112 protein-coding genes, 1 tRNA gene and 1 pseudogene (1 of these 114 only partly in view) are annotated in these 113305 nt (G+C 60.1%); 53 read left to right on the top strand and 61 right to left on the bottom strand.

Annotation, left to right across the window (positions count from 1 at the left end):
- The 13 genes from ruvC to BM132_RS18320 all read left to right on the top strand — a co-directional run.
- Positions 1-329: the 3' portion of a crossover junction endodeoxyribonuclease RuvC gene (gene ruvC / locus BM132_RS18380; protein WP_025215229.1), read on the top strand. The gene continues 196 nt to the left of window position 1, outside the view; the window shows 329 of its 525 coding nt (coding positions 197-525); its start codon lies beyond the left edge, outside the window; its stop codon occupies positions 327-329.
- A gap of 114 nt (positions 330-443) precedes the next feature.
- Positions 444-1052, top strand: a complete 609-nt coding sequence (gene ruvA, locus BM132_RS18375) for a Holliday junction branch migration protein RuvA (protein WP_047227070.1) — start codon at positions 444-446, stop codon at positions 1050-1052.
- On the top strand, positions 1053-2114 hold the full coding sequence (gene ruvB / locus BM132_RS18370) for a Holliday junction branch migration DNA helicase RuvB (protein WP_047227069.1): 1062 nt from the start codon (positions 1053-1055) through the stop codon (positions 2112-2114).
- 128 nt (positions 2115-2242) lie between these two features.
- Positions 2243-2710, top strand: a complete 468-nt coding sequence (gene ybgC / locus BM132_RS18365) for a tol-pal system-associated acyl-CoA thioesterase (RefSeq protein WP_092457542.1) — start codon at positions 2243-2245, stop codon at positions 2708-2710.
- Complete coding sequence (gene tolQ, locus BM132_RS18360; protein ID WP_047227067.1) at positions 2700-3395, top strand: protein TolQ; 696 nt, start codon at positions 2700-2702, stop codon at positions 3393-3395. Before ybgC ends, tolQ begins: the two co-directional genes overlap by 11 nt.
- A 23-nt stretch (positions 3396-3418) precedes the next feature.
- Positions 3419-3871, top strand: coding sequence for a protein TolR (tolR, locus tag BM132_RS18355; protein WP_160893274.1), 453 nt, complete (start codon positions 3419-3421; stop codon positions 3869-3871).
- Positions 3871-4914 carry a cell envelope integrity protein TolA gene (gene tolA, locus BM132_RS18350; protein ID WP_092457539.1) on the top strand — a complete coding sequence of 348 codons (1044 nt, stop codon included), beginning with the start codon at positions 3871-3873 and terminating at the stop codon, positions 4912-4914. The genes tolR and tolA overlap by 1 nt, the downstream gene beginning before the upstream one ends.
- Entirely contained in the window at positions 4911-6212 is a 1302-nt protein-coding gene (tolB, locus tag BM132_RS18345) for a Tol-Pal system beta propeller repeat protein TolB (RefSeq protein ID WP_092393294.1), read from the top strand. Before tolA ends, tolB begins: the two co-directional genes overlap by 4 nt.
- Before the next feature lie 52 nt (positions 6213-6264).
- A complete protein-coding gene (pal, locus tag BM132_RS18340) occupies positions 6265-6762 on the top strand; it encodes a peptidoglycan-associated lipoprotein Pal (RefSeq protein ID WP_003205029.1) in 498 nt (165 codons plus the stop codon).
- 6 nt (positions 6763-6768) lie between these two features.
- Positions 6769-7599 (top strand): tol-pal system protein YbgF, encoded by an 831-nt coding sequence (gene ybgF / locus BM132_RS18335; RefSeq protein ID WP_092393291.1) that lies wholly within the window; start codon positions 6769-6771, stop codon positions 7597-7599.
- 166 nt (positions 7600-7765) lie between these two features.
- Positions 7766-8413: a 7-carboxy-7-deazaguanine synthase QueE gene (gene queE / locus BM132_RS18330; protein WP_047227061.1), complete on the top strand. Its 648-nt coding sequence runs from the start codon at positions 7766-7768 to the stop codon at positions 8411-8413.
- A 19-nt stretch (positions 8414-8432) separates the two neighbouring features.
- Positions 8433-9107, top strand: coding sequence for a 7-cyano-7-deazaguanine synthase QueC (gene queC, locus BM132_RS18325; RefSeq protein WP_171061329.1), 675 nt, complete (start codon positions 8433-8435; stop codon positions 9105-9107).
- Positions 9108-9170: 63 nt separating this feature from the next.
- A tRNA-Lys gene (locus BM132_RS18320) sits at positions 9171-9246 on the top strand.
- A gap of 126 nt (positions 9247-9372) precedes the next feature.
- Here the strand turns inward: BM132_RS18320 and BM132_RS18315 are convergent.
- Entirely contained in the window at positions 9373-10308 is a 936-nt protein-coding gene (locus tag BM132_RS18315; RefSeq protein WP_092457535.1) for a LysR family transcriptional regulator, read from the bottom strand.
- Positions 10309-10479: 171 nt separating this feature from the next.
- Here BM132_RS18315 and BM132_RS18310 point away from each other — a divergent pair, with 171 nt between their 5' ends.
- From BM132_RS18310 to BM132_RS18285, 6 genes are read left to right on the top strand one after another with little or no spacing between them, the layout of a single operon-like run.
- Positions 10480-11097 carry a thermostable hemolysin gene (locus tag BM132_RS18310; protein WP_092393285.1) on the top strand — a complete coding sequence of 206 codons (618 nt, stop codon included), beginning with the start codon at positions 10480-10482 and terminating at the stop codon, positions 11095-11097.
- Positions 11094-12659: an AMP-binding protein gene (locus tag BM132_RS18305; RefSeq protein ID WP_092457532.1), complete on the top strand. Its 1566-nt coding sequence runs from the start codon at positions 11094-11096 to the stop codon at positions 12657-12659. Before BM132_RS18310 ends, BM132_RS18305 begins: the two co-directional genes overlap by 4 nt.
- The gene (locus BM132_RS18300; RefSeq protein WP_092393279.1) at positions 12634-13515 is read left to right on the top strand and encodes a TauD/TfdA family dioxygenase; all 882 of its coding nucleotides are present in this window, start codon (positions 12634-12636) and stop codon (positions 13513-13515) included. Before BM132_RS18305 ends, BM132_RS18300 begins: the two co-directional genes overlap by 26 nt.
- Positions 13516-13523: 8 nt before the next feature.
- Positions 13524-14651 carry an aminotransferase class III-fold pyridoxal phosphate-dependent enzyme gene (locus BM132_RS18295; protein WP_092457529.1) on the top strand — a complete coding sequence of 376 codons (1128 nt, stop codon included), beginning with the start codon at positions 13524-13526 and terminating at the stop codon, positions 14649-14651.
- Positions 14629-15969: an aspartate aminotransferase family protein gene (locus BM132_RS18290; protein WP_092457526.1), complete on the top strand. Its 1341-nt coding sequence runs from the start codon at positions 14629-14631 to the stop codon at positions 15967-15969. The genes BM132_RS18295 and BM132_RS18290 overlap by 23 nt, the downstream gene beginning before the upstream one ends.
- On the top strand, positions 15966-17387 hold the full coding sequence (locus BM132_RS18285) for an amidase (protein ID WP_092457523.1): 1422 nt from the start codon (positions 15966-15968) through the stop codon (positions 17385-17387). The genes BM132_RS18290 and BM132_RS18285 overlap by 4 nt, the downstream gene beginning before the upstream one ends.
- 6 nt (positions 17388-17393) lie before the next feature.
- On the opposite strand, the gene BM132_RS18280 is transcribed toward BM132_RS18285, so the two are convergent.
- The 6 genes from BM132_RS18280 to BM132_RS18255 all read right to left on the bottom strand — a co-directional run bounded on the left by BM132_RS18280 (position 17394) and on the right by BM132_RS18255 (position 23895).
- Positions 17394-18305 carry a DMT family transporter gene (locus BM132_RS18280; RefSeq protein WP_092393267.1) on the bottom strand — a complete coding sequence of 304 codons (912 nt, stop codon included), beginning with the start codon at positions 18303-18305 and terminating at the stop codon, positions 17394-17396.
- Between the two features lie 112 nt (positions 18306-18417).
- Positions 18418-19605 carry a cyanate transporter gene (locus BM132_RS18275; protein ID WP_092457520.1) on the bottom strand — a complete coding sequence of 396 codons (1188 nt, stop codon included), beginning with the start codon at positions 19603-19605 and terminating at the stop codon, positions 18418-18420.
- Positions 19606-19853: 248 nt separating this feature from the next.
- Positions 19854-20783: a copper homeostasis membrane protein CopD gene (gene copD / locus BM132_RS18270; RefSeq protein ID WP_256244280.1), complete on the bottom strand. Its 930-nt coding sequence runs from the start codon at positions 20781-20783 to the stop codon at positions 19854-19856.
- A 1-nt stretch (position 20784) separates the two neighbouring features.
- A complete protein-coding gene (gene copC / locus BM132_RS18265) occupies positions 20785-21171 on the bottom strand; it encodes a copper homeostasis periplasmic binding protein CopC (protein ID WP_092393261.1) in 387 nt (128 codons plus the stop codon).
- 59 nt (positions 21172-21230) lie between these two features.
- A complete protein-coding gene (locus BM132_RS18260) occupies positions 21231-22151 on the bottom strand; it encodes a copper resistance protein B (RefSeq protein ID WP_092457517.1) in 921 nt (306 codons plus the stop codon).
- Between the two features lie 10 nt (positions 22152-22161).
- The gene (locus BM132_RS18255) at positions 22162-23895 is read right to left on the bottom strand and encodes a copper resistance system multicopper oxidase (protein WP_092457514.1); all 1734 of its coding nucleotides are present in this window, start codon (positions 23893-23895) and stop codon (positions 22162-22164) included.
- A 478-nt stretch (positions 23896-24373) separates the two neighbouring features.
- Between BM132_RS18255 and nadA the strand changes: the two genes are divergently transcribed.
- Positions 24374-25432 (top strand): quinolinate synthase NadA, encoded by a 1059-nt coding sequence (nadA, locus tag BM132_RS18250; protein ID WP_092457511.1) that lies wholly within the window; start codon positions 24374-24376, stop codon positions 25430-25432.
- A 232-nt stretch (positions 25433-25664) separates the two neighbouring features.
- On the opposite strand, the gene BM132_RS18245 is transcribed toward nadA, so the two are convergent.
- From BM132_RS18245 to BM132_RS18210, 8 genes are all read right to left on the bottom strand, one after another.
- Positions 25665-26153, bottom strand: coding sequence for an RDD family protein (locus tag BM132_RS18245; RefSeq protein WP_092394867.1), 489 nt, complete (start codon positions 26151-26153; stop codon positions 25665-25667).
- A gap of 94 nt (positions 26154-26247) precedes the next feature.
- Positions 26248-26460 (bottom strand): cold-shock protein, encoded by a 213-nt coding sequence (locus tag BM132_RS18240; protein ID WP_092393252.1) that lies wholly within the window; start codon positions 26458-26460, stop codon positions 26248-26250.
- A gap of 393 nt (positions 26461-26853) precedes the next feature.
- Positions 26854-27978, bottom strand: a complete 1125-nt coding sequence (gene gcvT / locus BM132_RS18235) for a glycine cleavage system aminomethyltransferase GcvT (RefSeq protein ID WP_092393249.1) — start codon at positions 27976-27978, stop codon at positions 26854-26856.
- Positions 27979-28017: 39 nt separating this feature from the next.
- Positions 28018-29394, bottom strand: coding sequence for an L-serine ammonia-lyase (locus tag BM132_RS18230; protein WP_092457508.1), 1377 nt, complete (start codon positions 29392-29394; stop codon positions 28018-28020).
- Between the two features lie 195 nt (positions 29395-29589).
- Positions 29590-32439: an aminomethyl-transferring glycine dehydrogenase gene (gcvP, locus tag BM132_RS18225; RefSeq protein ID WP_092457505.1), complete on the bottom strand. Its 2850-nt coding sequence runs from the start codon at positions 32437-32439 to the stop codon at positions 29590-29592.
- Between the two features lie 10 nt (positions 32440-32449).
- Entirely contained in the window at positions 32450-32833 is a 384-nt protein-coding gene (gcvH, locus tag BM132_RS18220; RefSeq protein ID WP_092457502.1) for a glycine cleavage system protein GcvH, read from the bottom strand.
- 427 nt (positions 32834-33260) lie between these two features.
- Positions 33261-34769 carry a sigma-54-dependent transcriptional regulator gene (locus BM132_RS18215; protein WP_092393237.1) on the bottom strand — a complete coding sequence of 503 codons (1509 nt, stop codon included), beginning with the start codon at positions 34767-34769 and terminating at the stop codon, positions 33261-33263.
- A gap of 219 nt (positions 34770-34988) precedes the next feature.
- Positions 34989-35894, bottom strand: coding sequence for a LysR family transcriptional regulator (locus BM132_RS18210; protein WP_092457499.1), 906 nt, complete (start codon positions 35892-35894; stop codon positions 34989-34991).
- A 112-nt stretch (positions 35895-36006) separates the two neighbouring features.
- On the opposite strand from BM132_RS18210, the gene BM132_RS18205 reads away from it, so the two are divergent.
- Positions 36007-36885: an MBL fold metallo-hydrolase gene (locus tag BM132_RS18205; protein WP_092457496.1), complete on the top strand. Its 879-nt coding sequence runs from the start codon at positions 36007-36009 to the stop codon at positions 36883-36885.
- Positions 36886-36944: 59 nt separating this feature from the next.
- Entirely contained in the window at positions 36945-37559 is a 615-nt protein-coding gene (locus BM132_RS18200) for an NAD(P)-dependent oxidoreductase (RefSeq protein WP_092457493.1), read from the top strand.
- A 191-nt stretch (positions 37560-37750) separates the two neighbouring features.
- Here the strand turns inward: BM132_RS18200 and BM132_RS18195 are convergent, their stop codons facing one another.
- The 11 genes from BM132_RS18195 to BM132_RS18145 all read right to left on the bottom strand — a co-directional run bounded on the left by BM132_RS18195 (position 37751) and on the right by BM132_RS18145 (position 50255).
- Positions 37751-38080, bottom strand: a complete 330-nt coding sequence (locus BM132_RS18195) for a GlpM family protein (RefSeq protein ID WP_173407518.1) — start codon at positions 38078-38080, stop codon at positions 37751-37753.
- 26 nt (positions 38081-38106) lie between these two features.
- Positions 38107-39435 (bottom strand): two-component response regulator AauR, encoded by a 1329-nt coding sequence (locus BM132_RS18190; RefSeq protein WP_092457490.1) that lies wholly within the window; start codon positions 39433-39435, stop codon positions 38107-38109.
- Positions 39432-41333, bottom strand: a complete 1902-nt coding sequence (locus BM132_RS18185; protein WP_092457487.1) for a two-component sensor histidine kinase AauS — start codon at positions 41331-41333, stop codon at positions 39432-39434. The genes BM132_RS18190 and BM132_RS18185 overlap by 4 nt, the downstream gene beginning before the upstream one ends.
- 156 nt (positions 41334-41489) lie before the next feature.
- On the bottom strand, positions 41490-42224 hold the full coding sequence (locus tag BM132_RS18180) for an amino acid ABC transporter ATP-binding protein (protein ID WP_047227036.1): 735 nt from the start codon (positions 42222-42224) through the stop codon (positions 41490-41492).
- Positions 42221-42892, bottom strand: a complete 672-nt coding sequence (locus tag BM132_RS18175) for an amino acid ABC transporter permease (RefSeq protein WP_092393217.1) — start codon at positions 42890-42892, stop codon at positions 42221-42223. The genes BM132_RS18180 and BM132_RS18175 overlap by 4 nt, the downstream gene beginning before the upstream one ends.
- Positions 42892-43638, bottom strand: a complete 747-nt coding sequence (locus BM132_RS18170) for an amino acid ABC transporter permease (RefSeq protein ID WP_092457484.1) — start codon at positions 43636-43638, stop codon at positions 42892-42894. The genes BM132_RS18175 and BM132_RS18170 overlap by 1 nt, the downstream gene beginning before the upstream one ends.
- A gap of 193 nt (positions 43639-43831) precedes the next feature.
- Entirely contained in the window at positions 43832-44746 is a 915-nt protein-coding gene (locus BM132_RS18165) for a glutamate/aspartate ABC transporter substrate-binding protein (protein ID WP_092393211.1), read from the bottom strand.
- Positions 44747-45193: 447 nt separating this feature from the next.
- Positions 45194-46732, bottom strand: a complete 1539-nt coding sequence (gene glpD / locus BM132_RS18160) for a glycerol-3-phosphate dehydrogenase (RefSeq protein WP_092457481.1) — start codon at positions 46730-46732, stop codon at positions 45194-45196.
- A 238-nt stretch (positions 46733-46970) separates the two neighbouring features.
- A complete protein-coding gene (locus tag BM132_RS18155) occupies positions 46971-47726 on the bottom strand; it encodes a DeoR/GlpR family transcriptional regulator (protein ID WP_092457478.1) in 756 nt (251 codons plus the stop codon).
- 95 nt (positions 47727-47821) lie between these two features.
- Positions 47822-49327 carry a glycerol kinase GlpK gene (gene glpK, locus BM132_RS18150; RefSeq protein ID WP_092457475.1) on the bottom strand — a complete coding sequence of 502 codons (1506 nt, stop codon included), beginning with the start codon at positions 49325-49327 and terminating at the stop codon, positions 47822-47824.
- 76 nt (positions 49328-49403) lie between these two features.
- Positions 49404-50255: an MIP/aquaporin family protein gene (locus BM132_RS18145; protein ID WP_092457472.1), complete on the bottom strand. Its 852-nt coding sequence runs from the start codon at positions 50253-50255 to the stop codon at positions 49404-49406.
- A gap of 321 nt (positions 50256-50576) precedes the next feature.
- Here BM132_RS18145 and ybaK point away from each other — a divergent pair, with 321 nt between their 5' ends.
- Both ybaK and BM132_RS18135 read left to right on the top strand, forming a co-directional pair.
- Positions 50577-51047 carry a Cys-tRNA(Pro) deacylase gene (ybaK, locus tag BM132_RS18140; RefSeq protein WP_047227027.1) on the top strand — a complete coding sequence of 157 codons (471 nt, stop codon included), beginning with the start codon at positions 50577-50579 and terminating at the stop codon, positions 51045-51047.
- A 133-nt stretch (positions 51048-51180) separates the two neighbouring features.
- Positions 51181-51955: pseudogene (locus tag BM132_RS18135) on the top strand (PhzF family phenazine biosynthesis protein).
- Positions 51956-52079: 124 nt separating this feature from the next.
- Here BM132_RS18135 and BM132_RS18130 read toward each other — a convergent pair.
- On the bottom strand, positions 52080-53183 hold the full coding sequence (locus tag BM132_RS18130; protein WP_092457469.1) for an ABC transporter ATP-binding protein: 1104 nt from the start codon (positions 53181-53183) through the stop codon (positions 52080-52082).
- Positions 53180-54100: an ornithine carbamoyltransferase gene (gene argF / locus BM132_RS18125; protein ID WP_092457466.1), complete on the bottom strand. Its 921-nt coding sequence runs from the start codon at positions 54098-54100 to the stop codon at positions 53180-53182. The genes BM132_RS18130 and argF overlap by 4 nt, the downstream gene beginning before the upstream one ends.
- Positions 54101-54293: 193 nt before the next feature.
- Between argF and BM132_RS28725 the strand changes: the two genes are divergently transcribed.
- The 4 genes from BM132_RS28725 to grxD all read left to right on the top strand — a co-directional run bounded on the left by BM132_RS28725 (position 54294) and on the right by grxD (position 57435).
- Entirely contained in the window at positions 54294-54419 is a 126-nt protein-coding gene (locus BM132_RS28725) for a hypothetical protein (protein ID WP_256244279.1), read from the top strand.
- Between the two features lie 47 nt (positions 54420-54466).
- Complete coding sequence (locus BM132_RS18120) at positions 54467-54754, top strand: hypothetical protein (RefSeq protein ID WP_047227023.1); 288 nt, start codon at positions 54467-54469, stop codon at positions 54752-54754.
- Between the two features lie 131 nt (positions 54755-54885).
- A complete protein-coding gene (locus BM132_RS18115; protein WP_092457463.1) occupies positions 54886-56994 on the top strand; it encodes a molybdopterin oxidoreductase family protein in 2109 nt (702 codons plus the stop codon).
- 99 nt (positions 56995-57093) lie between these two features.
- Positions 57094-57435 carry a Grx4 family monothiol glutaredoxin gene (gene grxD / locus BM132_RS18110; RefSeq protein ID WP_092393182.1) on the top strand — a complete coding sequence of 114 codons (342 nt, stop codon included), beginning with the start codon at positions 57094-57096 and terminating at the stop codon, positions 57433-57435.
- Positions 57436-57661: 226 nt separating this feature from the next.
- On the opposite strand, the gene bfr is transcribed toward grxD, so the two are convergent.
- Together bfr and BM132_RS18100 are read right to left on the bottom strand one after the other, a co-directional pair.
- Positions 57662-58135: a bacterioferritin gene (gene bfr, locus BM132_RS18105; protein WP_092393179.1), complete on the bottom strand. Its 474-nt coding sequence runs from the start codon at positions 58133-58135 to the stop codon at positions 57662-57664.
- Between the two features lie 199 nt (positions 58136-58334).
- Positions 58335-58553 (bottom strand): bacterioferritin-associated ferredoxin, encoded by a 219-nt coding sequence (locus BM132_RS18100; protein ID WP_003178704.1) that lies wholly within the window; start codon positions 58551-58553, stop codon positions 58335-58337.
- A gap of 305 nt (positions 58554-58858) precedes the next feature.
- Between BM132_RS18100 and BM132_RS18095 the strand changes: the two genes are divergently transcribed.
- A complete protein-coding gene (locus BM132_RS18095) occupies positions 58859-59461 on the top strand; it encodes a peroxiredoxin (RefSeq protein WP_092393176.1) in 603 nt (200 codons plus the stop codon).
- 192 nt (positions 59462-59653) lie between these two features.
- Here BM132_RS18095 and rnt read toward each other — a convergent pair whose 3' ends face one another.
- The gene (gene rnt, locus BM132_RS18090) at positions 59654-60331 is read right to left on the bottom strand and encodes a ribonuclease T (protein ID WP_047227017.1); all 678 of its coding nucleotides are present in this window, start codon (positions 60329-60331) and stop codon (positions 59654-59656) included.
- Positions 60328-61374 (bottom strand): dihydroorotase, encoded by a 1047-nt coding sequence (gene pyrC, locus BM132_RS18085; RefSeq protein ID WP_092457460.1) that lies wholly within the window; start codon positions 61372-61374, stop codon positions 60328-60330. Before pyrC ends, rnt begins: the two co-directional genes overlap by 4 nt.
- A gap of 191 nt (positions 61375-61565) precedes the next feature.
- Here pyrC and BM132_RS18080 point away from each other — a divergent pair, with 191 nt between their 5' ends.
- Both BM132_RS18080 and BM132_RS18075 read left to right on the top strand, forming a co-directional pair.
- The gene (locus BM132_RS18080) at positions 61566-62531 is read left to right on the top strand and encodes a flagellar protein MotY (RefSeq protein ID WP_092457457.1); all 966 of its coding nucleotides are present in this window, start codon (positions 61566-61568) and stop codon (positions 62529-62531) included.
- A gap of 127 nt (positions 62532-62658) precedes the next feature.
- Positions 62659-63876: an argininosuccinate synthase gene (locus tag BM132_RS18075; RefSeq protein ID WP_024779511.1), complete on the top strand. Its 1218-nt coding sequence runs from the start codon at positions 62659-62661 to the stop codon at positions 63874-63876.
- Positions 63877-63975: 99 nt separating this feature from the next.
- On the opposite strand, the gene BM132_RS28720 is transcribed toward BM132_RS18075, so the two are convergent.
- On the bottom strand, positions 63976-64476 hold the full coding sequence (locus tag BM132_RS28720) for a hypothetical protein (protein WP_092457454.1): 501 nt from the start codon (positions 64474-64476) through the stop codon (positions 63976-63978).
- Positions 64477-64947: 471 nt separating this feature from the next.
- Here BM132_RS28720 and BM132_RS18065 point away from each other — a divergent pair, with 471 nt between their 5' ends.
- Positions 64948-65574 carry a response regulator transcription factor gene (locus BM132_RS18065; protein ID WP_047227014.1) on the top strand — a complete coding sequence of 209 codons (627 nt, stop codon included), beginning with the start codon at positions 64948-64950 and terminating at the stop codon, positions 65572-65574.
- Positions 65575-65628: 54 nt separating this feature from the next.
- Here BM132_RS18065 and BM132_RS18060 read toward each other — a convergent pair whose 3' ends face one another.
- The 8 genes from BM132_RS18060 to metG all read right to left on the bottom strand — a co-directional run bounded on the left by BM132_RS18060 (position 65629) and on the right by metG (position 72412).
- The gene (locus BM132_RS18060) at positions 65629-65811 is read right to left on the bottom strand and encodes a PA3496 family putative envelope integrity protein (RefSeq protein WP_047227013.1); all 183 of its coding nucleotides are present in this window, start codon (positions 65809-65811) and stop codon (positions 65629-65631) included.
- Between the two features lie 107 nt (positions 65812-65918).
- On the bottom strand, positions 65919-66557 hold the full coding sequence (gene nth, locus BM132_RS18055; protein WP_092393164.1) for an endonuclease III: 639 nt from the start codon (positions 66555-66557) through the stop codon (positions 65919-65921).
- Positions 66554-67087, bottom strand: a complete 534-nt coding sequence (locus BM132_RS18050) for an Rnf-Nqr domain containing protein (protein ID WP_092457451.1) — start codon at positions 67085-67087, stop codon at positions 66554-66556. Before BM132_RS18050 ends, nth begins: the two co-directional genes overlap by 4 nt.
- On the bottom strand, positions 67080-67691 hold the full coding sequence (locus BM132_RS18045; RefSeq protein ID WP_092457448.1) for an RnfABCDGE type electron transport complex subunit G: 612 nt from the start codon (positions 67689-67691) through the stop codon (positions 67080-67082). Before BM132_RS18045 ends, BM132_RS18050 begins: the two co-directional genes overlap by 8 nt.
- Positions 67688-68674, bottom strand: coding sequence for an RnfABCDGE type electron transport complex subunit D (locus BM132_RS18040; RefSeq protein WP_092457445.1), 987 nt, complete (start codon positions 68672-68674; stop codon positions 67688-67690). The genes BM132_RS18045 and BM132_RS18040 overlap by 4 nt, the downstream gene beginning before the upstream one ends.
- Positions 68661-69668, bottom strand: coding sequence for an electron transport complex subunit RsxB (gene rsxB / locus BM132_RS18035; protein ID WP_092457442.1), 1008 nt, complete (start codon positions 69666-69668; stop codon positions 68661-68663). The genes BM132_RS18040 and rsxB overlap by 14 nt, the downstream gene beginning before the upstream one ends.
- Positions 69665-70237 carry an Rnf-Nqr domain containing protein gene (locus BM132_RS18030; protein WP_092457438.1) on the bottom strand — a complete coding sequence of 191 codons (573 nt, stop codon included), beginning with the start codon at positions 70235-70237 and terminating at the stop codon, positions 69665-69667. Before BM132_RS18030 ends, rsxB begins: the two co-directional genes overlap by 4 nt.
- Before the next feature lie 129 nt (positions 70238-70366).
- Positions 70367-72412 carry a methionine--tRNA ligase gene (gene metG, locus BM132_RS18025; RefSeq protein WP_092393145.1) on the bottom strand — a complete coding sequence of 682 codons (2046 nt, stop codon included), beginning with the start codon at positions 72410-72412 and terminating at the stop codon, positions 70367-70369.
- A 343-nt stretch (positions 72413-72755) separates the two neighbouring features.
- On the opposite strand from metG, the gene apbC reads away from it, so the two are divergent.
- The gene (gene apbC / locus BM132_RS18020; RefSeq protein ID WP_092457435.1) at positions 72756-73850 is read left to right on the top strand and encodes an iron-sulfur cluster carrier protein ApbC; all 1095 of its coding nucleotides are present in this window, start codon (positions 72756-72758) and stop codon (positions 73848-73850) included.
- 140 nt (positions 73851-73990) lie between these two features.
- Here the strand turns inward: apbC and BM132_RS18015 are convergent, their stop codons facing one another.
- Entirely contained in the window at positions 73991-74749 is a 759-nt protein-coding gene (locus BM132_RS18015; RefSeq protein WP_092457624.1) for an SDR family oxidoreductase, read from the bottom strand.
- A 163-nt stretch (positions 74750-74912) separates the two neighbouring features.
- Between BM132_RS18015 and BM132_RS18010 the strand changes: the two genes are divergently transcribed.
- The 4 genes from BM132_RS18010 to groL all read left to right on the top strand — a co-directional run bounded on the left by BM132_RS18010 (position 74913) and on the right by groL (position 78419).
- Positions 74913-75644, top strand: a complete 732-nt coding sequence (locus tag BM132_RS18010; protein ID WP_092457432.1) for a HugZ family pyridoxamine 5'-phosphate oxidase — start codon at positions 74913-74915, stop codon at positions 75642-75644.
- 66 nt (positions 75645-75710) lie between these two features.
- Positions 75711-76187 carry an FxsA family protein gene (locus tag BM132_RS18005; RefSeq protein WP_092457430.1) on the top strand — a complete coding sequence of 159 codons (477 nt, stop codon included), beginning with the start codon at positions 75711-75713 and terminating at the stop codon, positions 76185-76187.
- Between the two features lie 244 nt (positions 76188-76431).
- On the top strand, positions 76432-76725 hold the full coding sequence (locus tag BM132_RS18000; RefSeq protein WP_003204913.1) for a co-chaperone GroES: 294 nt from the start codon (positions 76432-76434) through the stop codon (positions 76723-76725).
- A 50-nt stretch (positions 76726-76775) separates the two neighbouring features.
- Positions 76776-78419 carry a chaperonin GroEL gene (groL, locus tag BM132_RS17995; protein WP_092393133.1) on the top strand — a complete coding sequence of 548 codons (1644 nt, stop codon included), beginning with the start codon at positions 76776-76778 and terminating at the stop codon, positions 78417-78419.
- A gap of 130 nt (positions 78420-78549) precedes the next feature.
- Here groL and BM132_RS17990 read toward each other — a convergent pair whose 3' ends face one another.
- Positions 78550-79290, bottom strand: a complete 741-nt coding sequence (locus BM132_RS17990) for a phosphatase PAP2 family protein (protein ID WP_092457428.1) — start codon at positions 79288-79290, stop codon at positions 78550-78552.
- Positions 79291-79624: 334 nt separating this feature from the next.
- Between BM132_RS17990 and colR the strand changes: the two genes are divergently transcribed.
- The 5 genes from colR (at position 79625) to BM132_RS17965 (ending at position 83324) form a co-directional block, all read left to right on the top strand.
- On the top strand, positions 79625-80308 hold the full coding sequence (gene colR / locus BM132_RS17985; protein ID WP_047226998.1) for a two-component system response regulator ColR: 684 nt from the start codon (positions 79625-79627) through the stop codon (positions 80306-80308).
- Positions 80298-81575 carry a sensor histidine kinase gene (locus tag BM132_RS17980; protein ID WP_092457426.1) on the top strand — a complete coding sequence of 426 codons (1278 nt, stop codon included), beginning with the start codon at positions 80298-80300 and terminating at the stop codon, positions 81573-81575. The genes colR and BM132_RS17980 overlap by 11 nt, the downstream gene beginning before the upstream one ends.
- A gap of 141 nt (positions 81576-81716) precedes the next feature.
- Entirely contained in the window at positions 81717-82385 is a 669-nt protein-coding gene (locus BM132_RS17975; protein WP_092457424.1) for a class I SAM-dependent methyltransferase, read from the top strand.
- A gap of 4 nt (positions 82386-82389) precedes the next feature.
- Entirely contained in the window at positions 82390-83094 is a 705-nt protein-coding gene (locus BM132_RS17970; protein ID WP_092457421.1) for a lipopolysaccharide kinase InaA family protein, read from the top strand.
- A 2-nt stretch (positions 83095-83096) separates the two neighbouring features.
- Complete coding sequence (locus BM132_RS17965; RefSeq protein ID WP_076383717.1) at positions 83097-83324, top strand: hypothetical protein; 228 nt, start codon at positions 83097-83099, stop codon at positions 83322-83324.
- Between the two features lie 250 nt (positions 83325-83574).
- Here BM132_RS17965 and BM132_RS17960 read toward each other — a convergent pair whose 3' ends face one another.
- The 5 genes from BM132_RS17960 to BM132_RS17940 all read right to left on the bottom strand — a co-directional run bounded on the left by BM132_RS17960 (position 83575) and on the right by BM132_RS17940 (position 91518).
- Positions 83575-86601 (bottom strand): multidrug efflux RND transporter permease subunit, encoded by a 3027-nt coding sequence (locus tag BM132_RS17960; protein ID WP_092457418.1) that lies wholly within the window; start codon positions 86599-86601, stop codon positions 83575-83577.
- A 13-nt stretch (positions 86602-86614) separates the two neighbouring features.
- Positions 86615-87763: an efflux RND transporter periplasmic adaptor subunit gene (locus tag BM132_RS17955; RefSeq protein WP_092457415.1), complete on the bottom strand. Its 1149-nt coding sequence runs from the start codon at positions 87761-87763 to the stop codon at positions 86615-86617.
- Between the two features lie 133 nt (positions 87764-87896).
- Positions 87897-88994 carry a DUF1513 domain-containing protein gene (locus BM132_RS17950; protein ID WP_092457412.1) on the bottom strand — a complete coding sequence of 366 codons (1098 nt, stop codon included), beginning with the start codon at positions 88992-88994 and terminating at the stop codon, positions 87897-87899.
- A gap of 2 nt (positions 88995-88996) precedes the next feature.
- The gene (locus tag BM132_RS17945; RefSeq protein ID WP_092457409.1) at positions 88997-90061 is read right to left on the bottom strand and encodes an imelysin family protein; all 1065 of its coding nucleotides are present in this window, start codon (positions 90059-90061) and stop codon (positions 88997-88999) included.
- A 29-nt stretch (positions 90062-90090) separates the two neighbouring features.
- Positions 90091-91518, bottom strand: a complete 1428-nt coding sequence (locus tag BM132_RS17940; RefSeq protein WP_092457406.1) for a di-heme oxidoreductase family protein — start codon at positions 91516-91518, stop codon at positions 90091-90093.
- A gap of 277 nt (positions 91519-91795) precedes the next feature.
- Between BM132_RS17940 and BM132_RS17935 the strand changes: the two genes are divergently transcribed.
- A complete protein-coding gene (locus tag BM132_RS17935) occupies positions 91796-93400 on the top strand; it encodes a hypothetical protein (RefSeq protein WP_092457403.1) in 1605 nt (534 codons plus the stop codon).
- Positions 93401-93594: 194 nt separating this feature from the next.
- Here BM132_RS17935 and BM132_RS17930 read toward each other — a convergent pair whose 3' ends face one another.
- From BM132_RS17930 to BM132_RS17905, 6 genes are all read right to left on the bottom strand, one after another.
- The gene (locus BM132_RS17930; RefSeq protein WP_092457400.1) at positions 93595-94935 is read right to left on the bottom strand and encodes a sensor histidine kinase; all 1341 of its coding nucleotides are present in this window, start codon (positions 94933-94935) and stop codon (positions 93595-93597) included.
- 66 nt (positions 94936-95001) lie between these two features.
- Positions 95002-95448, bottom strand: coding sequence for a Spy/CpxP family protein refolding chaperone (locus BM132_RS17925; protein WP_047226986.1), 447 nt, complete (start codon positions 95446-95448; stop codon positions 95002-95004).
- Between the two features lie 327 nt (positions 95449-95775).
- Positions 95776-96453, bottom strand: a complete 678-nt coding sequence (locus BM132_RS17920) for a response regulator transcription factor (protein ID WP_092457398.1) — start codon at positions 96451-96453, stop codon at positions 95776-95778.
- A 7-nt stretch (positions 96454-96460) separates the two neighbouring features.
- Entirely contained in the window at positions 96461-96871 is a 411-nt protein-coding gene (locus tag BM132_RS17915; RefSeq protein ID WP_092457395.1) for an SH3 domain-containing protein, read from the bottom strand.
- Between the two features lie 107 nt (positions 96872-96978).
- Complete coding sequence (locus tag BM132_RS17910) at positions 96979-97278, bottom strand: YciI family protein (RefSeq protein ID WP_092393095.1); 300 nt, start codon at positions 97276-97278, stop codon at positions 96979-96981.
- 1 nt (position 97279) lies between these two features.
- Positions 97280-97876 (bottom strand): septation protein A, encoded by a 597-nt coding sequence (locus BM132_RS17905; RefSeq protein WP_076383722.1) that lies wholly within the window; start codon positions 97874-97876, stop codon positions 97280-97282.
- A gap of 87 nt (positions 97877-97963) precedes the next feature.
- Between BM132_RS17905 and BM132_RS17900 the strand changes: the two genes are divergently transcribed.
- The 6 genes from BM132_RS17900 (at position 97964) to rluB (ending at position 102980) form a co-directional block, all read left to right on the top strand.
- Complete coding sequence (locus BM132_RS17900) at positions 97964-98827, top strand: PHP domain-containing protein (protein WP_092457392.1); 864 nt, start codon at positions 97964-97966, stop codon at positions 98825-98827.
- A 13-nt stretch (positions 98828-98840) separates the two neighbouring features.
- Entirely contained in the window at positions 98841-99470 is a 630-nt protein-coding gene (locus BM132_RS17895) for an L-threonylcarbamoyladenylate synthase (RefSeq protein ID WP_047226981.1), read from the top strand.
- A gap of 132 nt (positions 99471-99602) precedes the next feature.
- Positions 99603-100301, top strand: coding sequence for a segregation and condensation protein A (locus BM132_RS17890; protein WP_160893268.1), 699 nt, complete (start codon positions 99603-99605; stop codon positions 100299-100301).
- 11 nt (positions 100302-100312) lie between these two features.
- Complete coding sequence (gene scpB / locus BM132_RS17885; RefSeq protein ID WP_092457390.1) at positions 100313-101272, top strand: SMC-Scp complex subunit ScpB; 960 nt, start codon at positions 100313-100315, stop codon at positions 101270-101272.
- A gap of 138 nt (positions 101273-101410) precedes the next feature.
- Positions 101411-101602, top strand: coding sequence for a DUF1289 domain-containing protein (locus BM132_RS17880; protein WP_047226978.1), 192 nt, complete (start codon positions 101411-101413; stop codon positions 101600-101602).
- Between the two features lie 142 nt (positions 101603-101744).
- The gene (rluB, locus tag BM132_RS17875; RefSeq protein ID WP_092457387.1) at positions 101745-102980 is read left to right on the top strand and encodes a 23S rRNA pseudouridine(2605) synthase RluB; all 1236 of its coding nucleotides are present in this window, start codon (positions 101745-101747) and stop codon (positions 102978-102980) included.
- Positions 102981-103252: 272 nt separating this feature from the next.
- On the opposite strand, the gene BM132_RS17870 is transcribed toward rluB, so the two are convergent.
- Entirely contained in the window at positions 103253-104218 is a 966-nt protein-coding gene (locus BM132_RS17870; RefSeq protein WP_092457384.1) for a M29 family metallopeptidase, read from the bottom strand.
- Between the two features lie 89 nt (positions 104219-104307).
- Positions 104308-104445, bottom strand: a complete 138-nt coding sequence (locus BM132_RS28505) for a hypothetical protein (RefSeq protein ID WP_003178782.1) — start codon at positions 104443-104445, stop codon at positions 104308-104310.
- 647 nt (positions 104446-105092) lie between these two features.
- Between BM132_RS28505 and BM132_RS17865 the strand changes: the two genes are divergently transcribed.
- Entirely contained in the window at positions 105093-106514 is a 1422-nt protein-coding gene (locus tag BM132_RS17865; RefSeq protein ID WP_092457381.1) for an amino acid permease, read from the top strand.
- Between the two features lie 299 nt (positions 106515-106813).
- Positions 106814-107227 (top strand): alternative ribosome rescue aminoacyl-tRNA hydrolase ArfB, encoded by a 414-nt coding sequence (arfB, locus tag BM132_RS17860; protein ID WP_047226974.1) that lies wholly within the window; start codon positions 106814-106816, stop codon positions 107225-107227.
- Here arfB and BM132_RS17855 read toward each other — a convergent pair.
- The 3 genes from BM132_RS17855 to BM132_RS28500 all read right to left on the bottom strand — a co-directional run bounded on the left by BM132_RS17855 (position 107224) and on the right by BM132_RS28500 (position 108934).
- The gene (locus BM132_RS17855) at positions 107224-108423 is read right to left on the bottom strand and encodes an MFS transporter (RefSeq protein WP_092457378.1); all 1200 of its coding nucleotides are present in this window, start codon (positions 108421-108423) and stop codon (positions 107224-107226) included. The genes arfB and BM132_RS17855 overlap by 4 nt on opposite strands.
- Before the next feature lie 83 nt (positions 108424-108506).
- On the bottom strand, positions 108507-108716 hold the full coding sequence (locus BM132_RS17850; RefSeq protein ID WP_092457375.1) for an immunoglobulin domain-containing protein: 210 nt from the start codon (positions 108714-108716) through the stop codon (positions 108507-108509).
- A 74-nt stretch (positions 108717-108790) separates the two neighbouring features.
- Positions 108791-108934, bottom strand: a complete 144-nt coding sequence (locus BM132_RS28500; RefSeq protein WP_172833788.1) for a hypothetical protein — start codon at positions 108932-108934, stop codon at positions 108791-108793.
- Positions 108935-109251: 317 nt separating this feature from the next.
- Here BM132_RS28500 and BM132_RS17845 point away from each other — a divergent pair, with 317 nt between their 5' ends.
- On the top strand, positions 109252-110877 hold the full coding sequence (locus BM132_RS17845) for a methyl-accepting chemotaxis protein (protein WP_092457372.1): 1626 nt from the start codon (positions 109252-109254) through the stop codon (positions 110875-110877).
- A gap of 76 nt (positions 110878-110953) precedes the next feature.
- On the opposite strand, the gene BM132_RS17840 is transcribed toward BM132_RS17845, so the two are convergent.
- Positions 110954-111265: a PepSY domain-containing protein gene (locus tag BM132_RS17840; protein ID WP_092457369.1), complete on the bottom strand. Its 312-nt coding sequence runs from the start codon at positions 111263-111265 to the stop codon at positions 110954-110956.
- A 222-nt stretch (positions 111266-111487) separates the two neighbouring features.
- Positions 111488-112615 (bottom strand): glycerophosphodiester phosphodiesterase, encoded by a 1128-nt coding sequence (locus BM132_RS17835; RefSeq protein ID WP_092457366.1) that lies wholly within the window; start codon positions 112613-112615, stop codon positions 111488-111490.
- Positions 112616-112859: 244 nt separating this feature from the next.
- Between BM132_RS17835 and BM132_RS17830 the strand changes: the two genes are divergently transcribed.
- Entirely contained in the window at positions 112860-113186 is a 327-nt protein-coding gene (locus tag BM132_RS17830) for a DUF2025 family protein (RefSeq protein ID WP_092393063.1), read from the top strand.
- The last annotated feature ends 119 nt before the right edge of the window (positions 113187-113305 follow it).

Raw genomic sequence — 113305 nt, 5'->3', positions numbered from 1 at the left:
TTGAAAAGGTCTTCATGGCGCGCAACGCCGATTCTGCCCTGAAGCTGGGGCAGGCTCGAGGGGCGGCCATTGTGGCCGGTGCCGAGGAAAGCCTGGAAATCGCCGAATACACCGCAACCCAGGTCAAGCAGGCGGTCGTTGGAACGGGCGCGGCCAACAAGGAGCAGGTGCAAATGATGGTGATGCATCTGCTGAAACTGGTCAGCAAGCCGCAGATCGACGCCTCCGACGCCCTGGCCATCGCCATTTGCCATGCTCATACCCGTTCCAGCCTGTTGCCGCATGGCCTGGGAGCCGCACGCAGTCGTGGCGGGCGCCTGCGTCTCTGATAGCATCAGCGCAATCTTTCGTGAGCCCGAGCATTTTGCGCCTGTGTCGTCGGCCTCCATGCTTCGGCCGTTACTCGCCAGCCCGCGGCTGGCCTACGCCCAAGGATCTGAAACGTGATTGGACGCTTGCGCGGCACCCTGGCTGAAAAACAGCCGCCGCACCTGATTCTGGATGTAAATGGCCTGGGTTATGAGCTTGAAGTGCCCATGACCACGCTGTATCGCCTGCCGTCGGTCGGTGAACCGCTGACGCTGCACACCCATTTGGTCGTGCGCGAGGATGCCCAGTTACTCTATGGCTTCGTGGGCAAGCGCGAGCGGGATTTCTTCCGCGAGCTGATTCGTCTCAACGGCGTCGGTCCGAAATTGGCCCTGGCCTTGATGTCGAGCCTGGAAGTCGACGAACTGGTGCGCTGCGTGCAGTCCCAGGACACGTCGGCCCTGACCAAGGTGCCAGGGGTGGGCAAGAAAACCGCCGAGCGCCTGCTGGTTGAGCTCAAGGATCGGTTCAAGGCCTGGGAGGCGGTGCCGGCCATGTTCGCGCTGGTGCCGAACCAGCCGGACGCGCCAGCGCCCGCGGCCAGCGCGGAAAACGATGCGGTCACCGCACTGATCTCCCTGGGCTACAAGCCGCAGGAGGCCAGCAAGGCGATTTCCGCCATCAAGGAAAAAGGCTTGAGCACCGAAGACATGATTCGTCGTGCCCTGAAGGGAATGATTTAAGTGATTGAAGCCGATCGTCTGATCGCCGCCACGGGTGCCCCCCGTGACCGTGAAGAAGTACAAGACCGTGCGATTCGTCCCGTCAGCCTGGCCGATTACATCGGTCAGCCGGCGGTTCGCGAGCAAATGGAACTGTTTATCCAGGCGGCCCGCGGGCGCAGCGAGTCCCTGGACCATACCTTGATCTTCGGCCCTCCCGGTTTGGGCAAGACTACCCTGGCCAACATCATTGCCCAGGAGATGGGCGTGTCGATCAAGAGTACCTCCGGGCCGGTCCTCGAGCGTCCGGGTGACCTGGCGGCGCTGCTGACCAACCTTGAGCCCCATGATGTGCTGTTCATCGATGAAATCCACCGGCTGTCGCCGATCGTCGAGGAAGTGCTGTACCCGGCCATGGAGGACTTCCAGCTCGACATCATGATTGGCGAGGGGCCGGCGGCCCGTTCCATCAAGCTGGATCTGCCGCCTTTTACCCTGGTGGGCGCCACTACCCGCGCCGGCATGTTGACCAACCCGCTGCGGGACCGTTTCGGTATCGTCCAGCGCCTGGAGTTCTACAACAACGCCGATCTGGCGACGATTGTCGGCCGCTCGGCCGGCATTCTCGGGTTGCCGCTGGACCCGGATGGCGCTTATGAGATCGCCCGGCGGGCGCGAGGTACGCCGCGGATCGCCAACCGGCTGTTGCGGCGGGTCCGGGATTTTGCCGAAGTTCGTGCCAAGGGCCACATCACCAAACCGATTGCCGACCTGGCGTTGAACCTGCTGGACATCGACGAGCGTGGTTTCGACCACCAGGACCGGCGTCTGCTGCTGACCATGATCGAAAAGTTCGACGGCGGTCCGGTGGGCGTGGACAGCCTGGCGGCGGCCATCAGCGAAGAGCGCCATACCATCGAAGATGTGCTGGAACCCTACCTGATCCAGCAGGGCTACATCATGCGCACCCCGCGCGGGCGTGTAGTGACTCGCCACGCCTATCTGCACTTCGGCTTAAACATCCCGACACGAATGGGTGAGATGCCGGTAGTAGACGAATTCCTCGATGCCGTGGACGATTGAACGACCTCTGTGCAGCGACTTTTTTCAGGTTCGTGCTGTCCCAGACGACACCCGGAGCGTCATTGCATTCGAGAATGAAAAAAACAGTTGCCTGGCCGATTGGCAACCTGAGGAGTAAGCACTAGAGTATGCGCGCGCAAAACGGGCTGGAGTCGTTCGCACATCGCTGTCGCGTTTATTACGAGGACACCGATGCCGGCGGCATCGTTTACTACGTCAATTACCTCAAGTTTATGGAACGGGCTCGAACCGAACGGCTGCGGGAACTGGGTTTTGCCCAATCCGCGCTGGTGGGGGAGGACCTGTTATTCGTCGTGCATTCCAGCGAAGCGCGTTACTACGCGCCGGCGCGACTGGACGACGAGCTTCTGGTAAGTGCCGATGTCATCGAATTGAACCGTGCCAGCCTGCGCTTCAAGCAGCAGGTCAGGCGGGCTACGGATAATGCGCTGCTCTGTGAAGGGCAGTTTCTGGTGGCCTGTGTGCGCACCCATAGTTTGAAACCCCGGGCCATTCCCGAAGCTCTACGCGCGGCCTTTGCCGGCGTGAGCGGCGCCGGTACATACTCAGAGCAGGAGATAAAGCGTGGAAGCTAACGTCGTCGACCATTCCTCCATGTGGAGCCTGGTCAGCAATGCCAGCGTTGTGGTGCAGTTGGTAATGCTGATCCTGGTAGCCGCATCGGTGACCTCATGGATCATGATCTTTCAGCGCAGCAACATGCTGCGCGCCGGTCGTCGAGCCCTGGAGAGCTTCGAGGAGCGCTTCTGGTCCGGTATCGACCTGTCCAAACTCTACCGCCAGGCGGGCAGCAACCCGGACCCGGACTCGGGTGTCGAGCAGATCTTCCGCGCCGGCTTCAAGGAGTTCTCCCGTCTGCGCCAACAACCAGGCGTAGACCCTGAAGCCGTGATGGAAGGCGTGGCCCGTGCCATGCGCGTCGCGATCTCCCGCGAGGAAGAAAAACTCGAGCAGGGCCTGCCGTTCCTGGCCACCGTCGGTTCGGTCAGCCCGTACATCGGCCTGTTCGGTACCGTGTGGGGGATCATGAACTCCTTCCGTGGCCTGGCCACAGCCCAGCAAGCGACCCTGGCCACCGTGGCCCCGGGTATTGCCGAGGCACTGATTGCCACCGCCATTGGTCTGTTCGCGGCCATCCCGGCTGTAATCGCCTACAACCGCTTTGCTGCCCGCAGCGAAACGCTGACCAGCCGTTACTACACCTTCGCCGATGAATTCCAGGCGATCCTGCACCGCAAAGTGCACACCAGCGAAGAATAAGCAGGTATTTCCCAATGGCTTTAATCGCTCGAGCCCGAAAAAAGCGCAAGCCGGTTGCCGAGATGAACGTGGTGCCCTACATCGACGTGATGTTGGTGCTGCTGGTCATCTTCATGGTGACCGCGCCGATGCTCAATCAGGGCGTGAAGGTTGATCTGCCCAAGGTTTCCAGTGAAGCCTTGCCGCAGGACAACGACACCCAGGTCCTGACCATTTCGATCAAGGCTGACAAGACCTACTACTGGAACCTTGGCAGCGAAGTCGACACCGAGAAGCAGCAGGACCGGGCCATGACCTTGCCGCAGATGACCGATGCGGTGACCAAGATCATCAACGCCGGCAACAGTAACGGCAAGCGCACCCAGGTTTTCATTCGCGGCGACAAGACTGTCGACTACGGTGCGGTGATGGGCGCCATGGGCGGCCTGCAAAAAGCCGGGGTCGGTAATGTTGGCTTAATCACTGAGGCGCCCTGATGCAGCAACAGCGAGAGCCGTCCGCCTCGGAAAGCTACTTCTGGCCTAGTGTCTGGGCAATTGGCTTGCATGTGCTGGTGTTTGGCATGCTGTTCGTCAGTTTTGCCATGACTCCGGAGCTGCCGCCGGCCAAGCCGATCGTGCAGGCGACCCTGTATCAGCTCAAGTCCAAGAGCCAGGCCACCACGCAGACCAACCAGAAGCTTGCCGGTGAGGCGAAGAAATCCGCCGCGCGCCAGACCGAAGTCGAGCAGATGGAGCAAAAGAAGGTCGAGCAGGAAGCGATAAGAGCTGCGGAACAAAAGAAAGAGCAAGCGGCTCAAAAGGCCGAAGAAGCCAGGAAGGCTGACGAAGCCAAGAAAGCCGATGAAGCGAAGAAGGCCGCCGAGGCGAAAAAGGCCGAAGAGAAACAATTGGCTGATATAGCCAAGAAGAAGTCCGAAGAAGAAGCCAAGAAAGCCGCTGAAGAAGAGGCCAAGAAAGCGGCCGCTGAGGCAGCGAAGAAAAAAATTGTCGAGGACGCCAAGAAAAAAGCGGCCGAGGACGCCAAGAAGAAAGCTGAAGCTGACGAGGCGAAAAAGAAAATCGCCGAAGACGCGAAGAAGAAAGCCGCCGCCGACGCCGCCAAGAAAAAGGCTCAGGACGCAGCGCGTAAATCCGCCGAAGAGAAAAAAGCCCAGGCCTTGGCAGATTTGCTTTCCGACACGCCAGAGCGTCAGCAGGCATTGGCTGATGAGCAGGGCGATGAAGTCGCCGGCAGTTTCGATGATTTGATTCGCGCCCGAGCAGCAGAAGGCTGGGCTCGTCCACCTTCGGCACGCAAAGGCATGACTGTAGTATTGCAAATCGGCATGTTGCCCGACGGTACGGTTACCTCGGTCAGCGTGGCCAAGTCCAGCGGTGATGGCCCGTTCGACGCCTCGGCGGTCGCAGCGGTCAAGAACATTGGGCGATTGACGGAAATGCAAGGAATGAAACCGAGCGATTTTGCTCCCTATCGTTCATTCAAGATGACATTCACACCTGAGGATCTAGCCTTGTGAGAAACCTTCTTCGATCAATGCTGGTCGTTATCTGCTGCCTGGCAGGGATAGCGGTAGCAGAGGAAAAGAACATTCTGGTCACCAGCGGCAGCGACCGGGCGACCCCGATCGCCGTCGTACCGTTCGGCTGGCAGGGCGGTAGCGTCCTGCCGGACGACATGGCGGAAATCATCGGTAATGACCTGCGCAACTCGGGTTACTACGCGCCGATTCCGAAGCAGAACATGATCAGCCTGCCGACCCAGGCCAGCGAAGTCATCTATCGCGACTGGAAAGCCCTGGGCGCCCAGTACCTCATGGTCGGCAACATCGTGCCGGCCGGCGGTCGCCTGCAGGTGCAATACACCCTGTTCAACGTCGCCACCGAGCAGCAAGTGCTGACCGGCAGTGTGTCGGGCAGCGTCGATCAACTGCGTGACATGGCGCACTACATCTCCGACCAGTCGTTCGAGAAACTCACCGGCATCAAAGGGGCGTTCTCTACCCGCATGCTCTACGTGACGGCCGAACGCTTCTCTGAGAAAAATACCCGCTACACCTTGCAGCGTTCAGACTATGACGGCGCTCGTGCAGTGACCCTGCTGCAATCGCGCGAGCCGATCCTGTCGCCGCGTTTCGCCCCCGATGGCAAGCGCATCGCTTATGTTTCGTTCGAACAGAAGCGTCCGCGTATTTTCATGCAACACATTGACACTGGTCGCCGTGAGCAAATCACCAACTTCGAAGGCCTGAACGGTGCGCCAGCCTGGTCGCCAGACGGTACGCGCCTGGCATTCGTGCTGTCCAAGGACGGTAACCCGGACATCTATGTGATGAACCTGGCTTCGCGTGCGATTTCTCGCGTGACCAATGGTCCCGGCATCAACACCGAACCGTTCTGGGGCAAGGATGGCTCGACCATTTACTTCACCTCCGACCGTGGCGGCAAGCCGCAGATCTACAAGACCAGCGCCAGTGGTGGCGGTGCCGAACGCGTGACGTTTGTCGGTAACTACAACGCCAACCCTAAACTGTCGGCGGACGAAAAGACCCTGGTGATGATCCATCGCCAGGATGGCTTTACCAATTTCAAGGTGGCGGCTCAGGATTTGCAGCGAGGTAGTGTAAAGATCCTCACTGATAGCACTCTGGACGAGTCACCTACTGTTGCGCCCAACGGCACCATGGTAATCTACGCCACCCGCCAGCAGGGCCGGGGAGTCTTGATGCTCGTGTCCATTAATGGACGCGTGAGGCTCCCGCTTCCTACCGCACAAGGCGAAGTCAGAGAACCGTCCTGGTCCCCTTACCTGAACTGACGCGGCGCAATACGTTTTACTTAACACACTGGGGTTCATTAGGAGTTTCACGATGGAAATGCTGAAGTTTGGTAAATTTGCTGCGCTGGCTCTGGCCATGGCTGTAGCTGTAGGTTGCTCGTCCAAAGGCGGCGACAACGCCGGTGAAGGCGCTGTTGATCCAAACGCTGGTTACGGCGCTAACACTGGTGCAGTTGATGGCTCCCTGAGCGAAGAAGCTGCTCTGCGCGCAATCACCACCTTCTACTTCGAATACGACAGCTCGGACCTGAAGCCAGAAGCCATGCGCGCTCTGGACGTTCACGCCAAAGACCTGAAGTCGAACGGCGCTCGCGTTGTTCTGGAAGGCAACACCGACGAACGTGGTACTCGTGAGTACAACATGGCACTGGGCGAGCGTCGTGCGAAAGCCGTTCAGCGCTACCTGGTACTGCAAGGTGTTTCCCCAGCTCAGCTGGAACTGGTTTCCTACGGCGAAGAGCGTCCAGTTGCTACCGGCAACGACGAGCAGTCCTGGGCTCAAAACCGTCGCGTCGAACTGCGTAAGTAATTCGTCATGCGAACGTGCCGCCGTGCTGTAACTGTTCTGGCTCTCAGCCTCGCGCCGCTTGCGGTGTGGGCTGCGGTTCCCGTGGTCGATAATGATTCCGGCTATAACAATAGCGCAAGCAATTATCCGCCTGCAGGTTACGGTACGAGCGGCGCCTATGCCGGGGGAGGGGTTTCGGCCCCTGTCTCGGCACAGGGCCAGCTGTTCGATCAACTGCAGCAAATGCAAGACCAGATTTCACGCCAGCAAGGCGCGATAGAGGTTCTGCAAAATGAAATTTCGCGCATGAAGCAGGAAAACCTGGAGCGATACCAGGATCTTGATCGGCGCATAGGAACCGGTGTTGCACCTGCCGCGACTCCTGAGAATTCTCCAGCCGGTGGCGACTCAAACGCCCCTGGCGCAGCCGCAGGCGCGGGAGCAGCTGCTCCGGCACCTGCAGCCGGTGGTGAGCCGGCTGATCCGGCGAAGGAAAAGCTCTATTACGATGCTGCCTTCGATCTGATCAAGGCCAAGGATTTCGACAAGGCCAGCCTGGCCTTTGCCGCTTTCCTGCGCAAATACCCCAACAGCCAGTATGCGGGCAACGCCCAATATTGGCTCGGCGAAGTGAACCTGGCCAAGGGCGACCTGCAAGGTGCCGGCGAGGCATTTGCCAAGGTTTCGCAGTTGTATCCCAAGCACGCCAAGGTGCCGGATTCGCTGTACAAGCTCGCTGACGTGGAGCGCCGCCTCGGTCACACCGATAAGGTCAAAGGCATTCTGCAACAGGTGGTGGCCCAGTACCCGGGGACATCCGCCGCCCAATTGGCTCAGCGTGACTTGCAGCGTATGTGAGGCTGTTTGATCCGTTTCGAAGAAACCCGCGCTTGTCGCGGGTTTTTTCGTTAGAATTCACGCCCTTTTTATGAAACACGCTTCTTGGGATCTGCGCGTTGGCGGGGTTGCTGGAAGTGCCTGACGGAGGCGGACAGCCTGTTTAGCTGTTACGCCCGTGGCGACTATGCAAGACACATTGAGAATTACCGAAGTTTTTTACTCGTTGCAGGGTGAAACGCGAACGGCCGGGCTGCCCACAGTATTTGTGCGCCTCACCGGTTGCCCATTGCGTTGCCAATACTGCGACAGTGCCTACGCCTTCAGTGGCGGCACCCTGCGAAGCCTCGACGACATCCTTGAGCAGGTGGCCGGTTTTCGCCCGCGCTACGTCTGCGTTACGGGCGGCGAGCCACTGGCGCAACCCAACGCCATCCCCTTGCTCAAGCGATTGTGCGATGCCGGTTACGAGGTCTCGCTGGAAACCAGCGGCGCCTTGGATATCGCCCCTGTTGATCCGCGAGTCAGCCGCGTCGTCGATCTGAAGACCCCAGGGTCCAAGGAAGCCCATCGCAATCGCTATGAGAACATCGAACTGCTGACGCCCAACGATCAGGTCAAGTTCGTCATCTGTTCGCGGGAAGATTATGACTGGGCCGTGTCCAAACTGATTCAGTACGGGCTCGACCAACGGGCTGGCGAAGTGTTGTTTTCGCCGAGTCATCATGACCTGAACGCCCGGGAGCTGGCGGACTGGGTGGTGGCGGACAATTTGCCGGTGCGCCTGCAATTGCAGCTGCATAAATATCTTTGGAACGACGAGCCGGGGCGCTGATATGACTGAACACTCGAACATTGCAGAAAAACGTGCGGTCATCCTGTTGTCCGGCGGCCTGGATTCCGCGACGGTCGTGGCCATGGCGCGTGCCGAGGGCTACCGCTGCTACACCATGAGTTTCGATTACGGCCAGCGCCACCGCGCTGAACTGCACGCCGCCGAGCGGGTGGCCAGGGACCTGGGCGTCGTCGAACACAAGGTGATCGGACTGAACCTCAACGGCATCGGTGGCTCGGCTTTGACCGACAGCTCCATCGACGTGCCTGAAACTCCCAGCGAAGGTATTCCGGTGACCTATGTGCCGGCACGCAATACCGTGTTCCTGTCCCTGGCCCTGGGCTGGGCTGAGGTGCTGGGCGCCCGTGACATCTTCATCGGCGTCAACGCTGTGGATTATTCCGGCTACCCGGACTGCCGCCCGGAGTTCGTCGAGGCGTTCGAGCGTATGGCCAACCTGGCGACCAAGGCCGGTGTAGAAGGGCAGGGCTTCCGTATTCAGGCGCCACTGCAGAATCTCAGCAAGGCCGACATCGTCCGGGCTGGGGTGAAGCTTGGCGTGGACTACGGGCTCACCGTTTCCTGCTATCAGGCTGATGATCAGGGGCGTGCTTGCGGTAAATGCGACAGCTGCCGCCTGCGTGCGGAAGGCTTCGCAGCGGCGGGTGTGAGCGATCCAACCCCTTATTTTTGATTTATTTCAAATTAGGTGTTGAATAGTCCTTAGAAATCAGTATTATACGCGCCACCACACAGCGGGTCGTTAGCTCAGTTGGTAGAGCAGTTGGCTTTTAACCAATTGGTCGTAGGTTCGAATCCCACACGACCCACCATTTTTTGCAGTTTTAAAAGTCTGGAAGGCCCACGAAAGTGAGGATTTCCGGATTTTTTTTTGCCTGTAGAAAATCGCAGCTCGACCATCGGAACCACCCGATGATCCGAGTGGTTCCCTGGGCTTGTTAAAGCAGGCCGTCCTCGGCGCATACCTTCACGATCTGTTCGCGAAACCAGATGTTGGCGTTGTCCTGGCCGGGTTTCTCGCTCCACATCATTTCCAGCGTAAAGTTCGGTAAGCCCGCTGGCGGTCTGCGCTGGCTGTATTTGCCTTCATCGCAGGTCAGCGCCTGGATACGCCGAGGCAGGGTCAGGATGAAGTCGGTCCCCGGAATCATATTCAGTGCTGCCACGTAGCTGTTGGCCCGGGCGACAATCTGTCGGCTGTAGCCTTGCCGGGCGAGCCAGCCGTCCACCATGTTGGTGTCGGAGGTCCAGGGCGTCGGAAAAACATGCTGGCAGGCGACGAATGCCTCCAGATCAAATTCCTCCCTGGGCAGTGAAAAGTCTTTATCGACCACGCAAACCAGTTCATCTTCCAGTAATACTTGCGAGCGCAATCCCTTCGCGCCGCGATGAAAGTTGGGGCCGAAACAAACAACCAGATCGAATCGACCGTCCATCAATTCATCCACCGGAATGTCTTTGTGGAATTTCGTGATGTTAACGATGACGGGGAAGCGGCTACCAATGAATCGTTTGACTAATTGGGGGAGTATGAGAAGTTCGAAATACTCCGGGGCGCAAATATTGAATGTTATTTCTTTCTGGGTCGGGTCGAATGTTTGAATGCCGGAATGGCATATATTGATGGTTTTGAGAATATTGAGTACGTGGCTGTACATGGCCGTGGCTTTATTTGTTGGCCGCATGCCACTACGGGTATTGATGAACAGTTCATCTTCGAAACTTGTGCGCAGCTTTTTCAAGCAGTAGCTCACGGTTGACTGGCTCACACAAAGGGTCTCGGACACCTCGGTGACGCTGCTTTGCTCGTACACCGCGACAAACACCATCAGGTCCTGCATGTCCAGCTTTCTAAGCAAATTACTATTGAGCATAAGATCCTTCTCGGCGCAATCCATCAGCTAGCGTCCCTTGTTTTTATGACAAAGGGGTTTATTTATATATTAGCGGAAGGCATTTATTTTTTAAATGGCTTGTGGGAATTTTCTTAAATATGCTCGCCTCGCTTTTTATAGAAATCCTGCACAAGGACGGAGGAGGACGATATGCAAATTCGCGTCGCAGAAACTAAGACAGCGTTATGGGTGCAAGCCACTGAAGTAGTGAAAGAGAAATTTCGCCGTTCTTATTCGGCTTCGGTTGAGCCGAATCCACAATACTTTGCGGTCACCCAGGATCCGTCAGACCGTATTCTTGCCTGTGCCGGTATTACATTCGCGGACCACCGCACACTGTTTTCCGAGCAATACCTGGCGCAACCGATAGAAGTGATTTTGTCCCAGCGCCTGGAGAAAACGATCGACCGCTCAAACATTGTCGAGATCGGCAACCTGATCTCCCATCACCTGACGGCCGGCATGATTCTGGTCAACATGATTCCCCTGTTGTCTTGGTGCATGGGTGGGCATTACTTGTTGTGTACGGTGACGCCCCGCGTTCGGCAAATGATGGAAAGTTGCCAGATCGATTTCGAGCCGTTGCTGACAGCAGACCCTGCGCGCCTGGGCGAGGAGGGGGGCAAGAACTGGGGGACTTATTACTCCAAATTGCCGGTCACCGGGTTCATCCGGGTAGACCCGCAGCGCTCGCGTTTCGCGGCCATGACGCTCAACACCTCGTTCACCCAACTGCCTGGCGATTCACTGGCGAGGGCGCAGCCATGAGCGGCGGATTTATCCATCACTTGAAAAGCGCGTTGCAAGACAATCGCCAGGCTGTCTGCGCGGTGGACTGGTCGGCGTCGGGCGGCGAGCCGGTGGCGTTGACCTATGGCGAGCTGGAGCATCGTGCCCTCAATCTGGCCGCCGAACTGCAACGGCGTTTTCCCAGCCCGGCCCATGGCGATCATGTGGTTTTGGGAATTGCCACGCGTAACAGCAGCGACTGGCTGGTGGCCGATCTTGCTTGCCTGTTTGCCGGGATTACCGCGTTACCGTTGCCATTGGCTTTCAGCCAGGCTCAGGCGGAGCATCTGGCCGAGCGTTGCGACGGGTTTGTAGTGGATGCCGCCGGGCAGCGGACACTGGCGCAGCGTTGGAAGTTGAATTTCCCTGAAAGCCGTTTGCGCCACATCAGCGAGCCGGTCATCGAACAGCCTTTGTTGCATACGCCCGACGGTGATGAAGACTGGATCTGCAAAATCATTCACACCTCGGGCACGACCAGTCGGCCGAAGGGCGTCCAGTTGAGTACCCAGGCGGTCGGCGCCGTGCTGGCATCGCTGCGTCAACGTATGCCCGCCGATGCTCATCGCCGTTACCTGTCGCTGGTGCCCTTGAGTTTGCTGCTCGAACAGGTGACTGCCGCCTATCTGCCGTTGCTGGCGGGCGGAACCGTGCATTTCTTGCCACCGAACGAAGCATTGCTCGGCGAGCCTGGGGCTTCGCCACAGCGTCTGGTCGAGTGGATCCTGCAGGTCCAGCCAACGGCCCTGACGGTGCCGCCGGTGATGGTCAATCGCTTCCTGGAACAAATGGACGAGGGAGGCGAGCAGGGCGAGCGACTGGCGCGCTATCTCCAATCGGGTGCGCATATTACCTGCGGCGGTGCAGCGGTCAGCATCGATGTGCTGCGCGGATTGGAAGAACGGGGCATTGCTGTGTACCAAGGCTACGGCCTGTCCGAGAACGCCTCGGTGGTCAGCATGAACACCTTCGAACAGCAGCGTCTGGGCAGCGTGGGCAAACCCTTGCCTCATGTCCAGGTGCGCATCGGCGCCGACCAGACCATTGAGGTCAAGAGCAGCTCACTGTTCAGCGGCTATTCCGGCACAGACCCCAGCGCCTGCTCCATGTCCGCCGATGGCTGGATGGACACCGGAGACCTGGGAATGCTGGACGACGATGGCTACCTCTACGTGCACGGGCGCAAGAAGAACGTGATCTGCCTGCCCAACGGGCGCAACGTCAGCCCCGAACAGGTTGAGCTGGAGTATCGCAAATACCCCGGCGTCAACGATGCGGCGGTGTTTTTCGATGAACGCCACGGCTTGGTGGCGTTGCTGTGTGTCGAGTCGGCCCCCGCGCGCGATGAGCTGGTGGCCTGGTCCGCCCGGCGTTTTTCCGACATCGAAAGACCCAGCCGACTCTGGTTGTTGACCCAGGACGACCCGTTGATCGAGCAGCTTTACACCGTTACTGGCCGGCCAAAACGCGCCGACATCGCCACTGTTTTTTCCACTCTGCAAGGGACTGCATCCAATGACCACACCTGCCTTTCACTTTGAAACCGCGGACATCTCCATCGTCGAGCCGCACCACTTCGCCAGCCTGGGCAAGAGCGAGCTATATGAGCTGCTCGGCCACTACGGGGTCGTGCTGTTTCGTAACTGTATCCACAGCGCCGAAGATTTCAGCGCCTACGTCAAGCAAAACAGTTCGCGGCTGAGCCTGGATCCGGCCCGCGTCATGGTGGGCGGCGCGGCACAGTTGGTGGACGCGGGACATCAGGCGGTTGGCCTGCACTGCGAAAACGGTAACTCACCGTTCTGGCCGGACATGACCTGGTTCTATTGCCAGGAAGCACCACGCAAGGGGTCGCAAACCACGTTGTGTGACGGTGAGAAGGTGTTGGCGAAACTGTCCCCAGCCTGCCGCAGTTTTTTTGAAGAAAACCCTATCCGCTACAGCCGTACCGTTGCGGGGGAAAAGTGGCGTCGCCTGGTTTGCCACTATTCGCCAGCGTTGTCGGACCCGGCGGCCGTCGAAATCGAGGACCTGTGGCAAATCATCGGGGAGGACCCGCAGACGGTCATTTCCTTCAACCCCGCCGACGACTCCATTCACTACGCCTTCAGCACCTCGGCGATCCTCACGTCGGCGTTCAGCCAGCGGCCGGCGTTTGCCAACAGCATTCTGGGACCTTCCTTCAACTACGAAGCTCCGGTGATCGACACCGTGGGCGGGCAGCCGATCCCCGCCGGGTTTCTGCTGGAAATTGCCGAAGTGTCCGCCCAGTACACCTGCCCGGTGGGTTGGCGCGATCACGACGTGGTGATGATCGACAACCGTCGGGTCATGCACGGTCGGGAAACCATCGTCGATGAACGTCGACGCATCTTCAACGCCTTGAGCTATCGCTGAGACTCATCATGAAGAACAACAACAAATACATCATCAGCGGACAGTACGAGACCTACCTCGACGGCGATGGCCGGCAGATTATCGACCTGAGCGGCGGGTTCGGTTTCCAGGTGCCGCCGGTGATCGAGGCGGTCAGCCGCCAAGCGGACATCATGGGCTTATCCAACCGGGTATTGATGTCCGAACCGCTGATTGCTTTGTGCCGACGCCTGGCCGAGCTGCTGCCCGCGCCGCTCGTCAGCTCTTATGTGTGCAGTTCCGGGGATGAGGCGTTCGAGGGCGCATTGAAGTTGTGCAAAGGCCTCAAGCCCAAGGGCAACACCATCGTGTTCATCCAGGGTGGTGATTATGGCGCGTTGACCTATGGACGTTGCCTCAGCGCCGCGCAAGATGATCTGGCCGTACAGAGTTTTCTAGGGTTCAAGCGAGTGGCAATTCGGCAACTGGCTGACCTGGACACGGTGGACTGGAGCGATTGTTTCGCGGTGTGCCACAGCAACACCCGCGTGGATGCCAACGGCCGATTGCAACTGCTCGATGCTGCATTGCTCGAGCAATTGCATGCCCGCGCAGCACAGGCTTGCGCGCCGGTCATCGCGGTCGACACCCACAGTTGCCTCGGTAGCCTGGGTTCGCTGTTCGGTTTTCAGCGTTATCGTCCTGTCCCGGACATTGTCGTGCTTGGGGGGCCACTGGGAGGCAGCGCGGTCCCCATCGGCACCTATACCTGCAGCGAGCGCATGGCTTGGCAGGTCTATGGGCGCAGTAGTCCGGCCAAACACGGCAGCACCACCGCCGGTAATCCGATGGCGTGTGTCGCGGCCCTGGCGGCCCTGGATTACGTGCAGGTCCACGATTCGTCTCGGCATTGTCTGGAGAACGGTCAGCGATTGGCGCAAACCCTGGCGCCATTCGGTGCCGTAGAAGTGGGCGGCTGGGTCAGCCTGCCGCTGGCCGGTGACCTGCAACCGTCCCTGCTGTGCGAAGCGCTTTACCAACAAGGCGTTTATGTCAGCCCACCCCGAGGCCGCGAATTGATCTTGCGCTGCCCGATCACTGCACGCCCCGAACAGATTCAACGTGCCGCCCACCTCATCAAGGAGACGCTAAGCCATGTCCTTACTCAGGCCGCATGAACAACTGCTGGATGATTGCCAGCGGCACTGGAGCGCATCGGCAGCCAAGCTGTATCGCCTGGGCAAGACCAGCGTTGAACAGCAGACCGATGGCATTCATGTTACCGATCACACTGGCAAGCGCTTCATTGACTGCGCGTGCAGCTACGGGGTGTTTATCGTCGGGCATCGCAACCCGACGGTGCGTGAACGGGTACAGACGCAATTGAATCAGCTGGCCTGGGTCCCGGAAGGCCGGCGCCATCCGCTTCAAGACAAGCTGTCCGAGCGGCTTTGCCAATTGGTGCCAGGAGAATGGGGCGACGTGCAATTCATGGTCTCGGGCGCCGAGGCCGTCGAGCAAAGCCTGCGTTATGTGCTGCGGGTCCAGCCCCAGCGACGCAGGATCGTCGTGATGAGCGGCTCTTATCATGGCAAGACTTTGGCGGCGATGAGCATTCTGGGCCAGCAACAGCACCACAGCAGTTATGGCATCGCTTGCCCCGAAGTGACCTGTGTCCCCTATGGCGATTTCGCCGCCCTGCAAAAGGCCGTGGGCGAGGGTGTCTGTGCGGTGTACGTCGAGCCGATTCTGGGTGGCGCTCATCTACAGGTGCCCCCGGTGGGCTACATGGCCAACCTTCGAGCCTTGTGCGACGCCACGGGCACGCTGCTGGTGGCGGATGAAATCCAGACCGGTTTCGGGCGCTGCGGAAAATGGTTCGCCGTGCAGTATGACGACGTGGTGCCTGACATCATGATCCTCTCCAAGGGCCTGACCGGCGGCTACACGTCGTTCGCCTGCGCCCTGTACAGCCGGCGCCTGGCCACCCAGTATCCACTCAGCGAAATCGAGCCCGACAGGCGAACCAATGGCGGGCATCCGCTAGCCTGCGCCTCGGCGCTGGCGGCCATCGATTACATCGAGCAACACAACCTGGTGGAGCTGTCGCGGGTCAACGGTGGGTTGCTGCGCCACGGTCTGCAACGACTGGCCTTGCGTTATCCGCACATCGTCGAGGATGTGCCGGGCGTCGGCCTGATGACGGGGTTGCGCCTGCGTGGTTCGGTCTATGAGGCCTTGATGAGCATGGAGCTGGGCAAGCGTGGCGTCCACGCCGGGCATTCCATGAATGAAAAGGCCGAACGCCCGGTGTTGCGTTTCTATCCGCCGCTGAATATCACGCCCGAAGCCTTGCAGCATGTCCTGGCGATGATCGAGGAGTCCCTGCAAGCCATCGATCGGCGCCCGGCGCTGGCGGTGAAAGCGTTTTCCCTGGTGGTGCGCAACATGTATCTGTTGCCCAACAAGTGGCTGCGCAGCAAGGAGCCGTCATGAACACGTTCAACCCCGATACGCTGACCCTGCGGGAAATGGCCGGTCTGCTGCGACGCGGTGTGCTGACCAGTGTCACGTTGCTGGAGTTTTACCTGCAACGCATCGCTGAGCGTAACCGGCACATCAATGCACTGATCCAGTTGGCGCCAGTCGAGGAACTGCGGCGCCAGGCTCGCGAGGCTGACGAGATGGCGCGCGTTGGCCAAATCAGTGGCCCGCTGCATGGCATTCCCATCACCATCAAGGATGTCCTGCATGTGCGTGGTTTCAAGATGTCCCGCGGGTTGGGGGAGCTGTTGGGCGAACCCAGTGAGCAGGACGCAACGGCCGTTGCCCGGCTTCGACAGGCCGGGGCGATCATCCTGGGCATCAGCAATGTGCCTGAGCTGTGCATGGCCTTCGAAACCGAAAACCTGGTCTACGGCCGGACCCTGAACCCCCACGACCTGCAACGCTCCGCCGGTGGCAGCAGCGGCGGTGAGGCAGCGGCAATCGCTGCCGGGTGTTCGCCGGCCGGGCTGGCGTCCGATGCCTGTGGCAGTGTGCGGATACCGGCGCACTTCAATGGCATCTGCGGCTTGAAACTGACCCAGGGGCGGGTGCCGCTGACCGGCCAGTTTCCCAATGACCGTTCCGGGCTGTTCCACATGACCTCGGCCTTTGGCGTGATGGGCCGCTATGTCGATGACCTGGCGCTGCTCGGCCAATTGATCAGCGGTGCCGACGGGCAGGATCCGGACACCGTCGATGTACCGTTCACCGCCAGCGAGCCGCTGGCCAACCTGCGGGTGGCGCTGTTCTCGGCGCCGAGCCGTCCGCCGGTCAGCGCGGCGGTGAGCCAGGTATTGCAGCACGTCGAACGGTGCCTGGGCCCGGTGGTGGCCGAGGTGAGCACGGTCGCGCCGCCGCTGCTCGATGAGGCCTGTGATGTGCTGTGGCGGGTGTTCATCACCGGCGCTGACGCCGGTCGCGGTTGGCGGCAATTGTTCGAGTCCATGAACAAGCGACGTTTTACCCCGGCCATCGCTCAATTGCTGGACATGAGCGAGGCGGTGGAGTTGACCGTGGATGAAGTCAAACGCGACTGGATCATGATCGATACGTTTCGCTATGAGTTGGCGAAGTTCTTCAAGCAGCACGACCTGTTCATCTGTCCGGTATTTCCGGACGTCGCATTCCGTCACGGAGAGTCCCTGAAGGATCGCGACCAGTATGCCTTCGTGTTCCCGTTCAGCCTCAGCGGTTCCCCGGCAGTAGTGATCCGCGCCGGAACGGACCCGGCTACCGGGATGCCCATCGGCATCCAGATTGTCGGGCCTCATTGGCAGGAAGAACGGTTGTTGGCGGTGGCTGCTTTCCTGGAGCGTGAGCTGGAGCGCTGGCGTCCGGTTACGCCCCGTCCAGCATCGACGTATTGACCGCCCTCAAGCCGTGACGGTTCTGGCGTTACGGCTGCTGACCACCAGTGCCAGCATGCCGATACCCACCAGGACAGCACCGAGGATTTCGATCATCAGCGGTTGCTGCCTGAGCCAGAACCAGTGCAGCACGGTCACGAATAGGGTGCTGAGGTAGACATAGGAAACCACCGTGGACGGCGCGATCACCCCAATGGCCCGGTGCAACAGCCAGAAAGTGGCGAGGGTGCCGAACACGGCCAGGTACATCAGCCAGCCGATGTCCAGCGTCGACAGCTGCAGAGCGCTACGCCAGCCGCCGCTGAACAGGCAAAACACCAGCAGAAACAGCGCCCCGAACAGCATGTTCCAGAACGTCATCGTCACCGGATCGCGGCCTTTCAGCGCGCGGGCCTTGAACCGTTGGCTGAGGGGGGAGTACAGCGCCATCGCCAGGCAACCGGCACCAAAAACCAGCACGGGATAGAGCGCCGGCAATTGTCCCGGCGCCGACCCTTTGAGGGTCAGCAACACCGCGCCGATTGCTGCGGTCGACATCGGCAGCAGGCGGGTCTTGAGGCTTGGGTTGGGCAGCAGGAACACCTCGAACAACAAGGTCATCAACGGCACCAGCGTATACAGCGTCGCGGTGTTGACCGCCGAGGTGTAGCGCAACGCTTCGAACAACGAACCAAAATACGTCGCCAGCAACAGGCCAAGTACGGCATGGGCCAGCAGGCCTCTGCCGGAGACAGGCGTTGTGGTTTTCAGGAGCAGCAGCGGCAGGAACATCAGTGCTGAAAACAGCAGTCGCAACCCGGTGAGCAGGATTGGATCGATTGACTGACTGACCTGCGCCGCAGCAAAAAACGACGCTGCGATCAGTATCGCCCAGATGAGCATGCCCCAGTGAGCGGCTGCGAAACCGACGTTTTTCATCAAGGTTCTATTCCTGCTTTCAAATACCGGAACGTCATGAGGGACACATCGGCCGGCCGGCATGGTGAGTGTGAAAAACAGGGCCGCAGTCAACTGCAGCCCTATGACGCCGCTAGCTGATATGTCGCGCGTAGTGTTTGGGATTGAAGCGCAGGACCATCACGATCATCAGCGCCATGACCGCCGTGAGCGACCACCAGGCCCATTCGAAGCTGCCCAACTGATCGCGGATCATCCCGGCAATCAGCGGCGAGAGCCCGGCGATCAGGTAGCCGATGCCTTGCACGAATGCTGTCAGGCCACCGGCCCGACGCGGGTTGTCCAAGTGATCGAGGGACACGATCAGGCTCATCGGGAACAGGCCGCCAATGCCCAGCCCCAGCAGGCAAGGCCACAACAGGCTGAAGCGGTCCGGGCTGAGGATCAGGCCGCAGAAACCCGCGATGATCAGGGCCAGCAAAACGGCCAGGACCAGGCGCTTATCCTGGCTGCGGTTGGCAATCGCCGGGGTGACGAGGCCGGACAACACTTCCATCGCGGTGAGGAACCCCAGCAGCAGGCCGGCGTGCTGTTCGCTCCAGCCTTTTTCCACGTAATACGGCGCCAGCCACGCCAGCACGCAGGTGTAGGAGGCGGTGCCGAGGCCGAAGAAGATCGCCAGCAACCAGGCCCGCGAGTTGCTGAAAAACGATTCCTGGCGCTGCGCCGGGGCTGCGGGCAAGGGCGTGACGGCCGCGCGCTGGGCGTACCAGCAGCCCAGGGCGATCAGCGCCAGCAGTGCCCAGATCGCCAGGCCGATACGCCAACTGCCGGTCTGCGCCAGGACGAACGGTGAAAACGACGCCGCAATCGCCGCGCCGCCCATGATGGACGTGACGTACAGGCCCATGAACAACGAGACATTGTCGGCGAAGCGCGATTTGATCAGTGCCGGCATCACGGCCTGGATCAGGGCGATACCGATCCCCGCCAGCACCGCGCTGATAATCAGCTCGGCGGCGCTGTCCAGGTACAGGCGCGACGCCGTGGCGATGCCGATGATCAGCAGCGACAGCACAATGGTGCGGTGTTCACCGATGCGCAGGGCAATGCGCATGCCCAAAAACATCGCCAGCCCCATGGCCATGACCGGCAACATGGTCAGTAACGAAGCGGTGCTGAAACTCAGTGGCACCTCGCCGCGAATGGCTGATAACAACGGCCCGACCGCCGCCATAGAGGGGCGCAGGTTCAGTGCCACCAACACCACGCTGACCATCAGCCAGGCGGCGTGGGTGCTTGAAGTTCGAACGTTTTCCATAACAGAGCCTTGCTGGATAAAGCTCCATTTAGGCTGGGATATGCGGGACGGGGCAAACTGAAATCTGGTGGGGGGTATTTAAAAATCAGGTGGTTCACGAACCGGTCTGGTGAGTGAACCTCTGGGGGAGCAAAGCTTGCTCGCGATGGCGGTGGATCAGCTTGCCTCCATATTGGATGTGAAGGCCTCTTCGCGAGCAAGCCCGCTCCCACAGGGCTGCGGGTTGATTGGAAATCCCTGGTAGCCTGTCAGGAGTCCATCTGCGGACTCAACGTCCCGAGCCATGCCACCAACGCCAGTATTGCTACCGCCACGGACAACTCCAGAGCCATGCTGCGCCGCAGGGCATTGACCGCAACGCTGTGCTCCCCGGTCTGCCGAGCCTGTTCCAGCAACGGGCTCAGATGAAAACGGTTCAGCGCGGCGAACACCAGCATCGCCGCGAACAATACGACTTTCAGCGTCAGCAATTGACCATAGGTGCTATCCAGCAGCCCGTCGACGCGAGGACCGACGATGAACAGATAGTTCACCACCCCTGTCACACTGATCACCAGCACAATCACCGCCCCGGCGGTTTCAAACCCGGTCAGGGTTCGCGCCAGGACCGGCAGCCGCTGTTCAGCCTGGCGAAGCAGCAGGGCAAACGCCGCCAGGGCGCCCACCCATCCGCCTGCCGCCCACAGGTGCAGAAAATCGGTGATGAAGTGCCAGTTACGACGCACGCCCTCGTCCATGGCGCCATGCCCGGCCCAGGCCAGTGTCGCAAGGGCCACGGCGCCGCTCAGGGTGATCAGCCACAAGCTGGCGGCTGGTGAGCGGTGGTTCAGGGCCACCGCTATCGCCGCCAGCGACAGCGCCGCGATCCGAACGCTCCAACTCAAACCCACGTCGGTTTCCAACACCATCATTCCAATGTGCGGCAGCAACTCGCTCCAGTCGCTGACGCCGCTCATGGCCCAGGCCATGCACAGCATGGCGGCCACGGACAACAGCACGCCGAACAGCGCCGTGGTCAGTAGAAGTGCCCTGAAATGCAGCACCACGCCCGAGGTCCGCTCTGGGCCGCGCAAGCTATACAGGCCGAAAGCCGCCAGGCCGAACAACAACATCAAATCCAGATACAGGGCTAAGCGCAGAACAATGTTGAGCAGGTCGATGTTGATTGATGTGCCCAAGTCACTTCACCTTGAACGTGACATTGCCAGTGATCGGGTGAGTATCGGACGACACCGCGCGCCACTGGACCTGGTAGGTGCCGGTGGTGAGCGGAGCGTTCGGGGTAATGATCATGGTTTTGGGATCATCGCTGCCGGAGACCTTGGCCTTCATGGGCATCGGCGAGTGCGCCGACATGCCGGGCATCCCGGTCATGACCAGCTTGGCACCGGAGAATTTGCTCATCAGGTTTTCGGAAAAATGCAGTTCGATTTTTGCCGGCGCCGCACCTTCAGCGCCCTCGGCGGGCGTGGAGGAAAGCAGCTTTGGGTGCGCTTGGGCCAAGCCACTGATCAACAGGCCTGTGGACAATGCGACGGTGACTACAGCGGTTCTGATAAAGGACATGCAAGGACTCCTACAGCTCAGGTTTCTAGTTTTTTGGTTGATTGCGATGACAGACACTCTCAGAACCACATGCGCACGCCCAGCACCAGGCGTGCCTCGCTGCGGTCTTCGCCTTCTTCCCGGGCGTAGTCGGCGGTGTTGCCGTAGACGCGGTTCCAGGTGACGCCAATGTACGGAGCGAACTCGCGGCGGATTTCGTAGCGCAGCCGCACACCCACCTCAGTGTCCGACAGCCCGGAGCCGATCCCTCGATCAGGATCGTTCTTGCCGTAGAAGTTGGCTTCGGCGGTGGGTTGCAGGATCAGACGATTGGTCAGCAGGATGTCGTAGTCGCCTTCCAGGCGCATCGCACTCTGACCGCCTTCACCGATGAACGCGGTGGCCTCGGCTTCGAAGTTATACAGCGCCATGCCCTGTACACCGAACGCGGCCCAGGTTTGCGGGGCGCCCGGCTTGAAATCCTGGCGCACGCCGGCGACCACGTCCCACCAGGGGCTGACCGCGTGCCCCCACAGGGCCTGGAGCTCGGCGTGCTCGGTCTTGCCGTTGGTGCGTTCGCCTTCGGAGCGCAGCCACAAGCGATCGATGTCGCCGCCGATCCAGCCCGAGGCGTCCCAGCTCAGGGCGCTGCCATCATCGGCGTCCTGCCATTCAAGTTGGTCGATGAGCAACAATGAGTTGATCGCGCTGTCGTGCACCGCGTGACCGCCATGGTCTTCGTAGACGGCGGCGCGGTCGGCAGCGGTCAGTTCGGGGATCGGCGTGCGGCTGCTGGTCGGGGCCGATTGCATCGGTTCCATACCCTGCATCGGTTCCATACTCTGCATTGAGTCCATGCCTTGCATCTGGCTATGGTCCATCCCCTGCATCTGACTGTGATCCATGCCTTGCATGTCATCGCTCGCGGCCCAGGCCGAGCCAGTGGCGCCGAGGGTGAGGCTGGCAAGAAGTGCCAAGGGGTAGTGAAAAACAGTGGTCATGGTCGGCTCCTCATTCCTGCACCCGAACTTCACGAAACATCCCCATCTCCATGTGGAACAGCAAGTGGCAGTGATAGGCCCAGCGTCCGAGGGCGTCGGCGGTGACCCGGTAACTGCGTCTGGAACCCGGCGGCACATCGATGGTGTGTTTACGCACCATGAACTGGCCATTCTCGTCCTCCAGATCGCTCCACATACCGTGCAGGTGGATGGGGTGAGTCATCATGGTGTCGTTGATCAGCACGATGCGCAGGCGCTCGCCGTACTTGAGCAGCAGCGGCGCGGCATCGGAGAACTTCACGCCGTTGAACGACCAGCTGAATTTCTCCATGTGGCCGGTCAGGTGCAGTTCGAGGGTGCGGCCCGGTTCACGCCCGTCGGGGTCGGGGAATGTGCTGCGCAGGTCCGAGTAGGTGAGGACCTTGCGACCGTTGTTGCGCAGGCCCATGCCCGGGTCGTCGAGTTTGGGGCTGACGCTCATGGCCTGCATGTCCACCAGCGGATTGTCTTTCTCGGAGTCTGGATGGGACAGCCCGTCGTCCATGCCTTGCATGGAGCCGTGGTCCATCCCCGCCATTTGACTGTGATCCATGCCCGCCATGCCCTGCATCGATCCATGATCCATACCGCCCATGCCCATGTCGTCCATGGTGACCAATGGCCGTGGATCCAGCGGCGGCACCGTTGCCGAGAGACCGGAACGGGTCGCCAGGGTGCCGCAGGCGTACCCGGTGCGATCCATCGATTGGGCAAACAGCGTATAGGCTTCTTCGCTTGGCTCGACGATAACGTCATAGGTTTCGGCCACGGCGATGCGCAGCTCATCGACGCTCACCGGTTTGACGTACTGTCCGTCGGACGCCACCACGGTCATTTTCAGGCCGGGGATGCGCACGTCGAAGTAGGTCATGGAGGAGCCATTGATCAAGCGCAGGCGAAGGCGTTCGCCGGGTTTGAACAGACCGGTCCAGTTCATTTCCGGCGTCTGGCCGTTCATGAGGTAGGTGTAGGTGGCGCCACTGATGTCGGCCAGGTCGGTGGGGTTCATCTTCATTTCGGCCCACATCTTGCGATCGGCCACGGTGGCGGCCCAGCCGTTCTTGCCGACATCGTCAATGAAATCACCGACGGTGCGTTTGTTGTAGTTGTAGTAGTCCGATTGTTTCTTGAGCTTGCCGATGACATCGGCGGGGTCTTCGTCAGTCCAGTCGGTGAGCATCACCACGTAGTCGCGCTCGTACTCGAAGGGCTCGGGCTCCTTGGCGTCGATTACCAGTGGGCCGTAGACCCCGGATTGTTCCTGGAAGCCGGAATGACTGTGGTACCAGTAAGTACCGTTTTGCCGGACCTTGAACTGATAGACGTACATGCCATCGGGCTCGATGCCCTTGAAGCTCAGTCCCGGCACGCCGTCCATGTTGGCCGGCAGCAGAATGCCGTGCCAGTGGATGGAGGTTGGGTCCTTCAAACGGTTGCGTACCCGTAGGGTCACGGTGTCGCCTTCACGCCAGCGCAGCAGCGGGCCGGGGATGCCGCCGTTGATGGTCTGGGCGATGCGCGGATTGCCGGTGAAGTTGACCGGGCTTTCGCCGATGAACAGGTCGAACTCGGTGCCTGTCAGTACGTTGGGTTGGCCAGCACTGGTGACCGCCCAGACGGGCGCGCGCCACAAGCCCAGGCCACCCAGGATGCCGCCGGCAGTCAGGCCTTTTACGAAGGTTCGCCGGGAAGTATTTGATTGCATGCCGTTTGAAGTCCGTCAGTCGATTTTGTAGCGAGTACAGGGCATTGCCCGGTGCCGGTGTGAACAGAAGATGACATAAGCCGGCCGGGCAGGTGATTACATTTCAGTCAGCTTGAGTGAGGCGCTTATCCATCGGCGTGAACGGGCTTTTGTGGCGAGGGAGCTTGCTCCCGCCGGGTTGCGAAGCAGCCCCAAAAAAAGCTGGGTACAACACATCTGGCGGGTCAAGATGGCAGGTCTGGAGGGCCGCTACGCGCTCCAGCGGGAGCAAGCTCCCTCGCCACGGTGGGCCGCGTCCGGTTCTGGGGCGTGGCACAGGTCAGAATGATCTTTTGCAACGACGGGTTATTCTGTAGCCTTGCCGGCTTCACGCTATACCGTGCCTGATTGATACCCACTTTCCCGGCGGTACCCGAGTGGTCCAGAGCCGGGTGTATACTCGACTTTCGCGCAAAACGCGCCTGCAGGTCTTGCGAACATGACGCAAATTTCCGAACGCCTTCTGGTTCAGGCCCATCTCGACGCCAAGCAGCCCAAGCCGCTGACCGCCGAGCAAGAGGCCTGGTACCGCGCCGCCATCGCCGCCGAGCTCAAGGCTCAGGATGCGGTGCTGGTCGCGCACTTCTACTGCGACCCGATCATCCAGGCCTTGGCCGAAGAGACCGGGGGCTGTGTGTCCGACTCCCTGGAAATGGCCCGCTTCGGCAACGCCCATCCGGCCAAGACCGTGGTGGTGGCCGGGGTCAAGTTCATGGGCGAAACCGCCAAGATCCTCAACCCCGAAAAACGCGTGTTGATGCCTACCCTGGAGGCCACGTGCTCCCTGGACCTGGGCTGCCCGGTGGAAGAGTTCGCGGCGTTCTGCGACCAGCACCCGGAGCGTACCGTGGTGGTCTATGCCAACACGTCGGCGGCGGTCAAAGCCCGGGCCGACTGGGTGGTGACGTCCAGTTGCGCACTGGAAATCGTCGAGAGCCTGATGGACAACGGCGAGACCATCATCTGGGGCCCCGACAAGCACCTGGGCACTTATATCCAGCGCAAGACCGGTGCCGACATGCTGCTTTGGGACGGCGCCTGTATCGTCCATGAAGAGTTCAAGTCCAAGCAGTTGGAGGACATGAAGGCGCTGTACCCGGACGCCGCGATCCTGGTGCACCCTGAGTCGCCGACCTCGGTGATTGAACTGGCCGATGCGGTGGGCTCCACCAGCCAGTTGATCGCCGCGGCCCAAAGCCTGCCGAACAAAACGCTGATCGTCGCGACCGACCGTGGCATCTTCTACAAGATGCAGCAGTTGTGCCCCGACAAGGTCTTCATCGAAGCCCCCACGGCCGGCAACGGCGCGGCCTGCCGCAGTTGCGCGCACTGCCCGTGGATGGCGATGAATACCCTGGAGCGCACGCTCAAGAGCCTGCAGGAAGGCACCAACGAGATCTTCGTCGACCCGGCGCTGATCCCCCAGGCCATTCGCCCGCTCAAGCGTATGCTGGACTTCACCCAGGCGGCGCGGATGAAGCTGGCGGGCAATGCTTGATTATTGAAAGATAGAGGCTTTCCAAAGGTTCAAAGCTGTTGGAAGGTTCCGAGAGCTGAGGGGCTTTGTGTGGCGTGCAAGCGTGCTCCCTCGGTACTGCGGTGTAGGAGCTGTCGAGTGCAACGAGGCTGCGATCTTGTCCCAGGCAATTGAATCCTGAGCGAAAGATCAAAAGATCGCAGCCTTCGGCAGCTCCTACGCATCCTACGCGCAGCCGAGCGGGAGCAGGTTCTTACTTGGCCTTCTTGGGAACCCGCACCAGCTGGGTATCCGAGTAGATGTCATGCCAGGTGCGTTTGCGCTTGTCGAACAGCGACCAGATAAAACCCAGCCCCACCAGCAGCAGTGATGCAATCGACACCACAAACCGCAACAGCGCCTGCCACAGGCTGATGGCCGTGCCATCGGCGTTCTGCACGCGGATGCACCACACCTGCATGCCCAGGGTCTGGCCGTTGTGGGTCCAGAACTTGGCGAAGAAACCGAACAGCACGAACAGCAGCACGGTAGACAGCAGAGGATCGCCGTCCAGGGCGCCGGCATCGGTGAGGGCGCGCATTTTTTCTTCGCCGATGATTGCCATCTGAATCATCTTGTAGACGCCACCGGTGACGATCAGCAGGGCCGTGCACAGCAAAAAGTCATAGAACATCGCGGCCAGGCGACGGCCCAGGGTGGCGGGAGGGAACTCGCCTTGGGGGATGAGCAGGTGTTTGGGCATGACAGTCTCGGCCGAAAAAGAAGCCATTTTACGGATTTACGCCCATAAAAAAGCCCCTGATATCAATCAGGGGCTTTTTTGTTTCTCGAAAGCTTTAGCCTTCGGTCTGAACCTCGTCAGCCTGCATGCCTTTCTGACCTTGCACAGCTACGAAAGAGACTTTCTGGCCTTCCTTCAGGCTTTTGAAGCCGGTGCCCTGGATAGCGCGGAAATGTACGAACAGATCCGGACCGTTGTCAGGCGTGATAAAACCAAAACCCTTTTCGTCGTTGAACCACTTGACGATACCATTCTGACGATCAGCCATTTTCTTATTTCCTTTGACGCTAAATTAATGACAGCCTCTTCCATATGAAAGAGTACTGGGGCTGGGTTGCAGGAAAGTAAGAGACGTCGAACGGGATGTAGCAAACTTCATAAGCTACTGCCCAGGTCACGATTCCAAGCGACCCATGCAAACACAGTGATCAGACTCTACGCCAACTAGGAACAAAAAAACAACCCCCTCTGAAGGGCCCGTATTTGCTCGGTATTCTGGCATTTGCAGGGGCTGCGGGGCTGGGCTTATTGATAGACTAGTTCAATTGTTTTGAATCGTTATAGGTGCAATTCCAATACGAGTAGATGCACCTTTTTATGGCGGTTGCGTTACACATTAGTGCACGTATAACGCAACCGCGTTACGTATAGAAACAGTCAATCAGCCGCGGTAGTAGCGTTGTGGCACAAATGGCATTTTGCTTACAAGCAAAGGCACCTTTTTCCCACGCACCATGGCCCAAACTGGCGTGTCCAGTGCGACATAGGCACTGTCCAGATAACCCATCGCCAATGGTCCGCCCAGCGATGGGCCGAAACCGCCACTGCAAACCGTACCGATGATCTCGCCTGCCTCGTTAACGACCTCAGCGCCTTCGCGCACGGGCGTGCGCTCCTGGGGCAGCAAACCAACACGTTTGCGCTTCACGCCGCCCTGTTGCTGGGCAAACACCGTTTCAGCCCCAGGGAACCCCCCAGCGCGGGCGCCATCGGCACGTCGCACTTTGGAAATGGCCCACAGCAGGCTGGCTTCGATTGGCGTCGTCTCAGTGTTCATGTCATGGCCGTAAAGGCATAGGCCGGCTTCCAGGCGCAAGGAGTCGCGGGCGCCAAGGCCGATGGCGGCCACTTCCGGTTCGGCCAGCAGCGCGCGGGCCAGTTTTTCCGCATCGGCGGCGGGTACGGAGATTTCAAAACCGTCTTCACCGGTATAGCCCGAACGGCTGACAAAGCAGTCCATGCCCAGCAGCGTGACGCGCTGGAACTGCATGAAGGTCATCTTCGCCACGTCTGGCGCCAGGCGCGCAAGCACGGTGACGGCGGCCGGGCCTTGCAGGGCGAGGAGGGCGCGGGCTTCGAACAGCGGCTCGATGCTGCACTGATCGCCGATATGGGCGCGCAGGTGGGCCAGGTCCTGGTCCTTGCAGGCCGCGTTGACCACCAGGAACAGCTCGTTGTTGCCCAGGTTGGCGACCATCAGGTCGTCGAGGATGCCGCCGTTTTCGTTGGTGAACATCGCATAGCGCTGCATGCCCACCGGCAGGTCGATGATGTCCACCGGCACCAGGGTTTCCAGCGCTTTGGCGGCGTCGGCGCCGCTCAAACGGATCTGGCCCATGTGGGACACGTCGAACAGCCCGGCCTGATCGCGGGTGTGCTGGTGCTCTTTCATTACGCCCAATGGGTATTGCACCGGCATGTCATAGCCGGCGAATGGCACCATGCGGGCGCCGAGTTCGAGGTGCAGGGCGTGCAATGGGGTCTTCAGCAGTTGTTCGGTGGACATATCAGCTCCTGGAAAAAATGTAGAAGTGAGGCAAGCGCATCAACATTCGATGATGTTGACCGCCAGACCGCCGCGGGCGGTCTCCTTGTATTTGCTTTTCATGTCGGCGCCGGTCTGGCGCATGGTGCGGATGACTTTGTCGAGGGACACGAAGTGATGGCCGTCGCCGCGCATGGCCATGCGCACCGCATTGATGGCTTTCACCGAGCCCATGGCATTGCGCTCGATGCACGGCACCTGCACCAGGCCACCGATGGGGTCGCAGGTCAGGCCGAGGTTGTGTTCCATGCCGATCTCGGCGGCGTTTTCCACTTGCTGCACGGTACCGCCGAGCACTTCGCACAGGGCGCCGGCGGCCATGGAACAGGCCACGCCGACTTCACCCTGGCAACCTACTTCGGCGCCGGAGATGGAGGCGTTTTCCTTGTACAGGATGCCGATGGCGGCGGCGGTCAGCAGGAATCGCACGACGCCGTCTTCATTGGCTCCAGGGATGAAGCGCATGTAGTAATGCAGCACGGCCGGGATGATCCCCGCCGCACCGTTCGTTGGAGCGGTGACGACGCGGCCGCCGTAGGCGTTTTCTTCGTTGACCGCCAGGGCGTACAAGTTGACCCAGTCCAGCACCGACAATGGATCGCGCAGGGCGGCTTCGGGGTTCTTGCACAACTGGCGGTGCAGCGCCGCAGCCCGGCGCTTGACCTTCAGCCCGCCCGGCAGGATGCCTTCGTTGCGACAGCCGGCCGCCACGCAATCCTGCATCACTTGCCAGATCTTCAACAGGCCGGCGCGGGTTTCGGCTTCGGGGCGCCAGGCACTTTCGTTGGTCAGCATCACCTGGCTGATGGACAAACCATAGGTGGTGCAGTGGCTCAACAAGTCCTTGGCACTTTTGAACGGGAAGGTCAGGGGGGTGGCATCTTCGACGATACGGTCGGCACCGGCAGCGCTTTCGTCGACGACAAAACCGCCGCCTACCGAGTAATACTCGCGACTGCGCACCTGCAGGCCCGCCGCGTCGAAGGCGCGGAAAATCATGCCGTTGGGGTGAAAGGGCAGCGGCTTGCGAATCATCGCCAGGTGCAGTTTTTCGTTGAATTCAATGCAGTGTTCACCCAGCAGGTTCAGGCGCCCGTTGCTGCGAATCTCGCGCAAGCGGGCGTCGACCGTTTCAGTGTCCACGGTATCCGGGTGTTCGCCTTCCAGGCCCAGCAGCACGGCCTTGTCACTGCCGTGGCCTTTGCCGGTGGCGCCGAGTGAGCCGTAGAGCTCGACCTTGACGCTGGTGATGGCGTTGAGCAGGTCATCACGACGCAGCCCTTCGACGAAACGGGCAGCGGCACGCATCGGGCCGACCGTATGGGAACTGGAGGGGCCGATGCCGATTTTGAACAGGTCGAACACGCTTAACGACATGGTGTTTCTCCGGTTTCTTTTTATGAGGATCGACGATTGAGGGTCTACATGGATTCCGTGTGGGAGCGAGCCTGCTCGCGATAGCGGTGTGGCAGTTGACATAGATGTTGACTGACACTCCGCTATCGCGAGCAGGCTCGCTCCCACAGGGGATCTGCGGTTTGTTGAGGGGCGACTACTCGCCCCCTCCACAGGTCAAGCGTAGCTTTCGATCGACGGGCAGGCGCAGACCAGGTTGCGGTCGCCGAACACGTTGTCGACCCGGCCCACCGGCGGCCAGTACTTGCCATCGATCAACGAGGCCACTGGGTACACCGCTTGTTCGCGGCTATAGGGGTGGGTCCACTCGCCAACGATTTCCGCGGCGGTGTGTGGGGCGTTTTTCAGTGGGTTGTCGTCTTTGTCCAGGCTGCCGTTTTCCACCGCACGGATTTCTTCGCGGATGCAGATCATGGCGTCGCAGAAGCGGTCCAGTTCTTCCTTGGATTCGCTTTCGGTCGGCTCGATCATCAGCGTACCGGCCACCGGGAACGACATGGTCGGCGCGTGGAAGCCGAAGTCGATCAGGCGCTTGGCCACGTCATCGACGCTGATGCCACTGCTGTCCTTGAGCGGGCGCAGGTCGAGAATACACTCGTGAGCCACCAGACCGTTGCTGCCGGAGTAGAGCACCGGATAGTGTTCTTCCAGGCGGCGGGCGATGTAATTGGCGTTGAGGATCGCCAGTTGCGAGGCACGCTTGAGGCCAGCGCCACCCATCATGCGGATGTACATCCAGGTGATCGGCAGGATGCTCGCGCTGCCGAACGGCGCCGCGCACACCGCGCCTTCCTTGCGTTCCATGTTGGCATGGCCTGGCAGGAACGGCGCCAGATGGGACTTGACGCCGATCGGGCCGACACCCGGGCCGCCACCGCCGTGAGGAATGCAGAAGGTCTTGTGCAGGTTCAGGTGCGACACGTCGCCGCCGAACTTGCCCGGCGCGCAGAGGCCGACCATGGCGTTCATGTTGGCGCCGTCGATGTACACTTGGCCGCCGTTGTCATGAATGATGCCGCAGATTTCGCGGATGCCTTCTTCGAACACACCGTGGGTGGACGGGTAGGTGATCATCAGCGCCGCCAGGTGCTCGCGGTGCTCGGTGGCCTTGGCCCGCAGGTCTTCGATGTCGACGTTGCCGCGCGCATCGCAGGCGGTCACGACCACACGCATGCCGGCCATGTTGGCGGTAGCTGGGTTGGTGCCGTGGGCCGACGATGGGATCAGGCAGATATCGCGACGGTCTTCGCCACGGCTCTGGTGATAGGCGCGGATAGCGAGCAGACCGGCGTACTCACCCTGGGAACCGGCGTTGGGTTGCAACGACACCGCGTCGTAACCGGTGGCGGCGCACAGCATGGCTTCCAGCTCGTCGGTCAGTTGTTGGTAGCCGGCGCTCTGCTCGGCGGGGGCGAATGGGTGCAGGGCGCCGAACTCGGCCCAGGTCACCGGGATCATTTCGCTGGCGGCATTGAGCTTCATGGTGCAGGAACCCAGCGGGATCATGGTGCGATCCAGGGCCAGGTCCTTGTCGGCGAGCTTGCGCAGGTAGCGCATCAGCTCGGTTTCGGAATGGTAGCGGTTGAACACCGGGTGGCTGAGGACTGCCGACTGGCGCACCAGCTCGGCCGGGATGCGGCTTTGCACGGTGGCGGCCAGGGCGGCGAAGTCCGGCAGGGCCTTGCCGTCGGCCAACAGGCTCCACAGCGTTTCGACGTCAGCCTGGGAGGTGGTTTCGTCCAGGGACAAGCCCAGGCGTTCAGCGTCCACCACGCGCAGGTTGATGCGCTGGGCACGCGCCTTGTCGTGCAGGGCGGCGGTTTGCGCGCCGGTGTGCAGGGTCAGGGTGTCGAAGAAGCTGTCTTGTTCAACGCTCAGGCCCAATGCGCCCAGGCCTTTGGCGAGGATCGCGGTCAGGTGGTGGATGCGGTTGGCGATTTGCGTCAGGCCTTTAGGGCCGTGATACACGGCGTACATGCTGGCGATGTTGGCCAGCAAGACCTGGGCAGTGCAAATGTTGCTCGTGGCTTTCTCGCGGCGGATGTGTTGTTCGCGGGTCTGCATCGCCAGGCGCAAGGCCGGCTTGCCGAAACGGTCCACGGAAACACCCACAAGGCGGCCAGGCATATCGCGCTTGAAGGCATCCTTGGTGGAGAAATACGCCGCGTGCGGGCCGCCAAAGCCCAATGGCACGCCGAAGCGCTGGGCGCTGCCGATGGCCACGTCGGCGCCGAACTCACCCGGTGCCGACAGCAGGGTCAGGGCCAGCAGGTCTGCGGCGACAGCGACCAGGGCGTTGGCGGCATGGAAGCGTTCGGTCAATTCACGGTAATCGAACAGGTCACCGTTGCTGGCCGGGTATTGCAGCAGCGCGCCGAAGAAGCTGGCGACGTCAGTGAGTTCGCGTTCGTCGCCCACCACCACCTCAATGCCCAAGGGCTCGGCACGGGTGCGCAGCACATCGAGGGTTTGCGGGTGGCAATGGCGGGAAGCGAAGAAGGCATTGCTGCTCTTGTTCTTGCTCAGGCGCTTGCAGAAGGTCATGGCCTCGGCGGCGGCGGTGGCTTCGTCCAGCAAGGATGCGTTGGCGATCGGCAGACCGGTGAGGTCGCTGATCAAGGTCTGGAAGTTCAGCAGTGCTTCCAGACGGCCCTGGGAAATTTCTGGCTGGTAAGGGGTGTAGGCGGTGTACCAGGCCGGGTTTTCCAGCAGGTTGCGCAGAATCGGCGCTGGCGTGTGGCAGTTGTAGTAGCCCTGGCCGATGTAGGTCTTGAACAGTTGGTTCTTGCCGGCGATGGCCTTGATCGAGGCCAGTGCATCGGCTTCGCTCTGGCCGTCGCCCATGTCCAGCACGCTGGTGCCCTTGATGCTTTCCGGAATGACGCTGGCGCTCAACGCTTCCAGGGAGTCGTAGCCCAGGCGCTCGAGCATGGCTTGCTCGTCGCTGGCCCGCGGGCCGATGTGGCGGGCGATGAATTCGTTGGCGGTGCCGAGATTAACGGTCATGTTGCGCTCCTCAGGCTTCGGCGTTGGCTTTGATCAGGCGGTCATAGGCGTCCTGATTCAGCAGTTGGCCAACTTGGCTGGCGTCGGCGGGCTTGAATCGGAAAAACCAGCCTGCACCCAGCGGATCTTCGTTGACCAGTTCCGGATTGCTTTCCAGGGCCGGGTTCACTTCCAGCACTTCTCCGTCCAGCGGCATGTACACACCGCTGGCGGCTTTTACCGATTCCACGGTAGAGGCTTCGTCACCCTTGGCGTAGTTTTGCAGTTCCGGTAACTGAACATAGACCACATCGCCCAAGGCGTTCTGGGCAAACGCGGTAATACCGACGGTAACGCTGCCGTCGGCTTCAGTGCGCAGCCATTCGTGATCTTCAGTGAAACGCAACTCGCTCATGGAAACTCCTGGGGCCAGATTCGTCTGGTGGACGCGAAGAAAGGCGCGGGGCTTGGCCCGGCCGAATGGTTATATCCTTAGCAAGAATGCGGCCAATACAAAAAAGTATTTAAATATCAATGAATTGAGTTGTTTTGGCCAAGAGTGCGTGGTTCTGTCTGTAGCGAAATCGCTACAGATCCACGCCCGGATAAAACCCTAGTGGGATCAAAGCCTTGCACAGCGCTGTTTGGCGACCGCTGTAGCGATATCATTCCACTGTAGCGCTTTCAGTACAGATGGAGGTCGTTTTTGAGGCGTTTCCGCATGCGATGCAGCTCATTGTGGGAGCGAGCCTGCTCGCGAGAGCGGTGGGTCAGCCAGCACTGATGTTGACGATACATCGCTATCGCGAGCAGGCTCGCTCCCACAGAGGGCAGCAGCGGGTCTATGGCTTGCCGGAAATCCCGTATTTGCGCAACCGATGGGCAATGGCGGTGTGGGAGGTTTGCAGGCGGCTGGCGAGCTGGCGGGTGGAGGGGTAGTTGACGTAGAGGCTTTCGAGCAGGTGTTTTTCGAAGGCTTCCACGGCTTGCTCAAGGCTCTCGACTTCCACGTCACCCTGGCGCGCCACGGAAGTGCCGGCAATGTCCAGGTCGCCAATGTCCACCAGACTGCTTTCACAAATGGCCGCGGCGCGGAAGATCACGTTCTGCAATTGCCGCACATTGCCCGGCCAGCGGTTGCCCAGCAGCGCCGGGTAGGTGCCGGGGGCCAGGCGGCAGACCGGGCGCTGGATTTGCGCACAGGCCTGCTGCATGAAGTAGCGCGCCAGCAGCAGGATGTCCTGGCCGCGTTCACGCAGCGGCGGCACTTCGACATTAAGCACGTTCAGGCGATAGAACAGGTCTTCGCGGAACGAACCTTCGCTGACCATTTTTTCCAGGTTGCGGTGGGTCGCGCTGAGAATGCGCACATTGACCTTGATTTCCCGGTCGCCGCCGACCCGACGGAAGCTGCCATCGTTCAAGAACCGCAGCAGTTTGGCTTGCAGGTAAGGCGACATCTCGCCGATTTCATCGAGAAATACCGTGCCCTGGTTCGCCAGTTCCATCAGCCCTGGCTTGCCCCCCCGTTGCGCCCCGGTGAAGGCGCCGGGGGCGTAGCCGAACAGCTCGCTTTCGGCCAGGTTTTCCGGCAGTGCGGCGCAGTTCAAGGCCAGGAACGGCGCGCCGTGACGGGCACTGATGGCGTGGCAGGCCCGAGCCACCAGCTCTTTGCCGGTGCCGGTTTCACCCTGGATCAGCAAAGGTGCATCCAGCGCCGCCACCCGCTGGGCCCGGGCCTTGAGAGTGCGGATCGCCGGGGATTCGCCGAGCAGCGCGTCAAACCCTTCGGCGTGGTCGTGGTGCAGCGCCGACAGGCGTTCGCCGATGCGGTTTGGCTGATAGAGGGTCAGCAACGCACCGGCGTTCGTGATGGGCGTGGCGTCCAGCAGCAGAGTCTGGCCGTTGAGGGTGATTTCCCGCAGCGGCAGGCGGAAACCATTCTCCAGCAAAGCCCCCAACAGGGCCTCGTCACCGAACAGCTCGGCAACGCTTTCTCCGGCCGGTTCACGGCCGTACAGGGCGATCAGCGCCGGGTTGGCCAGCAACACGTGGCCGGCGCTGTCCAGGGCCAGTACCGGGTCGGTCATGGCCGCGAGCAGGGCGTCGAGCTGCAAGTGCCGACGCTGGCCTGGCAGGATGTCCACCACAGTGACTGCCTGCACACCCCGCACGCTGAACAGCGCCTCGCGTAATTCGTCCAGCACCTGCGGGCTGAGGGTCGGGGCGTCGATGTAGACGTTGGGCGGCACCATCTCCACCGCATCCAGATTGAGATTGCGCCCACCGAGCAAAGCCAGGACTTCCTGGGTAATGCCGACGCGGTCGATGAAACTGACGTGGATACGCATGGGGCGGTTTTGGGTTCTGGAATACGGAGGGTGGCCAGTATGCCTTGGGGCGGGCTATTGGTGAAATCCTGGCGCATGACTTGAGGCTGTACAGATAACTTCTGTGGGAGCGAGCCTGCTCGCGATAGCGGTGAATCAGTCAGCCTCTGTGTTGAATGCTAATGCTAATGCGCATCGCGAGCAGGCTCGCTCCCACAGGGATCTCGGTGAGGCCAGGGTTTACAACCCAATATCCCACTCCGGCGTCTCGGGAAACTTGAGCACCAAAAAATCCAGCAGGCTGCGCAGTGCCGAGGGCATGTGCTTGCGTGATGCATACACCGCGTACATGTTCATTTTCCGGGGTTCGGCGTGGGTCAGCAGGCGGATCAGCTCGCCGTTCTGGATGTGCGTGCCCGCCTGGTAGCTGGGCAGCATCGCCACCCCGGCGCCAGCCATGGTGGCCCGCAGCAGGGTGCTGGCCTCGTTGGCGCTGATGTTGCCCTGCACCGGCACCGAGACCTGCTCGCCGTTTTGCTCGAAATGCCACAGGCTCCTGCCGACGTAGGAGTGGGTCAGGCAGTTGTGCCGGCTCAGGTCCTCGACCCGCTGTGGCGCCGGATGTTCCTGCAGGTAAGCGGGTGAGGCGCAGATCACCGAGCGACAAACCGTCAAGCGCCGGGCAATCAGGTTCGAGTCAAGGTCGTTGCTCATGCGGATCGCCAGGTCGATGCGTTCGTCCACCAGGTTCACCGTGCGATCGAGCATTTGCAGGTCGATGCTGACCCCCGGATAACGCCCGACGAACTCGGCCATGGCCGCCGCCAGTTGGGCCTGGCCGAACGAGGTGCTGGTGCTGATGCGCAGCATGCCACGGGGCGCATCGTCCGGCGTACTGACGGCGGCCTGCATGTCGCCGGACAGCTCCAGCATCTGCCGACAGCGCGGCAGGATTTCCAGGCCCGCAGCCGTCAGGCTCAGCTTGCGGGTGGTGCGGTGCATCAACCGGGCTCCGACCCAGTCTTCCAGTTCCGCCAGATACCGTGACACCACCGGTCGCGACAGCTCCAGGTGTTCGGCTGCCGCCGACTGACTGCCCAACTCCACCACCGCGACGAACACTTGCATTGCGTGTAGACGATCCATGATTTGCCCGATTTCAGAAACAAACTATGTCCAAGCATCGCATTTTTTGAAACGAGTCAGGTCACTAAGCTGCGCTCATTGCCAATCGGGCTTATGCACAACGGAGCACAACATGACCGGATCCACCTTATTCAAGCGTCTGCTGCTGACCAGCGCTTCGATGATTTTTGCGGCCAACACCTGGGCAGCCGACCTTGCGCTGGATGTCTATAACCCCGGCGCAGCGGCAGTGTTCCCGGTGACTTCGGTATTGGTCAGTGGAGAAAAAGAGGCGATTCTGGTGGACGCCCAGTTTGGTAAGTCTCAGGCCGAACAATTGGTGCAGAAAATCCGCGCCAGCGGCAAGCAATTGACCACGATTTACATCAGCCACGGCGATCCCGACTACTATTTTGGTCTGGAGACTCTGTCCGCCGCGTTCCCGAAGGCCAAGGTGCTGGCATCCGCGCCGACCGTCGAACACATCAAGCACACCCTGGACGGCAAGTTGAAATATTGGGGGCCGATCCTCAAGGCTGATGCGCCGAGCAAAGCGATTGTGCCCCAGGTGCTCAAGGGCGACAGCCTGATCCTGGAGGGCAAGCGCTTGCAGATCATCGGTCTTGATGGCCCGCAACCGGACCGCAGCTTCGTCTGGATCCCGTCGATCAAGGCTGTGGTCGGCGGCGTCGTGGTGGCTGAGAACATTCACGTCTGGATGGCCGACACGCAGACGCCGCAGTCCCGCAAGGATTGGCTGGCGACGCTGGAGGGCATTGAAAAACTGCAACCGAACACCGTGGTTCCCGGCCATTACCTGGGTGAAAGCGCCCGGTCCCTGGCGCCGGTGAAATTCACCGCCGACTACATCGAGGCCTTCGACGAGGAAACCGCCAAAGCCAAGGATTCCGCTGCCCTGATCGCCGCCATGAAGCAGCGCTACCCCGATCTTGGGGAAGACAGCTCCCTGGAGCTTAGTGCCAAGGTGGCCAAGGGTGAGATGAAGTGGTGATTCGGTTGTAGCGCCACATCAGCCTGTCTTTCAAACATCGCTAACCAACGGAGAACATCATGAGCAAAATCGCAATCATCGGCGCCACCGGTCGGGCTGGCAGCCAGTTATTGGAAGAAGCCCTGCGTCGCGGTCACAGCGTGACGGCCATTGCCCGTAACACCGCAAAAATCGGCGAGCGGGCCGGTGTGGTCTGCCAGCAGTTGGATGTATTGGACAGCGAGGCGTTGACCGCAGCGGTGACCGGCCATGACGTGGTGATCAGCGCGGCCCATTTCTCCACCGTATCGGCCGACAAGATCATCGCCCCCTTGAAGGCGGCCGGGGTCAAGCGGCTTCTGGTGGTGGGCGGAGCCGGTTCGTTGCTGTTGCCGGACAACAATCGAGTGATCGACAGCGAGGGCTTTCCTGAGGAATACCTTGCTGAAGCCAGTGCCGGCGCATTGTTCCTGGACGTACTGCGCAAGGAGGAGGACCTGGACTGGACCTTCCTCTCGCCCTCGGCGGAGTTCGTCGAGACCGAGCGCACCGGGCAGTTTCGTATCGGCAAGGATCACCTGCTGTTCGATGGCACCGGGCGCAGTTGGATCAGCTTTGCCGATTACGCCATTGCAATGATCGATGAAGTGGAGACGCCGCAGTTTTCGCGGCAGCGCTTTACCGTCGGTTATTGATCTTGCACCACCTGCACGAACTTTCTGACCTGCACAACCTGCACGAACTCTCTGACCTGCGCGAACTGTAGGAGCTGTCGAGTGCAACGAGGCTGCGATCTTGCCCCTGGCAATTGAGTCGCGAGCGAACGATCAAGATCAAGATCAAGGTCAAGGTCAAAAGATCGCAGCCTTCGGCAGCTCCTACGGGGTCAGCTGTGGAGTCTCATCCACACGCTGACCAGCACCGTCGCCGCCATGAGCCACGCCACCGCCGCCACGGCCAGCGAAGCTTCAAGGCGCATCCGGTCGACCATCACATACAGTGTGGCCAGGTACACGAAATAGGGGATGATCGACCACATGCCAAACACGATGGTGGTTTTCAGATCGTCCACTGAACGGCCCTTGCCAACAATGTAGTGGGCGATCAGGGCGAAGGTGGGAAACAGTGGCACCAGTCCGGCGATGTAATAGTTCTTGGTCTTGGCGAGCATCGCCAGGATGACCACCACCGCGGCACCGAGCGCTGCTTTGAAAATCAGGTCCACAGGTCTACTGCCCCAGGTTAATGGCTCAGGCCATATTTTTTGACTTTGTCGAACAGCGTGGTTTTGGCCATGCCTAGCTCCAGGCTGGCCTGGGTCAGGTTGCCACCGCTGCGTTGCAGGGCGTCCACCAGCAGGTTGCGTTCGAAGGCTTCTACCGCTTCGGCGAAGGCCAGGCCCTGGCTGGCGCCGCTGGCCCCCGTCTTCTTGAAGGCCGGCAGGCCCAGTGCATAGCGTTCGGCAACGTTGCGCAGTTCCCGCACGTTGCCCGGCCAGTCGTGGCTCATCAGGTTGGACAGCGTCTGGTTGTCCAGCTCCGGCACGGTGCGGTCGAAGCGCAGGGACGACTGCTGCAGAAAATGCTCGAACAGTTGCAGAATGTCTTCGCGGCGCTCGCGCAGTGGCGGCAGTTCCAGAGTCACCACGTTGAGACGGTAATACAAGTCGCTGCGAAACTGCCCGGCCCGGCCCAGTTCGTCCAGATCGGATTTGGTGGCGGCGATGACCCGGCAATCCACCGCCACGCTCTGGTTTGAGCCCAGGCGCTCGAGGGTGCGTTCCTGCAACACCCGCAGCAACTTGATCTGCAAGGGCAGGGGCATGCTCTCTACTTCATCGAGAAACAGCGTGCCGCCGTCGGCGTGCTCGATCTTGCCGATCCGGCGTTTGCCGGCACCGGTAAAGGCATTGGCTTCATGGCCGAAAATCTCGCTTTCGAAGAGGTTTTCCGGCAGGCCGCCGCAGTTCAGCGCGACGAATTGTTTGCTATGGCGCCGACTGAAGTCGTGCAGGCAGCGCGCGATCAGTTCCTTGCCGGTGCCGGTTTCTCCTTCGATCAGAACGTTGGCCGAGGTGTCGGCCACGTTGGCGATCAGCTCTCGAAGGTGCTGCATGGCCGGTGAACGGCCAATGATCCGGCCTTTCAGGGAGTCGCGTTCGGCCAGTTGCCGGCGCAGCGATGAAACCTCCCGGGCCAGGCTGCGTTGTTCCAGCGCGCGGCGGGCGACGTCCACCAGGCGTTCGGGGGAGAAGGGTTTCTCCATGAAGTCATAGGCGCCTTTTTGCATGGCACCCACGGCCATGGAAATGTCGCCGTGGCCAGTGATCAGCACCACCGGCAGGCTGCGGTCCCGGGCCTTGAGGCGGGTCAGCAGCTCCAGGCCATCGATGCCCGGCAGGCGAATGTCACTGATGACGATGCCGGCAAAGTCATCGCCGACCCGCTCCAGGGCCTCTTCGGCGCTGCCCACACCGATGCAGGGAATGTCTTCCAGGGTCAGGGCCTGCTGGCAGCCCAGCAGGACATGCGGGTCGTCCTCGACGATCAGTACGCTCAGGTCGTTGTTCATGGCTGCTCGGCAGGTAAAGGGCTTACCAACGGTAAACTGAGGATAAAAGTGGTTCCACCTTCGGTGGGGTGCTCGACGCCCAGATGGCCACCCGCGGCGGCGGCCAGGCTTGCCGAGAGGGTCAGGCCCAAGCCAAGGCCTTGTTCGCCGGGTTTGGTGGTAAAGAACGGTTCGAACAAATGCTTGCGTGCCTCGGGATCGATGCCATGGCCGTTGTCTCGCACCCGCAGGCGATATTTGTCATCCGAGGCAGTGCCTTCAAGCCACAGCCGCGGCTCGGGTTGGCTCTGCATGGCGTCCAGGGCGTTGCCGATCAGGTTCACCAGGATTTGTTCAAGACGCGTCTGGTCGATCTGTACCTGCACGTCGTCGTAACCGGCATGCACCTGGATCTTCAGGCTTTCGAGGCGTCCACCCAGCAGTTGCAGCGCGGCTTCGACTGCCTTGCCAAGGCTGGCCCGGCCCTGATCGTCGCCGCGTCGGGCAAAGGAGCGCAGGCTGGCGGTGATCCGGCCCATGCGGTCGATCAGGTCGTTGATGGTCTTGAGGTTGGCGCTGGCGATATCCAGTTGACCCCGTTCCAGGAAGCGCACGGTGTTGCCGGACAAGGTACGCAACGCGGCCAGCGGCTGGTTGAGTTCATGGGCGATGCTGGTGGACATCTGGCCGATGGCGGCGAGCTTACCGGCCTGCACCAGTTCGTCCTGGGCCCGGCGCAACGTCTCTTCGGCCTGCCGCCGTTCGCGGATCTGGCCCTTGAGCCGTTCATTGCTGGCCCGCAGGTCGGTGGTGCGTTCGGTAATCCGACGTTCGAGCTGATTGTTGGCTTCCTGCAAGGCTTCCCGGGCAGCGAGGCGAGTGGCGATGACCTTGCGCCGCTCGTTCCAGGCGATCAGCAGGAAAGCCACCAGGGCGAAGGCCACGGCCACCAGGATGCCCTGGTTGATCGCCTGGCGACGCAGGTCTTCAAGGGGCGTCAGCAGGGTGAAGTTCCAGGGCGTGTCGCTCAAGGGGCGGGTCTGTGACAGATAGCTGATGGCCCGTTCGTCGGACACCAGCTCAGCGTTGGCCGGGAAGGTCAGTTTTTCCATGCCTTCGGCCAGTCGTTCGCGAGCCAGGGGAATCAGCTCGTTCAATGGGAACCAGTAATACTGCAGGCTGCGGGCCAGGCGCTCCTTGGTTTCGTCGCTCAAAGGTCGCACGGATTTGAGCCGTCGCGCCGGATCGCTGGACAAAATGATGATGCCATTTTCGTCGCTGACGAAGGCTTCCAGGCGCGCGCGTTGCCAGCGCTCTTCCATGGCTTCCAGGCGCACTTTGACCACCGCCACGCCGATGATCTTGCCCTGCTGTTCCAGGCCATGGGCCAGGTAATAGCCAGGCTCGCCACTGGTGCTGCCGATGCCATAGAAGCGCCCGGGCTGACCGCGTACGGCGTTCTGGAAATAGGCGCGGAAGGACAGGTCTTCACCCAGGTAACTGTCGACGTCGCGCCAGTTGCTGGTCGCCATGACCCGACCTGTGGTGTCCATCACGTAAATGGCCCGACTGCGGCTGCGCCGGTTCAGGCCTTCGAGGTATTCGTTAACAGTCTTGCGGTGCTCGGGCGTGGGATCGTCGAGCAGTTGCGAAACGCTGGATTCAAGCTCCAGCAGGCTGGGCAGGTAGGTGTACTTGCTGATCTCGCTCTCGACCGCACGGGCGTGCAGTTCCAACTGGCGCTCGCCGTTCTCGCCCAGACCGCGAATGCCGTAGTGCTCACTGATCCAGAAGCCGAGGTAACCCAGGCCGATCATCAGGGCAATGATCAGTGGCGGCAGGAACAGATGGCGAATCAGACGGGGCTTCACGGCAAGTGATGGCGGCGCGGCGCGATAGAGAGTGGGGTCGCATTTCATCACAGAAGCCTTGGGTCAACCACAACACTTACCGAAGTACCGCAGTCCCTTGTGGGAGCGAGCCTGCTCGCGATAGCGGACGGACATTCAACATCAAGGTTGACTGAACTGGCCTCATCGCGAGCGGGCTCGCTCCCACAGGGGAACTGGTGTTGTTTAGTGCTGCAGGATTTTCTCAAGGAAATGCTGCGCACGTTCGGAGCGGGCGCTGATATCGCCGAAGAACTCTTCCTTCTCGCAGTCTTCGATGATCTGGCCCTGGTCCATGAAAATCACCCGGTTCGCCACTTTGCGGGCGAAGCCCATTTCGTGGGTCACGCACATCATGGTCATGCCTTCGTGGGCCAGTTGCACCATCACGTCGAGCACTTCGTTGACCATTTCCGGGTCAAGGGCCGAGGTCGGTTCGTCGAACAGCATCACGATCGGGTCCATCGCCAGGGCGCGGGCAATCGCCACGCGCTGCTGTTGGCCGCCGGAGAGCTGGCCGGGGTGCTTGTGGGCATGCGCCGACAGACCGACCCGCTCAAGCAACTGCAGGCCTTTCTGGGTGGCTTCTTCCTTGCTGCGGCCCAGCACCTTGATCTGTGCGATGGTCAGGTTTTCGGTGATGGTCAGGTGCGGGAACAGCTCGAAATGCTGGAACACCATGCCAACGCGCGAGCGCAGTTTCGGCAGGTTGGTCTTCGGGTCGGCGATGGACGTACCGTCGACCACGATGTCGCCTTTCTGGAACGGCTCCAGGGCGTTTACGCATTTGATCAGCGTGGACTTGCCCGAACCCGACGGACCGCACACCACCACAACCTCACCCTTGCTGACCTCGGTGCTGCAATTGGTCAGTACCTGGAAGTCCCCATACCACTTGTTGATGTTCTTGATAGAGATCATACGGCGAACCTTTTTTGCAGACGCTTGACCAGCAGCGAGGCGGCAAAGCTGATTGTGAAGTACACGAGACCTGCGACGATCAGGAACTCATGGGAGCGGCCGATGATGTCGCCATTGGCCCGCGAAGCATTGAGGAAATCCACCAGACCGACCGTGTAGACCAGCGAGGTGTCCTGAAACAGGATGATGCTTTGTTGCAACAGCAGCGGGGTCATCTTGCGAAACGCCTGGGGCAGGATGATCAGGCGCATGGTCTGGCCATAATTCATGCCCAGCGCCTGGGCAGCGCCCATCTGACCCTTGGGGATCGACTGCACACCAGCCCGTACGATTTCGCAGAAGTACGCCGCCTCGAACATCATGAACGCCACGACGCAGGAGCCAAACGCACCGATCGGTGTGTCTTCGCCAGTGATCCAGCGCAGTACGAACGGCACCGCCAGGTAGAACCAGGTGATGACCAGCAGCAGCGGGATCGAGCGGAAGTAGTTGACGTAGGCGCCAGCAATGCTGGAGATCAGCTTGTTGTGGGACAGGCGCATCAGCGCCAGGATGGTCCCCAGGATGATCCCGCCGACGACGCCCAGGGCCATCAGCTTGAGCGTCATCACCATGCCGTTCCACAAACCGGGAATGGCCGGGATGACGCCAGTGAAGTCGAGTTCCATTATTTACCCCCCACGGAAATCAGGCCGGGCACCGCGACTTTCTTCTCGACCATGCGCATGAGCAGCATCAGGCTCATGTTCAGGGTGAAGTAGATCAGCGTCGCCAGGGTGAAGGCTTCGAACAGGTTGGCGGAGAACTCGGCAGTCTGTTTGGTCTGTGCGAGCAGTTCCATCAGGCCGATCAGCGACGCCACGGAGGAGTTCTTGAAGACGTTCAGGAATTCCGAGGTAAGCGGCGGAATGATGATCCGGTAGGCCTGGGGCAGCAGGACGTTCCAGTAGATTTGCGGCAGCTTGAAGCCCATGGCCCGGGCGGCGGCTTCCTGGCCACGCGGCAGCGCTTGAATACCGGTGCGAACCTGTTCGCAGACCCGCGCGGCGGTAAACAGGCCCAGGCACACCACGACGCTCAGGTAGGCCGAGGTCGTGGGGTTCAGGTCCTGCTTGTACCACTCCTGCAGGTCTGCTGGCAGCAAGTCGGGCACCAGGAAGTACCAGATGAACAGCTGAACCAGCAGCGGCACGTTACGAAAGAGCTCCACGTAGCCGGTGGCGATACCCGACACCAGCCGGTTCGGCACGGTGCGCATCACGCCCAGAACCGAACCCAGCAGTAGGGCGATGATCCAGGCCGCGACGGCGATGGCGATGGTCCAGCCCAGGCCGGCCAGGTACCAGTCGAGATAAATCTCGCTGCCGATGCCGGTGGACTTGAAGAACACGCCCCAGTCCCAGTTGTAATTCATTAGGGTCTCCCCTCAGATCGATCGATATGCAAATACCCGCCTGGGGAAGCTCCATTCCCACCTGACCCTTGAAGGGCAGGCACACACGATCGGCTCGACAGCCACCGGTTCGAGTGTTTCCAGATATGCCAGCAGGGAGTGACCATTCCCTGAAAGTGCAAAAGCACTTTCAGGGAACAAGGTTAGTCAGGAATCAGGATTTCTTTTCGTCGGCCGCTTTGTCGGTCGGTTCGGCGATCAGTTTCTTGAGCTCTTCGCTCATCGGGAAGTTCAGGTTCAGGCCTTTTGGCGGAATTGGCTGCATGAACCACTTTTCGTAGATCTTGTTGATTTCGCCAGAAGCGTAGGTGGCCTTGATGGCGTCATCGACTGCCTTTTTGAACGGCTCGTCACCCTTGCGCATCATGCAACCGTAGATCTCGAAGGACTGCGGGGTACCGGTCACGGCCCAGTCGGCGGGTTTCTTGGCCTTGGCCATTTCACCGGCCAGCAAGGCGTCGTCCATCATGAAGGCAACGGCGCGGCCGCCTTCGAGCATGTTGAACGATTCGCCGTGGTCCTTGGCCGAGATCACGTTCATGCCCATCTGCTTGTCGGCATTCATGGACTTGAGGATGCGCTCGGACGTGGTGCCGGCGGTGGTCACGACGTTCTTGCCCTTGAGGTCGTCGAAGTCTTTGTACTTGGAGTCTTTCTTGGACAACAGCTTGGTGCCGATCTCGAAGATGCCAACGGAGAAATCAACCTGCTGTTGACGCTCGACGTTGTTGGTGGTGGAACCGCATTCCAGGTCCACGGTGCCGTTTTGCACCAGCGGGATACGGGTTTGCGAGGTCACCAGGTTGTACTTGACCTGCAGGTTCGGCACGTCCAGTTCTTTTTTCAGGGCTTCGACGACTTTCAACTGAATGTCGTGGGAATAGCCGACCGGTTTGCCGGAGGCGTCCGCGATGTAGGAAAACGGAATGGAAGCGTCGCGATGCCCGAGCGTGATGACGCCGGACTCTTTGATCTTTTTCAGCGTACCGGTGAGTTCGGCAGCGAAAACCGGGGTGCTGATCAGAGCGGCAGCAATGGCTGCGCCCAGGAGATGGGGAACGATGCGCATCGATATTTCCTCGACATTGTTTTTCTTATTCAGCCGGTTCGTCGGCCCTGAGTGCTTCGAAGTACCTGGCAGCTCCTGTTGTGTTGGCATGCAGGCATTCGTCTCGAAGGAGTGTAGAGCATGAGTCGTGCCAGGCCAGTTGGCTCAGATTAACTGTTTGTTTTTAAACGTAATTAAGGATTTTTTTTGATTTATTCCACAGGCTGTTTATCCGGTTGGCCGAATTGACTGGCCGGTCGTGTTCGGAAAACCGAATGCACTCCGGCATCTCCATATCCCTTGTGGGAGCGAGCCTGCTCGCGATAGCGGTCTGCCTGGCGAGACTTATATTGAAGCTGATGGCCTCATCGCGAGCAGGCTCGCTCCCACAAAGGACGGCGGTGTATGCCAGATAGCAAAAAGCCCCTGAATCGGCGGATTCAGGGGCTTGGGTTAATCACTTAACGTTCAGGCCGCTTCGATCTTGCGGCGATTGTGTTCGACCTCGTTGAGGTACTGCTGCAGCTTTTCCTGTTCCGCCGCAGTAGTGAACAAGCCAAGTTTGCTGCGGCGCCACAGGATATCGTGGGCATCGATAGCCCATTCATCGCTGCACAAGTAGTCGACTTCCCGGGTGTAGAGGCCCGCACCGATGTGTTCGCCCATGTCTCCGAGGCTGTGCACGCCCTCAAGCATGCGCCAGGTGCGGCTGCCATAGGTGGTGGCCCAGCGGCGGGCGAGGTCGGTCGGTACCCAGTCGAATTTGTCGCGGATCGCCGAGCACAGCGCTTGCGGGGTGGTCATGTTTTCGCCGCCGGGGAGGGTGGCGACGGCGGTCCAGCTCGGGCGCATCTGAGTAAAATACGGGGCCAACTGCGCCATGGCCGATTCGGCCAGTTTGCGATAGGTGGTCAGCTTGCCGCCGAACACCGACAGCAGCGGCGCTTCTTCGCTGCTGCCCGAGAGAGCCAAGGTGTAGTCCCGGGTGACGGCTGACGGGTTGTCGGATTCGTCGTTGCACAACGGACGAACGCCGGAATAGCTGTGCAGGATATCGTCGCGGCTGATCTGCTTCTTGAAGTGGGCGTTGACCACTTTGAGCAAGTAATCGGTTTCGCCCTCGGTGATCGCCACGTTGGCTGGGTCGCCGGTGTATTCGCGGTCGGTCGTGCCGATCAAGGTGAACCGGTTCAAATATGGAATGGTGAATACGATGCGCTGGTCTTCGTTCTGAAGAATGTGCGCATGCTCGCCTTCGTAGAGTTTCGGCACGATCAGATGGCTGCCTTGGATCAGGCGGATGCCGTAGGGCGACTCCAGCTTCAGGTCATCGCGAATGAATTTGGCGACCCACGGGCCGGCCGCGTTGACCAGCGCCTTGGCGCGGATCGAAAACAGGCTGCCGTCGGCGCGTTCCAGATGCAAATGCCACAAGCCTTTACTACGACGGGCGTTCACGCAACGTGTGCGAGTGTGGACATGGGCGCCTTTTTCCCGGGCGGCCATGGCGTTGAGCACCACCAGTCGCGCATCGTCGACCCAGCAGTCGGAGTATTCAAAACCTTTGGTGATCTCGCTTTTCAGCGCGCTGTCGGCGCCGAATTTCAGGCTTTTGGAACCGGCAAGTTGTTCGCGCTTGCCCAGGTGATCGTAGAGGAACAGGCCGGCGCGAATCATCCAGGCAGGGCGCAAGTGCGGGCGGTGGGGCAATACGAAGCGCATCTGCTTGACGATGTGCGGCGCCTTGGTCAACAGCACTTCGCGCTCGGCCAGCGCTTCGCGCACCAGGCGGAATTCGTAGTGTTCGAGGTAACGCAGGCCGCCATGGATCAGCTTGCTGCTGGCCGAGGAGGTGTGGCTGGCCAGGTCGTCCTTTTCGCAAAGAAACACCGAGAGGCCGCGACCCGCTGCGTCTGCGGCAATCCCCACGCCGTTGATCCCACCGCCAATGACGGCGACGTCGTAAACCTCAGCGAGAGGGGGCGTAGGCAAGGTAGAAGTGGGCATCGGCTGGCCTCGGGTTCTTTTTCGTAATATTTGAATTCGAACATTAATGTTCATTTGCGAAAATACTAGCCGATAAACTCAGCAACAGCCAGTCGTCTTCGATTGAAAATACTGATCAAAGGAAACTGAAAGGAAAATTTTCGAACACAAAAAAAGATCGCAGCCTTCGGCAGCTCCTACAGAAATAGGCGTAGGAGCTGCCGAAGGCTGCGATCTCTTGAAGCTTGAAGCTGCTTCTCTACACCACCTCCAGCCGAATCTTGTGCTGGGTCAGCAATTGCGCCAGGGCCGGCACGGGGGGCTGATCGGTCACCAGGCAGTCGATCAGGCTGATCGGCCCCAGTCTGACCATGGCGTTGCGTCCGAATTTGCTGGAGTCCGCGGCGAGCAGCACTTGCCGGGCGTTGGCGATGATCGCCTGTGAGACGCGCACTTCCTGGTAATCGAAATCCAGCAGGCTGCCGTCCTCATCGATCCCGCTGATGCCCACCAGGGCAAAATCGACCTTGAACTGATTGATGAAGTCGACGCTGGCCTGGCCTACCACGCCTCCGTCGCGTCGTACATTTCCACCGGCGATCAGAACTTCGAAGTCGTCCTTGGCGCTGAGGATCGAGGCCACATGCAAGTTGTTGGTGATGATCTTCAGATGGTTGTGGTTGAGCAGCGCCCGGGCGATGGACTCGGTGGTGGTGCCGATGTTGATGAACAGCGAGGCGTGATCAGGGATCTGGGCGGCAATGGCTTCGGCGATGCGTTGTTTCTCGTCGCGCATCTGGTCGGCGCGCATGGCGTAGGCGGTGTTTTCAACGCTCGAATCATAGGCCGCGCCGCCGTGGTAGCGACGCAGCAGGTTCAACTCCGCCAACTGATTGATGTCGCGACGGATGGTTTGCGGGGTGACGACGAAGAGCTGCGCCATTTCCTCGATACTGACGTAGCCGCGTTCGCGGACCAGTTCGAGGATTTGCTGCTGACGGGGAGGCAGATTCATGGGGCTTCCTTTGGGCTGCCATACAAAATTTGCCCATGATGCCGCAGGAATCCCCTCCCGACCAGTTTCACACCCTCGTCGTACTCAGCTTCGGCTTATTCAGCGTCTTCGTGAGGTTCCCAGTCGCGGGTGCGGCTGACCGCTTTCTGCCAGCCAGCGTAAAGCTTTTCCTTGGCCTGCTCATCCAGTTGCGGTTCGAATTCGCGCTCGATCACCGCCTTGCCGCGCAGTTCATCCAGGCTGCCCCAGAAACCACACGCCAGGCCGGCCAGGTACGCGGCGCCCAACGCTGTGGTTTCCCGCATTTTCGGGCGCTCGACCCGGGTGCCGAGAATGTCCGCCTGGAACTGCATCAGGAAGTTGTTCGCTACCGCGCCGCCGTCCACGCGCAGGGCCTTGAGGCGTTCGCCCGAATCCTGCTGCATGGCGTCGAGTACGTCGCGGGTCTGGTAGGCAATCGACTCCAGCGCTGCACGAATGATGTGGTCGACCCGCACGCCGCGGGTCAGGCCGAACAGCGCGCCACGGGCATAGGGGTCCCAGTAGGGGGCGCCCAGGCCGGTGAAGGCCGGCACCAGGTACACGCCGTTGCTGTCCTTGACCTTGTTGGCGAAGTATTCGGTGTCGAGGGCGTCATTGATGATTTTCAACTCGTCGCGCAGCCACTGCACGGTGGAGCCACCGTTGAATACCGCGCCCTCCAGGGCGTAGGCCACTTCGCCGCGGGGGCCGCAGGCGATGGTGGTGAGCATGCCATGATTGGATTTGACGGCTTTGTCGCCGGTGTTCATCAACAGGAAGCAGCCGGTGCCATAGGTGTTTTTCGCCTGGCCTGGCTCCACGCACATCTGGCCGAACAGGGCGGCCTGCTGGTCGCCGGCGATGCCACCGATGGCGATGCCGCTCTTGGTGCGGCCATAGACTTCTGAGGAAGACTTCACTTGCGGCAACATTTCGCGAGGGATGTCGAGAATCTCGAGCATCTTCGCGTCCCACTCCAGCGAGTGAATATTGAACAGCATGGTGCGCGAGGCGTTGGTGTAGTCGGTGACGTGGACCTTGCCGCCGGTAAATTTCCAGATCAGCCAGCTGTCCACGGTACCAAACAGCAGTTCGCCGTTACGCGCGCGTTCGCGGCTGCCTTCGACGTTGTCCAGGATCCACTTGAGCTTGGTGCCGGAGAAATACGGGTCGGTGACCAGGCCGGTGGTTTCGCTGATGTACGGTTCGTGGCCGTCACGCTTGAGTTGCTGGCATATCTCGGTGCTGCGCCGGCACTGCCAGACAATGGCGTTATAGATCGGCCGGCCGGTGGTCTTGTCCCAGACCACGGTGGTTTCGCGCTGGTTGGTGATGCCGATCGCAGCGACCTGATCATGATGCAGGCCCGCCTGGGCCAGGGCTTCCACCATGACCGCGCTCTGGGTCGCGAAGATTTCCATCGGGTCATGTTCGACCCAGCCGGCCTGGGGGTAATGCTGGGCGAATTCGCGCTGGGCGGTGCAGACCACATTGGCGTCACGGTCGAAAATGATCGCCCGTGAGCTGGTCGTACCCTGGTCGAGGGCAATGATGTAGTTCTTGTTCTGAATGTCGGTCATGTCGATTGCCTTGGGACGTGAATAAGGGGTGAGGCTTGGCGCACGCTTGAGCGGGCAGAAGTGTGCGCCGATTGTTTCAGGATGTTCTGGGCTTGCCGTCAATGGCCGGTTCTGCATCCTTTGTAACAGCCGTGGCGCTGGGCAGATGGCGGGCAATCAACCCGCGATAGGCCGCAGCGCCCAGGCATGCACCCACGATCGGTGCAAAAATCGGAACCAGGAAGTACGGGATGTCGCGTCCACCCGTGAGGGAAATTTCACCCCACCCGGTGAAGAAAGTCATCAGTTTAGGGCCGAAGTCCCGCGCCGGGTTCATCGCGAAGCCCGTCAGTGGCCCCATCGAGCTGCCAATCACCGCGATCAGCAGGCCGATCAGCAGTGGCGCCAGCGGGCCGCGGGGCAGGCCATTGTTGTCATCGGTCAGGGACATGATCACGCCCATCAGAATGGCGGTGATGATCACCTCCACCACAAAGGCCTGGCCAGTGGACAGCGCTGGATGTGGGTAAGTGGAAAATACCGAGGCCAGTTCAAGGCTGGCTTCTGAGCCACGAATCATCTGCCGGGACTGTTCGAAATCGAAGAATAGATTGCTGTAAAGCGTGTAGACCAGCAGCGCGCCACAAAAGGCGCCGGCCACCTGGCAAATAATGTAGAAGGGCAACTTACGCTTTTCAAAGTCGGTGAAAATACACAGGGCGATGCTGACGGCGGGGTTCAGGTGTGCGCCGGAAACGCCGGCGCTGAGGTAGATCGCCATGCTGACACCGACACCCCAGATGAGACTGATTTCCCACAGGCCGAAACTCGCACCCGCGACCTTGAGCGCCGCAACGCAGCCGGTGCCGAAAAAAATCAGTAGGGCAGTCCCCAGGAATTCGGCCAGGCATTGGCTGGAAAGGGGTGGCTGTTGTAAAGCAATTGTCATTCAAACCTCGGTTTTTGTTGTTGTCTGGCGCGTCCGGTAAAGCCCGATCGCGCGTTCAGCGCCGAGGCAGGATCCTCATCCTGAACTCGGGGTGTTGGTTGAGACCTGCGTTTATGTTTTCAGTTTCGAAAAAATATAGACAAGAAACGCTGGTGTCAAAGGTCGAAAGTGAACCGTCGGTCATATTTAAACTATTCGTGGCGTGAATGACTGTTTCGCCACCATGGTTTTGCCGGGTAAGCCGCTGCGGCCCAGCGCCTTTTGGTCAGCGATGCCTTAGAATTCGGGCACTCTCTACGTCGATTCGCCTCAGGAGCGGTCATGACCCCTGCATTGGATTTGCTGAAAAAGGTGCGCGCCGAACATCGCATTCATAGTTATGAACACGATCCCAAGGCAGCCTCCTATGGTTTGGAAGCGGCAGAAAAGCTTGGGCTGGATCCGGCGCAGGTCTTCAAGACGTTGTTGGCGGCCAGCGAAAAAAACGAGTTGTTGGTGGCGGTGGTGCCCGTGGTCGGCAGCCTGGATTTGAAAGCCCTGGCCCATGCCGCCGGCGTAAAGAAAGTCGAGATGGCCGACCCCGCGGCCGCCCAGCGTTCGACCGGTTATCTGCTCGGTGGTATCAGCCCGTTGGGGCAGAAAAAACGTCTTCGCACTTTTATCGACAGTTCTGCCCAGCCGTTTGCCAGCATCTTTGTCAGTGCCGGAAGGCGCGGGCTGGAGGTAGAGCTGGCGCCTGCGGTACTGGCCGAGCATACCGGGGCGGCGTTTGCGGATATCGGGCGGGCTTGAGTCTGGCGCAGGGCGTGAGCGTGGCTGCCGGGGTCTTCGTCCTGGGCTGTAGGGTGAAAATTCGTCGGATCTGTCACTGGAAAAGCAGTAGCTCGCGGCCCATCCTCATGCATCAATAACAAGGAGAAGTGCCATGCAGCTTGCGTTTCATCAAGTCGATGCGTTCAGTGATCGGCCGTTTGGCGGCAATCCGGCGATGGTCTATCGGCTCGACGCCTGGCTGGCCGATGACTTGATGCAAAGGATCGCCGCCGAACATAACCTGGCTGAAACGGCTTTTCTGGTGCGTGAAGGCCAGCATTGGCATATCCGCTGGTTCACTCCCACCACTGAGGTGCCGTTGTGCGGGCATGCCACCTTGGCCAGCGCCCACGTGCTGTTCGAGGTCTATCACGAAGCCGCCGAGCGACTGGACTTCATCTGTCGATCCGGTGCGTTGAGCGTCACTCGCGAAGGTGATCGGCTATGGCTGGATTTTCCAGCCATCGTCCCCAGCGAGTTGGGTGCATCCCTGGTGGTCCAGGCTGCCCTGGGTGTGGAAGCGGTGGACGTGTTGAGCGCCAACGAACTGTTCGTCGTGCTGGAGTCGGAGCAGGCGGTGCTCGATTGCAAGCCGGACATGGCGGCCCTGGCGAAACTGCCGTGGCCGGGCGCAATCGTGACTGCGCCGGGAAGCCGGCATGACGCGCTATTTCGCCCCGGCGATTGGTATCAATGAGGATCCGGTCACTGGCTCGACCCATTGCAGCCTGATCCCATATTGGTCCAGGCGCCTGGGCAAGTTGGGGCTGACGGCTTATCAGTGCTCGGCCAGGGGCGGCGAACTGTTCTGCCGACTCGAGGGGGAGCGGGTGAAGATTGGGGGGAATGCGAGGTTGGTGGCCAGTGGGATGTTGATGTTGGGGTGATAAGAGGGATTTATTCCCACTGATCCCCTCCCTGTAGGAGCCGGCGAAGCCTGCGATCTTTGATCTTTCGCTTGGGACTCAATGGGCAAAGGAAAGATCGCAGCCTCGTTGCACTCGTCAGCTCCTACAGACTGTAGCGCCGCACGCCGCTTTCCACGGGGGGGATATGGGCCGCCGTGCTCCCTGAAGCCTGGAACAGCACCAGGTGTTCAGCCGCTACGCGAATGCCGACATCGTCCCCCACCAGATGGTCGGCATGGCTCGGGAAAATCGATTCCAGCTGCGCTCCGGTCGGCAATTGCAGGCGATACAGGGTTGAAGCGCCCAGGAACGTCTTGCCGACAATCCTGCCTGTGAGCGGACTGTCCGGTGCGTAGACGATATCGTCCGGGCGCAGCAGCACATCCACCGCACCACCGATGGGCCAGGTGTAGGCCCGGTTGCCGCGCAGGATACCCAGCTCGGTTTGCACCGATTCCGGGCTGTCGAGCTGGCCGCGAATGAAGTAACCCTGGCCAATGAAGCTGGCGACAAATGGCGTCAGCGGTTCATGGTACAGATTGTAGGGCGTATCCCACTGTTCCAGCCGACCCTCCTTGAATACCCCGACATGGTCGCTCACCGCGAAGGCTTCTTCCTGATCGTGGGTAACCAGAATCGCGCTGGTGCCGCGGACCTTGAGAATGTCCCGCACTTCATGGCTGAGCTTGCGCCTGAGCTCACCATCGAGATTGGAGAAAGGTTCGTCGAGCAACAGCAACTGCGGTTCCGGCGCCAGGGCGCGAGCCAGGGCCACGCGTTGTTGCTGACCTCCGGACAGTTCATGGGGCAAGCGCTTGCCCAGGCTCTTCAGGTTGACCAGTTCCAGCAGTTCCTCGACCACGCGGTCCTTGTCTGGATGCTTGCGAATGCCAAACGCAATGTTCTCGGCCACGCTCAGGTGAGGGAACAGCGCATAGTCCTGAAATACCATGCCGATCCGGCGTTTTTCCGGGGCGAGGGTGAAGCCGGCGCGGGAGATGGTTTTCCCCGCCAGCTGGATCTCACCTTCCTGTACCGGCTCGAAACCGGCGATGGCTCGCAGCGTCGTGGTCTTGCCACACCCGGACGAGCCGAGCAGGCACCCGATATCCCCGGCATTGAGGTGCAGGTTGAGGTTCTGCACGACGCGCTGGTTTTGATAACCGCACGTCAGGTTCTGCAGGTTCAGTAACAGGGTATGGCTCATGCGTGGTGGTACGCCGGCTCGACAAGAAACTCGAGCAAGGCCTTTTGTGCGTGAAGGCGATTTTCTGCCTGGTCCCAGGCCACGGAGCGTGGATCGTCCAGCAGGTCGACGCTGATCTCCTCGCCGCGATGGGCCGGCAGGCAGTGCATGAACAGCACGTCGGCGTCCGCCAGGTCGAGCAGGGCACGGTTGACCTGAAGCGGCGCGAACAGTTTCAGACGCTTGGCGGTTTCTTCTTCCTGGCCCATGGAGGTCCAGACGTCAGTGCTCACCAGATGCGCGCCGGCCACGGCCTGTTTCGGATCACGGACGATGGTCACCCGGCTCCCGGCCTTGGCCACCAGTTCGGCGCTGGGGTCGTAGCCTTCCGGACAGGCGATGCGCAGTTGGAAGTCGAACTGGATCGCGGCTTCTATATAGCTGTTGCACATGTTGTTGCCATCGCCGACCCAGGCCACGGTCTTGCCCTGAATCGAGCCGCGGTGTTCGAGGAACGTCTGCATGTCGGCCAGCAACTGGCAGGGGTGCAAGTCATCGGACAGACCATTGATCACCGGTACGCGCGAGTGCGCCGCAAACTCAGTCAGCGTGCTGTGGGCGAAGGTACGGATCATCACCGCATCCAGCATGCTCGACATGACGATGGCGCAGTCGCCGATCGGTTCGCCACGGCCCAGCTGGGTGTCGCGGGGCGACAGGAAGATTGCCTGGCCGCCGAGCTGGATCATGCCGGCTTCGAAAGAAATACGCGTGCGGGTCGATGACTTCTCGAAGATCATCCCCAGCACCCGGTTTTTCAGGGGCTCGAACAGTACGCCGCGATTACGCAGGTCCTTGAGCTCCACGCCTCGACGGATCACGCCGAGCAACTCATCGGGCGTTAAATCCATCAGGGAGAGAAAGTGCCTTGCGCTCATGATTGACTACCTTTTGTCACTGATCGCAGATGCTCAAAGCCTTGTTTCATGAAAAACGGGCGAGACCTGCGGCAAAAGCCGCACGGGGCGACGAAATAAGGAAAGGCGCGATCTTATAAGGAAATGTCGCGTCTTACCAATAGGGCTACAATTTTAGGGGATTTCAGCGAGGTCATAGCAGGCTGGCGAAGACATGTATGAAGCCGGTTTCCTGACAGCAGCCACCCATTTGTACACCGGCCTTGCGCAGCTTGGCAATCAAACCGGGCCGTTATTGAAGGATTTGGCCGGCCTGTTCCTGGGCGTGAATATTTCCTAATGCCAGGGCCTGGGTTATAAATGAACCTCAGACGCAGGAGCCCCGAAATGGATTCGAAAGAGCAACAACTGATGGAACTACTGGGGCTGACAGCGCGCTCCCTGACTCACCTGACCGCTTCGGTGACGTCCATGTCATTCGAGTTGCTGCGCAGTGACGACGAAGTGACCAAGGCTGCAGGTCGACGCATGATCGATCGCATGGCCACCATCAGCAGCGGGCTCGACGAGCATTGGCGATTGATCGGAGAGTTGACGGGCGTGCCCATCGCTCACGAACAAGTGGAAACCATCGAGGAAATCCAGTTGCTGGCGCCACCCTCCGAGCAGCCTTGAGCTCACTGCATCGGCGGGCCTGATGCCCGGCAATTCACAGGACGAACGTCGCTGGCGCGGGGGTGGATCACGCGCCATAGTTTTGTTCCCGCGGCCGAAAGCGCCCGTTACGAATAAAATAGAGGCTGGCCATGACCAAGACTCTCCACCACCGTGCGTGCCATCTGTGCGAAGCCATCTGTGGCTTGACCCTTGAAACCACCGAGACCGAAGGCCAGGGCCTGGCGATCACCTCGATCAAGGGCGATCCACTGGACAGCTTCAGTCGCGGCCACATCTGCCCCAAGGCGGTAGCCTTGCAAGATATCCAGAACGACCCGGATCGCCTGCGCCAGCCCATGCAGCGGGTCGGTAGCGAGTGGCAGCCGATTGCCTGGGACGATGCCTTCGCGCTGGTGGCCGAACGGCTGGCGGGCATTCAGGAACGTCATGGCCAGAACGCGGTGGCGGTCTATCAGGGCAACCCCAGCGTGCATAACTATGGGCTGATGACCCACAGCAACTATTTTTTGGGGCTGCTCAAGACCCGCAGCCGTTTTTCGGCGACTTCGGTGGACCAACTGCCTCACCACCTGACCAGCCACCTGATGTACGGTCACGGCCTGTTGTTGCCGATACCGGATATCGATCACACCGATTTCATGTTGATCCTGGGCGGCAACCCGCTGGCGTCCAATGGCAGCATCATGACCGTGCCGGACGTGGAAAAACGCCTCAAGGCGATCCAGGCGCGTGGCGGTAAAGTGGTGGTGGTCGATCCGCGTCGCAGCGAAACGGCGGCGATGGCCGACCAGCATGTGTTCGTGCGCCCGGGTGGCGATGCCGCGCTGCTGTCTGGTGTGCTCAATACCCTGTTCAGCGAGGGCTTGACCCGTGACAGTCACCTGCCGGTGGATGGCTTGGAAGACGTGCGCCGGGCCGTTGCGGCCTTCACTGCTGAAGCGATGAGCCCGCTCTGTGCCGTGCCGGCTATGCAGATCCGGCAGTTGGCCCGGGACTTCGCCGCCGCGCCTTCAGCGGTCTGTTATGGCCGGATGGGCGTCTCGACCCAGGCGTTCGGCACGCTGTGTCACTGGCTGATTCAGGTGATCAACCTGGTGACCGGCAATCTTGACCGGGTCGGTGGAGCCCTGTGTACCGAGCCTGCGGTGGACCTCGTTGCCAGCACCTCGGGAGGGCATTTCAATCGCTGGCAAAGCCGAGTGTCCGGGCGTCCCGAATACGCGGGCGAGCTGCCGGTTTCGACTCTGGCCGAGGAAATGCTCACCGAGGGCGAAGGCCAGATTCGTGCGCTGGTTACCGTGGCGGGCAACCCGGTGCTGTCCACTCCCAACGGGCGGCAACTGGAGCAGGCGCTGGACGGGTTGGAGTTCATGGTCAGCGTCGATCTGTACATCAACGAAACCACGCGCTACGCCGACCTGATCCTGCCATCCACCTCGGCCCTGGAAAACGACCATTACGACACCACGTTCAACCTGTTCGCGGTGCGCAACGTGACCCGTTTCAACCGGGCGATCCTGCCCAAGCCCGAAGGAGCGCTGCACGACTGGGAAATTTTCGTCGGTCTGGCCAAGGCTTTCGCTGCCCGAACCGGCAAGGAACTCAAGCCGACCATGCCGCCAGCGCAAATGATCGACTTCGGCCTTCGTGCCGGCGCCTATGGCGATGCCTCGCCGCATAAGCTGTCCCTGGCGACCCTGTTCGATCATCCCCATGGCATCGACCTGGGCGCCCTCAAGCCCAACCTGGCTCCACGGTTGAAAACCGAAAACCAGCGAGTGCAGGCTGCACCGGCGGTCATTCTTGCCGACCTCACGCGCTTTGCCGGGTTGCAGGCACCCCAGGCGGATGAGTTGCTGATGATTGGCCGACGTCATGTGCGCAGCAATAACTCCTGGATGCACAATTTCCACCGTCTGGTGAAGGGCAAGCCGCGCCATCAACTGCTGATGCACCCGGAGGATCTGAGCAGTCGCGGGTTGAGCGACGGGCAACGGGTGAAAGTCAGTTCGCGGGTGGGTATGCTTGAAGTCGAGGTGCAGGGTAGCCTGGACATGATGAAAGGCGTGGTCAGCCTGCCCCACGGTTGGGGCCATGCCCGGCCAGGCGTGCAGATGACCATTGCCAGCGCCCAGCCAGGTTCCAGCGCCAATGATCTGACCGATGACTGTCAGCTGGATGAGTTGTCTGGCAATGCAGCGCTCAATGGGGTTCCGGTGAAGGTGGTGGCTGCGTGAATTTGTCTCTCGGGGAGACCGAGCAGCGTGCTCGGCTTTCCGTTACAATGCGCCACCGTGTCGACAACTGAAGTCGCAAAGTTTAAGCCGAGGTGCTCCGTGGATATCATCGAAACGATTAAAGACCAGATTGCCAACAACACCATTCTGCTTTACATGAAAGGCTCGCCGAATGCGCCACAGTGCGGCTTCTCGGCCAAGGCTGCTCAGGCGGTGATGGCGTGTGGTGAGAAGTTTGCCTACGTGGACATCCTGCAGAACCCGGAAATCCGCGCCAACCTGCCCAAGTACGCCAATTGGCCAACTTTTCCGCAGCTGTGGGTGGCTGGTGAGCTGATCGGTGGTAGCGATATCATGACCGAGATGGCGGCCGACGGCTCTTTGCAGGCCACGATCAAGGCTGCTGCCGAGAAAGCGGCGGGGAACAAGACTGAAGCCTGATCCATGATGATCTGTGTTCACCACATGATGAGTTGAACACGGACATGTGGGAGCGGGCTTGCTCGCGAATGCGGTGGGTCAGATAGTACTTCTTTACCTGACCCACCGCATTCGCGAGCAAGCCCGCTCCCACAGTGGATTTTCGGTGGCCTGGGAATCCAGGCAATAAAAAGCCCCGCCTCTGGAAAGAGGGCGGGGCTTTTTATTGGCTCGCTTTTGGGGAAGGTTACTCTTCGCCCATCTGCGATTGCAGGTAGTTCTCAAGACCCACTTTATCGATCAGGCCCAGTTGGGTTTCCAGCCAGTCGATGTGTTCTTCCTCGGACTCGAGGATGTCTTCAAGCAGTTCGCGGCTGCCGAAGTCGCCAACGCTCTCGCAATGGGCGATAGCGACTTTCAGGTCGGCGTGGCCGGCGCGCTCGATGGTCAGGTCGCACTCGAGCATTTCCTGGGTGTGTTCGCCGATGTGCAGCTTGCCCAGGTCCTGGACGTTGGGCAGCCCTTCGAGAAACAGGATGCGCTTGATCAGCTTGTCCGCGTGTTTCATCTCGTCGATGGACTCGTGGTACTCGTGCTTGCCCAGCTTGTTCAGGCCCCAATCCTCATACATGCGCGCATGCAGGAAGTATTGGTTGATCGCGACCAGCTCATTGGCGAGGATCTTGTTGAGATGCTGGATGACTGTAACGTCGCCTTTCATGGTGAGGGCCTGCCCTGTAATAGCTGTGTATAAGGCTGAGTTTGAGCCGCGCACTGACGAGTGTCAAACCTAAGTTATTGAATAATAAATGAAAATTAATCGGAATAAGAATGTTTGTGTTCCGCGTCTAGAGGCTAAGCGCTTGATTTAAAGGCATAAAAAAACCGGACATTGAGCCCGGTTCTTCAAGAAGCTGGATTTAAGCGGCAGTAAATTCTACCGGATAGGGAATCGAGGCCTGGGCCGTTTGCACCTTGGCGAGGGTTTCGCGAACCACTTCCTTGGCCAGGCACGCACATTTGCCGCATTGGCTGGCTACGCCGGTGGCCTGGCGGACTTCGCGGTAGCTGCAGCAGCCTTCGTAGATCGCTTCGCGGATTTGTCCGTCGGTGACGCCAGTGCAGAGGCAAACATACATAAGTAAGAACCGTCGCTGGTTGTGACTCAATTGAGACGGATCTTAATGTTAACGAGAATGATTGTCAAAGTGGTTTCTGAAACCCTTGCGCCAGAGCTGACGAACGGTTTTTTTTCCAAGGTCAATGAGGGGGCAAGGATAGGGAAAGGAATTTTTGGACTCGCCGAAAAACCGTTGAAGACAGTCCAAATTCGCAGTGTATGATGGTCGGTCCTTACGCATCGGGTTCGTGTCACAGGGCTGTCGCCTGAGGGTGGCAGGCTGGCCCGGACCTAGTTTTCACGTTATTCACCAGGAGATATCCAATGAGCGTACTCGTAGGCAAACAAGCCCCTGACTTCACCGTTCCAGCCGTTCTGGGCAACGGCGAAATCGTCGACAGCTTCACCCTGTCCTCGGCCATCAAAGGCAAATACGGCCTGGTGTTCTTCTACCCGCTGGACTTCACCTTCGTCTGCCCATCCGAGCTGATCGCACTGGATCACCGCATGGACGACTTCAAGGCCCGCAACGTTGAAGTGGTTGCCGTTTCGATCGACTCGCACTTCACCCACAACGCCTGGCGCAACACGCCTATCAACGGTGGTGGCATCGGCCAGGTGAAATACACCATGGCCGCTGACATGAAGCACGAAATCGCCAAGGCCTACGACGTTGAGTCCGAAGGCGGCGTGGCCTTCCGTGGCGCGTTCCTGATCGACGACAAGGGCGTTGTCCGTTCGCAGATCATCAACGACCTGCCGCTGGGCCGTAACATGGAAGAGCTGATCCGTCTGGTCGACGCGCTGCAGTTCCACGAAGAGCACGGCGAAGTTTGCCCGGCCAACTGGAAGAAAGGCGACAAGGGCATGACCGCATCCCCTGAAGGCGTTGCCGCCTACCTGGGCGAGCACAGCGACAAGCTGTAAGCGCAACAGGCATAAAAAAACCGGCCCTCGATGGGCCGGTTTTTTTATGCCTGTTGTAGGAGCTGTCGAGTGTAACGAGGCTGCGATCTTTTCTCAGTCAGTTGAATCTTGGGTGAAAGCCTAAGATCAAAAAATCGCAGCCTGCGGCAGCTCCTACAGGGCAGTCTCGTCTAGCCACAATGGCTCTACTCTCTAGTCGTCGAAATCCTGCCAACCACCCATTTCTTTCCAGCGATTGACGATGCCGCAGAACAGCTCGGCGGTCTTCTCGGTGTCGTAGCGGGCCGAGTGGGCTTCACGACCATCAAAGTCGATGTCGGCCGCCTGGCAGGCCTTGGCCAATACGGTCTGGCCGTATGCCAGACCGGCAAGGGTCGCGGTGTCGAAGCTGGAAAACGGATGGAACGGGTTGCGCTTCATGTCCAGGCGCGCAACGGCGGCATTGAGAAAGCCCAGGTCGAAGCTGCTGTTGTGGCCGACCAGGATCGCCCGTTTGCAGCCGTTGGCCTTCAACGCTTTGCGCACGCCTCGGAAAATGTCAGTCAGGGCTGTCTCTTCACTCACCGCCATGCGCAATGGGTGATCAAGCTTGATCCCGGTGAACTCCAGGGCTGCCGCCTCGATGTTGGCGCCTTCGAACGGTTCGACGCGGAAGAAATAGGTGTGATCAGGGAACACAAAACCTTTTTCGTCCATGCCAATGGTGGTCGCAGCGATTTCCAGCAGCGCATCGGTGGCGGAGTTGAAACCGCCGGTTTCTACGTCGACCACGACCGGAAGGTAGCCCCGGAAGCGGGCTGCCATGGGGTGACGGGCCGCGCCCGAACCACCGTTGCCGTCCAGCTCGTCGTCGAAATGATCTTCACTCACACACTTTCCTCCAGCAGGCGCCAGCGCAGTTTTTCACCGGCGCGCAGCGGGATAACAGTCAGCTCGCCAAAAGGCAGGCTGGCGGGGGCGGTCCACTCGTCGCGAACCAGGGTAATACGATCGGTGTTCACCGGCAGGCCATAGAAGCGCGGGCCGTGGAGGCTGGCAAAGCCTTCGAGTTTGTCCAGCGCATTGCGTTGTTCGAACGCCTCGGCATACATCTCGATGGCGGCATAGGCGGTGTAGCAGCCAGCGCAACCGCAGGCCGCTTCCTTGGCGTGCCGGGCATGGGGGGCCGAGTCCGTGCCGAGGAAAAACTTGGCACTGCCGCTGGTGGCAGCGTCGAGCAAGGCTTCTTGATGGGTGTTGCGCTTGAGGATCGGCAGGCAATAGAAGTGCGGCCGGATCCCGCCCACCAGCATGTGGTTGCGGTTGTACAGCAGGTGATGCGCGGTAATGGTCGCGCCAACGTTCGCCGGGGCTTCGTTGACGAACTGCACGGCATCGCCGGTGGTGATGTGTTCGAACACCACCTTGAGCGTCGGGAAGCGCTCCACGACACGACGCATGTGCTCATCGATGAAGATTTTTTCGCGGTCGAACACGTCGACATCGCCACGCGTGACTTCACCGTGGATCAGCAACGGCATGCCGACTTCGGCCATGGCCTCCAGCGCCGGGAAAATCTTGTCGATGCTGGTGACGCCGGAGTCCGAGTTAGTGGTGGCGCCGGCGGGGTACAGCTTGGCGGCATGGACGAAGCCGCTGGCCTTGGCCTCGCGTATTTCTTCGGGCTGCGTACGGTCGGTGAGGTAAAGCACCATCAGCGGTTCAAAACGGCTGCCGGCCGGGCGTACGGCCAGGATTCGCTGGCGATAGCCGTCGGCCTCGATAGCGTTGCGCACTGGCGGAACCAGGTTCGGCATGATGATTGCGCGCCCGAAGGTGCGCGCGACATCGGCGACGGTATGGGTCAACACAGCACCATCGCGAAGATGAATATGCCAGTCGTCGGGACGCAGCAGGGTCAGGCGGTCGGACATTGGGGGGCTTCCAGGCGGGTCAAACTCTGGGGAATGCTACCGGAAAAGACCGATTCAGGCACCCGCTATCAAGTTCTGGCGCAAGTTACCGATAGCTCCTACAGGTGTGCCACGAATCCGTAGGGTGCCCCGGACAGGCGTCATACTCTCAACGTGTGTCGATCTTCGTATAAAAGCCATTGGAGCCTCCCGTGCGCCAGCGTTATTTAGCCTTGCTCAGTGTGTTTGCCAGCCTTCCCGCCATGGCGCTCACTTTCCAGACCCGTCTGGAGAGCATTGAGTGGACGGTCGAAGGCGACAAGTTCGAGTGCCGGCTGAGTCAGCCGGTCACCGATTTCGGCAGCGGCGAATTTGTGCGCCGGGCCGGCGAGCAGGCGATCTTCCGGCTCAAGTCCCATAACCCGATGCTCGGTGGCGGTTCGGCCATTCTGCTGGCGGCCGCCGCGCCTTGGCAGCCGGGACGGGGCGACATCAACCTGGGCTCGGTCAGGCTCGGCAGCGGCGATGTGCTGTTCAACAGCTCTCAGGTCCAGGCGGGTCGCTTGATCAGCGGGCTGATGGAAGGGCGCAGCCCGGTGGTACGGCGTAACACTGGGGACGGGCGGGTGTCGGAAGTCCGGCTGCTGCCCGTGCGCTTTAACAAGGCCTTCAGTGATTACCAGGGCTGCGTGGCAAAACTGTTGCCGAAGAATTTCGAGCAGGTCAAGCAATCCCAGATCGGCTTTCCCGGCGAAGGCGTTGAGCTCGATGCCCGGGCCAAGGCTCAGTTGCAGGTGATGATCGACTTCATCAAAGCCGACCCGACCGTCAATCATGTCGAACTCGACGGTCACTCCGACAATAGCGGCAATCGATTGACCAACCGTGAGCTGTCTCGTCGCCGTGCCCTGGCGGTCCAGGACTTCTTCAAGGCCAATGGCTTTCAAGAGTCGCAGATCACCGTGCGGTTCCACGGCGAACGTTACCCCTTGGTGCCCAACACCAGTGCCGCCAACCGGGCCAAGAACCGTCGTGTGGCCGTGCGTCTGGAGCGTGTAGCGGTGCCTGAAGCGCCGGCACCGCAGGCTACACCCGCCGCGCCGCCCCCTGCCAAGGTTCCGGCGCCGACCGCGACACCGGCCAAGCCCACTGCAGCCACCACAGCGCGAACCTCCTGACCTGTGAGGATCGTCGCGCGGTCGACATAATCTGTCGCTTCGTCGTCATAAGCTGTCGCGCCCCTGTAAATTATCCGCGCTGGACGTTAAACTTCCCGGCTTTCCGTACAACCCGTGGAGTGATGGCATGGCGGACGTAAACAAGGTCGTTCTGGCGTATTCCGGCGGCCTGGACACTTCGGTGATCCTCAAGTGGCTGCAGGACACTTATAACTGTGAAGTGGTGACCTTCACCGCTGACCTGGGGCAGGGCGAAGAAGTCGAGCCTGCACGCGCCAAGGCTCAGGCCATGGGCGTCAAAGAGATCTACATCGATGACCTGCGCGAAGAGTTCGTCCGTGACTTCGTGTTCCCGATGTTCCGCGCCAACACTGTTTACGAAGGCGAGTACCTGCTGGGTACCTCCATCGCCCGTCCGTTGATCGCCAAGCGCCTGATCGAAATCGCCAACGAAACCGGTGCCGACGCCATTTCCCATGGTGCCACCGGCAAGGGCAACGATCAGGTGCGTTTCGAACTCGGTGCCTATGCCCTCAAGCCCGGCGTGAAAGTCATCGCACCGTGGCGCGAGTGGGATTTGCTGTCTCGTGAAAAGCTGATGGACTACGCCGAAAAGCACGCCATCCCGATCGAGCGCCACGGTAAGAAGAAATCCCCGTACTCGATGGATGCCAACCTGCTGCACATTTCCTATGAAGGCGGCGTGCTGGAAGACACCTGGACCGAGCACGAAGAAGACATGTGGCGTTGGACCGTCTCCCCGGAGAAGGCTCCTGACACCCCGCAATACCTGGAGCTGACCTATCGCAACGGCGATATCGTCGCGCTGGACGGCGTGGAAATGAGCCCGGCCACCGTGCTGGCGACCCTGAACCGTATCGGTGGCGAACACGGCATCGGTCGTCTGGACATCGTCGAGAACCGTTATGTCGGCATGAAGTCCCGCGGCTGCTACGAGACCCCAGGCGGCACTATCATGCTGCGTGCTCACCGTGCGATCGAGTCGATCACCCTGGACCGCGAAGTGGCTCACCTCAAAGACGAGTTGATGCCCAAGTACGCCAGCCTGATCTACACCGGTTACTGGTGGAGCCCGGAGCGCCTGATGCTGCAACAGATGATCGATGCCTCCCAGGTCAACGTGAATGGCGTCGTGCGCCTGAAACTGTACAAGGGCAATGTCATCGTCACCGGGCGCAAGTCTGACGACTCCCTGTTCGATGCCAACATCGCGACTTTCGAAGAGGACGGTGGCGCTTACAACCAGGCCGACGCTGCTGGCTTCATCAAGCTCAACGCCCTGCGCATGCGCATCGCGGCGAACAAGGGTCGCAAGCTGTTCTGATCCTTGCTCCATGAAAACGGCCTGCCATGTGCAGGCCGTTTTTTTTGGGGGACCTTTCCTCTGCGCTGCGCATTCGTTGTGGCGCTGTCTCCTGACCGCTCATCCATCCTGTCTGTCCGCTAAAGCTTCAGTGCTGTCGCGGCGGCCAATGAGGTGGACGACGATTCGTGTGCGTTCAGTGGCCTGTTTTGCGCGTTTGGGTCGATTGGCTTCGGCCAGGCCTTCCGGTGGCCGGGGGATAACCAGAATGATCAGTCGTTGCTGTTTTTTTTGTGGATGAACAGTTATCAGCCATCCTTTGCCCTTGGTCGCCCTGCGGGAAAGCCGTTCGCGCCGACAGCTCGAATCATCCATGATTTTCATGAAGTGTTTGCTCTTGCGAAAATCAGAGGGCGAATATAACGAGCGATAGTTAAAGTTCAGGGTGATGAAAAAAAGAAATAATAGATAGAACGGAAAGCTGATCAGAAACCAAAGATAGTATTCACGGTCCTGATCGTCGAGGAAAGGCAGGGAGATGGCTGCCGAAGTCTCGGACAACGTTGCGAATATAGCGATTAGTGTCATGGGGTTGGTGATGATTTTTGACGGTTTGTTCATGGTGGATGCTCATAACGTATTCAGACTCGGTGATTGCATTAGAAGGGTGTGAGTAATTGATAAGTTTGCGGTGAAGGTGTTGAACGTGGTGTCTCCTCATAAAAGGGATTGAATAAATTTCGCTTATTCTTTATGTGAATTCAAATCTATTTAAATAAAATCATTGTGGTTGTGTTGGTAAATAATTCAGTTACTTTTTATGAGTCGAGTGTTTTTTCGCTATTTGCGGACGGGGGTGGATGCAGAAAAAAGCGCTTGTTTAGAGGGGGTACGGGTTGCCGGATGCATCCATTTGCCTCTGTAAACAAATTTATGGCGCATTATTTCCAAGGGGATTTGTAGGATTTTTCTGTATCGCTTGTAGGTTGCGTCTCTCGGTGCGAGCGGTCAGGGGGGGCGGCATGCCAAGGTAGAATTGACTAGGCTATTGTGCGTGCTCTAAAAATTCGAACAGCGAAGTTGGATTTGCCCATGAATAAAGTGCTGATCGTGGATGATCATCCCGTCATTCGTCTTGCTGTACGTTTGCTAATGGAGCGTCATGGATATGAAGTTATTGCTGAAACCGATAATGGCGTCGATGCGTTGCAACTTTCCCGTGAACTTATGCCTGATATCGTTATTCTGGATATCGGCATTCCGAAACTGGATGGATTGGAGGTCATCGCACGCCTGACCGCCAACCCTTCACCTTTGAAAGTTCTGGTGCTGACTTCCCAAGCACCTGGGCATTTTTCGATGCGCTGCATGCAGACGGGCGCAGCCGGTTATGTGTGCAAGCAGCAGGACCTCACCGAATTACTCAGTGCAATCAAGGCGGTACTGTCGGGGTACAGTTATTTCCCCAATCAGGCGCTGCATACGGTGCGATCGAGTCTGGGTAACGCAAGCGAGTCCGATATGGTCGATCGACTGTCCGGGCGAGAGATGATGGTCTTGCAGCAACTGGCTCGCGGAAAGACCAACAAGGAAATTGCCGATGGGATGTTCTTGAGCAACAAAACCGTCAGTACCTACAAGACACGCTTGTTGTTGAAGCTCAATGCCCGCTCGCTGGTTGATCTGATCGAACTGGCCCAGCGTAACGGGTTAGTGTGAGTTTTTCCGGCTGCGCGTACAGTAAAAAGCCTCCATTCGGGAGGCTTTTACGTGTCAGAGGTCAAAGTCGTAATCGGCCAGTTGTTTCTGCAAGCGGCGCTCTTCCAGCAGATTATCAATCGTGCGACGTTTGCTCAGATTGGTTTTCGCTGTTTCGACGACCACAGGTTCCACATCGTCGGCCTCAACGGCGATGAAATCGTCTTCTACATCCAGTTGTTCTTTGTCAGCACTCATGGGATCGACTCCAGGCTTAAACTGCCATTGGCGCTCCTTATATCGATAAACCACGGGCGGGTAAAAAAGATTTTTTCAATCGACAAATCAATAAAAGCAATAGTGCCTCAATCGTCGGAGGTCTTGTGCTTGTATTCGCACAAATCCTCGATTCGGCAGCTGCCACAGCGGGGCTTGCGCGCCAGGCAGACGTAACGTCCGTGAAGGATGAGCCAGTGATGGGAATCGAGTAGAAACTCCTTGGGTACGAATTTCATCAGCTTTTTCTCCACCTCCACCACGTTTTTGCCCGGCGCCAGCCCGGTGCGGTTGCTGACGCGGAAAATGTGCGTGTCGACCGCCATGGTCAGTTGGCGAAACGCGGTGTTGAGCACCACATTGGCGGTTTTGCGACCGACCCCTGGAAGCGCTTCCAGCGCTTCGCGAGTCTGTGGGACTTCGCCGTCGTGACGCTCGATCAGCAGGCGGCAAGTCTCGATCACGTTTTTTGCCTTGCTGTTGAACAGGCCGATGGTCTTGATGTACTCGGACAGCCCTTCGACGCCCAGCGCGTGGATCGCCTGCGGCGTGTTGGCCACCGGGAACAGCTTGGCCGTGGCCTTGTTGACGCCGACGTCGGTGGACTGGGCCGATAGAATCACCGCGATCAACAGTTCGAACGGCGAGCTGTAGGCCAATTCAGTCTTCGGTTCCGGGTTGTCTTCGTGCAAGCGACGGAATATTTCCAGGCGTTTTGCGGCGTTCATGGGCGCGGCGTTTCCTCAATCGTTGAAGGGGGGCTGGCGCCCGTCCAGGCTTGACGCGCTGCCAGCAGCAGGCCGAGCAGAATAAATCCGCCAGGGGCGAGCAAGGCCAGTGGTATTACGTTGCCAATCAGCTCGCGCAGGGCGCCCAAGGCAATCATCAGCAGGCCGAACAGCCCCGCCAGCCGGAGACGCTCGGGCAGGCGCGAGCTAGCGAAGACGTCGTCATGCTCCAGCGCCACGCAGCTCAAAGCGATCCAGCCAATGTAAAGGCTCAGCGACTGATACATTTCCAGCATCCAGGCCTGCGTCACCAAGCCTGCGCAAGCCGTCAGGGTGGCGGCCAGCACAATGGAGGCGAGCAGTCGCTGAGGCGCTGTCAGGTGGGACCGTAACAGCCCCATGGTCAAACCATGGCCGGCACTGATCAGTGCCCAGGCCAGCCATAAGCCCAGCGCGTTTACCAGCGAATCGCTGGCGCCGACCAAGGGGACGAGCAGCAGGCCGCGGGTCAGGACCAATGGCTTATTCATTAATGATCACTCCGGTCAGTTGAGCCTTATGCTCGTCGAAGTAACGCAGTGCATCGTGAACAGCCTGCAGGACTGATCGGGACGTGACGGTCGCGCCAGCCAGTTGATCGAACTGCCCCTGATCCTTTTTCAACGCCCAGCCGCTGTCGGTGGGAGCCTGGAGCGACTTACCATTGAAGGTTTGCAGCCAGGGGTTTGGCCAGTCAGCGATGGCCGCGCCCAGGCCGGGCGTTTCCGACTGGCGCAGGGTTTTCACGCCCAGCAACCGCCCCTGCGGGTCGATAGCGACCAGCAATTGGATGCTGCCTTCATAGCCCAGTGCCTGGCTGTGTAGCAACACCGCGCTGGGCAGGCCGGCGCGAGTCGCCAGGTATCCGCCCAGCAGCGTGCTATGGGCCAAGGTCACGGGGGTCGTTACGACAGGTTGCGCCAATGGCTGATTGTCGTATCGGTCGGTCGGCAGCACGTCGAGCAAGGTTCTGTTCGCAAGGTCTTGTTGCTGACCTTTGATGCGCCCTGCGGTGCTGAGCTGAGTCAGGTAAGTGGCCCCAATGCCGAGACCAATCAGCAAAGCCAGGATGGCACCACCACGGTAGTTTCTCATAGGGGCTGCGGCCTGTGTCGCGCTTCGGCGAAGCGCTCCAGCGCGGGCACGCCGAGGTTCATCAGCAGCACCGCAAACGCCACGCCGTCCGGGTAACCACCCCAGGTCCGGATCAGGTAAATCAGCAGTCCCACGCCTGCGCCAAACAGCAGGCGAGCGAGGGGCGCTTTGGCGCCCGAGACCGGTTCGGTCACGATAAAAAATGCACCCAGCATGGTGGCGCCCGTGAGCAGATGAAACAACGGCGAGCCATTGGAGTCGGAGCCCGATCCGTTCCAGCACAACAGGCTGATGATGAACAGGCCGGCGAGCATGCCCACCGGCGCGTGCCAACTGAACACCCGTTGTTGCAGCAGGAACAGGCCGCCGGCCAGAAACCCCAGGTTGACCCACTCGACGCCGCGCGCACCCCAGCGTCCGAACGCCGGGTGGGCGGCGAACAGCTCATCGATGGTCAGGCTTTTGTTGATTCGCAGGCTGTCCAGGGCCGTTGCTCCTGCCCACCCATCAGGCCCAGGGTAAACCCCGAACACCTGTTGCAGGCCGTCGGACAGGCTCATGCCGTGGAGTGCCGGCCATTGATTGAGTTGCTGGGGAAACGCGATGAGCACCAAGGCGTAGCCGAGCATCGCCGGGTTGAATGGATTATTGCCGACACCGCCCCACAGGTGCTTGCCCAACAGCAAGGCGCAAGCCGTGGCTGTGACGGTCAGCCACCAGGGGCAATACGCCGGCAAGGCCAGCGCCAACAGCGTGGCGCTCACCAGCGCGCTGCCATCGTTGAGTGCGGGTTTGAGCGGCCGGCGCCTCAAGCGTAGCGCCAGTGCTTCGACGGCCAGTGCGCTAAGGCCCGCCAGTAACAGGTTGAATACCACGCCCCAACCATAAAACCAGGTCAACGCCAGAATGCCGGGCAATGTCGCCAGTAGCACCCGCAGCATCGCCTGCCGCAGCCGTTCGTCCATGGGCTCAGGGAGCGACATGAGCATCCACCTGGCGTTCGGCGTCTTTCACCGCTTGCTCCAAGGACTCTACTTGTTCATCCGGCGCCCCTGCGGCCCTGGCCTTGCTGAGTTCGGCGCGACGCATCGCCAATTGGATCTTGGCCCGCTTCAGCTCGGCACTTTGAGTGGGGGCGGGGGTTGAAACAGTGGGCTGTACAGTCGCTTCCAGCTGCATCAAGGCTTGTTGCGCTGCTTCGAACTGGCGCTGTAGCACGATCAGCTGCGACTGTTGTTCGAAGGTCGGCGGGTGGCCGAATGCTTTCAAAGACTTGTTCAACTGCGCACGGCTCATCGCCAGGTCGATCTTGGCTTTTTTCAAGGCCGCATCGGCGTTGGCGGCTTTTTGCGCCCGTACCCGCTCCAATGCCGCTTGCACGGGATCGACGGACTGGATTTGGGCCTGGGAGGCGCGCTGTGTACGGGCCAGGCGCTCAGCCAGACGCTGCTCCTCTTCCCGGCGCAGCCGTGCGTTGCGCTGTTCGAAGCGCCGCCGGGCATGATCGCGCTTGGCGGTGCGCGCCTGCTGTTCTTCGATGCTGGAGGCCAGGCCGCCAACCACCGGCACCACGGTTGCCGTGGGCAATGGGTGCATTTCGATGCAATCGACCGGGCAGGGCGCCACACAAAGATCGCAGCCTGTGCATTCGTCGATCAGGACGGTGTGCATCAGCTTCGCCGCACCGACAATCGCATCTACCGGGCAGGCCTGGATGCACTTGGTGCAGCCGATGCATTCGGCTTCGCGAATAAAGGCGATCTGCGCCGGGGCTGAACCACGGCTGGTATCCAGCTCAAGCACAGGTACTTTCATCAGCTCGGCCAGGGCCGCAATGGTTTCACGGCCACCGGGCGGACACTTGTTGATCGGTTCGCCCTGGGCAATACCTTCGGCGTAGGGCTTGCACCCCGGGTGGCCGCACTTGCCGCATTGGGTCTGCGGCAGCAGGGCGTCGATACGTTGAATCAGACTCATGCTTTGACCAGCCCGCGCAATCCAAGAAATGCCACCGCCATGAGCCCTGCGCCGATCAGCTGGATCGGCAGGCCACGAAAGGGCCTGGGGATATCGTTATCGAAGGTGCGCTGACGTAAATCGTCGAACAGGCTCAACACCAGCCAGAAACCCAGGCCGGCGCCCAGGCTCGCGGCGACGGCGAGGCCCAGGCCGTGGTCAGCCCGGCTGTTGAGCAGCGTGATGCCCAGTATGCCGGCATTGCCCAGCAGCAGTGGCCACAAACCATCGAACGGCAGCTTCGGCAGCCAGCGCCCCAGCCAGTGCAGCAACGGTGCAATCAGCAACACGCTCAAGGACAGCCATGCAAACAGGCGCAGCGAGGTCAGATTGGCCGGAACCAGCAGCCAATGATCGATCAGATAACCCAGGGTGCCGACCATCAGCATCAGGCATGTCGTCGCCAGGCCCAGGGCGTGGACTTGCCTTCTTCCATTGGCCGCCAGCAGCGGATTGACGCCCAGCGGCCAATGCAACACGAGGTTGTTGATCAAGGCGGCGCTGAACAGCGTAAGGACGATTTCGGTCATGGGGTGCTGGAACAAGAACCTGTCTTTAGAGGTTAGGCATTATCCGGCACACCGTCAGGGTGGGCCAGATATGAAAATCCCACAGCCGCCTGCCGGGCGACTGTGGGATCGGTACAGCACCGGGTTGCGTTATTTGATCCGCTGGCCCGGCTTGGCGCCGCTATCGGGGCTCAGCAGGTAGATTTCTTCACCGCCAGGGCCTGCCGCCATCACCATGCCTTCGGAGATGCCGAAACGCATTTTGCGGGGCTTGAGGTTGGCGATCATCATCGTCAGCCGGCCTTCGAGCTTGGCCGGGTCCGGATAGGCGCTCTTGATGCCGGAGAACACGTTGCGCTGCTCATCGCCGATGTCCAGCGTCAGGCGCAGCAGCTTATCGGCGCCTTCCACGGCTTCAGCCTTGAGAATCAGCGCCACGCGCAGGTCGATGGCGGCAAAGGCGTCGAAATCGATCTCCGGCGACAGCGGGTCCTTGGCCAGTTCGCCATTGCCGGCAGGGGCGCCGGTGTCGGTCTGGCTGGCGGCCAGGTCTTCTTTCGAAGCGTCGGTCATGGCTTGCACCTTGGTGGCATCAATGCGAGTCATCAGCGGCTTGAACTCGTTCAGTTGATGGTTGCTCAGCAGCGTCCGGTGGTCGTCCCAGGTCAGCGGCGCGACGTTCAGGAACGCCTCGGCGTCGGCGGCCAGCAGCGGCAGCACCGGCTTGAGGAAGATCACCAGTTGGCGGAACAGATTGATACCCAGGGCGCAGATCGCCTGGACTTCGTCCTGCTTGCCTTCCTGTTTGTTCAGTGACCACGGTGCCTTGTCGGCGATCCAGGCATTGGCGCGGTCGGCCAGGGCCATGATCTCGCGCATCGCACGGGCAAAGTCACGGGCCTCGTAGGCATCGGCGATGCTCGGTGCCGCCGCCAGGAAGGCCTCGGTCAGCTCCGGCGCGGCGTTACCGGCCACCAGTACACCGGCGTTGCCTTTGTGGATGAAGCCCGCGCAACGGCTGGCGATATTGACCACCTTGCCCACCAGGTCGGAGTTGACCTTCTGCACGAAATCTTCAAGGTTCAGGTCCAGGTCGTCCACGCCACGGCCGAGCTTGGCCGCGTAGTAGTAGCGCAGGTATTCCGGCGACAGGTGATCCAGATAGGTGCGGGCCTTGATGAAGGTGCCACGGGACTTGGACATTTTCTGGCCGTTGACGGTCAGGTAGCCGTGGACGTTGATGCCGGTCGGCTTGCGGAAACCGGCGCCCTCGAGCATGGCGGGCCAGAACAACGCATGGAAGTTGACGATGTCCTTGCCGATGAAGTGATACACCTCGGCCGTGGAGTCCTTGCCCCAGAACGCGTCGAAGTCCAGCTCAGGCGTACGGTCGCAAAGGTTCTTGAAGCTCGCCATGTAGCCGATGGGCGCATCCAGCCATACGTAGAAATACTTGCCGGGCTCGCCGGGGATTTCGAAGCCGAAGTACGGCGCATCGCGGGAAATGTCCCATTCTTGCAGGCCGGAGTCGAGCCATTCGGCGAGCTTGTTGGCCACCGCGTCGTGCAACGTGCCGCTGCGAGTCCAGGTTTGCAGCATCTGCTGGAAATCAGGCAGCTTGAAGAAGAAGTGCTGGGAGTCCCTGAGCACCGGGGTGGCGCCGGAAATCGCCGATTTCGGGTCTTTCAGGTCGGTCGGTGCGTAGGTGGCGCCGCATTTTTCGCAGTTGTCGCCGTACTGATCCTCGGTGCCGCATTTAGGGCAGGTGCCCTTGATGAAGCGGTCGGCCAGGAACATGTTCTTTTCCGGGTCGAAGTACTGGGTGACCGAACGGGTCGCGATGTGCCCGGCGTCACGCAGTTTCAGGTAGATCTGGCTCGACAGCTCACGGTTTTCTTCGGAGTGGGTGGAGTGGAAGTTGTCGAAGTCCACCAGGAAGTCGGCAAAGTCGGCACTGTGTTCAGCCTGGACGTTGGCGATCAGTTGTTCCGGGGTGATGCCTTCCTTTTCCGCACGCAGCATGATGGCCGAACCGTGGGCGTCGTCGGCGCAGACATAGATGCAGTGGTTGCCGCGATGTTTCTGGAAGCGCGTCCACATATCGGTCTGGATGTATTCCAGCATATGGCCGAGGTGAATCGAACCATTGGCATAGGGCAGGGCGCTGGTGACGAGGATCTTGCGTGGCTCGGACATGGGGCTCGGCTACTTGATGAAACGGAGGTCGGCCACTATAAAGCGCCGGGAAATATATTTCACCCCACCGGCCTGTTTCCGCATGCATCGGTTGGGGGCCTGAGCCAAGCTCAATTTGTGGCGAGGGGATTTATCCCCGCTGGGTTGCGACGCAACCCCAAAACCTGGCACCTCGGTGAGGCAGGCTGGTCAGATTCGAATGTTTTGGGACTGCTGCGCAGTCCAGCGGGGATAAATCCCCTCGCCACAAAAGGTGTTCGCCCTGCTGTAATCGGGTCGCCACGCGGGAGCGCGGGGCGTAGGATAGCGGCCTGTTTTTCAAGTCTTGTTATCGGAGTTGCCCATGAGCGCCGTCAATCGCGCAGCGGTGGAAGCCGTTCTTCGCCAGTACACCGACCCTTACCTGAACCAGGACCCGGTCAGCGCCGGATGCGTGCGCGCCATCGACATCCAGGGGGATCGCGTCAGCGTTCAACTGGAAATCGGCTACGCCGCCGATCTGTTCAAGAACGGTTGGGCGCAGATGCTGCAGATGGCGATCGAGGCCTTGGAGGGTGTGGTCGCCGCCAAAGTCGACGTCACCAGCGTGATCGCTGCCCACAAGGCCCAGGCGCAAGTGCCGGGGCTGGCGAACGTCAAGAACGTGATCGCCGTGGCCTCGGGCAAGGGCGGCGTGGGTAAATCCACCACCGCCGCCAACCTGGCCCTGGCCCTGGCCCGTGAAGGCGCGAAGGTCGGGATTCTCGACGCGGATATCTATGGTCCGAGCCAGGGCATCATGTTCGGCGTGGCCGAGGGCACCCGGCCACAAGTCAAGGATCAGAAGTGGTTCGTGCCGATCCAGTCCCATGGCGTGGAAGTCATGTCCATGGCCTTCCTGACCGATGACAACACGCCGATGGTCTGGCGCGGGCCGATGGTTTCCGGTGCCTTGCTGCAACTGGTGACGCAGACCGCCTGGGGCGATCTGGATTACCTGGTGATCGACATGCCGCCAGGCACCGGGGATATCCAGCTGACCCTGGCGCAGAAAGTCCCGGTGGCTGGCGCGGTGATCGTCACCACGCCGCAGGACCTGGCCCTGCTGGACGCCCGCAAGGGCGTGGAGATGTTCCGTAAAGTGAACATCCCGGTGCTGGGTGTGGTGGAAAACATGGCCGTGCACATCTGCTCGAACTGCGGACATGCCGAGCACCTGTTTGGTGAAGGTGGTGGGGTGAAATTGGCGAGCCAGTACGGCGTCGAGCTGCTGGCCTCGCTGCCGCTGTCGATGTTGATTCGCGAACAGGCCGATGGTGGCAAACCGACCGTCATTGCCGAACCGGACAGCCAGATCGCCATGGTCTATCAGGAACTGGCCCGCCACGTGGGCGCGCGGATCGTGTTGCAGGAAGCCGCCATGCCGGCGATGCCAAACATTACCGTCAGCGACGATTGATAGCGACGATTGATCGGCTGAACTGCAATCTCCTGTGGGAGCGGGCTTGCTCGCGAATGCGGCGTGTCATTCAACGGATAAGTTGGCTGGTCTACCGCATTCGCGAGCAAGCCCGCTCCCACAGTCGTTTTGCGGTGCTTTTAGATCCGCAACCCGCCATCCATCTCCAGGATCCGGCCGGTGTAATAGTCGTTCTCGAAGATGTACGCCGCCGAATGGGCGATCTCTTCGGGTTTGCCCATACGCTTGAGCGGGATCCCGGAGGTCATTTTTTCCAGGGCTTCGGGTTTCATGCCCAGGGTCATTTCGGTTTCGATGAAGCCCGGCGCGATGCCGGCGACACGGATACCGTAGCGTGCCAGCTCCTTGGCCCAGGTCACGGTGGCGGCCGCCACGCCGGCCTTGGCCGCCGAATAGTTGGTCTGGCCGACATTGCCGGCGCGCGAGATCGACGAAATGTTGATGATCGCGCCGCTGTTCTTCAGCTCGACCATTTTCGCTGCCACTTCGCGGGTGCACAGGAAGACACCCGTGAGGTTGACGTCGATCACTGCCTGCCACTGGGCCAGGCTCATTTTGCTCATTTCGCCGTCCTTGACCTTGAGCAGCAGGCCGTCGCGCAGGATCCCGGCGTTGTTGATCAAGCCATGAATCGCGCCGAAGTCCTCGGCGACCCGGGCGACCATGTCGCTCACTTGCTCCTCATTGGCGACGTTGCACAGATAAGCCCGGGCCTCTACACCCTTGGCCGCGCAGGCGGCAACCGCCTGGTCGAGTTTTTCCTGATTGAGGTCGACCAGGGCGAGCTTCGCGCCTTTGCCAGCGAGATACTCGGCCATGGAGCGGCCCAGACCCTGGCAACCGCCGGTGATAATGATTACTTTGTCGGTGAGTTGCATGCGCATGTCCAGATTGCAGAGCGGTGGAGGATTTTCCTTTTAATGGCCTCTCGGTCTGCGACGGCGTAGCCCGGCTGCACACGAGAACTGCCCAAAGGCGCGCTGGTACATTGCTCCAGTCGCCTGACCGTTTCCAGACGGATTTGATCAAAGGAGTCATAATTTGAGCGTTGAAGCTGCCAAGCATGCACGAGAATTGCTGCTCAAGGAATACCGTGGAATGCTCTCCACCCATTCCAAATCCATGCCCGGTTTCCCGTTCGGCTCCGTGGTGCCCTATTGTCTCGACGACCAAGGCCGTCCACTGATCCTGATCAGCCGCATCGCCCAACACACCCACAACCTGCAAAAGGACCCCAAGTGTTCGATGCTCGTCGGTGAGCGAGGGGCCGAGGATGTGCAGGCCGTAGGGCGCCTGACTTATCTGGCCGAGGCGCGCAAGCTGCAAGACAACGTCGCCATCGACGCCGCCGCTGAACGTTACTACCGTTATTTCCCTGAATCGCAGAACTACCACAAGGCCCATGACTTCGATTTCTGGGTGCTCCACCCGGTGCGTCATCGTTACATCGGTGGCTTTGGGGCCATTCACTGGATCGACCAGATCACCCTGGCCAACCCCTTTGTCGGCAAGGCCGAAGCCAGCATGATCGACCACATGAATGCCGACCATGCCAAGGCCATCGCGCATTACGTCGAGCTGGCCGGTCTGCCCGCAACCGAACCTGCGCAACTGGCCGGTATCGACAGCGAAGGCATGCACTTGCGGATCGGTCAGGCCCTGTACTGGCTGGCGTTTCCAGCGCCTTGCAATACGCCGACACAAGTGCGCGAAGCCTTGGTTTATTTGGCTCACGCCGAGCAATGGCCAAAAAATGCTGAGGCTGACGCTTGAATTCACGAAAGGGCGACGTCATTTAGGGTTTGATAGCAAGGCATTCTTGCGTTGAGGAACCTTTTGATGCGCCCTTTTTTGTTGCTCTTTCTGCTGTTCCCGGTGTTGGAGCTGTTCGTATTCGTCAAGGTCAGCGGTGCGATCGGGTTTTTCCCGGCGTTGCTGCTGGTCATTCTCGGCTCGATGCTCGGCGTGTTCGTGCTGCGCATCGCCGGCCTAGCTACGGCCTTGCGTGCCCGTGAAAGCCTGAACCGTGGCGAGCTGCCTGCCCAGACTATGCTCGAAGGCCTGATGCTGGCCTTGGGTGGCGGTCTGTTGATCCTGCCTGGCTTCATCAGCGATGTGCTGGGCCTGGTCATGCTGCTGCCGTTCACCCGTCGGTTGCTGGCCAATAAAATGCGCCAGCGTGCCGAAGAACAGGCGATTCGCCAGCGAGCCTTCGCCGACGACCTTCAGCCCCGTGGCGGGCCGACGCCACGACAGCCTGTGGGGCGCGAACCGGATGTGATCGAAGGCGAGTTCGAGCACCGCGATCCCAAGTAAAACCAGCGACACGGCACCTTCGGGTGCCGTGTTCGTTTGCGGCTTCGTGAAGTAAAAAAATTTCTACCCGACCCTTGAAATCGGCTTGTACGCCCTTATGTATGGGTCACCGCAAGGTTTCCGGTGGCGACACTGGACAGACTTCCGCGGTTCGCTTGACGAACCGCATCCGGCTCCGCCGGCTTTTGTTAAACCCGCCGGGACTACACCGGCCGATGAAAACCAAAATTAGGAGAGATCGACAATGAAGCTTCGTCCTCTGCATGACCGCGTCGTCATCCGTCGCAGCGAAGAAGAGAAGAAAACCGCTGGCGGTATCGTCCTGCCAGGTTCGGCTGCTGAAAAAGCCAACCACGGTGAAGTTCTCGCTGTAGGCCCAGGCAAGGCTCTGGAAAACGGTGAAGTACGTGCGCTGGCCGTGAAAGTGGGTGACAAGGTTGTGTTCGGCCCTTACTCCGGCAGCAACACAGTGAAAGTCGACGGCGAAGACCTGCTGGTGATGAGCGAGAACGAAATCCTCGCTGTCCTGGAAGGCTGATTCCCCCGCTCATTTTCCCGTTACTACAAAGTATTTAAGGAATATCGATCATGGCTGCTAAAGAAGTTAAATTCGGCGATTCCGCCCGCAAGAAAATGCTCGCCGGTGTCAACGTCCTGGCTGACGCAGTAAAAGCGACCCTGGGCCCTAAAGGCCGTAACGTGATCATCGAGAAGAGCTTCGGCGCTCCGACCATCACCAAGGACGGCGTTTCCGTCGCCAAAGAAATCGAGCTGAAAGATCGCTTCGAAAACATGGGCGCGCAGCTGGTCAAAGACGTTGCCTCCCGTGCCAACGACGACGCCGGTGACGGCACCACCACCGCCACCGTTCTGGCTCAATCGATCGTCAACGAAGGCCTCAAGGCTGTCGCTGCCGGCATGAACCCGATGGACCTCAAGCGTGGCATCGACAAGGCGACCATCGCCATCGTCAAAGAGCTTAAAGCCCTGTCCAAGCCATGCGCTGACACCAAGGCCATCGCTCAGGTCGGCACCATCTCGGCCAACTCCGACAACTCCATCGGCGACATCATTGCCGAAGCCATGGAAAAAGTCGGTAAAGAAGGCGTGATCACCGTTGAAGAAGGCTCGGGCCTGGAAAACGAACTGTCGGTTGTAGAAGGCATGCAGTTCGACCGTGGCTACCTGTCGCCGTACTTCGTCAACAAGCCGGACACCATGGTTGCCGAGCTGGACAGCCCGCTGATCCTGCTGGTCGACAAGAAAATCTCCAACATCCGCGAAATGCTGCCAGTGCTGGAAGCCGTTGCCAAAGCCGGCCGCCCACTGCTGATCGTGGCTGAAGACGTTGAAGGCGAAGCCCTGGCGACTCTGGTTGTGAACAACATGCGCGGTATCGTTAAAGTCGCTGCCGTCAAGGCACCGGGCTTCGGTGATCGCCGCAAAGCCATGTTGCAGGACATCGCCGTACTGACCGGCGGTACCGTTATCTCCGAAGAGATCGGCCTGAGCCTGGAAAGCACCACCCTGGAGCACCTGGGTAACGCCAAGCGCGTGATCCTGTCCAAGGAAAACACCACCGTGATCGACGGTGCCGGCGTCGAGGCTGATATCCAGGCTCGCGTGACTCAGATCCGCGCACAAGTGGCCGACACTTCCTCCGACTACGACCGTGAAAAACTGCAAGAGCGTCTGGCCAAGCTGTCTGGCGGCGTTGCAGTGATCAAGGTTGGCGCTGGTTCCGAAGTTGAAATGAAAGAGAAGAAAGCCCGCGTTGAAGACGCCCTGCACGCAACCCGCGCAGCCGTCGAAGAAGGCGTGGTACCTGGCGGCGGCGTGGCACTGGTTCGTGCCCTGCAGGCCATCAGCGAGCTCAAAGGCGACAACGATGACCAGAACGTGGGCATCCAGTTGCTGCGTCGTGCTGTTGAAGCACCGCTGCGCCAGATCGTTGCCAACTCCGGCGACGAGCCAAGCGTTGTGGTCGACAAGGTCAAGCAGGGTTCGGGTAACTACGGTTACAACGCTGCTACCGGCGAATACGGCGACATGATCGAAATGGGCATCCTGGACCCAGCCAAAGTGACTCGTTCGGCTCTGCAAGCGGCTTCGTCGATTGCCAGCCTGATGATCACCACCGAGGCGATGATCGCTGAAATCAAGGAAGACGCTCCAGCTGGCGGCGGCATGCCAGACATGGGCGGCATGGGTGGCATGGGCGGCATGATGTAAGCCAGCCTTACCCCTGTACTGAAAAACCCCGTCTGCGAAAGCAGACGGGGTTTTTTAATGCCTCGGGTTTACCCCAGCATTGGCGAGGGACCAGCGGTCCCTGTGGGAGCAAGCTTTGCTCCCTCGGGGTTTAGGCGCTAACAGGATCCCCCTCGGCCACTGGGTCAGCTCCAACGGCCGGTCTGTAAAGGATGTAGTAATAACACCCCAGGCAAATCAGCCAACAGAACACCGCCGTCCACACATTATGGGAAAAGAAGTGCGCCCCTTGCATCATGCGGCTCACGGAGAACAGCGTTCCCAGGGAGGCAGCGAATATGAAGGCTTGGCGGGCCAGGCGCGGACGACGGTCGCGCAGTACGAAGAACAACGCGAACAGCGTAAACCCGGTGGCAGCGTGACCGCCGGGCCAGCATCGACCGGGTTTGTCAGTGGCCGGGCGCGGGCTCAGCAGCTCGCTGTAGGTCTGCTTGCCACCGAACTCCTTCAGGCTCCAGGGGCATTGCACTGCCGTTACGGCTTTCAACGGCGTGATGAATGAAGTCGCCAGCGCCAGGGAGAGCACCAGGCAGCCCAGTTCGCGTTTGAACGGTTTGAGTCGGGTGAGGAAGAACGTGCAGATGAACCCGAGAATCGACAGCACAGAAAACGCGATGACCACCTGTTTGGCCCGGTCATGCAGGATGTCTTCCAGAAAAAAACTGTGCCGACCGATGAACCCTTCGGCCGGGTCGTAGAACAGCCTGGCCAGATCCATGTCCAGGGTGGTCAGCTCCAGCAGCACCAGGATGATTGCGATAGCAGCGGGCAGGCCCAGGGCGACCCGAAAATTCAGTGGCCTGGGGACGGGACGGGTGGTGGTGGAAACCATGGCAGTACCTTTCTAAGAGGCTTCGTGAACAGCGCGTTGCGCGCAGTCTGGTCCGGGCACCGTTGGCGAGGCGTCAATGCCGGGTGAAAAACTCGTCAATGCCGGGCAACCCACTCCATGGGCCGCATGACAGTTGTGGGAGCAGGGAAACCGGAAACCACCACTGAGGAGGTTTGGATGGCCGGGAAGTCTAGGGCTAAATAAACCATCCAGGACACTTGCTCCCACATGGGGTTACTCGCCAGGGCCACCGATACACCTCTAGCCGTGATTCACACTTGGCCTTAAGCTGCGCGGGCCACGATGACCGTCCACGTGCGCAGAGGAGATGCCCATGCGAATTCTGTTGGTTGAAGACAACCGTGACATCCTGGCCAATCTGGCCGATTACCTGGGGCTCAAAGGCTATACCGTCGATTGTGCCCAGGACGGTTTGTCGGGGTTGCACTTGGCCGCGACCGAGCACTACGACCTGATCGTGCTCGACATCATGCTGCCGGGCATCGACGGCTACACCTTGTGCAAGCGTCTTCGCGAGGACGCCCGACGTGATACACCGGTGATCATGCTCACCGCCCGGGATCAACTGGACGATCGCCTGCAAGGGTTCAAGTCCGGCGCCGATGATTACCTGGTCAAACCTTTTGCCTTGTCGGAACTGGCGGCGCGGATCGAAGCGGTCATGCGTCGGGCCCAGGGTGGCGGGCGGCGCGCCTTGCAGGTCGGTGACCTGAGTTACGACCTCGACACCCTGGAAGTCACCCGCGAAGGCAAACTGTTGAAGCTCAACCCGGTCGGCCTGAAGCTGCTGGCGGTCTTGATGCAGAAAAGCCCCCACGTGCTGCGCCGGGAAATCCTCGAAGAAGCCTTGTGGGGCGATGATTGCCCGGACAGCGACAGTCTGCGCAGCCATGTTCACCAATTGCGTCAGGTGATCGACAAACCGTTCGACAAACCGCTGCTGCACACCGTGCATGGCGTTGGTTACCGTCTGGCCGAGGGCCGAGATGGAGTTTAAGCAGAGCCTTGCCCAACGGATCATCATCGCCTTTGCGCTGATGAGCGCGTTGGTCGCCGGGGCATTCGCCATGGGCATCGTGGCGACGGTTCACTTGGTGGAAGAAAGGCTGATTTCCGCCGGGCTCGGTGGAGACCTGCAACGCCTGCTGCTGATGGACAGCGTTTCGGACTGGAGTCACCGTCCGGAACCTGACCAGTTGTTCTATTTCAGCGGCGGCCCGGGTGACTTCGATTTACCCAAGGATCTGCGTCACCTGGACCGCGGTTTCCACGAGGTCTTTCGTGCGCAATTGTCGTATCACGCCATGGTCGAGATTGTTGACGGTCGACACTACGTGTTACTGCAGGACCAGAGCGACTTCGAAGAGCGCGAACGGGTGCTGTTCGCCGTGGTGCTGGTGGGATTCGTGCTCAGCCTGGCGCTGGCGGTGTTCCTGGGTTGGGTCCTGGCTCGCCGGGTGATGGCGCCGGTCGTGCGCCTGGCCCGGCAGGTGCGCCATCGCGACCAGCTCCTGGGGCTGGCCCCGCCGCTGGCCCCTGACTATGCCGCCGATGAAGTGGGTGAGCTGGCCGTGGCATTCGACGCTACGCTGGGGCGACTGCGCCAGGCCCTGACGCGTGAGCGGTTGTTTACCAGTGACGTAAGCCATGAGTTACGCACGCCGTTGATGGTCCTGGCCAGCTCCTGTGAGCTGTTGCTGGAGAACCCGGCTCTGGATCAGCGCGGTCGCAAACAGGTCGAGCGGATCAATCGGGCCAGCGAAGAAATGCGCGAGCTGGTGCAAACCTTCCTGATGCTCGCCAGGACCCAGCGCGAAGACAACGGCATGTCGCCCCGGTTGACGTTAGGGCAGGTGGCCGAGGACCTCGTTGGGCTGTGGCGTGCACCGATCGAAGCCAAGGGCCTGACCCTGATCTTCGAGCCGGGGCAAACCGCCGACACTCCGTATAACGCCACGTTCCTGACCGCCGTCATGGGCAACTTGCTGCGCAACGCCTTGCACTACACCGACCAGGGCTTCATTCGCCTCACGCTGTCTGCGACCGGGTTCATGGTCGAGGACAGTGGCGTGGGCATTCCTGAGGAAAAACGCGAGGCGATGTTTGAACCGTTCGTGCGAGGTAACGAAAAGCGCGGCGAAGGGCTTGGTTTGGGGCTTTCATTGGTGCAGCGGATTTGCGAGAACCAGGGCTGGACCGTGAGCCTCAGCACCATGGAGCCCAATGGCTGTCATTTTGAGGTTGAGTTGCATCCTCGCAACTGAGCACGGCGCTCAGGTCTGCATGTTGGAAACATCCTGAAAACCGTCGAGTGCCTGCATGATGAAGTTTTCACAAAGGGATGACTTGGCGTGCACATGTCCATCCCTAGTGTGGGAGCCATTGCATCATGGAGGCTCTCGCCAATGTCCAATCCTATCAAGCTCGACTTTTCCGAAAAATATGACGAAAAGCACGCCCACCAATACCTGCATAAACACCAGACCGGTCTGAGTCGTCGCCTTTCCCACCGCCGTGATGAACAACTGGCACGCACGGCCTTGACGTTGGCAGGTGACCCAGGACTGGTGCTGGACCTACCGTGTGGCGCCGGGCGTTTATGGCCTGTGCTGGCCGAAAAGCCGAACCGGGTAATCGTCGGTGCGGACAATTCCACAGCCATGCTCCAGACCGCGTTGAACGCTCAACCCAGCGATGTCGTAAAACGGGTACAACCCTTGCACGCTTCTGCGTTCGACATTGCCTTGCCTGATAACGCCGTCGACAGCATTTTTTGCATGCGCCTGCTCCACCACATCGGTGAACCTGCGCATCGACTGGCGATTCTGCGGGAATTCGAGCGTGTCACTCGTGATAGCGTGATCGTTTCATTGTGGGTCGATGGAAATTTCAAGGCCTGGAAACGTAAACGTCTGGAGTACACGCGTGGGCAAAAAGGCTACCAGAATCGATTTGTGTTACCGGCCGCTACAGTCGAAGGTGAATTCCGACAGGCTGGTTTCCGCATTCAGGAACGACTGGACTTCCTGCCGCTCTATGCCATGTGGCGAGTTTATGTATTACGTAAGAGGTAACAGCATGGTTGTGGCAGTAGAGACAACAGCGGCCCCCCGCTGCGGCTTCGAACACTTCTGGAATCAGCAGGGTGAATGGGTGGAACAACCCAATGTGCGTCGTGGTGGTGAAAGCGGAGTGCAGCGGATCAACAACGGCGGCGATCTGCTCTATGCCAAGCGTCAGACAGGGCATATTTACCGTAGCTTGTTGCATCCGTTTGGCCGCCCAACCGTGCTACGTGAGCAAGATGCCCTGCTGGCATTGACCCGGCTCGACGTCAGCGTTCCAAAGGTCATCTTCTGTGGTGCACAGCGGGACCCGATTCACAAGTGGCGTGCGTTGCTTGTGACTCATGCGCTGGACGGTTTCGTGGAGTTGGATCACTGGTATGCCGCAGGCGGGCGCGAGCGTCATGGCGAAGCGGGGCATGACCGAATTCTCCAGGCATTGGCAGAGAACCTGGCTCGCATGCATAAGGGGCGTTGGCAGCATGGCTGCCTCTATACCAAGCATGTTTTTGTGCGCGTGACCGGAGAGGGTGAGTCCGCTCGGGCCGAAGTGGCCCTGCTGGATTTGGAAAAGTCCCGTCAACGCCTGACTTCCCGGACCGCAGCGTCCCACGACATGAAGCAACTGCGACGCCATTCGTCGTTCAGCGATTCAGAATGGGAAAAACTCGTCTACTTTTACAGAGCGGCGTTTGGCAGCGCTATCAAAGGTTTATAGCAATGAAATTAGAAATTGCTAGAGGTCTGTTTCTCGTAGGAGCCCTGGCAGTTACCTCAATGGCGGTGGCGGTATGGGAGCAGCCCCGTTCGCAGATCCTCAGTGCTTCCCACCCGGACGCGCACTGCCCTTTGCCACGTGTGGCCAAGGCCAGCGAGGCGATCCGGCCGGACGATGATCTGTTGTTGTTCATGTTCAGTCTTTCCCAAGGCATGAGGCCCCAGAGTTGATGGACAGGAAGCCAAAATAAAGGCCTCGCGTATGCGAGGCCTTTATTTTTGGACCTGTAGTAAATCACCGTGGCGAAGGAATTTATCCCCGCCGGGCCGCAGGACCTGCGTAGGAGCTCTGTAGGAGCTGTCGAGCGAAGCGAGGCTGCGATCTTTCCGTGGGCACTTGAGTTTCAAGCGAAAGATCAAAAGATCAAAAGATCAAAAGATCGCAGCCTTCGGCAGCGCCTACAGGGCCAGTGGCCACACGTTAGGGTTTGTCCGGCTTGGCCAGCAGTGTATAGACGCAGGGCAAGACGAACAGTGTGAACAACGTGCCAATCGACATCCCGGTGGCGATCACCAAGCCGATGTCGAAGCGGCTCACCGCCCCGGCCCCGGTAGCGAGGATCAATGGCACCATGCCAAATACCGTCGCCGCGGTGGTCATCAGTACGGGACGCAAACGAATCGATGCGGCTTGCTCCACGGCCTCCCGTGGGCTTAGCCCCTGTTCCCTGCGCAGCTGGTTGGTGAACTCAACGATCAGGATCCCGTGCTTGCTGATCAGGCCGATCAGCGTCACCAGTCCTACCTGGGTGTAAATGTTCATGCTCGACCAGCCGAGGAATAGCGGAATCAAGGCGCCGCAAATCGACAGCGGTACTGTCACCAGAATCACCAGCGGGTCCCGGAAGCTTTCGAACTGGGCGGCCAACACCAGGAAGATGATCGCCAGAGCCAGGGCAAAGGTGACCCACAGCGCGCTGCCTTCCTGGACGAACTGTCGCGACGCCCCTGCGTAGTCGAAAGCGAACCCTACCGGAGCCTCTTCTTGGGCAATCTGGCGGACCGTCTCGATGGCCTCGCCCATACTCACGATGGGAAAACCTGAAATCGTCACCGCGTTGAGTTGCTGGAACTGATTCAACTGCCGTGGTCGCGCCCGATCGCTGACTTTGATCAGCGTCGACAGTGGCAGCAATTCACCCTGGGTATTTTTTACGTAGTAGTTGTTCAACCAGTCCGGATTGTCCCGGAACGGCCGTTCGACCTGGGCGATGACCTTGTAGCTGCGCCCTTCGATGGTAAAACGGTTGATCTCGGCTTCACCCAGCAGGGTGGCGAGTGTGCCGCCCAGGTCTTGCATCGAGACGCCCATCTGGGCGGCCTTGGCACGATCGATGTCCACGACGACTTCGGGTTTGTCGAAAGCCAGGTCAACGTCCATGAAAGCGAACTTGCCGGATTCCAGTGCGCGCTTTTTGACCCGGTCGGCAATCTGCAACAGCGTTGCGTAGTCCTTGGGCGAATTGATGACGAACGCAAATGGCAAGCCTTCGCCGGTGCCAGGCAGGGAGGGTAGGTTGAAACCGAATATTTGCAGGCCGGGGATGTTCTCCAGCTTGGCCTGGACTTCAGGCAGGATTTCCATCTGGCTGCGGCTGCGTTCGTTCCAGGGTTTGAGCAGGAAGCCGCCGATGCCGGATTGCACGCCGTTGTATCCGTTGATCTGGAACGAGGAATAGTACTCCGGGAACTCCTTGAAGATGGTGATGAAATGATCGGTGTAGCTGTTCAGGTAGTCGAGGTTGGTGGGCTGTGGGGCATTAGCCATCATGAAGATGATGCCCTGGTCTTCATCGGGGGCCAGCTCGGACTTGGTGAACATGATCAGCACCGGAATCAGCAGCAGCACGATCACCGCGAACACCAGCACCACAGGCCGGGTATTGAGCATGCCGTGAAGCATGCGCTGGTAGCGGTTTTTAAGACGTTCGAAAACCACGTCCAGTCTATGAGCCAGTCCCGAGGGGTTCTCCTCGTGACGCAATAGCATGGCGCACATCATGGGCGAGAGGGTCAGTGCGACGATCCCGGAAATCACCACTGCTCCAGCGAGGGTCAGCGCGAACTCCTTGAACAGCGCCCCCGTGATCCCCTCCAACAGACCGATCGGCGCGTACACCGCCGCCAGCGTGATGGTCATCGAGACCACCGGCATAGCGATCTCCCGGGCACCTTCAATTGCAGCGTCGAACGGACGTTTGCCCTCCTCGATGTGTCGGTGGATGTTTTCCACCACCACGATCGCGTCATCCACCACAAGACCAATTGCCAGCACCATGGCGAGCAGCGTCAGGAGGTTTATCGAGTAACCCATCAACTGCATGAAGAACATCACGCCAATCATCGACAGCGGGATGGTTACCACCGGGATGGCCACCGAGCGCAGGGCGCCTAAGAACAGGAACACCACGACGATGACAATCAGCACCGCCTCGAAGAGGGTTTTGACCACCTCGTCGATGGAAGCCTGGATGAACAGGGTGGCGTCGTAGGCGATCTCGGCCTTGAGGTTGGCCGGCAGTTGGGCCTCCAGATCCGGCATGATCCTGCGCACTTCCTTGATCACGTCCAGCGGGTTCGCGCCGGGGGTGGCCTTGATGCCGATGTACACCGAGGGCGTGCCACCGAAGGAGCTGATGGTGTCGTAGTTCTCGGCGCCCATCTCCACCCGGGCGACATCGCGCAGCAGCACGCGGCTGTCGCCGTCGGTCTTGAGCGGGATCGCCGCGAAGGCCTCGGCGGACTTGAGTTCGGTGTTGGCGTTGATACTGGTGACCACGTATTCGCCTTTCACCTCACCGGCGGCCGAGAGGAAGTTGTACTGGCGCACGGCATCGGTCACGTCGGCGGCGGTGAGGCCGAAACCGGCAAGCTTGACCGGGTCCAGCCACAAGCGCATGGCGAAGACCTGGTTGCCGAGGATCTCCGCTTCGGCCATGCCCGGCAATGTCGCCAGTTTGGGCTGGACCACCCGTGACAGGTAGTCGGTGATCTGCGGGTTGTTCAGTTCCTTACTGAAAAAACTGATGTACATCAGTGCCGAGGCATCGGCGGCCTCGCGGCTGAGCACCGGGTCTTCAGCATCTTGGGGTAGCTGGTTCTTGACTTCATTGGCCTTGGCCAGCAGCTCGGTAAAAAGCCGGTCGCTGTTGGAACCGATGCGGGCGTAGACCGATATCACCGAAAAATTCTGACGGCTGACCGAGGTCATGTAGTCGATGCCCTCGGCGCTGGCCAGACTCTGTTGCATCGGTTGGGTGATATAGCCCTGGATGGTCTCGGCGTTGGCCCCGGGGTAGGCGGTGGTCACCGTGATCAGGGCGTTCTCCATCTGCGGGTACTGGCGCAGGGGCAGCTTGCTCCAGGCCTGGAAACCCAGCAGCACGATCAGCAGGCTGACCACGGTGGCGAGCACCGGGCGGCGGATGAACGGATCAGTAAAAGCCATGAGGGTTCCTTGATCAGTCCGCAGGGGGCGGGCTGTTCTGTTCGGTCAGGGTCTTGTCGTCGCTGATAGCGATGGGCGTGCCGTTATCCAGTTTGATCTGGCCGGCGATCACGACCTGTTCGCCGCTCTGCACGCCTTTGGAAACCAGCACCTGCCCATCACGTCGCTCACCGGTTTCGACGAATCGCCGTTCGGCGATCAGGATCGGCTGGCCCTTGTCATCTTTTTCGACGTTGCCGTCGTCGGTCTTCTTCTGCGTCACGACGTACATGGAGTTGCCGTATAGGGTGTAGGTCACGGCGCTTTCTGGCACGACGATGGCGTTGGCCTTGTCCGGCAAGATCACCTGCAGGCTGGCGAACATGCCGGGTAACAGCCTGCCGTCGGGGTTGCCCAGGGTGGCGCGTACCAGCACATTGCGAGTGCTGTCTTCGATCTTGGGATTGATAGCGCTGATGGCGCCGACGAAGGTCTGGCCGGGATAGGCCGAGACACTGACGTTGACTGCCTGGCCAACCGCGAGCATGGGTACCGCGTGCTCGGGGAGGTAGAAATCGGCATACAGGCTGCTCAGGTCCTGCAGGGTGGCGATCACCGTGCCGCTGGCCAGGTAGTCGCCGACGTCCACCTGGCGAATGCCGATGGTGCCGCTGAAAGGCGCGACGATGTGTTTCTTGGCCAGTGAAGCCTTGAGCTGGTTGACCGTGGCCTGGTTCTTTTTCAACTGCGCCGCGAGCCGGTCGAATTCGCCCTTGGAGATCGCCTGGCTGCCCACCAGTTGCCGGCCCCGGCCAAAATCCAGTTTCGACAGCTCAAGGTCGGCCACGGCGGTTTCCAGCAGCGCGCTTTCTACGTCACTGTCCAGTTGCACCAGTGGCTGGCCGGCCTTGACCTTTTGCCCCGACTGGAACTGCACCTTCTGCACCGTCCCGGCAATCTCCAGGCTCAGGTCTACGCCTTGCAGCGCGGTGAGGCTGCCGACGGTGGGCAGGCGAGTTTGCCAAGGTTGCTCGACAGCCGTGGCCACGGCCACGCTGACCGGCGGTTTGGGGGCAGAAAACATCTGGATCTGCTGGTAAACGGAGAAGGCCTTGTAGCCGGCCAGTAGCAGTACCACCAGCAGGACAACACCCAACATGATCAGCATGCGGCGTCGCAGCATGTTCCACTTCCTTGGAAATAAGCCGAGAGAAAAGACAGACAGGCGGGCACATTACTCTGAGTGCGCGACCGATTCAAAACGATGTTTGTCGATAATGTGTAAGGGGTTTTCCTAAAAGCTCGCCGCCCGCTTGTCAGATCAAATGCAAATGGTTGTCCCAGAGCCCCGCCGGCAGATCCAGTGGTTTTGCAACCAGTTGTGACTGGCGACAATCGTAAAAGCGGCAACGGCCCTGACCCGATGTCACGACGAAACCGTCGGCCACCGCACCCACACCGGCGCAGTCCGGCAGAGGCGCATCCAGGCGGACTTCGCCGCTGTCCAGGTCCCAGATAAAAAAGCGATTGCCACGGGGCGCTGTCAGGGCCACCAGGCGCAGGTCGCTGTTTACGGCAACGCTGGCGGTGTAATGACCCATGGCCTGCAATTGATGCTCGGCCACCGGGAATGCCTGGAACGGCTGGCCCGGACGCTTGATCGCCAGCAGCTCGGAGGATTCGTGGGGATCGCCCATGAATTGCTGGCCGCAAACGATGGTGCCATCGCTGGCGATGCCCATGTGGCGCACGCTGTTCATCGATTGGGCGAGGGTTTCCTTGCTCAGCAGTGTGCCATCGCGCTGCATCAGCACCAGGCTCGGCTCCATGGCATTGAGGTTCATCTCGACGCGGCTTTCGGCCTCGGTGCGGATGCCGCCGTTGGCGACCACCAGCGTTTCGCCGTCGGGCATCCACGACACTTGATGAGGGCCGATGCCGTGAGTGGACAGTTCGCCGCTGTGCACCAAGCGTTCGCCTTCGAAACGGTACACACCCAGCAGGCCACGGCCCGGATCGGTCGTGTCGTTCTCGGTGGCGTACAGCCATTCGCCGCTTTTGTGAATCACCGCGTGCCCATAGAAATGCCGGTTCGGCAACGAGGTGAGGGTCTGCAGCAGCGTACCGTCGCGCAGGTCGATCAGGTAGCTTTCGGTGCCTGGGCGACGGGCGACGAACAGCGCAATCGGTTGTGTCGGATGGTCAATGATGTCATGGCAGCGCTGCGTGACCTGGGTGGCGAACACCCGACTGCCGTCCAGTCGATAGCCCACGGCGTAGTGCTTGCCGTCGCTATCGTCCCGTGCCGAGAGCAGGAGCGGACTCCTGTCCTTTTGCTTGAACAGCGTCCAGCCGCCCAGGGTAACGGCGCCGAGCAGCAGGCTGCCCAGTGCCAGAGCCTGACGTCGAAACATGATCAGTCACCGTCGTTGGCATTGAAGCCCAATTGAATGCCCAGCGCCTTGGCCAGTTCGCCTTCGTGCAGGCGATGGACTACGTTGAGGCTGTCGTACAGTTCGTTGAGCTGCTGGCGTCCGGCGGCGTCCCCGAGCATTTCGGTCAGCGAGCGCTGGCTGTCGGCGAACAGTTTCAACGAGCTGTCGTAGGCCGCGTCGATCTTGTCGGCCAAGGGTTTCTGCTCGCTTGGCAACAGGCTGCGCAGGCCCTTGTTATCCACGCCGACCCAGACGGTCCTGGCCGCGCTCAGGCTGGCTTGCAGGCCCTGCAACGACGACTGGCTGCGCCAGGCATCGGCCTGGAAAGGTTGTGGTACGCCTTTGCTCTGGCGACCCATCGGTGTGCCGAGTTTCTTCTTCAAGGTGTCCAGGGCGGTAACCTGGACTCGCAGCAAATCGGCGATTGCTTCGTGGGAATCGGCGTAGCGCTGGTTCGGAAACTTGCTCATCTGGGCGAGCATGCCGTCGTTGGTATTCCAGCGTGACAGGATATCTTCGGCCAATTGCTTCTGACGTTCGCCAATGGCGATCAGCAGCGGGCAGTACTTGGCTTTTTGCGCGTTGTCGGCCATGTCGATCCTGGCGTCGAACAGCAGGTACTCATAGGCTGAGAGGCCCTGGACCACCACGCTGGACTTGGCCAGGCCGGCAACGTCGATCTGCGGCTGGCTGTTGACCAGTTGCTCGACCTGACGGCCCACCAGGTTTTTCTTGTCCGGCCAGAATTGCACCTGCCAGGCGCGATTGCCCTCAGCCAGTGGTCCGATCAGCAGCGGTTGCAACTCGGCCCAGGCTTTTTGTGCCTTGAGGAAGTCGGCGCGGGCGGTCTCCAGGTTTTCCTTGCCTTGGCAGAACGCCAGGGCGCTGGTTGCCAGTTGCCGGTCGGCCTCAACCCAGCGGCTGTAGGTGGGCAGGATCACTTGCTTGGCGATAGCCGCCGAAGTGACCGCTTGCGGATCCTGGGGCGAGCACGCGCCGAGGACGATGGCGGCGAGGCTGGTAAACAACAACTTGGGACGGAACATGTCGGGCTCCCGTTTTTCGGAGAATGCGATTAAAGGGAATTCAGGAACGCCAGCAACGCCGCGCGTTGCTCGGCATTGAACGCTAGAACCTGTCGTTGCGCCGCTTGCGCTTCGCCGCCATGCCATAGCACGGCTTCGAGCAGGTTGCGTGCGCGACCGTCGTGCAAGAACTGGGTGTGACCACCGACGGCTTCGGTCAGGCCGATGCCCCACAGCGGTGGGGTCCGCCAGTCACGGCCGCTGGCCTTGAATTCGCTGCGGTTGTCGGCCAGGCCCTCACCCATGTCGTGCAACAGCAGGTCGGTGTAGGGGCGAATGACCTGGTTCGCCAGTTCCGGTTCGGCAGCGTTGGCGGCCGTGGTGTACTTCGGGGTGTGGCAGGACTGGCAGCCGGCCTGGAAAAACAGATTCTTGCCGGCCAGCACCTGGGGCGAGTTCACCTCGCGCCGGGCCGGTACGGCGACGTTGCGGCTGTAGAACAGCACCAGCCGCAGAATGTTGTCGCTGACTTCCGGCTCGCCATCGGCGCCGTTGCCGTTCGGCGCGCGCTTGCAGTCGACCTGAGCATCGGTGCAGTCATCGAAGGGGCGCAGGCTTGTCGTAAGCCCCATGTCACCGGAAAAGGCGTGGACGTTCTGCTGATTGAGGTTCGGCTGGCCGGCCTTCCAGCCGAAACGCCCCAATACGGTCTTTTGCTGGACATCGTCCCAGACCTGGTTCGGCCGGCCGAGGATGCCGTTGTTTTCCCGTGCCTGGGCTTGGGCGTTGGCCAGGAGCGCTTCATCGGGAATGGCTTCAAGCAGCCCCAGGCCGATCATCGGCGGTGCGACGCGGGCCGAAAAGCGCGTGTCGGGGTGCATCGGGCCGTAGCCCAGTTGGGTGATCTGCAGTTGCGGCTTGCGCAGTTCTACAACGGTGCCGTCGTCGAAGCGCACCGGGACCGGCGTGTAATCGACCCGCACCTTGCCTTCGGGGACAACGCCGGGCACGGACATGTCCTGCAATTGCCCGCCATAGGTCGGCTCCGGCACCACCCCCAGTTGTTCGATGACCTTGGCGTAGGCCGGAGCATCGGGAATCGACAGGCGCACCAGCATCGACACCGCGCTGGCCGCGTCCGGTGCCGGCGGATGGCCGCGACCGTCCTTGACGTGACAGTTCTGGCAAGCGTTGGTATTGAACAATGGCCCCAGACCGTCCCGGGCGGTAGTGGTCGAGGGCGCGATCACCCAGGGGCTGCGGAAAAAACTGTTGCCCACGGCGAAGTCCACGCGCCGCGAAGGTGGCAGGTTGGCCGAGGGCAGGGAAAAGGCGTTCTGATCACTCTTGCGCACCGTCGCGGCGCCACCGGACCGGGCTTCGCCGGGTTCGGCCTGGGTAAAACGCGGGGCGTCATCGCAGGCACTCAGGCCCAAGGCCATGAACAGAGCGCATAAGCGAAGAGGCAACGACGGCATCGGACTTCCTGGAGGACAAGTGAAACGAGGGCGCAAAGTCTAACAGGGCGGGGCGGTTTGAATAAGAGGGATTATCGTTTGGTTTTTGAGCGTCACTTTAATCCAGATTACCAACCTGCTTTTCTAAGGCTTGGCGCCAGCGTCCAGTCGTTCCCTCCCTCCGTTCGTCGGCAATCTGCTCTGACCTGTCAATCCTGACAGTAGCCGATTTTCCTTGGTTGGAGTTTGATGGCCCAACGCCGAAAAGCCACGCTACGCTCACTCGCAGGAAAGTATGATGGATATCGAATCGTCTATCTTGAACCATCCGTTCGACCTATACCCTGTTTATATCCCGGGGTGGAAGACGCCGGTGCTTCCGGAAGGCCTTGCGAACGGTGGCATCCCACAAAGCATTTATGACGGCCGGCCCGAGGGGTTGCAATGCGTGATCTATGCATGGACCGAGCTCAAGACCGGCTCCTGGACAATGGCGGTCCTTGATCGAGTTGACTTGTATGTCAATGGCGAGCTCTCGGGGGCAGGCTTTACCGTCCAGCCGGGAGAAGAAAACAAGGAGTACTTTCTCCTGGACCTTCCCCAGGGAAAACTGAGAGAAGGGGTCAACAGGCTGCATTACACAATAACCCGTCTCAGCGAAAATCCCGGTACTTCCAATGATTTGAATGTGCTGTACCACTTGCGGGCACCGGGTGAGCCGGCGCCTCAGGGCCTGGATCTGGTGATCCCGCCGGATGTGCTCCGCGATGGGGTCAGCGCCGAGCGGGCGGCGCAGGGTGTGGAGTTTGGTTTTACCTATTCCAATCCGCGAGATTACGACAGCATCAGATTTTCAGTGGGCAATGTGAGCGTTCCAGTTGACGGATTTGATGCTGCCAGACCGGTGACGCACACCCTGTTTACCGAAACATTCAGACAGGCGGGGGACAACCCCTATACAGCGCTCCAGTTCACGGTGACTGACCAGTTGAGCAACTCCAACCGGTCGTTGATCGAGTACTTGGATATCCATTTGGACCGCATGCTGATTGCTCCTACTCTCACCAATGTAAAAGATTCCGCCGGGGAGGAGATTGACGACAAAGGCGAAACAACCAGCACTACCTTGGCGCTGTCGGGTCAGGCAAGTAATGGCAAGGAGGTCGAGATCTACGATGGCAGTGGGGCCAGTGCCGTCCCTAAGGGCAAAGCGCTTGCCGATGCAACGACCGGCCTATGGACCAAAGAAATTACCGTCCCGGTCGGTGCTCGCCGCCTGTATGCAAAGTCGCTCTACCACCCTACGAACGTATATTCGAACGTACGCACCCTGACCGTGATGCCTGAACCCCTCAGCATCGATACCAGCGACGCCATTCTCGACCAGTTAATGTTTAGAGCCGACAAGTTTCCTGATCGTCCACCAGTAGGGGCGTTCGTAGAGCGGATACCGTCGGGAGGTGTGCCTCCCTATATCTATACTTCCAGCGATCCGGAGGTGGCAGAGCTTTTTTCATCATCAGAACCACGGGTTGTATCGAAGCACTCAGGGACCGCTACGATAACCGTTTCAGATCAAATGGGTAAAAGCGTGTCTTACCAAGTCATTACTTCCAAGGTTTGGCTGCTGTTTGACTTAGGTAAAGACAATGAGTGGCAAACGTATTGGAATTGCTCGGCGGCTGCGTGGACCGCCGGGGGGGCTATCCCTGATCAGGTGACTTGGGGAGCGATTCGAACCATCCATGACGGCGACCCAGGTTTGGGTGACCTGCGTGCATGGACTTCGGACCAAGGCCCCGGAGAAAGGACTGTGTATACAATCAACCCCAAAACAGGAGTCCGAGAGCTACTGTCCCAGGACAGCGACTATGCAAGGGGATGGATGATCAAAGAGGTATGACCAACCCTTGGCATTGATGCAACGAGGCTGGCGACGCCGCTCATTTCAGGTCTGGGTCCTGTGGCAAGGGAGCTTGCTCCCGCTTCGCTGCCCAACGGGGATAAATCCCCTTGCCACAGCGCCAAGTTCAATGCGCGACAGCGCAGCGTCGAGGGCGCGGCGGGCACTCCCTTGTAACAACTTAATGTTTGATTTTAGGGTTGCACCACCGCCCCCGGCACCAACGGCAGTTCCAGACTCGCAATGAACCCGCCTTCGGGGTGATTGGCCAGCACCAGCGCACCGCCGTGACGCTCGGCGGCGCGGCGGGCGATGGCCAGGCCCAGGCCATGACCGGCGGCGGTCTGGCCGGGGGCGCGGTAGAACGGCTCGCTCAACTGACCCAGGTGTTCGGCCTCCACCCCCGGCCCGTGATCACGCACGCTGACTAGGATCCGCTCCCCTTGGCGCAGCGCGCGGACTTCGATCGGTTGATCGGTTGGATTGAAACGCTGGGCGTTGCGCAGCAGGTTATCCACCGCTCGTTCGATCATGGTCGGCCAGCCCTTGAGGGTCAGGTTCGGCTCTGCGTCCAATTGCATGCTTTGTTCTGGTGAAGCTAGCTGCGCATCTTTTTGCAGGGTCATCAGCAGATCGTTGAGGTCCACTTCTTCAGCGCTGGCGTTGTCGGCATCGACCCGGGCCAACACGAGGATTTCGCTGATCAGCGCCTCCAGGCGATCACATTCGCGGGTCAGGCGCGGCCAGAGTTTTTCCCGCTCCTGGGGGCTGGCCCGTTCTGCCAGCGCCAGGGCGATGCGCAGTCGGGCCAGGGGCGAGCGCAATTCGTGGGACACATCGCGCAGTAATTGGCGCTGGCTGGCGATCAGGCTTTGCAGGCGCGCGCCCATGCGATTGAAATCGGTGGCCAACACACCAAACTCGTCCCGGCGATTGGCCAGCTTGGCGAGGCTGTTTTGCTGGTAGGTGGTCTGCCCCAAATCATGCACTGCCCCGCGCAGGCGGCTCAACGGCCGGGTAATGGATAGGGTCACCAACAGGCTGAACAACGTCAGCACCACCAAGGCGATACCCAACGCGCTGAGGGGCCAGAGCAGACTGCCGCGGTGCCAGGCATCCAGTTCGGGGTGGGGTATGCGGTAGATGAACAGGTAAGTGTCGCCGGTTTTGGCGCTGGTGAATTCGTCGGTCAAGCGCCGCCAGGGCAGGCGTCGGTCGTTGTTGTTCTGTCGCGCCTCGAAGGCCTGCGCCCGACGCGGGAAAGTGCCGCGTACCACCGGGGCACCGCTCTCATTAAGCACCTGGACGTTGATGTGATACTGATGCTTGCGCTGTTGCAGGATTTGCTCGGCGGCGTCTTCGCCCTGGCTTTCGAAGGTTTGCGTCCATTCTTCGGCCAGGGTGTTGAGGCCCGGATGGCGGCTGAGGATCCAGGCGTCCTGGTTCAGCATGTGGCCCAGCAGAATCGAAAGCCCTGCAACCAGGGCGATGGCCAGCCAGAAACTGGCCAGGATGCGCCAAAACAGTGAACGCACGATAAATCCTCGAAAACAAAGAAAGCCCAACGGCGATTGGCCGTTGGGCTGGGGTGCTTCAGGGCATTATTGCGCCTTTTGCGGCTGTTGCGCTTTCCAGGCCTTGAACTCGGCCCACTCGGCCCGACGCTCGGCTTGCTTCTTCTGAATGGCGTCAAACTCTTTTTGCTGCTCTGGCTTCAACAACCCACGGATCTGGGCGTCGACTTTTTCGTGCCGGGCCGCCATTTCATCTTTCATGGCTTTCTGATCGGCAGGTGACAGTTTGGCCAGGTACTTTTCTACCAGTTCGCGGCGCTCGTGGCGCTGTTCGCCCATGATCTTACGGATTTGCTGGCGCTGTTCACGGCTCAGGTCCAATTGGCTGTACGGACCTTTGTCGTGCATCTGGCCGCCGTGACGCGGGCCGTCCATCGGCCCCATGGGGCCCATCGGGCCGGCGCCTTCCGGCATGGCCATCGCGACAGTAGGCAGGGCCGCAGCGAACATCAGAGCGATAAGGGTCTTGCGCATGGTGTATCTCCTTGTCTCGTTCCCGGTCAGTTCCGGATGTGTGCAGATTACGGAGATCAAGGTCAGCGGCGGTCAGGGGGGCGTAAAGCTTGAGTAAAGACGGTTTGGTGACGAGCTTACAAAACAGTGGACGCAAAAACTGCGGCGAGGAGATTATTTGTGGCGAGGGGATTTATCCCCGCTGGGCCGCGCAGCGGCCCTCTTGGTTTTATCTGATGCTCCGTGGTGGCAGACACATCTGGGGGGCGCTTCGCACCCCAGCGGGGATAAATCCCCTCGCCACAAAGGGATCATTTACCCGGTTCATGCAAGGAATCGTTGCAGCGTTCAGAGGCTGTAGTAATAACCACGGCTACGCAACGCCACGATGCGCGGGCGACCGTCGGCGTGAGGGCCGATTTTCTTGCGCAGGTTGCTGACGTGCATATCGAGGCTGCGGTCGTACAGGGTCAGCTTGCGGCCCAGGGCGATCTGCGCCAGTTCCTGCTTGTCCAGTGGCTCGCCCGGTTGCTTGAGCAGCGCTTCGAGCAGGCGGCTTTCGGAAACAGTGAGGGTCTGTTCCTGCTCATCGATGCTGACTACGCCACGCACCGGGCTGAACGTCAGGTCGCCCAGTTCGATCTGGCTGGACACCGCCGTCGGATGGCTGCGGCGCAAGACCGCGCGCAGGCGGGCGGTCAGTTCCCGTGGATCGCAGGGTTTTGCCAGGTAATCGTCGGCCCCCAGTTCCAGGCCCAGGATGCGATCCAGTGGTTCGCCACGGGCCGAGAGCATCAGCACCGGCAGCTCCGGATGATCGTTGCGCAACTGCTTGAGCAGTTCCAGGCCGCTGCCGTCGGGCAGCATCACATCCAGCACCACCGCCGCCGGGGCGGTTTCGGCCAAAGCCTTGCGGGCGCTATTGCCATCGTGGCAGGCCCGGACCAGAAAACCTTCCTGGCCCAGCCAACTGCCGAGGAGCTCACACAGCTCCTGGTCATCATCAATCAGTAACAGCTCGCTCATGACTCACTCAATTTAGCCATTGCCGACGTTGTCTACGTCCACCGCTGGCAAAGATACCGCAGAGCAGGGCCAATAGCGCTACCCCGGCACCAATGACGAACCACTGCTGCTGATCGGTCAGCAGGCGTGGCAGGGGGCTGGCCTGGGCTTCCTTGAGTTGCAGCTTCAGACGCTGGTTCTCCTGGCGCAATCGACTCACCAGCGCGCTCTCGCGTTCGCTGTTGGCGTTTTGCAGTTGCTGGGTCAGTTCCTCGCGCATGCGTTCGCTGTTTTTCAAGCGTTGCTGCAGTTCGGTGATCTGACTGCCTGCGCTCAGGGACAAGGGCGTCGAATGACTGCCGTCGATGCTTTCTTCCCCATGGGCGGGAGCCCCGATCACCAACATGACCCCTAACAGGCACAGCGGACCTTTGCGCATTGCAACTCCTGAATTCCAATCGAGATTAGACAGGTTGTCGGCAGGTAAACGAGAACAATGAGCGATTGAGCGCAATGAGCCGTGAAGGCTCATCACGCATCGGGATGTTAAGGCAGGACTTGCTTGAACGGCTTGACCACGACATTGGCGTAGACACCGGCGGCAACGAACGGATCGGCTTCGGCCCAGGCTTGGGCTGCGGCCAGGGAATCGAACTCGGCGACGATCAGGCTGCCGGAGAAACCCGCCGCGCCGGGGTCGTTGCTGTCCACCGCCGGGTGCGGGCCCGCCAGTACGACGCGGCCTTGGGCCTTGAGCTGTTGCAGGCGCTCAAGGTGTTCAGGGCGAGCGGCCAGGCGTTTTTCCAGGGAATTGGCGACGTCGGTGGCAATGATTGCGTAGAGCATGTCAGTCCTCGGTTTTTGGCGTGGTGGTGTCGGCATCGTGCAGATGACGGGACAGGTAGATGCCCTGGGCGATCAGGAACAACAGCGTCATGCCCAGGCTGCCGAAGACCTTGAAGTCGACCCAGTAGCTCTGGAAGGTGAACGCGACGAACAGGTTGGCGGCGCCGCAGAACAGGAAAAAACCGATCCAGGCGATGTTAAGCCGGGTCCAGATGACGTCCGGCAGGTTCAAGGCGTGGCCCATGATGCGCTTGATCAGCAGGCGATCGCCGACGAAGTGACTGCCGATGAACGCCAGGGCGAACAGCCAGTTGACCACCGGGGCTTTCCACTTAAGGAAGGTTTCGCTGTGGAAGGCCAGGGTCAGGCTGCCGAAGACGAGGCAGGCGATCAGGGTCAGCCACTGGCTTTTCTCCAGCTTGCGTTGGGCCACGAACAGTGCGCCATAGACCACCAGCGAACTGATGATCAGCATCGCGGTGGCGCTGTAGATACCGCCTACAGTCAAGGAGTGACCGGCAATGTCGACGGTCCTTGGGTCAAGTTTGTAGACGATGAAAAACAGCAGAAGCGGGATGAAGTCGATGAATTGTTTCACAGTGGCAGCCAGAAGCAGGATGTGGCGGCATAATAACAAACATCCTTGGCCGCGATAGGGCCAGCTGATTTGAGGTAACAAACTCTCGTGAATGTTGATTTGCACTGCCATAGCACGGCCTCCGATGGCGCCCTCGCGCCTGCGGTTCTGGTGGCGCGAGCGTTCGAGCACGGCGTGCGAGTCCTGGCCCTGACCGATCACGACACCCTCGAAGGCCTCGACGAGGCCCGTGGCGCGGCGACGGCGCTGGGCATGCAACTGGTCAACGGGGTTGAGTTGTCCTGCACCTGGGGCGGGGCGACCATTCATGTACTGGGTTACGGTTTTGATGTAAATGCGCCGTCACTGGTCCAGGCCATTGCGCAACTGCACGACGGCCGCTGGCTGCGTGCCGAAGAGATCAGCCGCAAGCTTGCTCTCAAGGGCATGCCCGGTGCGCTTGAGGGCGCCCGGCAAATCCAGCAGGAGCTGGGCGACAGCGGCAACGCCCCGGCCCGCCCGCACTTTGCGGACTGGATGGTGCGCGAAGGTTTCGTCAAGGACCGCGCCGAAGCGTTTCGCAAATGGCTGGGGGCCGGCAAGCTGGGGGACGTCAAGCAACACTGGCCGACGCTGGAAGAGACTGTCCAGACCCTGCGAGCCGCCGGAGCCTGGGTCAGCCTGGCGCATCCGTGGCACTATGATTTCACCCGCAGCAAGCGCCGTCGCCTGGTGGCCGACTATATTCAAGCAGGGGGCCACGCCATCGAGGTGGTCAATGGCCATCAGCCGGCCGAGCAGGTCGGCAGCCTGGCGATTCTGGCCCGTGAGTTCGGCCTGCTGGTGACCGCCGGCAGTGATTTTCATGGCCCTGGAGGCTGGTCCGAGATAGGCGAATATCGCCCGTTGCCGGAAGATCTGCCACCACTATGGTGTAGATTCAAACATGATCCCGTTACCGCCACCGTCTGAACAGGTAGAACATGTGAGTCAATTTTTCCAGATTCATCCGGAAAACCCGCAAGCGCGCCTGATCAAACAGGCGGTGGAAATCATTCGAGGCGGTGGTGTGGTGGTCTATCCCACCGATTCTTCCTACGCCATCGGCTGTCAGATCGGCGACAAGAACGCTGTAGAGCGGGTAAGACGCCTGCGTCAACTGGATGACAAGCACAACTTTGCGCTGATCTGCAGCGATCTGTCGCAGTTGGGCCTGTTCGCCAAGATCGACACCGGCACTTTTCGCCTGCTCAAAGCCCACCTCCCAGGGCCGTACACCTTTATTCTCAACGCTACCCGGGAAGTCCCGCGACTGTTGCTGCACCCGAAAAAACGCACCATCGGCCTGCGGGTGCCCAGCCACCCCATTGCCCTGGCGTTGCTGGCCGAGCTGGGTGAACCGCTGATGAGCGTGACCTTGATCATGCCCGGCGAGACGGAGCCGATGAATGACCCTTACGAGATGCGTCAATTGCTCGAGCATCAGGTCGACCTGATCATCGACGGCGGTTTCGGCGGAATGAAGGCATCCACGGTGATCAATCTGGCCGATGGCGAGCCGCAAGTGGTGCGTATCGGTTGCGGCGATCCAGCCCCGTTCCTGGTCGAGGCCTGAGTGTCCGCAGTGGAAACCGCCGTTGAGAGTGCCGACAGCCAGGCCGGCGCTCAGCAAGAGCTGCCGTTCGCCATGGTCTATGGCCAGGCGGTCATGGAGATGCCCCTGGACCTGTACATTCCGCCGGATGCGCTGGAGGTGTTTCTTGAAGCCTTCGAAGGCCCGCTGGACCTGCTGCTGTACCTGATCCGTAAACAGAACATCAACATCCTCGACATCCCCGTGGCCGAAATCACCCGCCAGTACATGGGCTACGTCGAGTTGATGCAGTCGGTGCGCCTGGAACTGGCGGCCGAATACCTGGTGATGGCGGCCATGCTCGCCGAGATCAAGTCGCGAATGCTGCTGCCGCGCTCGGCAGAGATCGAGGAGGAAGAAGACGATCCGCGCGCCGAACTGATCCGCCGCCTGCAGGAATACGAACGCTTCAAAGTGGCGGCCGAAGGCATCGACGGCTTGAGCCGGGTCGGGCGCGATGTGGTGGTACCCAAGCTCGATGCGCCCGAGGCGCGAGCGCGCAAATTGCTCCCGGATGTCAGCCTCGAAGAGTTGCTGATGTCCATGGCCGAAGTGCTGCGTCGGGGCGACATGTTTGAAAGTCACCAGGTCAGCCGTGAAGCACTGTCCACCCGCGAGCGCATGAGCGATGTGCTGGAACGGCTCAAAGGCGGCGGTTTTGTGCCCTTCGTCGAGCTGTTCACCGCCGAGGAAGGGCGCCTGGGAGTGGTGGTGACGTTTATGGCAGTCCTGGAATTGGTCAAGGAATCCTTGGTCGAGCTGGTGCAGAATGAGCCGTTCGCAGCGATCCACGTGCGGGCACGAGCCGAATAACGAGCAAATCAATGAATCTGACTGAACCCCGCGAGCTGGCACCGTTGCTTGAAGCTTTCCTGTTGGCCTCGGGAAAACCGCAATCGATGGAGCGCTTGTTCGAACTTTTCGAAGAAGGCGAACGGCCCGAGCCGGCCGTGTTCAAGAAAGCCCTGACGCTGCTGGGTAAGTCCTGCGAGGGGCGAGCGTTCGAACTCAAGGAAGTGGCTTCCGGCTACCGTCTGCAGATCCGCGAGAAGTTTTCGCCCTGGGTCGGGCGTCTGTGGGAAGAGCGGCCTCAGCGCTATTCCCGGGCCATGCTCGAAACCATGGCATTAATCGCTTATCGCCAACCGATCACCCGGGGTGAAATCGAAGATGTGCGGGGCGTGGCGGTCAACAGCCACATCGTCAAGACGCTGCTTGAGCGCGAGTGGATCCGGGTCGTCGGTTATCGCGACGTACCGGGTAAACCGGCGATGTTTGCCACCACCAAGGCTTTTCTCGATCACTTCAACCTCAAGAACCTGGACGACCTGCCGCCGCTGGCCGAACTGCGGGAGCTGGAACCGGAGCCGATGCTGGAGTTCGACGACGCCCCGGTGCCCCAAAGCTTGCAGGAACTGGCTGACGCCAGTGCCGAGCCGGAAGAGCCCAAGGAAGAAACCAGTTTCCATTCGTTGTTGCTGGAACTGGACACCATGGAGGAGGGACTCAAGACCGATTTCGACGATCTGCTGCGTGAGGCAACGGATCTTGACGGCGAAACGGATGAGCACGCGCAACCGGGCAGCGAAGTTGAACTTCAGGCCGAACCTGACCCCGAACCAGAAGAAGACATTCTTGGCGTCGCCGCGGCCCGAGAAAAACTGCTGGCCGCCGTCGCCGCTCTCGAACCACGCGAACCCGCACCTGAATTGAGCGACGAAGAAGCCGAGGCCCGCGCCCTGGCCGAAGCGATTGAAAATGAACGACGCCAATTTGAGGATTGATCCGGACCGTCTGACACACCGCATTCCCTTGTGGGAGCGAGCCTGCTCGCGATAGCGGCCTGTCAGCCAACATCATTGTTGACTATGAAATCGCTATCGCGAGCAGGCTCGCTCCCACATTAAGTCATGCGGTGCACCATGAGCTCCACCAAAGACCCCTGCATCAGCCTCTGCAAGTTCGACGACGACATCTGCATCGGTTGTGGCCGCAGCAAGCGCGAGATCAAGGCCTGGAAGAAACTCGACAAGGATGACAAGCGCACGGTGTTGGCCGAAGCGGCCCTGCGCCTGATCAAACTGGGTGCCACCGGTCGGCGGAAAAAGCGCTGAAGGTTCGTCGATCGGCTAGTCTCTGATGCGCAAACGCCTTAACGAGCGTATGATTCGCGACCCTTTGACGATCCCTTCGTCATAGACCTGTTTTCAACGTGTCAGGCCACGCCTGACCCGACCACACCGGGAGGTGCCCAGAATGAAAGACCAAGACCAGAACGACAGCCAGGAAATCGGCCCAGCAGGCGAGAAACTGCAGAAAGTCCTCGCCCGTATCGGCGTTGGCTCGCGCCGCGACGTGGAAACCTGGATCACCCAGGGCCGGATCAAGGTCAACGGCAAAGATGCCACCTTGGGCCTGCGTGTCGACATGCACGACGCCATCACCATCGATGGCAAGGTGATCAAGCGCGAAGAGGCCGCCGAAACGGTGCGCCGCGTGATCATGTACAACAAACCCGACGGCGAGATCTGCACCCGTGACGACCCGGAAGGCCGTCCGACTGTGTTCGACAAGATGCCGCGGCCCAAAGAAGGCCGCTGGATCAACATTGGTCGCCTGGACATCAACACCACCGGTTTGCTGATGTTCACCACTGACGGTGAGCTGGCCAACCGCCTGATGCACCCGTCCTACGAAATGGACCGCGAATACGCCGTGCGTGTACGTGGCGAAGTCGATGACGAAATGATCGAGCGCTTGAAGGCTGGCGTCGTGCTGGAAGACGGCCCGGCGCGTTTCACCGACATCAAGCAGGCACCGGGCGGCGAAGGCTTCAACCACTGGTACCACTGCGTGGTGATGGAAGGTCGTAACCGTGAAGTGCGACGCCTGTGGGAATCCCAGGGGCTGGTGGTAAGCCGTCTGAAGCGCGTGCGTTTCGGTCCGGTATTCCTCAACTCCGACCTGCCGATGGGCCGCTGGCGCGAAATGAGCCAGTATGAAGTCGACATCCTGGCCGCCGAAGTCGGCCTCAAGCCGGTGGCGATGCCGCAGATGACCGCCAAGAGCAAGGACAAGTTGGAGCGCATGCAGCGTAAATCCTCGCGTCCGATGGGCAAGACCGAGCGCGTGCGCACGCTGCGTCCGGCCGCCGATGGCCCGGCTGCGGGTCCGCGTCCGTCCCGTGAGCCGCAGATCGAAGGCGAACGTCCGGCCCGCAAGCCTGCGCCACGTCAGGACGGCGAACGCGGCCCGCGCGCACCACGTCCGGCCAACGGTCGGACTGAGCGCGGCGAAGGTCGCGGTGCTCCGGCCGGTCGTGGTACGCCGGTAGCGGATCGCCCGGCCGACACCAAGCGCCCGGCCAAGCCCGCACCGAAAAAACGCCCGGGCATCGTCCTGGTCGACCGCGATACGCCATCGGGTAAACGCCGTGGTGCTCCGGCCGGTTCCGGACAGCGTCCGGGGTTTGGGCGTCGTAAGCCGGAGTGAGGCAGCTTTGAGTTTCTAGCGGCAAGCTGCAAGAAAAAACGGCAACCACTGGGTTGCCGTTTTTTTTTGTCTGGTTTTATTGAGGCGGTGTCGGTGAGTCCGCCATCGCGAGCAGGCTCGCTCCCACAATAGGACGGTGTTGCCCACAAATTTTCTATTCACCGAAGATCAACTGTGGGAGCGAGCCTGCTCGCGAAGAGGCCGGCAGCCCCACCACCCTCCAGAGGCTGCCGCTCTTTCTTGCAGCTCAAAGCTGGCCGCTTGAAGCTGCCCTAAAGCACAAACCGCCCATCAAACATCCGCTCATTATCCAGCGCCAACACACCGCTCTCAAAAATCAGATCCAGGTGATGGCTGCCCTTGGCCCCGCCACCCAGGCCCAGGTGCAGGCCGCAATGGCGTTCTTCGAAACCGGCATTGCGGGCATAGAGGCTCTTGACCCCTTCGTTGGTGCCGATGCCCAGTTCCTCGATGCGCCGGTTGGAGGGGTTGGCGTCCAGGTATTTGTTGAAGTCGTGCTCCAGCCCCGGCACGTCGGTGGCGATTTTCTGGATAGTGGAGTCTTCGATCCACAACTCCAGCGGCGATTGCAGCACACCGTACTTGCGGGCGAACGGGATGGTGCTCAGGAACGTACCGACGAACTTCACCTGACCATTGATGGTGTCGCTGTGGGTGGCGATTTCGCCGGGGGCCAGGTCATAGTTGCCGAGGCCGTTGATGTCGGTCCATTTCTTGACGCTGTTGAGGTCGGTGTCGAAATACGAACCCAGGTCATCCTGAAAGCTCAAGGTCGTCGCCTGGGACATGCGCCGGATCAGGTGGCTGTTGAGCCCGGCGATGCGCTGAGGAATCACGCTGAAGGTGTCGTAGAAATAATCGCCGTAGTCCTTGAACAGCAGTGATTTCTTCCAGTTGTCTGCCATCACGCCTTGCAGCGCGCGAACAAAGTCCGGGCCGTCGGGGCGTGGATTGGGCAGGGTGGAAGAGTCGTAGAAGAAAATGTACAGATCGCTGTCGGCAATGGCCTTGGACAGTCGCTCTGTGGATTCAAGGTCCAGGCGCATGGCGCTGAACCGGAAGGGCGAGCCGCTCCCGGCCTGTTCGGCAATGGCTCCGGTCAGTGCTTCGTAGTCGGCGGTATAGCCGAGCAACACCTTGGCGGGCTGGATGCCGGCCAGGGCAGGATGGTGTTCGAGGTAGTAAAGGAAATGTGAGATGGCTCGTTGTGTGTCCATGCTTATTCTTCCCTGACAGTGGTGTTGGCTTCCCTGAGTGTCTGCAAAGTGGCGGAGCCGACCGGCCGGATCACCTCCGCCGGTAGCGCTTACAGAGGCCACATCGCCGTGCCGAACGGAACAACGGCGTCGGCTTGCATCATTTCAACGGCGGCTTCATGGGTCGGTGCTTCAAACCATTCGTCCAGTTGCAGTTCGGTTTCCAAGTCTTTGTCCAGTGCTTGCATAGTGAATCTCCTAGATGACTTTTACGGAAAGTTGCGAAGTCGATTCCGCGATTGAGAACTGACCGGAAGCGACTGTGCAAAACCTGCCGGTACGACGCCTTGGCAAGTCGCTGAAAACCTAGTCGAGGGTTTTTTGGAATGCAAAAAAATAAATTATTTTTTTCGTTTGAACTTTTTGTTCTATTTTTTTCGAGAAAATTACTCATTCAAAAACAGTTGGCTGTGTGGTTTTTTGCTTAGGTAGCTAGCTACCGTCAATTTGCAGTCAGCTTTCAGAAAATTCCTACGTGGAAAGCTTGCGTTACGGTTCGTAAAGAAATGCTGACGATTTTTGCCTATCGAACGGGTTGGTACCGGTGTTTGGCTGCGCTGTAAGAAAAAGCTGCCGAAGAGGTCGGTTCGAAGGGTTTTCCGACACCTCGCAGCGCTTGTTTCAAAACAGCGGGACGGGTCAGATGCGCGGCAGACCTGAAGGACGGGGTGCGCGGGGGTCTGGTCGCAGTGGGGCAGCGGTGTACAATGCGCCGCGTTTTACTGTGACCCTTCGCGTACCCACGCACTTTCAAGGTTATCCGCCTTGTTCACTCCGCCACGTCACAAGCGTGTCGGGTTCGATTTCGTCACAGATAAAAACAAACAGGTGACGCATGACCGTTGTAGAAAATACGCATTCAGGCGAGCTGAAACGCGGCCTGAAAAATCGACACATTCAACTGATCGCCCTCGGCGGCGCGATCGGTACAGGCCTGTTCCTCGGCTCGGCGGGCGTGCTGAAGTCAGCCGGCCCTTCGATGATCCTCGGTTACGCCATTTGCGGCTTCATCGCCTTCATGATCATGCGCCAGTTGGGTGAGATGATTGTCGAAGAGCCGGTGGCCGGCTCCTTCAGTCACTTTGCCCACAAGTATTGGGGCGGTTTCGCCGGTTTCCTGTCGGGCTGGAACTGCTGGATTCTCTACATCCTGGTGGGCATGTCGGAACTGACCGCGGTCGGCAAGTACATCCACTACTGGGCGCCGGACATTCCTACCTGGGCTTCGGCGGCAGCATTTTTCGTCCTGATCAACGTCATCAACCTGGCCAACGTCAAAGTGTTTGGTGAGGCTGAGTTCTGGTTCGCGATCATCAAGGTCGTGGCAATTGTCGGCATGATTGCCCTGGGTAGCTATCTGCTGGTCAGCGGCAATGGTGGTCCGCAAGCTTCGGTGACCAATCTGTGGGCTCACGGCGGATTTTTCCCCAACGGCGTGAGCGGTCTGGTGATGGCGATGGCGATCATCATGTTCTCCTTCGGTGGCCTGGAAATGCTTGGCTTCACCGCGGCCGAGGCCGACAAGCCGAAAACCGTGATCCCCAAGGCCATCAATCAGGTGATCTACCGGATCCTGATTTTCTACATCGGTGCCCTGGTGGTGCTGTTGTCCCTGACCCCATGGGACAGCCTGCTGAGTACGCTCAATGCCTCCGGTGATGCCTACAGCGGCAGCCCGTTCGTTCAAGTGTTCTCGATGTTGGGCAGTAATACGGCCGCGCACATCCTCAACTTCGTGGTGCTGACCGCCGCTTTGTCCGTGTACAACAGCGGTACTTACTGCAACAGCCGCATGTTGCTGGGCATGGCCGAACAGGGCGATGCGCCCAAGGCCCTGGCCAAGATCGACAAGCGTGGCGTGCCGGTGCGTTCGATCCTGGCTTCGGCTGCGGTCACGCTGGTGGCGGTGCTGCTGAACTACCTGATCCCGCAGCATGCGCTGGAGTTGCTGATGTCGCTGGTGGTCGCGACCCTGGTGATCAACTGGGCGATGATCAGCTATTCGCACTTCAAGTTCCGTCAGCACATGAACCAGACCCGCCAGACGCCGCTGTTCAAGGCGCTGTGGTATCCGTACGGCAACTACGTCTGCCTGGCGTTCGTGGTGTTCATTCTTGGCGTGATGCTGCTGATTCCCGGCATCCAGATATCGGTCTACGCGATTCCGGTATGGGTGGTGTTCATGTGGGTGTGCTACGTGATCAAGAACAAGCGCAGTGCCCGGCAAGAATTGGGCGTGGCGACTGTTGCCAAGTAAGCACGAAACCTGTGGGAGCGAGCCTGCTCGCGATGGCGGCGGCACAGTCAATACAGATATCGCCTGTGATGGCCTCTTCGCGAGCAAGCCCGCTCCCACACTGGATCTTCAGTGGTCGCAGAATGTGTGTTCACTGCGGAATCTCGTGGGAGCGGGCTTGCTCGCGAAGAGGCCGTCACATCCGGCATAGGTTTCACCTACCAGACCGCCATCGCGAGCAGGCTCGCTCCCACAAGGGGTGGTCGCTGTCTTGAGGATTCGCGGTATCCTGTGGGTCCTGATACCGGACCTCTTTTTTCATGCTGGCAATTTCCAACACTGTGCACATCCCGGACGCCGAGATCGAGCTGACGGCCATCCGCGCCCAGGGCGCCGGGGGCCAGAATGTCAATAAGGTCTCCAGCGCCGTGCATTTGCGCTTCGACATTGCGGCCTCGTCCTTGCCCGACTTCTACAAGGAGCGGCTGCTGGCGCTGCGCGACAGTCGCATCACCAGCGACGGCGTGTTGATCATCAAGGCCCAGCAATATCGCACTCAGGAACAGAACCGGGCCGATGCCCTGGAACGCCTGACCGAACTGATCCTCAACGCCACCAAGGTCGAAAAGAAGCGCCGTCCGACCAAACCGACCCTGGGCTCGAAAAAACGTCGCCTGGAATCCAAGACCAAGCGCGGTTCGATCAAAGCCGGGCGCGGCAAGGTGGATTTCTAGTTTTTCTCCCGCTCCTGGCGAGACTTCGGCGCTTGACGGTACAGGTAGAGACTCAGCAACAACCCGCCCAATGCCGCCAGCGCGGCGAACAAAAAGATCGAAGCAAAACCGAAACCGGCGGCAATCGCACCGGCCAACGGCCCGGTAATCCCCAGGGACAAGTCAATGAACAACGAATAGGCGCCCACCGCCGCGCCACGGCTGGAGGCGGGGACTAGGTTCACCGCTTCCACCCCCAGCGCCGGGAACACCAGGGAAAAACCGAAGCCGCTCAATGCCGCGCCGGCCAAGGCCCAGTGCGCATCAGGCGCCAGCCACAGTAACAACAAACCCAGGGTTTCCACCGACAGGCAGGCAATCGCCACCCGGAAGCCGCCCAGGCGGTTGATCAAATTACCGAACAGCAAGCGCGCGCCGATGAAACTGGCGCCGAACAGGCTCAGGCACAGCACCGCGTTGTCCCACTGCTGCGTGGCGTAATACAGGGTGATGAATGTGGCGATGGTGCCAAAACCGATGGAGCCCAGTGCCAGGCCGCAGCCGTGGGGCAGGACGCGCCCCAGCACATGCATGAACGGCAGCCGTTCGCCCGTGACAATCGGCGCCGCCGTTTTCGGCCAGGCCAGCGCCAGCCCCAGCAGCGCCAGCAAGACAATGCTGACGCCCATGCTCCACAGCCCCAGGGACTTCACCAGCCACACGCCCAGCGGTGCACCGATCGCCAGCGCGCCGTAGCTGGCGATACCGTTCCAGGAAATCACCTTGGCGGTATTCGCCGCACCGACCCGACCGATGCCCCAGCCGATCGACCCCGAGCCGACCAGGCTTTCCGCACTGCCCAGCACCAGGCGGCCAATCAGCAGGCTGATCAGGCTCAGCGTCGGCAGGGTTGACGTCAAGGCTGAGGCCAGCATGAACACCCCGCTCAGCCCGCAACCGGCGAGGCCGAACATGACCGCGCGCTTGCTCCCCAGGTTGTCGATGATGCGTCCGGCATACGGACGGCTGAGGAGGGTGGCCAGGTACTGGACGCTGATCACCAGCCCGGCGATCACCGCGCCGAAACCCAGTTCGCCGTGGACGAACCCGGGCAACACGGCAAGGGGAATACCGATATTCAAGTAGCCAATGAAAGTGAACAGAACGATGGAAACGACTTGCAGCGTGACCGCCAAGGGGCGCTGGGTATCTGGCATGGGTAGAGGGTCCACGGAGCAGCAGGATAGATAGGCTGCTTATGATAGCGGTGCCTGCGGCCGTGAAGCGTGGAAAAGTAAAACTATTTGCCGGATGGCGCTGAGTTGTCGTCGTGCCCGGCCACCAGTTGCGTGGTGACCAGCGCGGCGAGGGCGTTTTCTTCAGTGCCGAAACGTGCCAGCAGCGCGGCTTGTTTCTCTGGGGATAGGCGCGTCCAGATATCCACCATCTTTTCGGCGGTGCCGATCAGAACGCTGGCTTGGGCTTCGCTGAAGGTGGGGGCATCGGTCATGGGGGGGCTCAGGATTCAGGCAGTGTGGAAAGCGCATCTTAGCGCTTTCCACACGGTCTGGTCGTGCGGGTAAATCAGTCTTCGCTGTCGGCCTGGCGGCGTTCAGTGGCTTCTTTAGGCTCGGGTTGCTGGGCGTCTGGTTGCCCCCCGGCTTGTAGCGTGGTCGTCTGCTCAGTTTCGTGCAGGCTAGGGAAGGGGAGATTAGGAATCTCGTGCATATCGCGCTCCTCGCAAAGTCTGTGGGTAGATCTGGTAGATCCGCGCTTTTACAAAGCGTGGGCAGGATACCGCAGAAGAAATGACAAAAAGACTTTTAAGTTCCGTTGCGGCGACAAAAGGGCTTGTCTGGACAGGACATGTCCAATCGTCAAACGACCGCTACCGGTCGTCGCGAAGGCTCAAGAATACCCTCGGCGGGTCGATGGCTAAGTACATACCCCCGGATTCGGTTGCGACACTGCAAACCATGAACATGGAGGTCGGGACGTGTCGTTCGTGAGCCTGGCTCTTTCTTCTTTTCAAGAGATTTCCCTCCATGTTTCTACAAAAATCCCTGAGAGCGCAGATTCTCGCTTTGCTCAGTGGCAGCCTGCTGGCGATGCTGCTGATTGCCCTGGCGTCTTTCCATTTCCTTTCCAATGGCGTGCAGAATTATCGCAACCTGATCGATGGCCCGTTGCGTGCTTCGCAGTTGATCGATGAGGCCAACCTGCAATTCAAGGTGCAGGTCCAGGAATGGAAGAACGTGCTGCTGCGCGGCAAGCAGCCGGCGGACATGGCTAAATACTGGAAGCAGTTCGAAGATCGCCAGCACGATGTGCAGGGCATTCTTGGCCAGTTGATCGGCCTCGAAGGGGTTGCGACGCCCATCAAGACCCGGATTGAGGGGCTGCGAGACGAACATAAGCAATTGGGTGTGGCCTACCAGAAGGGCCGTGATGCATTTGTGAGGGCGGGTGGCGATGCCGCAGCGGGTGATGCGGCGGTCAAGGGTGTGGACCGCGCGGCCAGTGAGCAAATGAGTGCGCTGGTGGTGGAATTACGCAAGCTTGCCAGTGAACAATCGACGCAAATCAGTGCCGGCGCCGATCACACGATTATGCTGGGCACCGTGGTCATGCTGATTTCCGGCCTGCTGATCGGCTTGTTCAGCTTGTGGCTGGTCAATCGCAACCTGGTGCAGCCGATCCGCAACCTGATCGAGTACGTGACCCAACTGAGTCGCGGCCGCTTCGCCGAGCGCGTGGTCAGCAACCGGCAGGACGAGTTGGGTGACCTGGCGCTGGCCGCCAATACCCTGCGCGATTTTCTCGCCGAAACCTTCTCGCGTCTGCAACGCAGTGCCACCGAACTGGACAGTGCCAGCGGCGAGCTTAATGCCATCGCCAGCCTGATGAGCCAAGGCACCAGCGAGCAATTCGAACGCACCGATCAGGTGGCGACGGCGATGAACGAAATGTCCGCCACCGCCCAGGAAGTCGCCCGCCATGCCGCCGACGCGGCGCGAGCGGCCGACGATGCTGATCAATCGGCGCAGCAGGGCGAGAAGGTCATGCAAGGAACCATTCACACCATTACCCGCATGCGCGGTGAAATCGCCAACACCGCCACGGTCATCCGCCAGTTGGAAACCGATAGCGGGCGCATTGGCAAGGTTCTGGAAGTGATCCGCGGTATCGCCGAGCAGACCAATCTGTTGGCCCTCAACGCTGCCATCGAAGCGGCCCGGGCTGGCGAGGCCGGGCGCGGTTTCGCGGTGGTTGCCGATGAAGTGCGCAGTCTGGCCCAGCGCACTGCCTCGTCCATCATCGAGATCAACCAGATTATTCAGACCGTGCAAACCGGTGCGGTGGACGCGGCCCAGGCCATCGAGAGCGGCCAGTCGCGCAGTGAGGAAAGCGTGGAGCAGGTAACTCAGGCCGGTGCGATGCTCGAGCGCATTACCCAGGCCGTGGAAGCGATTCGCGACATGAACCGTCAGATCGCCACTGCCGCAGAAGAGCAGACCTCGGTGGCTGAAGACATCTCGCGCAACCTGACCGAAATCACCTGCATCGCCAGCACTAACCTGGACAATGTGCAGCGCACCGAAGCCGCGAGTCGAAACCTGCACGGTTTGTCGGGGCAGTTGAATGAAGTGACGGCGCGGTTGAGTGCCTGATCACTGTGAGTATCAGTTGTTCGAAGACGTAAAAAAACCGCGCAACACTAAAGTTGCGCGGCTTTTTTATACTTGATCAATCGTCTTTATCATTTTTCAGCACTTCGCCAGTCTTTGCATTAAGGTCGACATCCCACTCCTGGCCCTGGGCGTCACGCAATTCGACTTCATATTCATAGTCGTCTTTATTGAAGTGATTATCCACGTCACGGTCTGTGATCGTGGCGCCTGGGTGCAGCTTCATAACGATTTCATCAAGCGATTCCAGGGGTTTGATCTTGCCGTCCTTGACCAACTGATCGATCTGGCTTTTGGACATGTCAGCCTGGGCCAGGCCTGCGGTGAGGGTCAGGGCTGCGGCGGTGAACAGGGCAGTTAAAGTTTTCATGGGTTTTTTCCTTGGTGTGGTAAGGGGTGTGTCGTTTAAGTGAGTTCAGATTAACTGTGGCAACTTAATTCACCCTTAATTTGAAAAAAACTTTCGAAAGGCTCCGGGACTGCAGAAGTAAGGCTTGTGAAAGCATAGACTGCGAAGAGGGAATGAGTTCCCTTGAATTCAGATTCCCCCTACAGACTACCGTGGCAAGTTTCGTTATAGCGTTGTCTGGGTTCAGTACCCGTTATTCTCCAGCAACCGTGCCACGCTGCCAGCCTCGGGACGCTTTAAGTACTTGAGCAGTTCACTGGCGCGGTTGGTGAAGATACCGTCCACGCCGGCATCCATTACGTTCTTGAAGTCCACCGCTTCATCCACCGTGTAGACGTGCACCAGCAGACCCTTGTCATGGGTGTACTGGTTCATCCACGGCTGCACCAGGTCTGAATAACTTTGGCTGCCACCCTGAGCCAACGCGGCGGACGGTCCGGTGCCGATGGCGCCTTGTGCCTTGGCAAAACGAACCCATTGCTCAAACTCGGCCTTGTCCTTGGGGGCCTGCTTGGCGTAATAGGCCGCCTTGTCCGTTTCGCCGGATTCGGCAAACGTCACCTTCGATTTGGGCTCGATGTAGCCATCGCCCACCCACAACAGCAGCACCTTCGGCACGTTCGGCATTTCTTTTTGCAGCAGTTCGAGGCTGCTCTTTTCGAAGGTTTGCAAGACCACTTTGCCCTTGCCCTGGCCTACACCGGTGGCACGTTTGGCGAGCTTGGAACCCGCCGGGCTCAACCAGCCGCGGTCCTGCAATTTATCCTTCAGATCGCGTTCGATGCCGGGGAACAGCTTCGGCTCCTTGGTCTCGATGTACAGCCCCGGTTTGTGCAGCGGGTTGCCTTCGGCGATGTCGATGACCTCATCAAGGGTCAGAATTCTCAGACCCGCGTATGACGGGCGAGCGCGGTCCGGGTAGGCGGCGTTGAACCAACTGCCGGCATCCAGGGTTTTGAGTTCCGCCATGGTGAATTCGTTGGCGGTGCTGTCCTTGCGCTCGGGGAATTTGGTCGCGACATCCGTGGTGCGCAGCAGGCTGTCGTCGTGCAGCACGAACAGGACGCCGTCCTTGCTGCGTTGCAGGTCCAGCTCCAGGTAATCGGCGCCCAGGTCGCGGGCCAGTTTGTAGGCCGCGGCGGTGGTCTCCGGCGCGTCAAACGAGGCGCCGCGGTGGGCGATCACCGCCGGGTGAGGAATACCTTGCAGGGCCGCGAGGGCCTTGGGGGACGGGACTTCGCCGGCCTGGGTCTGGCCGAAGCCAAGTAGCAGGCTCAGCATCAGGGCGCTACGGGTGAAGGTGACAGGCATGCTCGAGATCCTTTCGTAGGTTTCGCAAAGACCTATCTTTTAACAACTGAACGTTCCTGGCGCTATCGCTATACCGACATAAAAATGCGCAAAGCAGATTTTTCCCACGCTTTTTCAGGCCGCTTTGCAGTACGCTTGGCCGCACCAGTTTCCCCGGCAGAGGGAAACCTGAAGACAGCGTTCACTTGCCCTGCGTGTAAACCATCGATCAGACGTCCTGCGGGACGCATCCATGAGGTTTACCATGCGCACCACTTCGACATTCATCTGCCAGGCCGCCGACCAGCTCAAGGGTTTCGTCGGCCTGAACCGCAAAACCGGCCAGTACATCGTGCGCTTCAGCGAAGATGCCTTTGGCATGGACGTGGCCGACGACGGCATCATTGCGGCATCCGAATTTGTCTGGACGCCCGTAGCGGACGGCACCATGACCCTGAATCGCGAGCGCATACAGTTGCTGCTGGACCAGAACATCGACGACCGGATCAACCTCACCGAACCGTTGCGGGTTTACATGGCCCGCCGTGATTTGCCCGAAATCGTCGCGGTGCGGCAATTGGTGGAAGGCTGAAGCCACGCCGATCATGAATGGATAGGAACCCTCTGTGGGAGCAAGGCTTGCCCGCGATGACGTCGGCAGATTCAGCATGGATGCAAGCTGATCCGGCGCTTTCGCGAGCAGGCTCGCTC

This window comes from Pseudomonas sp. NFACC45 (genome assembly GCF_900113505.1).
Taxonomy (GTDB): Bacteria; Pseudomonadota; Gammaproteobacteria; order Pseudomonadales; family Pseudomonadaceae; genus Aquipseudomonas; species Aquipseudomonas tehranensis.
Note: the sequence above shows the minus strand (reverse complement) of the source record. Positions and strands in the feature narration are given on the sequence as shown.

Bases quoted from the DNA above. Each gene is read 5' to 3' on its own strand.
- glpK (WP_092457475.1), bottom strand. From the start codon at position 49,327: ATGACCGACATTCAGAACAAGAACTACATCATTGCCCTCGACCAGGGT.
- BM132_RS17945 (WP_092457409.1), bottom strand. From the start codon at position 90,061: ATGTTCCGTCCCAAGTTGTTGTTTACCAGCCTCGCCGCCATCGTCCTC.
- BM132_RS18030 (WP_092457438.1), bottom strand. From the start codon at position 70,237: ATGACCGAAATCGTCCTTACGCTGTTCAGCGCCGCCTTGATCAACAAC.
- BM132_RS17850 (WP_092457375.1), bottom strand. From the start codon at position 108,716: ATGACCGATGCCCCCACCTTCAGCGAAGCCCAAGCCAGCGTTCTGATC.
- BM132_RS17830 (WP_092393063.1), top strand. From the start codon at position 112,860: ATGCGCACCACTTCGACATTCATCTGCCAGGCCGCCGACCAGCTCAAG.
- BM132_RS18310 (WP_092393285.1), top strand. From the start codon at position 10,480: ATGCAAATTCGCGTCGCAGAAACTAAGACAGCGTTATGGGTGCAAGCC.
- BM132_RS18155 (WP_092457478.1), bottom strand. From the start codon at position 47,726: ATGAATCTGCCTCCCCGTCAGCAGCAAATCCTCGAACTGGTCCGCGAA.
- BM132_RS17955 (WP_092457415.1), bottom strand. From the start codon at position 87,763: ATGCTGCGACGCCGCATGCTGATCATGTTGGGTGTTGTCCTGCTGGTG.
- BM132_RS28720 (WP_092457454.1), bottom strand. From the start codon at position 64,476: ATGAACAAACCGTCAAAAATCATCACCAACCCCATGACACTAATCGCT.
- BM132_RS18275 (WP_092457520.1), bottom strand. From the start codon at position 19,605: ATGGAAAACGTTCGAACTTCAAGCACCCACGCCGCCTGGCTGATGGTC.
- pyrC (WP_092457460.1), bottom strand. From the start codon at position 61,374: ATGTCCGACCGCCTGACCCTGCTGCGTCCCGACGACTGGCATATTCAT.
- BM132_RS18205 (WP_092457496.1), top strand. From the start codon at position 36,007: ATGACCGGATCCACCTTATTCAAGCGTCTGCTGCTGACCAGCGCTTCG.
- BM132_RS17965 (WP_076383717.1), top strand. From the start codon at position 83,097: ATGAAATTAGAAATTGCTAGAGGTCTGTTTCTCGTAGGAGCCCTGGCA.
- apbC (WP_092457435.1), top strand. From the start codon at position 72,756: ATGAGCGCCGTCAATCGCGCAGCGGTGGAAGCCGTTCTTCGCCAGTAC.
- BM132_RS17990 (WP_092457428.1), bottom strand. From the start codon at position 79,290: ATGGTTTCCACCACCACCCGTCCCGTCCCCAGGCCACTGAATTTTCGG.
- BM132_RS17910 (WP_092393095.1), bottom strand. From the start codon at position 97,278: ATGCTCTACGCAATCATTGCCACCGACGTCGCCAATTCCCTGGAAAAA.
- BM132_RS18050 (WP_092457451.1), bottom strand. From the start codon at position 67,087: ATGAATAAGCCATTGGTCCTGACCCGCGGCCTGCTGCTCGTCCCCTTG.
- BM132_RS18120 (WP_047227023.1), top strand. From the start codon at position 54,467: ATGGATTCGAAAGAGCAACAACTGATGGAACTACTGGGGCTGACAGCG.
- BM132_RS18115 (WP_092457463.1), top strand. From the start codon at position 54,886: ATGACCAAGACTCTCCACCACCGTGCGTGCCATCTGTGCGAAGCCATC.
- glpD (WP_092457481.1), bottom strand. From the start codon at position 46,732: ATGCCCACTTCTACCTTGCCTACGCCCCCTCTCGCTGAGGTTTACGAC.
- BM132_RS18170 (WP_092457484.1), bottom strand. From the start codon at position 43,638: ATGAATTACAACTGGGACTGGGGCGTGTTCTTCAAGTCCACCGGCATC.
- BM132_RS17975 (WP_092457424.1), top strand. From the start codon at position 81,717: ATGTCCAATCCTATCAAGCTCGACTTTTCCGAAAAATATGACGAAAAG.
- BM132_RS17980 (WP_092457426.1), top strand. From the start codon at position 80,298: ATGGAGTTTAAGCAGAGCCTTGCCCAACGGATCATCATCGCCTTTGCG.
- copC (WP_092393261.1), bottom strand. From the start codon at position 21,171: ATGTCCTTTATCAGAACCGCTGTAGTCACCGTCGCATTGTCCACAGGC.
- BM132_RS17950 (WP_092457412.1), bottom strand. From the start codon at position 88,994: ATGTTTCGACGTCAGGCTCTGGCACTGGGCAGCCTGCTGCTCGGCGCC.
- BM132_RS17870 (WP_092457384.1), bottom strand. From the start codon at position 104,218: ATGGACACACAACGAGCCATCTCACATTTCCTTTACTACCTCGAACAC.
- gcvH (WP_092457502.1), bottom strand. From the start codon at position 32,833: ATGAGCGAGTTGCGTTTCACTGAAGATCACGAATGGCTGCGCACTGAA.
- BM132_RS18210 (WP_092457499.1), bottom strand. From the start codon at position 35,894: ATGGATCGTCTACACGCAATGCAAGTGTTCGTCGCGGTGGTGGAGTTG.
- BM132_RS28505 (WP_003178782.1), bottom strand. From the start codon at position 104,445: ATGCAAGCACTGGACAAAGACTTGGAAACCGAACTGCAACTGGACGAA.
- BM132_RS28500 (WP_172833788.1), bottom strand. From the start codon at position 108,934: ATGCACGAGATTCCTAATCTCCCCTTCCCTAGCCTGCACGAAACTGAG.
- BM132_RS18000 (WP_003204913.1), top strand. From the start codon at position 76,432: ATGAAGCTTCGTCCTCTGCATGACCGCGTCGTCATCCGTCGCAGCGAA.
- BM132_RS18175 (WP_092393217.1), bottom strand. From the start codon at position 42,892: ATGGAACTCGACTTCACTGGCGTCATCCCGGCCATTCCCGGTTTGTGG.
- BM132_RS18285 (WP_092457523.1), top strand. From the start codon at position 15,966: ATGAACACGTTCAACCCCGATACGCTGACCCTGCGGGAAATGGCCGGT.
- BM132_RS17940 (WP_092457406.1), bottom strand. From the start codon at position 91,518: ATGCCGTCGTTGCCTCTTCGCTTATGCGCTCTGTTCATGGCCTTGGGC.
- rsxB (WP_092457442.1), bottom strand. From the start codon at position 69,668: ATGAGTCTGATTCAACGTATCGACGCCCTGCTGCCGCAGACCCAATGC.
- BM132_RS17960 (WP_092457418.1), bottom strand. From the start codon at position 86,601: ATGGCTTTTACTGATCCGTTCATCCGCCGCCCGGTGCTCGCCACCGTG.
- gcvT (WP_092393249.1), bottom strand. From the start codon at position 27,978: ATGTCCACCGAACAACTGCTGAAGACCCCATTGCACGCCCTGCACCTC.
- BM132_RS18005 (WP_092457430.1), top strand. From the start codon at position 75,711: ATGCGCCCTTTTTTGTTGCTCTTTCTGCTGTTCCCGGTGTTGGAGCTG.
- BM132_RS17915 (WP_092457395.1), bottom strand. From the start codon at position 96,871: ATGCGCAAAGGTCCGCTGTGCCTGTTAGGGGTCATGTTGGTGATCGGG.
- BM132_RS17835 (WP_092457366.1), bottom strand. From the start codon at position 112,615: ATGCCTGTCACCTTCACCCGTAGCGCCCTGATGCTGAGCCTGCTACTT.
- BM132_RS18040 (WP_092457445.1), bottom strand. From the start codon at position 68,674: ATGTCGCTCCCTGAGCCCATGGACGAACGGCTGCGGCAGGCGATGCTG.
- gcvP (WP_092457505.1), bottom strand. From the start codon at position 32,439: ATGACCGTTAATCTCGGCACCGCCAACGAATTCATCGCCCGCCACATC.
- arfB (WP_047226974.1), top strand. From the start codon at position 106,814: ATGCTGGCAATTTCCAACACTGTGCACATCCCGGACGCCGAGATCGAG.
- nth (WP_092393164.1), bottom strand. From the start codon at position 66,557: ATGAACGCCGCAAAACGCCTGGAAATATTCCGTCGCTTGCACGAAGAC.
- BM132_RS18280 (WP_092393267.1), bottom strand. From the start codon at position 18,305: ATGAAAAACGTCGGTTTCGCAGCCGCTCACTGGGGCATGCTCATCTGG.
- BM132_RS17925 (WP_047226986.1), bottom strand. From the start codon at position 95,448: ATGCGCAAGACCCTTATCGCTCTGATGTTCGCTGCGGCCCTGCCTACT.
- BM132_RS18185 (WP_092457487.1), bottom strand. From the start codon at position 41,333: ATGAAATGCGACCCCACTCTCTATCGCGCCGCGCCGCCATCACTTGCC.
- BM132_RS18095 (WP_092393176.1), top strand. From the start codon at position 58,859: ATGAGCGTACTCGTAGGCAAACAAGCCCCTGACTTCACCGTTCCAGCC.
- BM132_RS18075 (WP_024779511.1), top strand. From the start codon at position 62,659: ATGGCGGACGTAAACAAGGTCGTTCTGGCGTATTCCGGCGGCCTGGAC.
- BM132_RS18255 (WP_092457514.1), bottom strand. From the start codon at position 23,895: ATGCAATCAAATACTTCCCGGCGAACCTTCGTAAAAGGCCTGACTGCC.
- ybaK (WP_047227027.1), top strand. From the start codon at position 50,577: ATGACCCCTGCATTGGATTTGCTGAAAAAGGTGCGCGCCGAACATCGC.
- BM132_RS17935 (WP_092457403.1), top strand. From the start codon at position 91,796: ATGGATATCGAATCGTCTATCTTGAACCATCCGTTCGACCTATACCCT.
- BM132_RS17920 (WP_092457398.1), bottom strand. From the start codon at position 96,453: ATGAGCGAGCTGTTACTGATTGATGATGACCAGGAGCTGTGTGAGCTC.
- BM132_RS17855 (WP_092457378.1), bottom strand. From the start codon at position 108,423: ATGCCAGATACCCAGCGCCCCTTGGCGGTCACGCTGCAAGTCGTTTCC.
- BM132_RS18245 (WP_092394867.1), bottom strand. From the start codon at position 26,153: ATGCCCAAACACCTGCTCATCCCCCAAGGCGAGTTCCCTCCCGCCACC.
- BM132_RS18180 (WP_047227036.1), bottom strand. From the start codon at position 42,224: ATGATCTCTATCAAGAACATCAACAAGTGGTATGGGGACTTCCAGGTA.
- BM132_RS18260 (WP_092457517.1), bottom strand. From the start codon at position 22,151: ATGACCACTGTTTTTCACTACCCCTTGGCACTTCTTGCCAGCCTCACC.
- BM132_RS17840 (WP_092457369.1), bottom strand. From the start codon at position 111,265: ATGAAAACTTTAACTGCCCTGTTCACCGCCGCAGCCCTGACCCTCACC.
- scpB (WP_092457390.1), top strand. From the start codon at position 100,313: ATGAATCTGACTGAACCCCGCGAGCTGGCACCGTTGCTTGAAGCTTTC.
- BM132_RS18290 (WP_092457526.1), top strand. From the start codon at position 14,629: ATGTCCTTACTCAGGCCGCATGAACAACTGCTGGATGATTGCCAGCGG.
- BM132_RS18015 (WP_092457624.1), bottom strand. From the start codon at position 74,749: ATGCAACTCACCGACAAAGTAATCATTATCACCGGCGGTTGCCAGGGT.
- pal (WP_003205029.1), top strand. From the start codon at position 6,265: ATGGAAATGCTGAAGTTTGGTAAATTTGCTGCGCTGGCTCTGGCCATG.
- BM132_RS17845 (WP_092457372.1), top strand. From the start codon at position 109,252: ATGTTTCTACAAAAATCCCTGAGAGCGCAGATTCTCGCTTTGCTCAGT.
- BM132_RS18215 (WP_092393237.1), bottom strand. From the start codon at position 34,769: ATGCGTATCCACGTCAGTTTCATCGACCGCGTCGGCATTACCCAGGAA.
- BM132_RS18145 (WP_092457472.1), bottom strand. From the start codon at position 50,255: ATGACAATTGCTTTACAACAGCCACCCCTTTCCAGCCAATGCCTGGCC.
- colR (WP_047226998.1), top strand. From the start codon at position 79,625: ATGCGAATTCTGTTGGTTGAAGACAACCGTGACATCCTGGCCAATCTG.
- BM132_RS18165 (WP_092393211.1), bottom strand. From the start codon at position 44,746: ATGCGCATCGTTCCCCATCTCCTGGGCGCAGCCATTGCTGCCGCTCTG.
- groL (WP_092393133.1), top strand. From the start codon at position 76,776: ATGGCTGCTAAAGAAGTTAAATTCGGCGATTCCGCCCGCAAGAAAATG.
- queE (WP_047227061.1), top strand. From the start codon at position 7,766: ATGCAAGACACATTGAGAATTACCGAAGTTTTTTACTCGTTGCAGGGT.
- BM132_RS18065 (WP_047227014.1), top strand. From the start codon at position 64,948: ATGAATAAAGTGCTGATCGTGGATGATCATCCCGTCATTCGTCTTGCT.
- nadA (WP_092457511.1), top strand. From the start codon at position 24,374: ATGACGCAAATTTCCGAACGCCTTCTGGTTCAGGCCCATCTCGACGCC.
- BM132_RS18200 (WP_092457493.1), top strand. From the start codon at position 36,945: ATGAGCAAAATCGCAATCATCGGCGCCACCGGTCGGGCTGGCAGCCAG.
- BM132_RS18060 (WP_047227013.1), bottom strand. From the start codon at position 65,811: ATGAGTGCTGACAAAGAACAACTGGATGTAGAAGACGATTTCATCGCC.
- ybgC (WP_092457542.1), top strand. From the start codon at position 2,243: ATGCGCGCGCAAAACGGGCTGGAGTCGTTCGCACATCGCTGTCGCGTT.
- BM132_RS18315 (WP_092457535.1), bottom strand. From the start codon at position 10,308: ATGCTCAATAGTAATTTGCTTAGAAAGCTGGACATGCAGGACCTGATG.
- metG (WP_092393145.1), bottom strand. From the start codon at position 72,412: ATGTCCGAGCCACGCAAGATCCTCGTCACCAGCGCCCTGCCCTATGCC.
- BM132_RS17880 (WP_047226978.1), top strand. From the start codon at position 101,411: ATGAGCTCCACCAAAGACCCCTGCATCAGCCTCTGCAAGTTCGACGAC.
- BM132_RS18230 (WP_092457508.1), bottom strand. From the start codon at position 29,394: ATGTCGTTAAGCGTGTTCGACCTGTTCAAAATCGGCATCGGCCCCTCC.
- BM132_RS28725 (WP_256244279.1), top strand. From the start codon at position 54,294: ATGTATGAAGCCGGTTTCCTGACAGCAGCCACCCATTTGTACACCGGC.
- BM132_RS18300 (WP_092393279.1), top strand. From the start codon at position 12,634: ATGACCACACCTGCCTTTCACTTTGAAACCGCGGACATCTCCATCGTC.
- rluB (WP_092457387.1), top strand. From the start codon at position 101,745: ATGAAAGACCAAGACCAGAACGACAGCCAGGAAATCGGCCCAGCAGGC.
- argF (WP_092457466.1), bottom strand. From the start codon at position 54,100: ATGAGCGCAAGGCACTTTCTCTCCCTGATGGATTTAACGCCCGATGAG.
- BM132_RS17970 (WP_092457421.1), top strand. From the start codon at position 82,390: ATGGTTGTGGCAGTAGAGACAACAGCGGCCCCCCGCTGCGGCTTCGAA.
- BM132_RS18240 (WP_092393252.1), bottom strand. From the start codon at position 26,460: ATGGCTGATCGTCAGAATGGTATCGTCAAGTGGTTCAACGACGAAAAG.
- bfr (WP_092393179.1), bottom strand. From the start codon at position 58,135: ATGAAAGGCGACGTTACAGTCATCCAGCATCTCAACAAGATCCTCGCC.
- ybgF (WP_092393291.1), top strand. From the start codon at position 6,769: ATGCGAACGTGCCGCCGTGCTGTAACTGTTCTGGCTCTCAGCCTCGCG.
- BM132_RS18130 (WP_092457469.1), bottom strand. From the start codon at position 53,183: ATGAGCCATACCCTGTTACTGAACCTGCAGAACCTGACGTGCGGTTAT.
- BM132_RS18045 (WP_092457448.1), bottom strand. From the start codon at position 67,691: ATGAGAAACTACCGTGGTGGTGCCATCCTGGCTTTGCTGATTGGTCTC.
- BM132_RS18190 (WP_092457490.1), bottom strand. From the start codon at position 39,435: ATGAACAACGACCTGAGCGTACTGATCGTCGAGGACGACCCGCATGTC.
- BM132_RS18100 (WP_003178704.1), bottom strand. From the start codon at position 58,553: ATGTATGTTTGCCTCTGCACTGGCGTCACCGACGGACAAATCCGCGAA.
- BM132_RS18305 (WP_092457532.1), top strand. From the start codon at position 11,094: ATGAGCGGCGGATTTATCCATCACTTGAAAAGCGCGTTGCAAGACAAT.
- BM132_RS18295 (WP_092457529.1), top strand. From the start codon at position 13,524: ATGAAGAACAACAACAAATACATCATCAGCGGACAGTACGAGACCTAC.
- tolA (WP_092457539.1), top strand. From the start codon at position 3,871: ATGCAGCAACAGCGAGAGCCGTCCGCCTCGGAAAGCTACTTCTGGCCT.
- BM132_RS17865 (WP_092457381.1), top strand. From the start codon at position 105,093: ATGACCGTTGTAGAAAATACGCATTCAGGCGAGCTGAAACGCGGCCTG.